The sequence below is a fragment of the Paenibacillus sp. RC334 genome, assembly GCF_030034735.1.
In the GTDB taxonomy this organism is placed as follows: Bacteria; Bacillota; Bacilli; order Paenibacillales; family Paenibacillaceae; genus Paenibacillus; species Paenibacillus terrae_A.
Map to the genome: position 1 here is coordinate 4,150,153 of NZ_CP125370.1, position 115,343 is coordinate 4,265,495.

Below are 115,343 nucleotides of genomic sequence, written 5' to 3' on the forward strand. Positions count from 1 at the left end.
CGCCGGTGCTTTCGTTGCTGTTGCAGTTGTAGCTGGCGTTGGTGTCGCTGTAGCGGCGAATGCACTGCTTGCTCCTCCCAGTACGCTTACTACGGTCAATACGGCTGCTGCATTTTTAGTCCATTTTTTCATGATTGTATCACCTCTCCTTTAAAGTATCTTTAGCTTATCAGGAGAATTCGGGATAATTGTGGAACAAATGTGTGAAAAGTATATGAAAAGGCGTGCAGCCCCGTATTCAGAAAATACGTGAGTCTGCACGCTATAAGTTTTACACAATTACATTCACTAACCGATGGCAATCCAGGAAACAATACCGTAGTTGTGCGCGGTTTCGTTCCATTTGGTTACTACGATCACCGCTCCATTCGGCGTCTGCGATTTCAGCGTCGCATGAAATAGAGGATGGTTCGTCATCGCTACCAGCGTATAGTCCGGGTTCATAAAAGGCTCTGCGAATACAATGGTCACTTCCGTCTCTCCTTCGCTGCCCTTCAAAAGAAACGGCGCTCTGCCAAACTGCTGCAATGCAGACTGATTGGCACAAGTACGAACCGGGGTGATGCTCAGATGCTCCGGCTTCACTGCGTTCAGCTCCAGCTCACGCGAGCCTACGGAGCCTTCCACCAGATGATGCCCTTCAATGCTTTGCTCTGCCAAGTGATGGCTTTGTACCGCAGCGGTCTGTAGATGCTCCGATCCTACAGCTTCCGGGCTCAGCACCTCGCTGTCGACGGCCTGAGCTTTCAGATGGCTTCGAGATACACTATCTACCTGGAGTCTGTCGCCACTGATACCTTCCTCCGGCAAAAGCCCCGCGAGGTGAATATCTGTGGATAGCTGAGCCAGCGTCACCGCCCCTGGCTTCAGGTGATACGTATCAATGACTTCCTCGCCAATATGTCGGCCTTCAATGGACTCCTCGGCCACATGCCAGGACTGTACCGCTCCATTCACGATCTTGCTGGACGTAACCGCTCCTTCCTGCATTGCGTCTTCCGACACCACCTGCCAGCCTATATGCTGCGGCTGGATGGCACCTGCTTGCAGATGCTCCGACTGGACGGAATCCAATGCGATATGCCTTGATTGCACCGCGCCTTCTGCCAGCGCTGATTCCTGTACCGACCCATCAGCCAGATGTTGGTGGTGTACTGCTTGCTCCATCAGATGTACGGAGCTTACGCTGGCTTCCGCCAGATTCGAAGCACGCACTGCCCGAAGCGCAAGCTTCTCAGCGTTCACGCTCCCTGCCTGGAGCGCGTGAACAGATACACTTCCCGGCGCAATATGCCGGGTCATCACCGCTGAAGCCTGCAAATGGTCAGAGGTGACGGCTTCCGGGGCCAAATGGCTCGATTGAATCGCTTCTTCTGCCAAATGGTTTCCTTGCACCGCTTCGTCCGTAATGTGCCACGGCTGTACCGAGTGGGCGGACAGCTTGGCGGCCGTCACACTTTCCTCCGCCAGTTTGTCGGACGTAACAGACTCACTTTGCAAAGCATCGGTTGATATCGCCTGTGATGCGATATGCTCGCCCTGAATGGTTCCGATGTGCAGATGATGCGGCTGGATGGACTCCGGTGCGATATGCACGGACTTCACTGCCCCCTCTGCCAGCGCTCTGTCCTGTACCGCTCCAGCTACCAGATGCTGGGGATGTACGGCCTGCGCAGCCAAATGTGCAGGACCGACGCTACCTTCCGCGAGATTCATTCCTTGTATCGAGCGCGCCGCCAGCTTTTCCGAGGTGACGCTTTCCGCTTGGAGCGCACGACCGGATACGCTATCCGGAGCCAGATGTCTCGTAAGCACCGCCGAAGCCTGCAAATGGTCAGAGGTGACGGCTTCCGGGGCCAAATGGCTCGATTGAATCGCTTCTTCTGCCAAATGGTTCCCTTGCACCGCTTCGTCCGTAATGTGCCACGGTTGTACCGAGTGGGCGGACAGCTTGGCGGCCGTCACGCTCTCATCCGCCAGTTTGTCGGACGTAACAGACTCACTTTGCAAGGCATCGGTTGATATCGCCTGTGATGCGATATGCTCGCCTTGAATGGTTCCGATGTGCAGATGATGTGGCTGGATGGACTCCGGTGCGATATGCCCGGACTTCACTGCCCCCTCTGCCAGCGCTCTGTCCTGTACCGCTCCAGCTGCCAGATGCTGGGGATGTACGGCCTGCGCAGACAAATGTGCAGGACCGACGCTGCCTTCCGCGAGGTTCATTCCTTGTACCGAGCGCGCCGCCAGCTTTTCCGAGGTGACGCTTTCCGCTTGAAGTGCACGACCGGATACGCTATCCGGAGCCAGATGTCTCGTAAGCACCGCCGAAGCCTGCAAATGGTCAGAGGTGACGGCTTCCGGGGCCAAATGGCTCGATTGAATCGCTTCTTCTGCCAAATGGTTCCCTTGCACCGCTTCGTCCGTAATGTGCCACGGCTGTACCGAGTGGGCGGACAGCTTGGCGGCCGTCACACTTTCCTCCGCCAGTTTGTCGGACGTAACAGACTCACTTTGCAAAGCATCGGTTGATATCGCCTGTGATGCGATATGCTCGCCTTGAATGGTTCCGATGTGCAGATGATGCGGCTGGATGGACTCCGGTGCGATATGCACGGACTTCACAGCCCCCTCTGCCAGCGCTCTGTCCTGTACCGCTCCGGCTGCCAGATGCTGGGGATGTACGGCCTGCGCAGACAAATGTGCAGGGCCAACGCTGCCTTCCGCGAGATTCGTCGCTTGCACCGAGTGTGCTGCCAGCTTTTCCGAGGTGATGCTTTCCGCTTGGAGCGCACGACCGGATACACTATCCTGGGCCAGATGTCGCGTAAGCACCGAGGAAGCCTGCAAATGAACCGAGGTGACCGCTCCGGCTGCCAGATGTGTCGAATCCACAGCCGCCACAGCCAGGTGGCTGCTTTGTACGGCTTCATCTGTAATGTGCCCAGACTGCACTGCATGGGCAGATAGCTTGGTGGAGGTTACACTTTCCTCCGCCAGTTTGTCGGACGTAACAGACTCACTTTGCAAAGCATCGGTCGATATCGCCTGTGATGCGATATGCTCGCCCTGAATGGTTCCGATGTGCAGATGATGCGGCTGGATGGACTCCGGTGCGATATGCACGGACTTCACAGCTCCCTCTGCCAGCGCTCTGTCCTGTACCGCTCCAACTGCCAGATGCCGGGGGTGTACGGCCTGCGCAGACAGATGCGGAGGACCGACGCTGCCTTCTGCGAGGTTCATTCCTTGTACCGAGCGCGCCGCCAGCTTTTCCGAGGTGACGCTTTCCGCTTGGAGCGCACGACCGGATACGCTATCCGGGGCCAGATGTCTCGTAAGCACCGTGGAAGCTTGTAGATGTACCGAGGTGACCGCTCCGGCTGCCAGATGCGCCGAATCGACAGCTGCCACAGCCAGATGGTTGCTTTGGACCGCCTCGTTTGAAATGTGCCCGGACTGCACTGCATGGGCAGACAGCTTGGTAGAAGTTACGCTTTCCTCCGCCAATTTGACAGAGGTGACCACTTCATCCTGTAAGGCCGAGGTCGCCACGGCCTGGAATGCGATATGCTCTCCCTGAATGACCCCGTTTTGCAAATGCTCCGATTGGATGGATTCCGGTGCAAGATGCTCGGACTTCACCGCGTTCTGAGCCAGTGCCGTTTCCTGTACCGCTCCGGCTGCCAAATGCTGGGTGTGTACCGCTTGCGCAGCCAAATGTGCAGGACCGACGCTGCTTTCCGCCAGGTTGGGCGCTTGCACGGCCCGAGCCGCCAGCTTCTCCGAGGTGACGCTTTCCGCCTGAAGTATATGACCAGATACGCTATCCGGGGCGAGATGCTTGGTCAGGACCGATGCAGATTGCAAATGGTTGGAGGTGACGGATTCAGGAGCGAGATGATTCGCTTCCACCGCTTCAACAGCCAGATGATTGCTCTGTACAGCTTTATCCGTGATATGCCACGGCTGCACGGAACGTGCGGACAGCTTGGAGGAAGTTACGCTGCCCTCTGCCAATTTAGGAGCTGTAATCGCCAGATCATTAATTTTATCCGTAGCTACGCTCTCTGGCGACAGTTTCAGCGAAGTTACCGCATGATCCTGCAAATGATGGGAGTACACCGCTCCACTCGCCAGATGCCCTGTTTGAACAGCGCCTTCACCCAATATGTCTGCGGTAACAGACTGCCCTTGCAAAGCCGAGGTTCCCACACTTCCGTTCCCGATATGTTCACTTAGCACAGAACCCACGGCCAAATGCGCCGAACGAACGGACTCAGCCTGTAATGCCTTACCACCCACACTTTTGTCCGCCAGATGGTTTTCACGAATAGCCCCGGATGCAATGTGTACATCTGCAATTTCTTGAGGCGCAATTTTATTTCTGGTTACCGCCCCTGCGGCAATTTTGCTTTCCGTAATCGCTTCGTCAGCAATTTTGTCAGGCTTAATAGCGTTCGAAGCAATGTGATTTTCCTTGACCGCCTGATTCGCCACATGGTGATCCAGAACTGCGCCCTTCCCTAATTTCTCGCTCGTGACAGCCCCGGACTGTAAATGATGCTCCGTAACTGCACCCGTTACAATATGATTTTCCCGAATAATTTCGGACTGAAGATGTAATGAAGAGACCGCCTCCGGAGCAAGCTGAGGGCCTTGTATAGCCGCTGTGGCAATATGTCTGGTAAGTACCGCCTCATCGGCGATTTTGTGCGGTAAAATGCTTTGATCCGATATTTTGGATGAAGTCACGGATTGATCGACAATTTGCAGCGAGCCTACAGATTGATCCGCCAACTTGTTGGACTGGATACTCCGGTCTGCCAAATGACGAGCTGTTACTTGGCCCGTTCCAAGCTGCTCTTCCCCAATGGAGCCGGGACTCAGATGCTTTCTTTCAATCGCTCCAGCCTGAATATGCGCACTGGTGACGGCCTCATACTCCAGATGACGCCCACTGACAACTCCTTCTTCCAGTTGTTCCTTGCCCACAATTCCGTCGGAAAGCTGCTTGCGGTTAATCGAACCGGGTGCCAGATGCCGGGCAGTGATGGCATGCTCCGTTAAATGTGCACTTTCAATGCTGCCAGCCTGAATTTTAGAGCCATCCACAGCCCCATCCCGCAGTTTGGACGTGGTCACAGACTGATCTCCAAGCTTGGAGCTGTCGACGGCCTCATTGGCCAAATTGTTAGATTGGATTGTGCCGCTGCGAATTTTATCAGAGGTGATCGCCTGATCCTGAAGCATTTCTGAAGACACAATCCATTGCTTAAAGTGTCGGCTTTCAATCGAGCCATTCGCGATATGATCGCTGCTGATAATCTTATCGGCCAGCTTTTCCGGGGTGATGCTGCCATCACGAAGCTTCTCACCGCCAATGGAACGATCCTGCAACTTGCTGCCTGCCACCGATGCGTCCGACAGATGCTCCACCGTAATGGAATCCGGGGCAATTTTCGAAGAAGTTACTGCACCGTCAGCTATTTTAATGGTATGAACAGCATAATCCGCCAGAGTTTCCGTTTGGACGCTCTCTTGCTTCAGCTTGCTGGAATCTATGGAGGCGGGAGCGATCTTCTCACCGGTTACAGCCAGATCACTTAAATCGTCTGTATAGATGAAAGCATTGTTTACATGTGGCGCCTTTTTATTGTTCAAAATTTCTTCGACGTCAATCGCTTCAGGCAATGGCTCAGACGGGGGCTCAGACAGAGGCTCAGATAGAGGCTCAGATAGAAGCTCAGGCTCTTCGGGCACATCCATCAATACTTGAGTTTCCTCTGCTGCACCTGCATCTTTATTCTCCGTCCCGTCCCCGATTGGGACTTCGGGCTCGGCAATGGTCTGTAGCTCCGCCTCCTCTACCATTGGGGGAGGCGGAGAAGCAACCTGATGAAGTCTTGCTTCTGTCTCCCTCTCCGCAGGCTGTGGCTTCAAGCGCTGTATCATACTTAATTCATTCATATCCGGGTCAATTACACGATAGAGCGGCTTTTTGCTTCTGGTGGTCTTTCGGCTCTTGTTCTTCAAGCAGCTCTCTCCCTTCTCATATTTATCGTTACGGCATCATATGCAGGCTCTTAGGCACTTGCCACCCTGCATACGGGATTCACTTTTGTCCAGGAAAGGCTCTATAAAATCCACGTTTGAAAAAAAATTGTTAAAAGTTAAAATAGTAAGGGTGAAGATTGCTACAAGAAGAGAGGAATTACAATAAAATGATTATCAAACCAAGAACACGCGGCTTTATCTGTACCACTGCTCATCCAGTGGGGTGTGCCCGACATGTTCAGGAACAAATTAACTATGTGCAAGCCCATCCTGCTATCGAGGGACCTCGCAATGTGCTTGTGATCGGGGCATCTGCCGGATATGGCCTGGCTTCCCGCATTACGGCTGCATTCGGAGCGCGGGCCAATACAATCGGCGTATATCGTCCTAGTAATGCTACAGCTACACGGACAGCATCGGCAGGCTGGTACAATTCCGCTGCATTCGAAAAGGCTGCTCAGGAAGCAGGGCTTAAATCCTTTAGCGTGACAGGGGATGCCTTCTCGGATGAAATCAAAGCCAAAACGGTGGACGTCATTCGCGAAGAGTTGGGGCAAGTCGATTTGGTGGTGTACAGTGTCGCTTCCGGTCGCCGCACCAATCCCCGTACAGGTGAAACGTTTAGTTCCGTGCTCAAACCCATTGACAAGCCGTACACAAATAAAACAGTCAACTTCCACACTGGCGAAGTGAGCAGCGTTACACTGGAACCAGCGACAAATGAAGAAGTGCAGGGGACTGTAGAGGTTATGGGCGGCGAAGACTGGCAGTTGTGGATCGACGCCTTGCGTGAGGGCGGTGTGCTGGCTGATTCCGCGACCACCTTCTCCTTTTCGTATATCGGTTCAGACATTACCCAAGCGGTATACAGAGAAGGTACGATCGGAAGTGCAAAGGATCATCTGGAAGCGACAGCACATCAGCTGAATGATCAACTGAGAGCCACAGGCGGACGCGCTTTCGTGGCAGTCACCAAAGGACTGGTCACTCAATCCAGCTCTGCTATACCAGTCGTACCTCTGTATATTTCCGCTTTGTACAAGGTAATGAAGGAAAAAGGATTACATGAAGGCTGCGTGGAGCAGAGCTACCGTCTGTTTTCCGAGCGTCTCTATGCTCCGGAAACTCCTGTGGATGAGGAAGGACGTATTCGCATTGATGATTGGGAGCTACGAGAAGATGTTCAGGCTGAGGTAGCGAAAATATGGGACGAGCTGACGACAGACAACATCTACGAGCTGTCTGATCTTGAAGGATATCGCCGCGAATTTTTTAAACTGTTTGGCTTTGAATTTGAGGGTGTGGATTACGAGGCTGACATTGACCCGATCGTGGATATCCCTGCCGTTCGCTAAGTCATTTTAGTACCGTTATTGTTATATGTTCAGACAGCAAAAAAGCTGCTCTCCGTCAGAGGGGTATTCCGCTCTGCATGGAGGACAGCTTTTGTTTGAAGCAAACATTGCAATTTTAAGATTCATTTGATATTGTACAAGTAGGCATAGCAAAATCCCTCTTTCCAATAAGAGGGTAATCACAGTTGGACAAGTCCTACCTTGCCTGACCGTATTTATTTGCTTAGCCTATTACATCCAACTCATAAGGAGATGAACAACATGGCAAAAGACGTTATGTGTGAAGTGAACTCATGTACACACTGGGCTCAAGAAAATAAATGTAGCGCAAGCTCCATTTATATCGTAAGCAACAGACCTACAGACACTCACAAGTCCGAAGAAACGGACTGCAAAACCTTTGAAGCAAAATAAGGTTGGTTATTTCTGTAAAGCATTGGTTTACCCTAAAGGAGCCCCTAGCCGGGTTCCTTTTTCTTTTTATATTTTAGCAAGAATGATAATTATTATCAAGTCCTTTTTTAACAACTTGGAATAAAATAATAACACGGAAGACAAAAAAAGAAGCGTCGCTCTGAACGATTCGCTTCTTGTGCTTGATTCTTTGTAATTGTTCCTGCTTGGTTGGCTTCATTCGCACATGCTGCGATATCTCGCCATAATGACCATTTGTTTTGCGGCTCTGTGCAGAGCAGTAGTTTCCGGCGTGCTTCGCCTTGCTTAGCGCTTTTTGTGTTTGAGTACGTGCCATATGACTTTCACTCTCCTTGATTGGACTCCATTCATCATAGCATCTGGAATCCCCATCGTGAAGAGTACAAGTGTATGAGCTCACTGATTTCATTAAATGTCGGAAAACGGATTGTCGCCACTTGAGGCTGCTAAAACAAAAACAACGACTATGAAAATGATGATCAATGCATAGATCAGTGTTCCGATAATGCTGCATACCAATCCGGCAATAGCCATACCCCTGCCTTGTTCGCCATGACGGTTAATTTCCTTCAGGGAAAGACTGGACAAAATGATACCGATGATGCCGATAATGAACCCCAGATAGGGAATGACGACAGCTAGAATACCGAGCACCATCGAAGCAACAGCTTTACTGTTTGTAGGCGGAAGCTGTGGGGGCGGATTAAATGGGGCGTTATAACCATTCGTCTCCTGAAAAGGATCGGACGATTGGGGGTCTTTGTATAAATTACTCATTTGTCTGATTCAGCTCCAATATGTAAAATAACAATATATACGTTCTAGGGTACCACAATCTTACAAATCAGGACAGTACTTATTTCAAAAAATGATGGTTATCTTTTAAAGCCATATGCAATTCTGATTAAAGTTCACAATACATTTTACCGCAATACGTCTGTACTTAATTGTCGAGATCATTGGCCTTTATATAAAATGTAGTCAAGAGCTAAAGAAGCTTAGATGCACTAATATCCTCACTCTTTGGCAACAGCCGCTTTGAAGAGTGGTCGCCAATAGGTTGTAGCATGAAATGGACTGTTACCTTACCAAAGTAGGGCAGCGGTCTATTTCTTTTTCTTTTGGTACAATTCAACAATAATGGTGACGATCGGCACCCAAACCTTCAGCAGTCTCACGTAGAGGACCCAAATTAGCACAATGATCTAGAAAATAGACAAGAGCCACTGTCCTTATAATTATAACATCAGGTCTATATGAGTATACGCAACGATAATAGTAATCTTCTTTTTCTATATCTGTCCATTCGCCAACTCGAATCCAGCAGCAAAAAAATCAAAACCTCTTATCCTTAAATTTGATTTTATCAAGGTACTAAGTAATATTCTCAGCTAAATCAATTTGATTTCGCAGGCTGTTCTTTTATTATTGGAAAATAATATAAAACATTAAAATATTTTCATTTCAGCATCGAGGAATTTGCGTTATTATATAAAAGAAATCAATATACTACATTAATGTAAAGGAGTGTTAATTATGAAAAAGCTAGTATGCTGCTTGTTAATGGTTTTATTATTATTGAATGTAACAAGCTATGGGGCAGTAGCTGATTTACTAGGCACTGCCAAAACGGCAAAAGCTGAAGGTTATGAAAGCGTTATCACTACAGAAAGTACGAAGAATACAAACGAATACAAGGCAAGAGATGCTTTTTATTCTTTATCTGATTCTTCTGTAAATCGTGCTACCTCCGAGCATTTTCAAATTATTTGGGGAAACAGAGATACAACTGGAACAGTAAATAGGGATTTTGTTCAAGGCAACTTGGCCAACCTCGAAAGTATCCGTTCATTTTACATGGATAAATTTGGATTGGGGGATATCGGAACTTCTCCAAATTTAACTGGAAAATATAAAACGAACATTTACATTGCGAGCACTGGACTGAAAAAGATTGACGAAGATTGGGCTTATATGTCAGTAGACAACGATGCATTTGCTTACATGGTCATGATGCCGGCTGCGATGCGTGTAGACCCACCAAGCTGGGTAGTTCCTCATGAATTAGGCCATGTATTTACCTATCATAATGGAGGAGAGGTCCCTTATGAGTGGTATGAAGCGGTAGCTAACTTCTTGCGTAATGAATATTTGGGTAGCGATTACTACAGTTATGGTGGAACGGTATATGGTCCAGACTCTGACTTTTTTGCCCCCTTTATACTGAATTCGGAATCACATTTTCCACATGTAAAGAATTGGTACGATGCATGGCCTATTCTCCTGTATATTAATGAAAATCCAGATCACATCAACGGACTTGGCCATCGAGCAATGTTGGATTTATTGTCTTACGGCGGAAAAGATACGACCTACTTTGAATCTATGGAAAAGGTAACTGGAGTTTCTACTAAAGAATTACTGGGTGGAATGGCAAGAAGATTGGTAACTATGGACTTCAAGAGCCAACAATATTATTTGAAACATTTAGATGAACTTTTGAGAACTAACGGCAATTATGAAAAGATATATACAACACTGAAAAGTGGTAAAGGCGGCTGGATGACCGTCCCTGAAAACAAGGCTCCACAACAGACAGGCTACAACATTGTTCCTTTAGATGTTGATTTGAGCAAAGCTTCCGTTACCATTGATTTCCAAGGAACAAGCACAGCAAAAGGCGCTGATTGGAGAGCAAGCATTGTTACCGTAACGCATTCGGGGGATACCCGATATTCTACAATGTGGAACAAAGGGAAAAATTCATTGAATTTGCAAGGAGATGAAAAATCTGTTTATTTGGTTGTATCCGCAACTCCAGATGAAATTAAACATTTTAATATTGAAGAGGATGGTGAAACTTATCCTTATAAAGTAAAAGTAACAACAAAGTGATTGTGGATAATAATCATATTGTGGTTGAATGAAAAGCTTATCTAGGGTAAATATCAGAGTTTACGAAAAAAAGTGAATAAATGCCTGAACAATGGCACTGGTATCAAAATACCAGTGCCATTGTTGTTAGTATGCTCTGAAAATAATCTTTGGGAATTGAATACACAGCAGCTTCACTAATGTTATCCATCGGGATACATCCAAAGGTAGTTTCTGAGATATGGGGTCATACAAGTGTAACTATAACATTAGATACTTATTCACATTTATTAAACAAGAAAGCGATAGAGACATCACTAGAAATTGAAGAAAAATTCTATGATCAGAAATTCGACCAATAAATTTTAAAAACAGTTAATTATTAGCAACAAAATATGGATACATAATCACTTTTCGTAGTGATCGGGCATACAGTATTTTACCTATTACTGATAAAATGCGCTCCCTGAGAGCATCCTGCCTAGGAGGTCGGAGCTATGGTATATCGTGCAACATCCCGCAGAAGGTGTTCGCCTCACAAACGCTTAAATGCTGACATGCTCAGGAAAATATCCGCCGCCATGCTGCCATTTTACAAAGCTATTGCCACCCGTCGTTCTTTCGCCGTTCAATGGTCACGTGCTGTAGTGCATGGCAATTTGGATCGGATGAAGGCCCTTCTCTGCTCGGTAGCGCCATTTGCTGCCAAGCAAGGACTGGGCACGAATGGCATCGGCTATTTTATCTCCTTCTTGGCCCAGCCACCAATGCTGTATTATACGAACGGAACGACGATTCCACCCGGTACAGTCCAGTTTACATTTGAGCCGAGGGTTCACCGCGCCATCGCCAGAGCCGTTTTTCCGCTGTATCTCGAATTGGCACGCAATCGATGCTTTGCTTCTGCTTTAGCCAAAGCCATCAACCAGAAAGACCAGCGTGCGGTTACTCTGATGATCCGCAGCTTGATTCCATCCACTGCACTGAAATCCGTACAAATCGAGGATCATGGCTTTGCTTTGCTTTTTAAGTATCCTTACAGTAAATATCCATACCGAAATCTGCTCATTCAGGAGTTTTCTTAAAAAGGTCGCTACAGTCGTTACAGACGTTTTTGCTTGAGTTGATCGATCAGCTCTTTACCCAATTGTATAGCCATTTCCGTCAACATTCGGATTTCGTCCTTCGTTACATGGTCCATATGCGCCCCGCAGCAAATTGCAAAGTTACCCGCAAACTCTTTTCGCAAACGAACGGCAATTTCTTCGGTAATATAAAATTCCTTGTGGGCTTGCAATTGAACGGTTTGGATCGGCTCCAGTCTGGCGCCTGCTGTAATCGTTCCCAGATGCGGCTGATCGCCGCCGGAAATAAGTACGACCATGTCCTCTCCCATAAAATAGGCATCCAGCACAAGGCGGATACGCCCGCTTTCTTTTTGCAAATGAATCATATGATTCTCTCCTGTCTAAAAAATAGTATTGTGAATAGATTCACTTTATATGTTTCTATTCATTCTATCGCTTCCAGACCTGTTCCACAATTCAAAAAGACCCACAGCAGACCTCCGAAAATGGTGGCTTGCTGTGGGTCTTCTGTTGTTATTTTAAAAGAAACATTCCGTGTACCTTATTAACGGATCGTGATGGTATGCGCAGCTTTTCCGCTTGCGCCATTATTATCTGTCACCGTCAGCTCCACGGTATACGTTCCGGCTGTGGTAAATTTATGCTTTACCTTGGAGCCGGACGCTGTATCGCCATCGCCGAAGTTCCAGCTATAGCTGACGATTTCACCGTCTACATCACGTGAGGCTTTTCCGTTAAACTGAACGTTCTTGTTCTTCTTGGCTGAATCATTCGCCTGAATGATTGCAACTGGTTTCTCGTTAGAGGTCGGTGGATTCGGATCAGGGTCCTGCCCTCCACCCTTCGTTACATACAATCTTCCGGGTGCTTCCGTCTCCACTTCATTTCCTGCTGCATCCCTTACCCGGATCACGATGACTCCGCCTTCCAGGCTCAGAGAAGAGGAAGTGAAGTAAGTTCCTTCATAATGACCTGACGAAGTTTCGTTTAATGGAATTTCGTTTCGGGCCAAGGTGGTCAGATTGAAAGGCAATTCCACACGGAAGGATGCCTCCAATCCGGACGCACTGTCGAAGGATACCTGCACCGGTTGCCCTGGAGTGATACGCACATCCTCAGCAGGACTGATATTTTCCAGCTTCGGCAAGGCTGTATCGACATACACCGAACGGGTAACCGTAGTTACGTTCTCGGCAAGATCCTTGGCCGTTACCGTAATTTGATTTTCCCCTTCATTGATGAGCAACCGCTTGTTAAAGCTGCCGTCGCTTCCAAATTCGGCTGGCTCCCCGTTAATCGTCAAGTTGGTGAGGAACTCATCATACACCGTACCTGTTACACTGACGACACCCGCATTTGTACGGGCTCCTTCATCTGGCGAAGTCAAGATCAGACCCGGTTTAGTCTGGTCAAGTATGACGACCACAGGCTCGGAACGATCTGTTGCTTTGCCGTATACCGCCGCCTGAACACTCAGTGGATTGGCACCCGGCTGAAGATCGACTGCCAGACTGAACTGGCGATCCTTCACCTTGGTTGTACCAGCCAGTTCATTACCGTTAAAAAGCTGGATATCCGCTCCGTCTGCCGGGGAAGTACCTGTAACGGTGATTGTCTCTTCCTTCGTATACGTTGCCTTGGTCGGTGTTGTAATCGTTGGCGCATTAACCGGATATCTGACGATCGCCCGGATCATGTAATTGCCCTCATCCTCCGGTGATTGGCTCCATGCGCCGCTTACACCTTGCCAGCTACGAAGCGCATTGGGTCCACTCTCGTCTGTAGCAAGACCCGGAGCTTGCGTGCCTGCGCTTGGCTGCGTATAGACGATATAGAAGTCGCCTTGAACCGTTACGGGTTCAGGGAATTGTACGGTCGTCCACTGTGTTTCATCCCGAACGGCTGTGCCATCAAATGGACCAGCCAGCAGACGTCCCGGTGCACCTGCCGCACCAGATGCATCATATACGGAGTATTTGAACGCCGTTCCTCCCGGATTCGGGAAGGTTGAATTCCAGAACAGAAGCGACGCTCCTGTCACTTGAGCCACCTCTGATTCAGGTGTCATTCTGACTGCCCAGGAGTTGCCTGCCGCGTTAAAGGCTCTGGCATTTTCTCCGGTACCGTCATCGTAAGCGATGCCCCCCTGGAAGCCGATAAATGGCTTCAATGCGACATTCGCTTCCACACTGCCGTTCGGAGGTGCTGTGATCGTGACACTGTCGCTGTAATAATTTTCTGCTGCAATGGATAATGTATATGTCCCTTCCAGCACATCCAGCGTAAATTCTCCAGCCTCATTGGTTTCTACCGGAGCAATGCGTGCATCCTCCAGCACAAGCACTTTCGCTTTTCGGATCGGTTCACCGGATTGCTTATCGGTAATGACTCCGTGAATCGTACCATGAGGTACCGCTTGGAGACTAAAGTTCGCTCTGATTACTTTATTATTCTCAATCGTGACCTGCTTCGTTTGAGGCTCATAGCCATAGGCTTCAGCCTTCAGCGTATAATCGCCTGCTACGTGAATGAAGCTGTATTTACCTGTGGTCGGATCGGTTTTCACCGAACGTCCGGTTTCCAGTACGGTAACTGTGGCGCTGGCAGGAAGACTTTCGAGACCGACACGTCCACTGTCCACCGTTGTTTCCGTCGGCTTCACTTTTTCCTGGAATTCACTCTTTTCGGTGCTTGTAATTTTGTACAGTGGGAATTGTTCTTCCGCTTTTTCCAGTTTGATATTCGACTCAGGTACTACATCCTTGGTCACTGTCGAAGCTGGAATGCCCAGTACACGGAAATCGTCAATGTACCAACCGTTTTTGTTCACACTGTTATCCGATTTCAAGCGGAAGCGAATTTGAATCTCATTGCCGGTATAGCTATCCAGATTGTAGTAAACTGGAGTCCATTTTTTCCCATTAGTGTTATGAGAGAATTTGCCCAGCTCGGTCCAGGTGTCGCCATTATTTTTGGACACTTCTACATAACCGAAGTCATAGCCGGACTCAATTTCAAACCAGTGGTTGAAGGTAAGTGTTGCGTTCCGCACACCATTCAAATTAATTTTTGGAGAAACCAGCGAAAAGTCAGCTCCGCTCTCATAGTTACTATCGAGATCGGTTGCCCATACGTTTGGTCTGGATACTGCACTCTCTGGTCCCACTTCTGTGGGGATGCCACGTTCCCATTCATCCTTGGTACCAGAATGAGTCCAGCCGTTATCCGAGTTGCCATCAAACGAATCGCTATACAGCGTATCCGGCACTTCTACTCTCAGTGAAGCCTCATTCGACTTGGCTCCCTCGTTACCACTGTAATCCTCGGCCGCCACTGCATAATGATAGGTCGAGCCGCTGACCGTGATTGTATCGGTGAAGGTCAGTCCAGAGGTTGTACCCAACGAAGTATAATTTTTGCCCGATTGGGTGGAGCGATACACCTTATACTGCTTCACGTCTTCATCGGATGAAGCATTCCAGGCCAGCGAGACGTTGCCGACTGTATCCGCTTCAGCAGTCAGATTACTTGGCGCGGCAGGTGCAACGGTATCCGGCTCCTGAATCGACAGATCGTCGATATACCAGCCATCTTTTACAACCGTATTATCACTTGTAAAGTTGAACAGAAGGTATACCTTCTGACCTGCAAATGCTCGCAGATCGAGATATTGTGTTTTCCAGCCGTTGCTGGTGCCTGTAAATGATAATACCTGCTCAAATGCATTCTGATTGTTGGCGGTGGCTACATACACCTTGCCCAAATCAGAATTGTTTTCAATATCGTACCAATGCTTGAAGCTGAGCAACGCCCCTTTGGGACTATTGGTCAGATCAATCGGAGGAGCGAGGAAATAGCTGTTAGAGTTGGACGCATATTTGCCTTCGAGATTGGTCGCAAGGACCTTCGTTCCCGAATGTGCGCTTCCGGGGCCACTTACCGGGGTTCCCCATTTCCAGACACTACCCTGTCCACCGACATTGATACCAGCAATATCCTTTTCAAAATCCTGTGTATAGCCAGGTTTGACGCCTTTGGAGACATTAACCTTGTACACTTCGGTTTCAAAACCGTTATTGCCGTAATCATTCACGCGAATATAGTATTCCAGACCGACGCTATCCACCAAGAAAGTCGGGATGGACGCTTGATATGTACCGTCTTTGCTGTCGCCGGAGGTCCGTTCCAACGGAATATATACATAGTTTGACGTACCCGCTGTTTTGGCAAAGGCCTCAACTGCTGTCACCCCGACATTATCCGTTACATGAGCAGTCAGAGGTATGTCAATGCCCTCGAATGCCGCAGCAGACGGTGTATGCTCCAGAACAGGCGCTTCCAGATCATCTCCACCTGTTACAACTTTACCGGATACGGAGCCCAAGCCCTGAACGACAGAGCCGACTGCATCCAATGCATTAATGACACCATGTCCGTAGCCATTGTTCGGAGAGGTCGGATATGTGCTATCCGTGCGTGGTGTAGCTGTATTTTCCAGAATTTCTTCCAGTTGATCCACGGTAAGCGAATGATTCGCTTGCAGCAACAGAGCCGCAAGTCCCGCTACATGAGGGCCCGCCATGGAAGTTCCGTTATATCCGCCTTTATAAGCACCGCCAGCAACGGATGATCGAATATTTACACCCGGTGCAGAAACTTCGGGCTTCACTTCGCCATATGGCGACGGTCCCAGCAGTGAGAAGCTAGCCAGCTTGTCATTAAGATCGGTTGCTCCAGTGGCAAAGGATTCCGGATAGTTAGCCGGATTCGCTACCGATCCAGGACCGCCCGGATTGGAAAGGGAAGTATTACCTGCGGAGAATTCAGGGAATATCTGTGCATCCCGCCATGCTTGAACCACAGGTCGGAACCATTCATCGAGGCCGGGTCCGCCGCCCCACGAATTGTTCACCACGTCCGGTGCAAGCTCGGGATGAAGATTGCCTTGGGCATCCCTTGGCGCAAGCAGCCATTGACCGCCGTCGAGTATAATTGCATCCGTCGTTTCCGGATTAAAAATCCGAACGGCAATCCACTTCGCGCCAGGCGCAACGCCGACCCGGTTCGTTCCATTTTCCTCGGAGCCGACCATCGTTCCCATCGTATGCGTACCGTGGGAATCCGCTTCCTGATCGACCGGCAACGTCGCATGACTATGCGGATCGTACCAGCTCAGCTCGGGATTCACGACATTGCCTGCCGCGTCCAGACCGCGCCATTTGCGATGCAGGGCCGGATGAGTATAGTCTACGCCTGTATCGAGATTGGCCACGACGATTCCGGTTCCGTCGATTCCTTGTTCCCATACTTGCGGTGCATTAATATGTGATATATTCCATTCCACGGTAGACGGGTCTACAGCGTTCTTACCTGCATTGTCTGGCTTCGCCGATGTTTTACTATCGTCCTTTTCCAGCTCTACTGCTTTCTCTGCGGTTGCAGATTTTGCCGTGTCCACTGTCGCTGTTTCAGCAGTTTTGGCTGCTGTTCCCTCTGCCTGCTTGTCAACTGTCGCCTTTTGCAGATAACGTGTTTCATTCGGCAAAATTTTGTCTACCTCAGGCAGCTGCGAAATATGGTCCAGCACCTCCTTGGTGCTTGTGACCGCCAGGGCATTGACAATAAAGTAGCTTTTATATTCCTTCACTCCGCCGCTCTCTGATTGTTTATCCAAATAATTTTCAAGCCCGTATTGGGTTCTTGAAGCGGTTTCACGCAGAGAGCTGATCACATTGCTGCGAACAGCCATTTTGGCGGCAGAGGGTGTTATTTTCTCAAGCGAGGCCTTTTGGAGAGCATTTTTGGAAACCTTGTTCGTGTCTACCTGTTCTTTTAATTTGACCAGATAGGTTACATAGTTGTTCTCCTCAAACTGTTTGGTCAGTTTAGGGGATACCTTCGCAGTCGTTACTTTGTGCGCAGCTGATTTCAACTCCAGCTTGGAGCCATCCGGTGTGTTATTCGCCAAAGCGGGTTGAACAAAAGAAAAGGCCATAAGCAAAGATAGTCCGATAGATAGTGGTTTCTTAAATCGTTTAGGTTTAATCAATTACTTCTCCACTCCTTTTACTAGGTTTAATATTTCTGGTATAACCTGTACGAGAGTAAGACCTCATGCCTTCTTGCCTTCACATCAAATCTACGGGCTGTACAACATGATATGGTTGGCAACCACCTCCTTCATAGAATATAGAGGTCAGCATTTTGCATCATTCGATCCCCAACGCTCGAAAGTACAATTTGAAATCGCTCTTGGGATTGTTGCAAAATGCTCAGGTATAAAACGATTTGGATTTTCTTAGGTGAGTTTATTTCATAGGTGAATGTATTTCATAGATGAGTTTGTGAATCAAAGATAACATGCGATGAAATTCAGCAGATACCAAGGAGAACAAGCAGGAGAATGTCGAAGAGAGAACATGCTATAACACGACATGTTATATCGTTACATTTTATATTAAAAATTGATATAAAAACATATATTATGGATAGTATATAGTTATCAAAACAGATATACAAGTGATTTTTTTGCAATTTCCTTGAAATTTATAATTTTTGTATTTTCTATGTACGAAAACCCCTTTGTAGCGGCTGCGTTAATGTTGCATTACACGGTTAGCAGGTGTATGCAATCTCTGGACGAGCCGCTCCAAGGGATTTCCGAAGTCTTTCTAAAGAACGATCAGATCATTCTAGTTAAGTACCGAATTGACCGCAGCCAACGCGTCGATCAGGCCATATCCATAGCCGTTATTCGGTGAAGTTTTATATTGGCTGTCTGTCAGCGGCGTCGCTGTTTTCGAAATAACATCCTCCAGTTGGTCCACTGTCAAGGATGGCTTGGCCTGAAGCAGCAATGCCGCTAATCCGGCCGTATGCGGGCCTGCCATGGAAGTACCGTTCCAGCCCCCCTCATATACTCCGCCAGGAACAGAGGAACGGATGTTTACCCCAGGAGCCGATATTTCAGGCTTCACTTCGCCATATGGAGAAGGACCGCGCAACGAGAAGCTGGCCAGCTTGTTGTTGACATCAGTCGCTCCAGTGGCATAAGCTTCCGGCAGATTCGCCGGATTGGCTACAGACCCAGGACCGCCCGGATTTGACAGAGTCGTGTTACCTGCAGAGAACTCAGGGAAAATCTGTGCCGCTCTCCACGCTTTGGTGACAGGACGATACCATTCATCCAGCCCAGGTCCGCCACCCCATGAGTTATTCACCACATCCGGTGCAAGCTCAGGATGCTTCTTGCCATTTTTGTCTACTGGAGCCAGCAACCATTGACCTCCGTCCAGCAGAATGGAATCTGTCGTGCTCGGGTTGAACACTCGAACAGCAATCCATTTGGCACCGGGAGCAACCCCGATTTCATTCGTACCGTTACTATCCGAGCCAACGCTCGTACCAATCGTATGTGTACCGTGTCCATTTGAATCTGTTGGCAGTGATGCTCCATTAACCGCATCATACCAGCTCAGCTCTGGATTCACGACTTGACCGGAAGCATTCAAGCCGCGCCATTTTCTTTTCAGCGCCGGGTGAGTGTACTCTACGCCTGTATCGAGATTGGCAACGACAACCCCTTTGCCGTCAATGCCTTTAGCCCAAACCTGTGGTGCTTTAATTTTGGAAATATTCCATTCGGCTCGGCTCGGCGTTACAGCATCCTTATATACGGATTCCTCCACGGATTTTTGTGCATTCTCTTCCGTTACAGCCGTGTCTACAGCAGCTTGTTCGGCTGTCGCTTCCTCGACTGCTGGCTGGGCATCCTTATCTATTTCAACCTTTTGCAGCTCCCGCGTTTCATCCGGTAAAATTTTGTCTACCTCAGGAAGTGTGGCGAGATTATCCAATACCTCCTTGGTACTCGTTACCGCAAGCGCGTTCACGATAAAGTAGCTCTTGTACTTTTTGACGCCTCCGTTATTGACTTCCTTCTTTAAGTATTCTTCCACAGGCTGTTGAGATTTTTCAGCAGTATCAATGAGAGAGTTCACAACCGTTGTACGTACAGAAAGCTTAGCGGCAGCCGGAGAAATCTGGTCTGCGGAAGCCTTTTGGAAAGCATGCTTGGCAACCGACTCTGTATCTACCTGATCTTTTAATTTGACCAGATAGGTGACGTACTCGCTGTCACTGAATTGCTGGTTCAGCTTGGCTGAAACCTTGGCGGAAATGGTCGAAGCTCCTGCCGCGGTGGTTGTGCTTGCATCTCCGTACACCGGAGAAATCAGAGAAAAAGCAAGAATAGCAGTAAAACTAGCCGATAACGTCTTTTTGATATTTTTCGACTTAATCAATACTTTCCATCTCCCTTTACTTGGTTTTATGGTTCTCAAGAATAACCTGCCGACAGCCACGTGAAAAGCTCACAAAATAGCCTTTGGCCCTCACCTCCTTCAAAAAATATAGATTCTAGCATGGAATCCATAGGTCATGATTCTGTGGTGAACAACCAAGAGGGCAGGACCGAAAGAAACAGTAATCCTTCGGGCAAAGGTGACCGCTGATGCTCGTACAGCACCATTCTGCCTACCTCGTTCCCATGTAAATTTTTAAAATTCAGCTTATATCGCTTTGGAAAAAGTAAGAGAAAAACGTGAAGAAAAAGTAGGGTAGGAAGCTAGAAGTTATCGAGGGGTTTAATATCTGTGCATTAAAAACCAAATTAAAACAAAAGAATGATACAATTGGTATCTTTTGAATCTAGTATAATGTCATAAAAACAGATATACAAGCATTTTTTTGAATTTTTTCCCTTTTTCTTCGAAAACAAAAAACCTCTTCCGTTTTTACGAGCAGGTGCTAATCTTGAGGGCGCACCGCTAATCGTAAAAATAAAAGAGATTTTTCAGCATTCGTTCTGCACTCCAATAGAAGAGTTCAGAGAGGGCTATCTGCCGCTGTTTACAGGTATGGGAACCGGAACAGCTCCATCCGAAATGGATGGTTTTGATAGTGCTTGCGATCTACCGCATAGAGCAGCACATTCCCGAAAAGCCATTTGGCTGCACCCGCGACATGCATCCCGATCCACCAGTGCTATGGCTGCCGTGAGGGCTTCTCCTGTATGCTCGAAAAAATGCTCATGTCCGATCATGTCGTAGCATCCGGTTTTGTGAAGTAATGCCAGAGGCTGCGGCTGAAGGCCGGAAACAAGCACCGTTCCACCGGATTTCCGATATTTCTGAATCAATGTGGTAAAGTTAGATTCTCCTGTCATATCCATAAAGGGAACCTTACCCATACGCAGCAGCAAAATCCCTTGCTGGCGGTTAGCCTGACCTCCCATCCCCGAATTTTCCAATGCCGAAGCGGCACCAAAAAATAGAGGGCCTTCCACACTATAAATCGCCACCTGTGGGCAATCATGCTGCTCTGTTACCATATGGGCACCGACTTTTTCATGCTTAACGGAAGGATCGGGTAGTACCTTATCCACTGAAAGTGCACTGCTCATACGCTTGACGAACAGCACAACGGCCAGAATCAGACCTACTTCAACAGCCGTGGTCAGCGTCGTAAATACTGTCAGTAAAAAGGTGACAACCAGTACGATAGAGTCCGCTGTCCGCGTCTTGAGGATGTGTGCAAAATGTTTGCGCTCGCTCATATTCCAGGCGACCACCATCAACACCGGAGCCATACTCGCCAGCGGAATATTGGATGCATACGGAGCAAAAACCACCAGAATGAGCAGTACAATTAAGCCGTGTACAATACCCGACATGGGAGACACGGCACCACTGCGGATATTTGTGGCTGTGCGTGCAATCGCCCCCGTCGCAGGAATGCCGCCAAATAGCGGTGTGAGCAAGTTGGCAACACCCTGTCCGACCAGCTCACGATTGCTGTTATGCCGGGCTCCTGTCATGCCGTCAGCAACCACTGCCGAAAGCAGGGATTCGATAGCTCCCAGCATTGCGATGACAAGTGCGGGCGGCAGCAGCTTCACAATCAGGTCCCAGGTCACGCTTGGAACATGCAGCTCAGGCAGAGATGCCGGAATTGCGCCGTATGCGGAGCCGATCGTTGCCACCTGACCCGGAAAAAGCCAGGTTGCCACCAACGTGGATAAGAGCAAGCCAACGAGTGAACCGGGTACCTTGGGCCATTTTTTAGGCACCAGAATGAGGGCGGCAAGACAGATACCCGCCGTCAGAATACTGTACACATTCAGTGAAGGCAGGCGATGGATCAGCTCTGCCATAGAAGGCAGAAACGTTTCATGCCGCTCTACTCCGCGCAAGCCGAGAAAGTTAGCAATCTGACCGCTGAAAATCGTCACGGCAATGCCCGCCGTAAAGCCAATCGTTACCGGCTTGGGGATGAACTTAATTAACGCGCCTAGCCTCAGCACGCCCATTAAGATGAGCATAATCCCCGCCATAAAACCGGCTATGAGTAAATTCTCATAACCGTACTGCATGACAATAGCCAGCAAAATCGGAATAAAAGCGCCCGTCGGTCCGCCAATCTGAAATTTGGACCCTCCCAACAGTGAAACCAAAACTCCTGCCACAATGGTCGTGTACAGCCCGTATTCCGGCTTTACTCCTGATGCAATGGCAAACGCCATACCGAGCGGAATTGCCACAATTGCCACGATACTTCCGGAAATCAGGTCCTTTCGCAAAGCTCCTGCGTTATATCCCTCGAACCTTCCCATCCACTTCATCCTCTGTAACCCTTCTTTTCTGTAGTAGCATTACTTCTCGTTCCGAATACCCTCCAGCAACGAGATCGCTTCGACCAGATGATTGTCAAAAATTTGCCGCGCCACCGCAAGCAGTTCCGTCAAGAGCGGGTCCCGCAACGAGTAAACGACCGTCGTGCCTTCCTTGATGCTGCTCACCAAATTTTTGGCTCGCAACACGGCCAACTGCTGCGATACGGCAGAGCCTTCGGAACCGAGCGCAGTCTGTAGCTCATTTACGTTCCGCTCCCCTTCACTTAACACCTCCAGAATGCGGATGCGCAGAGGGTGAGCCAATGCTTTGAAAAAGTCGGCCTTAAACTTCTGGAGATCCCCTTCCATGCTTGCTCCGTCCCCCTCACAAAAATTGTCCTGTAAACCATCAACAATCTCTGAATATTTGAATATTTAGACAATAACAGGTTTGGGTCATTTGAACTATGATCTAACTCACACTTCACTATGATTAAAGTCACATCTTTCCATTCTCCCTCTTTTCAGGGTTGACAGCTTCCACAGGTTTCCATTAACATAGCAATTAACTTTAGGAAAAGGGGGGCGACAGACATGACTGAGCTTTACATGATGGTGACAGACAGGCAGCATGACAAAACCATATATATGAATTTTCGTCTCATCGGCCCCGTTCGGGCGACATGATGGGTGACATCGCGCTGTCTGACGGCGTGATTAACCAGGCTTTTTTCTGTATTTAATGCTATTGGAAGAACAGGTTATTTTACGTATTAATGATGTATAGATCATGACGTGTAATGACACTTTCGGTGCAGGAAGCCGTAGACGACAAGTCTGCGGCTTTTTTTATTTTCTTTTTTAAAGCTTAATTTGTAAGTAATTTTAGATTTCAGGATTTTGCAAAATCCTGATTTACATGAAGAAGGGAACTATCCAACCATATGAATATACAGCACACAACAGACTCGTTCTTAGAAAAGGGACCATACAGCCATCTTATGAAGCTTCCGGCTGGCGATTTGACCGTATATGCTTCTCAGCAGCTTTTCTCCTCGCTGGATTACAAGGTGTTCGAGATGGCTAATAACAATTTACAAATTCCCGGTATCCGCTATATGGGCTATACTCCGGATGTGCATGTAGGCGTCGGAACCTGCATCGGCACGACAGCGGTATGGGGAATGGAGGACGGCTATGTATCTCCCTCCATCGTCGGCAGCGATATCGGCTGCGGCATGCGCGTACACCTGACAAATTTGCACAAGGATGCCTTGAAGGAAACCAAGCTGCGACGCAAGCTGGTCAAGACCATTGATAAATATTTGCCGATGGAAGCCCACCAGCGGGGACATTATTCAGATATCCGGCTGGAGCATATTGTACGCAAGGGCCTGCATGGGTTACCCAATAAATATATTCCAGACAGCTACACGCCTAAAAAATCAACCTCACTCACCCATGTAGAGCACAGTAAATTCTCATTTGATGAAGAGGTACTTAATCTCGTCGAAGATCGCACGTGGCACCGGGCTCACCGACAGCTTGGCACGCTGGGTGGAGGCAATCATTTCGTTGAAATTCAGGCGATTGAGATTGCCGAGCACAACCGTGAAATAGCCGAAGCCTGGGGAATGTTCGACGGTCAGGTTGCCGTCATGGTCCACTCCGGATCACGTGCCTGGGGTGGAGCGGTCAGCCAAACCAGCTCGTCTGCCATTGCCAAAGCAATGGGTCGCCTTGGGCTTGGTACCTCTGATCCAAGGTTGGTATTTGCCCCCTCTGGAGCATCCCGAAGCTGCGCAGTACATCAATATGATGTACTCGGCGCTGAACTATGCGGTGGTGAACCGACATTTGATCGCTTTTTCCGTGCGTGAAGCCTTCCGTGATGTCTTTGGTACAAAGTGCGAGTTGCGCACCTTGTACGATCTGATGCACAATTATGGTTGGGAGGAATCCCACCCGGATCACGGTAACGTGTTTGTGCATCGTAAAGGGGCTACCCGCGCCCTTCCAGCCGGACATCCCGACAATCCAAAACCTTACCGGGAAACAGGACATCCGGCCTTGATTCCCGGCTCTATGGGGACGTCCTCCTATATTATGGTCGGTCTGCCGGGCGGGCAGGATAACTTCCACTCCATTTGCCATGGAGCGGGCCGTATCCGTTCACGCTCTGCGACCAAACGGCTCGTAAGTGTGGACGATTTTGCCGGAGCACTTGGTGTAGGGACAGACGACGAGATTGTGGTCAATCAGTCATCGCTGGAAAGCATTCTCGACGAATCTCCCCAAGCCTACAAAAATGTAGATGATATTATTGAAAGTGTCACCGGGGCAGGACTCGCAGCCGTTGTAGCTAAATGCAAGCCGCTGGCCGCCCTGAAAGGAGCCAAATAATTGAGTATAGACATCCCAGCTATTTACGAATTTGATGAACGTACAGATGGGCGTATTACCGGCTATGCCGCTTATGCCCGTCTGATCGACGGCATCAGTGAGGCCCTATATAACCGCTATGGCGTAAAATATGAGCTGTATGCCAGCGACGATCCCAATATTGAGTATTGGGACTTGCTGGAGGAGGACATTCGTTCAGGCAGCCCGGATCTGGAGCATGTGGCACGGGTCTTTGATCGCCTGGAGGAACGTACCATCCAATATGACGATGACGGGCCCACTCCAGAATACGGCGTGCACCTGTCTATGCGTAATAATGTATTCGCCTATCCCAAGTGGGGCATCGCGCTGGCGCGGGTTCCCTTTTTCCGTGAAAATGGCGTATATAATGAAGATTACGTATTTGCGACAGGCGATCAGGAACTGCAAGGCTTCCTCGCGGGGGTACGCGGGCGTGAACGCAAGCAGAACATGAAGCGGGTCACCGTCTTTACGGACACAAGCCGCGGATTATCCCGGCAGGCGGAGCCGATTACCCGTGCCATTACGCGGGATGACGTTATTTTGAAAGCGGAAATCAAGCGCGATATTTTCCGTTCACTCGATCAGTTTTTTGAAGCAGATCGTACATTCTATCAGACTTATAATATTCCATACAAACGCGGTATTCTGCTGTATGGCCATCCGGGCAACGGGAAAACGACGCTTGTTAAATCTATTGCGAGCAGCGTACCAGGTCCGGCCGCCTACTGGCAAATTACGGAGTATACAACTAGTGAATCGGTCAAAGAGGTGTTCGAGGCGGCTACCCGTCTGGCTCCGATGGTGCTGGTCATTGAGGATATTGATTCCATGCCGCAGGAGGTTCGTTCCTTTTTCCTGAATACGCTTGATGGCGCTACTTCCAAGGAGGGCATCTTCCTGATCGGAACGACCAATTATCCCGAAAAAATTGATCCGGGTCTGATGAACCGGGCGGGTCGTTTCGATCGCGCCTATGAAATCAGTCTGCCGGACGAAGCGCTGCGACTGGCGTATCTCAAGCTGCGCAACTTCCTTATTTTTGCAGGAGAGACAGGTACACAGAAGGCAGCAGCGATGACTGACGGCTTCTCCCTGGCTCAGCTCGGCGAGCTGTATGTCAGCACTGCTCTGGAATGGCATGAGAGTGGAAAAACAGATATTGAGCTGATTATTAAAGGTATGAGAGGCGAGCTTGATAAGAGCCGTAAGCAGGACTGGTTAAAAAATGTGGCCGAAGGACGCGTTGGATTCTTCTAAATCATCATAAAAAGGAAGAACCTCTGATGCCCATAATGGCGCATTTAGAGGTTCTTCTTTTTTCCAGCTTCATTTTTATTCTGTTTCCCCGCTCAACCGATTTAAAAACTGAATAGCTCGTGAACTGGTGGGCTGCTCCAGAACCTCATGTGGCGTCCCCTGTTCAACGATCACACCCTGATCCATCAAAATCACATGGTCCGCGACCTCAGCGGCAAACTTCATTTCATGGGTGACAATGACCATGGTCATGCCTTCGGCAGCCAGTTGCTTCATAACTTTAAGCACCTCACCTACCAGCTCGGGGTCAAGCGCAGAGGTCGGCTCGTCGAACAATAGCACCTCAGGTTCGACCGCCATTGCCCGGGCAATACCGACGCGTTGCTGCTGTCCGCCCGACAACTGATGGGGATAGGATTCCGCTTTGTCAGCCAGTCCCACCTTTTTAAGCAGCTCCAATGCGCGTTTGCGTGCCTCGTCCTTGTTTTTCTTTTGAACGGTGACTTGTCCCTCCATTACGTTTTGAACTGCTGTCATATGCGGAAACAGGTTGTAGGATTGAAACACCATACCCGTTCGCTTGCGCAGCGCCAAGATGCTTTCCTGCCGCAGCTTCGTTCCTTTGGCAAAATTCAGTGCAATATCCCCCACCTGAATCTCACCCTGATCGGGAACCTCCAGCAAATTCAGACAGCGCAAAAGCGTTGTTTTTCCAGAGCCGGACGGGCCGATGATTACCAGCACCTTCCCTTTATCCAACGTCACATTAACACCCTTCAGCACTTCCAGCGAGCCGAACGATTTGTGTATATTCCGAATTTGGATCACCGTACAATCTCCTTTATCTGACGGAAAAACGGCTCAGCCGCTTCTCCAGGTAATTTTGCAGCACGGTCAATACGGTGCTAAACAGCAGATAAATAACCCCCGCCTCGGTATACACCAATAACGGCTCATACGTGGTGGCTACAATCTGGTTAGCTGTTCTGAACATTTCCACATAGGTGATCGTCGCAGCTAGCGAAGTATCCTTTACCAAACTGATGAAAGAATTCGCTAACGGCGGTACGGACACACGGGCTGCTTGCGGAAGCACGATACGTCGCAGCACTTGCCAGCGCGTCATCCCCAAGGAGTAGCCAGCCTCCCATTGACCTTCCTGAATGGATATGATAGCCGCACGCATAATTTCGGAGCCATAAGCCCCCACGCTGAGCGTAAAGCCGATCACTGAAGCAATGAAAGGGTCCAGCGTAATGCCAACTGAAGGCAAGCCGTAGAAAATAATATACAATTGCACCAGCAACGGTGTTCCCCGAATCACCCACACATAGAAGCCGGAAATCAGCTTAAGTACTTTCCATTTGGACAGTCGAGCCAACGCCGTAACCAGCGCCAGTATCAAGCCCAGAGCAAAAGAGATAAGTGTGAGCGGAATCGTGAAAGAAACCCCTGCTTTCAGCAGAGGCAGTAATGAATCGATAATAATTTGTATCTGGCGATCATCCATTGTGCAGACATCCTTTAAAAAGATAAGTTTGCGAAAGTCCGGTTCGACATGGCGAGACTCCGGTTATTCGTGTGTTATTTGGATACGTCGGCTCCAAAATATTTCTCGGAAATTTTCAGATACGTACCGTCAGCCTTCATGTCAGCCAGCGCTTTGTTGACTTCCTTGATCAAGTCTTCACTGCCTTTATTAAAAACAGCCGCGCTGTGTGAAGCATCTGGAGATTCATCTACCTTTTTGATGGGAGCGTCAGGCTTTTGCTTCTTCAAATCAAGATAGGACAAACCATCATTGACGGTCGCATCCACTCGTTTGGATGTCAGGAGATCAATCGCCTGATTGAATCCATCCGTTGCCACAATTTCCGCGCCATTGCTCTTCGCGATTTGAGTCAGGTTACTGGTCAGGGATTGCCCGGCCTTTTTACCTTTCAGATCAGCAAACTTTTTGATGTCATTATTATCCTCGCTCACGATCAGCACTGCCTTGGAGACAATGTACGGATCGGAGAAATCGTATTTTTGCTTGCGCTCATCGGTAATGGACACTTCATTGAACACCGTGTCAAACCGTTTGGAGTTCAATCCCGCGAATATACCATCCCATTGCGTCTCGATAAACTCCGGCTGTACGCCCAGACGCTTACTTACTTCAGTTGCAATATCGACGTCGAAGCCTGTCAGCTTACCAGCAGCATCATGGTAGGTAAATGGAGCATAGGTACCTTCCGTACCGATTCGCAGCTTGCCGCTCGCTTTTACAGATTCCAAAGTAGCTGTGGCGGTTATATCTGCTTTTCCATTAGTAGACCCGGCATCCCCGGTAGAAGCATTATTTGAATTAGCACCTTTGTCGTTGTTGCCGCAGGCCGAAACCAGCAAAGCCATTACGATCAGTACGACTGGTAAAAATCTAAATTTTTTCATGTTAACCACACTCTTTTCCTTTTTCTTGATAACCTAGCACTTAGCTGGCTCATTGAATAGTACATCATTCATTTTTACACGTCAATGCTTTTATCCAATAATCCCTATGCAAAAGGTGAGCTATAGCATTTCTGGGCCCAAAGTTATCCTAGGTTGACTCATTCATAGACAGACTATTCATTTTATCTATCCTCACAGTAACTTTTTTCTGTACCTTTACGTCCAAGGTTTCGTATAATTGATTTCAATATGAAGATTAGTAATATTTACCTCGTTTTCGATTGAAAGGAAGGCATTATGGAAACCCAAAATTCAACCCTATCCTCTGCTTCACCCGAAGGAAGACGTTCAGCTTGGGCCACCTTCACTTCGCCTTTAAGGCAATCCAAAGCGTTCACTCTTCTGTGGCTTGGACATTGGATCGCTATGCTGGGAACCTCAGTCACCACCGTCATTTTGCCACTGGTTATCTATTCCCTGACGGGCTCGACTACAATCATGGGCCTGGCGATGACTGTCTATATGCTGCCTAACGTGCTTATTCTGCCCTTTGCAGGGATGATTGTAGATCGGATCGACCGAATCCGTCTGCTTCTGTTCACCAACATTGCCCGCTTTGGGCTGATGTTCGCTGCGGCGGTGCTGATGTTTACCGACGGGATGAAACTGCCGTATCTGTTCGTTGGCCTTGCCTTATACGGATTGATGGACGGTATCTTTAATCCGGCTTATTCTGCCCTGCGCGCACAGGTGTTTACGCCGGACATTCGCAATGCGGCTAACGCGCTCAGTCAGATTAGTATTCAAGCCGTCCGCCTTCTCGGCCCTCCACTGGGCGGCTTCATTGTATCCTTCACCTCACCAGGGATCGGCTTTGGTCTGGATTCTGTCGCCTATCTGATATCTTTTGCCTGCTTCTGGATGCTGAGCAGTCATTTGGCCTCGCTCATCGGTGAGCGCCAGGCAAATGCAGAACAACAGGATCAGGAAGGTCAGCATTTTCTCAAAGATTTTATTGCGGGCTTTACGATTCTTAAAAGTCATCCGTGGCTGTGGATTACGATTCTGGCTTTTTCCTTCATTAATATTTGTTACTCAGGCATTATTGCAGTACTCATTCCGTGGCTGTTCAAGGTTCATCATAGCTACAGTCCAGTCGTGTATGGCGTTGCGATGGCAAGTAGCGGCGTCGGCGCTATGCTGGGTGCCTTTGTATACGGGTCGCGCAAGCACTGGAAGCATCGCGGCCTGCTCGCTTACCTCGGGGCTTTTGTCAGCGGGCTTGCTTTATTATTGTTGTCTGTAGTCACCTGGATGCCGGGACTGATTATGAGCATGATGCTTGAAGGGTTCGGCATTATGATATTTGCGATCATTTGGGAAACAAGCCTTCAGGAAATGGTTCCCGCCGAATCCTTTGGCCGTGTAGCCAGTCTGGATCTGATGTTTTCCTTTGCCTTACTGCCCTTAGGCTATCTGGCTGTGGGTTCGATGGCGGACAAGCTTGGCGGCATTTTCACTATCAGTCTGTTTTCAACCGTTGGCATGTGCATCGTGTTGGGCGTTTTATGTGTGCCTCATATCAGGCGGTTTCAATAAAAAAAGCTGCTCCTGCAGGTTCATTTGCGAACCTTGCGGGAAGCAGCTTCTTTTCATTTTGTAGCCTTATGCCCTATAAGGGCTAGTGGAATCGATTCATTATGTGTTAGCCTCTGTTCCGTCCAACGGAACGGAAGATCAAACTTACGATAACAACCAGCACAATCGCACCAATTAATGCAGGGACAATGTAGAACGATCCGATTTCAGGACCCCAGTCGCCCAGAATCAAGCCACCCAACCATCCACCGATAAAACCAGCGATAATGTTACCAATCACGCCACCCGGAACATCACGACCTGCGATAATTCCTGCCAACCAACCAATAATACCTCCAACAATCAATGCCCATAACCAACTCATTTTACTTCACCTCATTTAAGTTTTTATCGTTGTGTTCTATTATTAACCACTCGAACTCCTTTTGAACACGTTGAGCACAAATGGTTAATATTACCTAATGAACAGAACAATGACTTAGGAGCTTGATACCATCCTACGTGCCTAACTGCTTATTTATAACCCTTGTGTGAAAAGTGTGTATAAAATACAGTCATCCTTGTATTCCTGCTTTTTTTGTGCCATCCTCACATTATGGCTTCATTGAAGTCGCTTCATGCATACGTTGCAAAAATAACAGATGATAAGGAGTGACCCCAACTGGAGTGTCGTGTCGGATGCGCCGCGTGCTGTATTGCTATTACGATTTCATCTCCTATTCCCGGCATGCCTGATGGAAAACCGGCTGGTGTCCCTTGCCCACAGCTCACTTCGGATAACCGTTGCCGATTGTTTGGCAAGCCTGAGCGGCCAGCCGTATGCAGTGGATTTCATGCTGATGAGGATACGTGCGGAAGCACAAACGAAGAAGCATTTGAGCTGCTGAGAGAGCTGGAAGAGTCTACTCTACCGGGTAAAGCTTGAGTAGATACTCGTTCTATATATGAAGGAGGATTTTTTCACTATGAATTTCATTGAAAAAAGAATTGCCGAATTGAAGCAGTATCAACCGGATCTGACCGCCCCGAAGGACATCGAGCAGTTCTGGGACAAAACACTGGAAGATGTACAGGCTAAACCCGTGTGTGCGTTCAAAACACCAGTGGAAACGCCGTATCCTCATATTCATGCCTCACGGGTTACCTTTGAAGGTGTAGATGATACGCCGCTGCATGCATGTATATACGCCCCCAATTTGCCGGAAATCAAAAGCTGCCGTGTATTGTCCTTTTCCATGGCTACACAGGTGGCAAGGGCTATCCTGAGGATTACTCGTCCTGGCTGATGCTTGGCTTTGCTGTATTTGCCGTAGATGTACGCGGTCAGGGTGGTGAAACAGGAGATCGTTTGGATGATCCTCATGGTACGGTTAAAGGCTGGGTAACGAAAGGAATCCTGGATAAGGATACCTGCTACTACAAAACGATAACGACAGATGCCCTCAGAGCCGTAGATTGGGTGGCAGAGCAGCCGGATGTGGATGCGAGCAAAATTGTAATCTCTGGGGCTAGCCAGGGCGGCGGACTTGCATTAATGGTAGCTGCACTCAGTGATAAAGCTGCTGTTACGGTGGCTGACATTCCTAATATGTGCCATATGGATTTTGGTATGATGAATTCTACCAGCTCGCTGACGGAAGCTGCCGAATTCGCAAACCGATTTCCAGAGCATTTGGAGCAGGTGCTACATACATTAAGTTATTTTGACGTGATGAATCTTGCTCATCGCATTCATATTCCTGTCATGGTATCAGTGGGACTCAAGGATACCGTATGTATGCCGGAAACGATTTTTGCCGCATATAATCGCATTGAATCGCCCAAAACGATTGAAATTTATCCATTTACCGGTCATTGGGTGGACGGCTTTCAAAGACGTAAAACTGCTGAGTTTTTAGTGAAGGCATTCAATTAAATTAGTTTCCGGTGCACAAAAAAAGAACACCACGCGTCAATCTGCGCAATGCTCTCTTCTCTGCTGCACCGGGGCTAGTCCCGCTTGAGGGGCTTAAGGAGCAGATCCTCGAATCTCACTCGACCTTTACTAAAATATTACGATGCGGCTCGCTGTTCTGCTGCCGAATCCCCTGTCCATTTTTTCACCCAAATCCAATCCATAATGATCAGACCAAAAGGAATGAAGGACGCAAACATAATGAATAGAGGCCGCCGTAGGGACCAATTCAGTGCTGTTTTGCCATAGATCAAAGCGACGAGGAGCAGCAAAAAGCTGATCCGGTATATGTTACCGATCACCATGACTGTCTGGGTCATGCCCGCAGCTTGCAGCGGCTGATGGGTGAATAGTATTGCCAAATACGCTATACCTTGAATCCAGAGCATGAGTCGGACACGCCCCAAAGGTGTTCTTAACACAAATTCGTTCCCCTTTCCAAAAGCAAGGATGTTCTCTCATCCTGCACTTCTTTCATTATAACGAAAAGATTCCTAAACTCCAACCGATTCAGCTTCAACTCCAAATAATCCAACTTCAAGTTTTGACCAAATGAGTTGTGTCTGATACAGTTGTGTAAGAGGTGATTGCAAAATGCTTAAACTGGGTATACTGGACCAGTCTCATATTCCTGAAGGTGGTACTGCTCAGGATGCCTTATCCCATACAACTGCGTTAGCGCGTGAAGCCGACAAGCTGGGATATAGCCGTTATTGGGTGTCTGAGCATCATGCGTCCAAAATGCTTGCACACTCCAGTCCTGAGGTGCTGATCGCACATTTGGCTGCGAATACGTCACGTATTCGTGTCGGCTCAGGCGGTATTATGCTGCCACACTACAGCGCATATAAAGTCGCTGAGAATTTCCGGCTGCTGGAGGCGCTTCATCCGGGTCGAATTGACCTGGGTCTGGGACGTGCTCCGGGCGGTTTGCCGCTGGCAACACGTGCCTTGCAGGAAGGTAAGTACCAATCCGTCGAGCAATATCCACAACAGATTCTCGATTTAATTGATTATTTCCATGATTCTGTGCCTGCCAACCATCGGTTTGCCGGACTTCATGCGGCACCGACGATTTCGACCATTCCTGAGCTGTGGCTGCTCGGTTCCAGTGGAGAAAGCGCAAGATTAGCCGCGATGATGGGCGCATCCTATGCCTTTGCCCAATTTTTCGGCACACCAGGTGGGGTAGAAGCTACCGCACGTTACCACGATCAGTATCAGCCTTCCATCCTGGGCGATAAGCCCCGCTCCATGGCGGCAGTTACTGTGTCATGCGCCGAAACTACAGAAGAGGCCGAGCAGTTGGCTTCCAGCGCCAGCCTGTTTTTCCTGTTGCTTATGCAAGGCAAAGAAATGACTTCACTGCCATCAGTGAAAACAGCGCTGTCCTATCCGTACACGGAGTTTGATCGCGAGCGACTGCGTCAGTCAGCATCATGGCGCGTTGTCGGTACACCCGATCAGTGTAAGGAGCAATTACTGCGCTTGGCTGAGCAGTATCGTACCGATGAGGTGCTAGTTGTCTCATCCATTCATGACTTTGATAAGCGCGTTCAGTCCTATCGTCTGCTGGCCAAAGCTTTTAATTTAGCTTAAACACGATTGAACCTAGAAATACCTATATTTGGAAACGCAAAGAACCCCCGCCTGCCTGTAATGGCAAACACGGGGGTTCTTTGTTAAGGGACGGTCCATTAGGACCAAGCCCTCTGTGCTATGGAAGTAGTTCAAGCACCACTAAAGTCGAATATCACATGGTACTTTAGTAGTACGAACACCGGAACCAAAGTTCTTAAATCGCCCTCCTAAAGTTCCGGTACACATATACCAAAGGCGCATACTATATAATCCAATATTGAAAAGTATGGACCCAAAAGTCCCATGTTCTTTACTCATTCCGGGCATGATCCCTGTTGTGCCTTAAGGCTCTATACCCCATACCAGCTTGCCCTGTTGATAAACGGTTGCACGGTCCCAGTTTGCGAAGGCAGTTTGGCTGGAACCATACGAATAATCATTGGTTTCATCAAAATTGCTCCAGTTCGCAGCATGGATACGGGGTTGAATTTCTCCGCTTTCCCCGCCGGGCTGAATAGTACCCGCTCCATCAGTAAATGAAATTTCCACATATTTATCAGCCTTGGCCTTCGGCTCTGGCAATGTTACAAAAGTCGATTTTACCTTTTCATTTCCAACCTTGGCCCAGTCTACAAATAATTGCTGACCTTGTTTGCTTTCATCTGTGTAATAGTAGCGAATTTTCAAATCACTCAGCTTGACAGCCGTTTTTCCTGTGTTTTTGATATTAAATTCAGGGCGGATTGCGTTATCCTTGGTATTCGTGTCTCCGGTGCGATACTGAAGCACAATCCCTTGATCGTCCCCGCCTGGTGTGCTTCCTCCGTTGCCGTTATCGCCGCCGTTGTTTCCACCACCGTTATCGCCACCATTGTTTCCGCCTCCATTATTGTTGTTGGAGCCTTCCAGAATGGCTTGTTTTACGAATTTACCGGAAGCTGACAATTGTGAATCAGGCCATCCCCCTTTACGGTTAGCGCCAGGTAAAAGCGCAGCAGAGGTTTCATTTTTATCGGCCAACGACCAGTTTGCCCAACTGATTCCACGACTAGCCAGGAAATCTGTCCATACCTTAGACTCATTCAGGAACGGCCCCCCGTTACCCGAAGCATCACTGGTTCCCCATTCCGTAGCAAATATGCCCACGCCCTTGTTCAGCGCGTAATCGACGCGATCCCGCAGGTATTGTCCGTGCGTACCCGCATAGAAATGCACGGTGTACAGCGTATTTTTGTCTGGAAGTGGGTTATCTGCTGCATCGTGTACATCCTGACTCCACATGCCTGTACCTGCAATAATAATATTGTCCGGGTCCTTGGCTCGAATAACCTGGGATACCTCCAACGCATAAGGACGAATTTGGTTGTTCCAGTTCACGTTCCCGTTCGGTTCGTTGGCAAGCTCGTAGATCACGTTTGGCAAATTCCCGTACTGAGTTGCAAATTCATTAAAGAAAGCCTTGGCTTCATTTTTATGAATGTTCGGATCACCATCCGAGAGAATGTGCCAGTCAATAATAACGTATAATCCCAGCTTCTGTGCTGCTTCAATGGCTTCCTTCACTTTATTTTTTAATGAAGGATTGGCAATATAACCATCTTCCTCGGTGTATAGCGCAACCCGGAACACGGAAATGCCCCAGTCGTCCCGCAGCCATTTCATCGAGTCCTCATTCACCAGATCCCCAAACCATTGGACACCATGAGAGCTGATCCCTTTGAGCTGCACAGGCTTCCCGGTTTTATCCACCAGCTTACCATTCTTCACTGAAAGTTGTCCGTAACGCTCCACGGGAGTTGTCCCGGCAGCCTCTGCGGTCTGCGCATTCCAGTTAAATCCGTTCGTTAACGTCAACAGTAACACCGCAGTTAACATCACCGCTACTCTTTTTGCGATCCTTGGCAGGACCCATTGCCCATTCATCATTTACACATTCCTTCCTTTTAATAAAGTGGATAAGCTTATCAGTACGTTGTTCTCCGCCTTTTCGCTCCCCTCCTTTATACAGCAAGAGGATCAGGTCCAACATTAGGTGTCACTTACCTGTATATGGATGTTACTACTATTATAGTTAGTTCCATGTTATATTTCGACTTTATGGTGGAAAATGAACAGGAAGTCACGGTTTCGGGACAAAAGACCCACCTGAAAATTGCGAAATTTGACGAATTTTGCCACTACGAAAAAGGATCCTAAAACTTCTAAAAAGCCTAAAAAAAAGACTGCTCCCCCATGCCCTTCGGCCCGGTATAGCAGTCTTATACATGATCATGTATGTGAATCGGATCGTGTTAAAAATATCGTATTAACGTATGATCTGCCTATTACCCCTGAGCGGCTGCCTGAGGTTTTTTGATCGTCTGATCTTCCTTCGTATCGCCGCCATCCGTCACTTGACCTGTCAGTATAGTCTCAGATGAGTTGCCCATTACCTTGTCGATCAGTTGCAGCCAAGGCTCTTCACTTCCACCACAGCTCTCAATATCACCGAGCAGGGAGTCCAGCGTGGTTCCTTCTTCCGGCAAATCAATAACTAAACTGTCTTCGTCTACCTGGATGGTGCAGCAGGTTTTCATTGTAAATCCCTCGCTTAATTCTTATTTGAGCATGCACACGCAAGCTCAGATAGGATGAATTCCCATGGATTCCGGGATAAGCCCCTTTGAATCCGTTTGAAATTATAAACCTATTGTTTTGAAATTGCAATGAACAAACCTTGAATTTTTTCAGAATTAGCGAGGGACTACATGAAATTTTTCAATAAAGGCTAGATCCGAGTAACAATTTGATCCACCAAGCCATATGCTACCGCTTCCTCAGCCGTAAGGAAGTGATCTCTATCGGTATCTTTTTCCACACACTCCAGCGGTTGCCCGGTATGATCTGCCAAAATACGGTTCAACTGTTTCCGGCTCTTGATCAGACGCTCGGCGTAAATCAGCACATCCGAAGCTTGTCCCTTGGCTCCGCCCAACGGCTGGTGAATCATAATCTCACTGTTGGGCAGCGCCATCCGCTTGCCCTTCGTGCCTCCGGTCAGCAAAATCGTACCAAAGCTCGCTGCCATGCCTGTGCATATGGTAGATATATCATTTTTCACAAATTGCATCGTATCATAAATGGCAAACCCCGCTGAAATGGACCCGCCCGGACTGTTAATATACATCTGTATGTCCTTCTCGGAATCCTCGGCGGTAAGATGCAACAGTTGCGCTACAATGACATTTGCCATTTGATCCTCAATCTCACCCGACACCATAATGATACGATCCTTTAATAGCCGGGAATAAATATCATAGCTTCGCTCTCCGCGACTCGTTTGCTCAATTACATAAGGAATGGTGCTCATTTGCCAAAACCCCCCTCTTGTTAAGCGGCCATCCTAGCCTGCATGCCATGGGAAGGATTAGAGTTCATTTGAGCGCCAGAAGAATAAAAGCTCTGATACAGCACAGATCCGGCAATCGCTATTGGCTCAGCCATATCGTTCAAGCCAAGCGCAATCCAGCGTTGTGCGTCTCCTGCACAAAAGGCCGCCAAATAAGCCTTAAGCCATTCCCGCTCCTCTTCATGCTCAGGTAGGGTTACAGACTCCAGCCCATTTCCCTCTTTGTGCTTCTGGGCAAGCAAAGCGCGGGCCCGGCTTAAGGCCGCTTTTACCGCACCTTCCGTCGTATTCAGCATCTTTGCCGTTTCCGACGCCGTATAGCCCCATACATCCCGCAGCACCAAGATGGTCCGCTGCCATGTTGATACATGTGTCATTAAATATTGAAGCGCCAGTTCCAGATCTGGTGTGTAATTTTCTTCATAACTCGGTGAAGGCTCATCATACTTTCGAGTATAATCTCCTTCGCCAGGCGCAGACAGGCGCTTTTGAGCATTTTGCCTGCGAATATCATCAATCCATCGATTCCGCGCGGAACGTATTAAATAAGCCTCGCCATTTTCCAGCTCATGCAGTTTTTTCTCAGATTGCAGCATATGCAGAAAAGTCGCCTGCGCCAAATCCTCCGCATCCCATGTGGAGCCTGTCAACGAAAGACAGTAGCGATACAACGCAGGAAGTACTTTTTGGAATGGTTCATTTCCCTTAGAGTGGGAAGATTCATTTTTCATCCGTTCGGATATCACAAAGGCCATATTTGGGGCCCCCCTTTGTTCAGTCCATTTGAGTTTGAGTGTTTCATTGAGGTAGACGGAATTACATATCAAAAGGATACGGTCGTTTAATGGTTTTATTGTAACAAGTAAAATAAACAAAAAACAGCTGATTCACGAGGCCTAGTTCGTTGCTACGGCAACTCCATTTACTTATAACTCCCTTCAACACATCTACCTCTGTCAAAATGAATGTCGATTTTTCGCAAATAAAGGAAGTTTCAATTCATCAAACGAGTGTCTAATAGCCCCAGCGACTTTATTCCTACTTTTGGACATATGTAAATTTTTATTTAAAAGAATACGTTAAAGCATCCTACTTCCATATTGAGGGCTTTGTCAAATTTTGAGACTAATCCACAATCATCCGTCCGGCTCCGCCGCCTTGCCAACGCCCTGCTGTACGTTTCCCCCGTCCAGCGCCTTCCAGAATAAGAACCAACTGTCTGTGTAGCTGTACCTGGGAATAGTCTCTGTATTCCGCACCGCTTCGGTTTGCAATGTAATGCTGGATTGATTCTCTGTCCACGGCTTCCAGGTTCAGGCACATGAGCGCAAACATACAATCCATCGGATCGGTTGCGCCACTTTTAAGCAGCTCGGATGCAAAATACCGCATCGTTTCCGGGCGCAATGTACTTTGATGCAAGCCTGCAAAGGGAGCATGGATATCGCTCCATGTATTGAATTCGGTAGCCATATCAGCAAAATCCTGATAATCCGAGCGAAGCACGGCTCCATCTTTGAGCTTAAACCTGCCCAGCTCCAGTTCATCCAGACCCAGCTCTGGCTCATCCTCCAGCACAATATCCGCATGATGAACAGTGAAATCCGGTCGATCCGTTTGTTCCATAAATAGCAGCTTCAACACCGACAGCCGCCCCATAGCCTTATATGGTACTTCCTGCTCTTGCTCCAGCAGGTACAGCCTGCCCTTGTGCTTTACAATGCCTCTGCCAATGGTCAGCGTGTGCTCCCCGACAGTGACGTTCATCCCGGTAATAATGCCATCCGAATAATCCTGATACCGGATATCCAGAAAACTGCGAGGATAATCTCGCAGATTTTCCAGCATCTCGGTTTTAAGAATACGGCCTTTCTCAAACTTCGGAACGATATGGGTTAACATGGTTTCCCTCCTTTCACAATTCTTCTTTATTCAGGGGAACAGACAGCCGATTCACACCGGGCGCAGGAGGTGGAACAGTAACTCCATCATCGGTGGGCTGAGCTTTACTTCCTCCGAGTAATCCAGTAAACAGGCGAAAATTCTTTTCTAAAAATCTGCGTATATCCATCGTGCTCCCCCTGATTGAAAACTGCGATTCATTAGGATTTTAAGATCTATTTATCTACCTTTACAGCCCGGCTCCCCGCTCGGCCTGCTCACGCAGGATATGATTCAGCTCGCGTTTATCCACGACGTAGGTACGAGCGATCAGATCGTGAAGGGCTTGTTTTCTAGCTGTAAAGGCTGTCATGATAAAGCCGATGCACAGAATGATAGCGGATATAAACTTACTCCAATGGCGGGCACTGGCACGTCCAAAGCTGAGCCTCTGGTTAAACTCATCTACCACGACGATCCCGAGAGCCAGCTTGCCCACCGAGGCTTTGCATTTGGAAGATTCCATAATCGCGTGATACAGCCACAGCGCACCCCAATTAAGCAAAGTCTGTCCAACCATCTTTATGGTAAAAATAGGGGGCGATCCGTCTGTGAGTAAAGAGGTTTCCACCGAAGAAGACCCCCCAGTCCCCAATGGCTTGAATCACAAACCAGATCAGACCCAGAATCATAAACACGAACCACATCAACAGATTGTCAATAATACTCGCCAAAACCCGTTTCCAAAAACCTGCGTATAACATACTATATCCTCCATATATTGTATTTTTATTCCACGGTGTCTCCTGGTATTTCGCACTTCATAGTGTCTTCGTATCGCGCTGTATGCTGCCTCTGTTGGCCTGTCCTACTTCGTACCGTCAAAGAAATCCAGCTCGGAGAGATCGTTTTCGAAGGCAAAAAAGCGTTTGGGTCCCAGATGCAGCAATTCATCCCGGCGGGTAACCGGCACCACATAAAAGCCCCAACGGCTGTCGCCTGCAAAAACAAAATATTTCGTCTCACCGTTGCGAATAGAGTCGGTATCATCCTGCGGAATATCCCGCCCGTACAGCACGGCGATTTCCTCATATGGCATCGGCTCAAAGGCTTCTGGCCGACTGCGGTACACATGGCGCTGACGCAGCTTGCCACCGTTCGCCGTCAGGAAAAATTCCACCTCGGCCGCATGGGACGGCCTGGAAATAGAGCCGCGCACGCGGTTGCTTTCCAAGCTCGCAATCAGCTCCTTCTCGCGCCCCGTATGCGTCCATGCGCTGACGGTGTACGGAATAGCTGGAATATGATTGGTAATGACAGGCTCAATCGTGCCCATTTTTTTGGCGTTCAAGTAACGGATAGCGCCGCGCAGACAGGCCATTTTCAGCTCGGGCACCCGACTCAGGTCCTCCGCCTTCTGACGGAACTCAATACTGCGCCCCGGCACAAATTCCTTGAGTGCCTCACGGAACACATCAATTCGGCAGGACTGCCCGGTCAGCTTGATAATCGAGTAATCCTGCAAGCGCCCCTCCTGATAAAAATCATCCAGAAACTTACGCACAATATTATAGATATCCGCCTTGAGAAGCTGCTGTATTTCACGGATATTGAACACTACATCAGGCAATCCATATTCATCACGAAAACGTCCATTTTCGATGACTGAAACCAGCCAACGATCCATCACGGCAATGTTCAGATCGCTTTCAGATGAAAATACCTGCTCTGATTCGAAGCGGCTGCGCAGGATGCCTGTGCGTAAGAAAAATTCCTTTTTCATATTTTCCGCCGCGCTCCACAGCAGATGAAAATTGCTTAGCACCCGCTGATATTCATCCCGTGTGGCATGCTCGTACTGCTTGAATGCCGTAGGCAAGATGGCCTCTGCCTCTCGATAACGTTCCTCCAGTCCGGCATACACAGCATCTACGCCAAACTCATCCACATGGCGGTACAAATCCCCTGAAGGAATGCCGATCAAGGCATCAATATCAGTGTCAGGCAATCGCGTTTCCGCAGCATAATAGCCTGCAAACACAATTTTCATGAACTGCATAATCCGATACGTCAGATTGTTTCCGCCAAAATTGGTATCCCCATTTTCATACGTGGTGTGGATATCCAGCTTATAGGCAATACGTCCATCCTCAATGCGAAATCGGCAGGATGATAAATCCGTTGTACCTCCACCACAATCGATCACAAGAGCCTGATATTCCTCACCATCCGCAAACGTCCCTCGTTCCATCTGGTCTGCCAGTGTATTGTACAGCACAGCCAGCCCTTCATCCAGTGCATCCTCTGCTTCAATCCGATAATCCGGTAAAATATCGCTAAACATCTCGATAAACTGAGGCTGCAGCTTGACGGGTGCTGAAAAATGAAGGTTACGAAACCGGCACTTGAATTGCTGCTCGGCTGTGGCAATCACATAGCGTATAAAAGCCGCCAGAATTTCGCTGCGGAAAGCAGTCGCCGTATTCCCCTCGGAATCCATTAATTCCTCGGTTCGCTTATAGTCGTTGACCCAGCGCTTGATACCCCGTAGTACTGTCGCCCGGCTGCCCGCTACATCCGTTCCACGCAGTGCTTCCTCTCCGAATACATATACGATATGCTCCGGGTTAGAGCAGTCCGCGACACGAATGGCGGTCGGCAACACTTCGATCCAATCCCCCTCCGCTCCCTCCGGGCCGGGGAAGGACACATAGTTGATCGCGTTTAGCCGTACCGTGCTGCTCATGCCCGCATCCGGGGCAGTAACATAGGAACTATCCAGATATGCGCCTGCCGTGGTGTTCGAGGTGCCAAAATCAACCGCCAATACTGCATCTGTCGTTTCAGTACCGCGAATGATCAGCTCTGCCACCGGAATACGTTGGCCTTGAAGCTTCAATGGCAGCATCGGCTTATCTCCATAGTAGAGGTTATAAAAATATTCCGATTCCTGTCTTCGCAAAAACAGCAGACTGTAATTATGGTTGGTCGTCTCCCGCAGTTCAGCGTCGAGATGGCGGGAAAGGTAATATACGCCTGTCCGCCCCTCGTCCTTCACCAAATTCAAAATACCGCACAGGTCGCCTACCGCATTCACCAGCAGCACATTAGACGCATTCAGCCAGGGCAAGTCGGATTCAATCCGGTAATTGTCCATTCGACCTGTACGCACACCCTGATACAGCGTGATTTTGGCGGGAACCCGGATACCGCCGCTCTCCTGCCGTCGATCATTCCAATTTTGCCGCAGTGCCGATTCGATGCGCTCGAAGCCGCCGGGGTTGGGCCGTGTGATGAGCAGGTGCTCCTCTGCACTCCGAAACCGCAGAATCACACGGATCAGTTCCTCACGTGCCAGACGATTAGCAAAGCCCTCGACCAGCCGCTCCTTATCGCATATTCCGCGCAACTGAAAGGTTGTCATTTGCTCTAGCTCCGCCCGCGTGTATTTCGCCGTGAAGCGAATACCTTTTCGATCGGTGAGCGGGTCAAGCAGTCTGTATGTATAGGGTCCGTTCATCGTTCACATGTCCTTTCTCTGCCATTTGGCCTTAATAGAGGGCAATAGCGTCTATTTTCATCGTCGGGTCTGCCTCCAAAATACCGAAATGACGTGTCCAATACAGCTCAATCGTAAAACGCGCCGGAAGAAACAGATCCAGAATTAAATCTGCTTTGGTCCGTGATAACTGCGTTTCCTCCTGACCGATATAGATGAGCAATTCGTCCTTTTCCTCACAATTGGTATAAATGATCGAGCGGTGAAAAACACGGCGCATCGTTTCTTTTAGCAGATGTACAGCTTCCCCCGTCTCATACAGCCGCAGCAATCCTTCGGCAATCGCATCCTGCTCATCACGGTTTAACTGTACAAAGCTTTCGCTCACCTTCGGGCCAAAAATGCCGTTCCCGATGTCACGCTGAACAAACCGGATATGGTACTCCCGCCGATTCATGCCCTGATACAAATCCGTTTCGGCCAGAAAATGTATCATAATATCGAACAGCGATTCTCTCAGCTCCAGGTACTCCTCAGCATCCGGCGGAAACAGGTCCCGAAAAATAGAATAAAAGCGGTAGTATGGATTGATTTCCACCACCTGCTCCAGCTCGGATGTATTCAGCTCGGTCAGACTCAGCTCCATATACGGGGAGTAGCTAACAGCGGGTACAAACCGGAAGCTGTTAACATCTAACTCCTGTTCCTTTGCGCGCATAAGCAAATCCCAGACGTAATTCACAGCCATTCTCCTTCACACTTGTACTCCGGGAAATACATTTGCACTTCCGACACCAGAAAGCTCATCAAGTCGGATAAAATGTATGCAGGAAATGTTGACGAAGCTTCCGCAGAACCGTGTCTGAACCCCAATCGCATGATCTGCTTGCCTTCCTCCGTCCGCACGTTGTCACTGACAAACGGATTTAACGGATACGTCTGGGATTTGGATAAAAGCTTGCTCACATCATTTCTGCCTGTGCCTCCCCAAATGTCCACACGCTCCAATTCCAATCCCTGTGCAGCTTCAAAAGAATGTACAATGCGCGTAATCTCCGCTTTGGCTCGAACGATCACAGCCTGTTTGCCTGCATAGCGGCCCAAAAAGCTGTCCTGCCGCCGATTGGACAACACCGGATAGGTCTGACGACTAAGCCGCGTTGGGACGGGCTTCGTAACCTTCAACACATTCCATTCGCCGGACTTATCACGTGGCGTGACAATCGTCAGTTCCTCTTCCGTGCGTTTGATATACCGGATATCGCCTTCCACTCCGTCAATCAGGTAGCCGTGCTCAGGTCCTGTTTTACTTAAAGGAAGCACATGCTCATAGTTCACATGATCTATAGCTGGTATTGGGAAACCACTGTTTTTCAGAGACAGTCGTTCAATGTTCCAAAGTGGAAAAACATCCACCTTCTTAAAAACGTCGAATTCCTCCAATGAGATCGTAATTTCGTGGATTTCCTCATCAGCGTCAGGCTCGCCTTCTCCTCCAACCAGTACACAATCGACAAATTTATAAGCGTACGGGTGATTAATCGTTTTCCACGGCATGCCATTTTGCATGAACATCAGATACAGCTTCTCAATCTCTAAAATATAAGAACGGTTGTGTTCCAGACGAAAACGAATCGGATAGCTTCCGGTTTCCGTTACCAATGTTCCCCCGAAAACCCGTTTGCTGCGTACAAGCGCGGTGATCTGCTCGGTCTCCATCTCCAGAAAAAGAGTAAACAACGGCAACGCTCCGCCTTCCCGAACGACCTCTGCCACACGGCTGATATCCATCACCTTGTCCTTGGTATCTGTCGGCAACACCGGAAATAAAAATTCATGAATCGGATCATAGTCCTCACGTGATGTCAATGACACGTACACGTCAAACTTCTCTTCCGTATTCTCAATTTCCTCAAATACCCGCCGTTCCAGCTGGCGGGTCATTTCTTCCTGATATTCGACGAGGTTCATAAACACCCCCGCCATCATATTTTTAAGCAAACGTCTCTGCTCCAAATCGTCCATCTTGCTCAAACGGTCCTGCACCAGCTCTTTCACGACGCCTCACTCCTTTCCGGCTCCAGCATTCATTGAACATGAAAACCTCAATTCCCGTTCGCAGCCGCCTGATCCTTGCTGCCTGAATCAGACGTACCTGCTTCTTTGGAAGTGGAATCAGCAGTTCCTTTCTCCTTGTTGACAACTGCCTTCGTCGAAGAAGCATTTCCATCACTCGTACTGCCGTTCTTTGTAGCTGATGAAGCTTCCTTCTTCGCGTCCGCTGTACCCCCTGAACTCGTTGTCGCAGCATTACCCGTAGCTGTCGCAGCCTTGGTTTGCGATGTTGTAGCAGCTGGCGCAGCAGCCGAAGCCGCAGCTTCGTCCGCTACGTCCCCGGTGCCTGTATCGTTCAGCGCTCCGTCAGATAGTGACGCTCCATCAGCAAGCTGACCATTTTTCTGCTGGTCCGCGCTCTGTTTCTCCTCTGCCTTCGCAATACTTCGCTCCAATGCCAGCACACTTTCTAGCTTGCCGATTTCCTGATAAATCTCCTGTGCCCCGCTATAAGCGTCAATGGCTCCTTCATAATCGAGGTCCTTCATCAGCCGATCCCCTCTGGCCTGAAGCTTGCCAGCCTGAATTTCCTTGAGCTGCTGCTGGATGGCCGTCATTTTATCATTAGTCTCGGTAATCTTTTTCTCCAACTCTTTTTGCGCAGATGTATAACCGGATTCCATCGCAGCTTTATTCGCCTTCGTATACAGCTTGAGCGCACTCGCGTAATCTCCGCCCTGAAATTTCAAATCTCCGTCCTTCATCCAGCTCGCCGTCTCGGCATAGCTGTCCAGCTGGTCGATTTTTTTCTCAATATCCTTCACATTGAAAGGCGGGTACAGACCGGCACTTTTCCTCGCTTTATCGTAGCTCGCTTCGGCTTTGGCAAAGTCTGCTTTTTCCACATATCCGTCTCCGTCAACCATGAGTTGAGATACTTTCTGCTCTGCCGTATACAGTCGCTTGTGAATCTTATCGTTAATTTTAACTGCCGCGTTTTTCGCTTCACTGTAGGACTTGAGCGCCTTCGCATAATCTCCTGCCCTGGCGTAATCATCCGCGGCCTGAGCCGATTCGACCATCGTTTCCAACGCAGCCGCCTTGTTCGCAGCCATACGGGCCAGGGTAATCCATGCTCCTCCGCCTACAATCACAAAAGCGAGCAACGCAATCAAAATCCGTTTGATCAGCTTGCGGCGGTTCTTAGGCTTTTCCTGAAAAATTTTGTTCACATAGATGGCGGCAGCCGTATAATTGTTCACCGCCCGACGCTGCTTGCTCAGCAGAACCTCTTCCAGCGTATCCGTCAGCACGACCGGGTCCTTTGCTTCCTCCAGCGCACCCAGCATTTCCGCCAGTTCAACATCTTCCCACATCCCGGATGTGGCAAGCAGCATTACATCTCCATCTGCAAGCTGCGTCTTTTTGGCATAATGGGCATGAACTCCATTCGGATTTCCCAGGTATTCCAGCAGATTGCCCCGTTCCTCATGCGTGCTGGTCGCTTCGTCGGGAATACGTCCGTCATCCGCCAATGACTGAGCCAAGCTATGATCCTTACTGCGAAAATTAAGCCGTCCATTGCGAAAATGATACAGCCTCACATTACCGCACGAAACATATACCATTTTGTTGTAGTTGGTCACCACTATGAGCAGACTGGCCTTGAGCCGCACACGGCGGCTTTCGAATTGCAGCCAATCCTGCGCTTCACGCAGGTCTCTCATCAGGCGCCGCTTGGACATGGAAGGCTTCTCCATGAAGTTTTCCAGTACCGTTTTGACAACCATTTCCGCGCTGCGCAGCTCCTGATCCGAATCCAGACCGTCTGCGAGGACATAACAGGCCATGTCGTCCGTCTCCATGAATGCAAAATAGTCCCGGTTGTCTATGTAAGAGCCCGCTTCCGACACAAAGGCGGTACTAAAATCGCTGTTGTCCTTGCGCATCGCTACCCCCGTCTTTCTGGTTTCATCCTATCGCCAACATAACCACTGTCGCGTTATCCTGACTTTTAAAGCCTTTATCATTAATCGTATCGATCATCGCTTCCGCCATTTCCTGCGGTGCTCCACCCTTGCGCATGATCTCTTCCAGCTCAATCTCAGTCAGTGCCTCCTGAATGCCATCGCTGCACAACAGCACATGATCGCCTGCGTACAGGCGAATCGGTGCCGCACCAAGCTCCATGCTCTCAAAGCCCTCATAGCCCAAATAATTGACCAATTGATTGCGAACCGGACTCGTTTTGGCCTCTTCCGAGGTCATTTGCCCAGCCAGCACGCGTTCCTCCAGCAAGGTTTCCGCCGTATGCTTGGAATTAACATTCTGAAAATGACCATTGCGGTAAATCGTAATCAGGCTATCGCCCACCGCTCCGTAATACAACTGATAGCCACAAATAATGACCGCCGCCAGCGTCGTTCCTCCACCCTGCCCATTCAAATTTTGCAAAATACCGCGATTGCTCTGAGTTGCCGCTTCTGCAAAATAACCGTTCAGGTTCGACGCATCCTCCAGTTTGACGAACGCCTTCGTAAAGGTTGTCACCGCTAACGTACTGGACATGCGCCCATTAGCCAGTCCGCTGATGCCGTCTGCGACAACCGCCAGCGTACCGACAGTTGTCGTCATACTTGCAAAATAATCATCCTGCTCGCTTCGGCTCCCGATCGTTTGACCATTTCCGATCTCAATTCCACTCACGGTACGGCTGCCGGGACTTCGCGTCAGCCGCATGCGGATCATGAGAAGAACAGCGAATAGCACCGCAGCTCCGCATACAACAAAATAAGGCTGCATTTCGTTACCTCCCTGCACCATGCCCACTTCCGTCCTAGTTTTCGTTGTCCCACTCAAAATGGGCACCGCACAGCGGGATAAAGATAAATTTGCTATGTCCCAGCTGAATCACGTCATAAGCAGCCAGCTCTGCTGGTGAATATACTGCCTCGTTATTGTGATACGCCAAGCCTGACGAATCCCCCGGCAGCAAGTAGAAATTACGCTTCTTCGGATCATACACAATGACCGCATGATTTCTGCGGGAAATCGTGTTGTCCCCAATAATACGGACATGCATTTCCTCGGCGCGTCCAATAAAGTTTTTCTCGGCCATAATGCGGTAGTCCTGACCCACCTGCGCTCCTTCGATGCATACCAGCCACCCGGTTACCGGGTGAATCCCCACAGTCTCGCCCAAATACGGCATCGTTCTGTCATCGTCTCCCGCACCGTTGGTTTTTGCCGTTGGTTCAACACTTTTGGGTGCGGCTACATTTACCACCGTATTACAATAAGGACACGTATTTCCATGCTTTCGTGTACTGAACATGTGTCCGTTCGGGCATCTTGTCAAACTCATAATCGGTTCCTTCCCCCATTGTCATGATTGTCTTTTCAGCTATTTAACGAGCAGCCTCGTATTGGCAATATATAATAAATCACCTGAGTAAATCCGGTACGGCTCACCGCTTTCCAGCTTCTTGGTTACACTTTCGTTCGCAGGTCGCAACCCCGTACCATTGCCAGAATCCACATCCTCCACAAACCAGTCACTGTTCACCCGATTGAGGACTGCATGTTCCACGCTTACAAGAGATGCATAATCTGTGCCTGCCAAATCAATATCCGCCTCGGAGCGACCCGTTGTTTTGCCGATCAGGAGCGAAGTTTCGCCTTCGATATACCATTCTTTAATGGACTCACCCTCTTCATCCATCAGTATCAGCTTGGCAATCCGATTGCGCTGTGTCTTTGGCTTCGCTACACGTTCAACTGACACCAGATTACGCAATATGTATACAAGCACGCCGATTCCGATACCTATCACGACCACGGTTTTCAAACCGCTATAGCCTGTACGACTAAACATATAATAGGCGATCGCCAGCATCAGCCCGAACATGGCAACATCTATGATGAAAACCCATCTGTTCTGCGCCGTTTTCACTGCTTGCTTCCCCCGTTTCTATCCTGAAATCATCACTTTTTACGAATACCGAAAAACTGATTAAACATCGCCGAGGTATCCGTCGGATCACCGGATTTTTTCGTTTTTTTCCCCGGTGAGCCTTCCTTCGTTTTCGGATGAAAACCGAAAAATTGCTCAAAATCAGTTCCTATATCAGCCGGATTAAACCCTTTGGCTGCGGTGCGAGCACCGCTGGAAGATGCTGACCCTCTTCCTCTATCTTGTTGCGGTCCGCCAGCTCCCTCTGTTTTTCGGATGAGCTCGGCATCGTATGCCTGCCGCAATGCTTCGTCACGCAAGGTATTGTAAGCCTCGTGAATCAGCTTGAACTTGCGCGTTGCTTCCTCGCTTCCCTGGTTGGTATCAGGATGATACTTTTTGGCCAGTTTGCGGTAAGCCTGCTTAATCTCTGTCTCCGAAGCATCCCGGCTGACACCGAGCAGCTCATAATAATTGGTCATGTGTGATGTTCCCCTCTCCGAAAAAAACAAATATTAAGAGACCCGGGGGCCTCTTAATATTGATCCACCCTACGCTTGCACGTGGAGTGAGTGTGTGTTCAAGCTGCGCTTAACGTCAGGACGTCAAGCTTAAACCGGATATCCGCCGTCGATGGTAGCCAGCTCGGTTTTGTCTTTCTTTTGTTTGATGAAGAGTGTAAACGCACCTACACCTTCTGTGTCGCCAAAGTGCTCGTTGTAGTCTACAACGAATGCATTCGGGAAGTGGATTTTACGCACAACTTGGTCAGCTGCGATAACTTCCAGTGTTACTTTACGGTAGCTGTCTGCTTTTTCAGCAGGAACCAGGGACCACAAAGCCAGTTTCAGCGTGTCATCCGCGCTGTCGCCGTCTACGGCTGTGATAATTTTACCGCTGATGCGCAGCGTGGAGCCTACGTCAGTGGAACGTGCATTGGAGTCGTCCGGTGTATCGGTGTCATAAATAACCGTTTGGATGTTATCCAAGCCCAGCTCGATTGTTTCTTGTCCTTCAACTTTCAGTCTGAATCCCATGTGTGTTGCCTCCTTGAAATTAGGTAATATGATGGCGGGAGAAGCAGGGCTTCTCCGCAATTTATGTATAAAGGCAGTTCTGGATAGAATCGCCTCTAACATCTTTCGTAGCGCTCGGATCATGATTTGACCGAGCTGGTTCCTTTAGTAATCATGACTTCCAGGTTCTTCACATTGCCGTTGAAGACCAGATCGATATGGCACATATTGCTTTTCTCATCAATAATGAAGCTCATATCGTCTCCGTCCTGAATGATCGAGTTAACAGATCCTCTGCTGCCCAACCACTTGCTCTTTTGGCTGCTCGGATTGTTACTGAAGAAGCGGACGATATTTTCGTGCTTGAAGTCTCCTGTCTGGTAGCGCAAAATACGTTCAATGTACGTGCTGACCAGCGTCTTGTAGATGGAGTCAAAGCCGTCCTCAGACATCGCCATGCTTCTCGCCTTGTAGACGGTAATCCGGCGGATATCCTTATCCTGAATCTGAGCATTCTCGGACGAGAACACAAAACCGAAGTTTTTACGGTTGATGGCATCCTTGATCGTGTTGGTGAACCCGGTGATTTCCTTGGCCATCGTCGTCACCGTGCGCAGACTGTTGTCTCCCGCTTCAATGTCAAAGCGTACGCCAGGGAAGTTTTTGTTGACCGTTTTGAATGTCTCACGCAGGTACTCAGGACACTGATAAGAAGCGACCAAACCAGCGGCAACATAGGCTGCACCCACATAAACGCCTTCGATCCACAGCTTGAGAATATCCTCTTTCTCCTTGGAGAGCTCCACACCGCTTTCGGTCTGTAGCATTTTGCTGTCGATAATGACACCCGATTTGTCCTTCGGAATAATCGTGAAGTTCGGTACGCAAGGAATTGCAAATTCGCTGTATTCTCTGCGAACGAGACTGGCGCATTTATCGACATATTTATCGATGCCTGCTGTCGCCATACTGTTGAAAGTCGTTTCTTCACCGGATTCAAAATTAAAGAACATTTGAATTTTGTAATCCTTCACGACTTGCAGCAGCATCGAGAGCGATTCCATAGAATTTCCGCCCTGCTTAACGACCTTCTCGTTGCCTTTGAAGCGTTCACGTGAAACCTTCACCTTACCAGCTGCTTCCAGCTCGACGGATGGGACGATACCGAACCAGATCGTGTCGCTGAATTCATTTTTGGCATTCACGGTATTCAGGTATGTTTCCAGACGCGGGATATTGCTGCTTTTCACCAGCATGTCCAGCTTGTTATTTGCCACCAGCATGGTTGGTAACATACCTTTACTCTTCGTTGCATATTGATCGAAGAACATTTTGACACCGAGGATTTTTTCCACAAGCGGCTTAACCGCCTTTACGAAATCATCCTTGGCATTTTTATAGAACTCCAGATACGTGTTGTAGTTCTGAACTTCAACTGCTGTATCGACCTTGGTCTGAACAGCTGGCAGCGGCACAAACGTGCGCACCACCAAATCCTTCACATAGTCGGAAGGCGTATCCGTAATAGAGTTGTAATCTTCCTCGAACACCTGTGACAGATCGCCCGTGCTGTTCTCATCCAGCAGCATCAGCTCGGTGCTGTCACTCTTCGGTGCTTCAATGATTTTCAGCTCGCCGCTTTCCCCAATGGAGAGCATACCCACCTGGATCAGCTCACCGGAGTTTTCCTCCTGGGCACCACCGAGCAAAAGGCGGGTTTTGATATCCTCAATCGCCAATGGCAGCATCGCCATAACGTTGTTATAGTTCTGGCTTGCTTCCTCGAACATGCCATTCAGCTTGTCGCCCATGTCGAGTTTCTTCGGATCGCCATCATCCAGCTTGTCATATTCACCATACATATAGTGAATTTCTTTGCGGACTTGGCGAATATCGTCCATAACCTTTTTCGGAGAAATCATGTCCAGCAGATTTTCAAACTTGAAATCTACGTTTGTGATTCCTTGACTACGCTTGGTGTCAATGAGCGTAAACAACATTTTCAGAAAATCATTACTTTGGTTCACACGAATTTCAGAAATGCTGTCCTCATCAATCCCTTCCGGCTTTTTGAGGGTATAGACCACTTTTTGATTAGCCGCGTTAAAAAACGAATACACAGTCGGCGAAAATTTATCCAAAAATTCGTCGAAGCTGCGCACCAGAAGGTGCTGGTTAATTTCCTTGATTTTCTCATCACTCAAGCTGTCAATGCCCTTCACATCACCTACAATTGTGATCAGGTCCAGCTTTTCCGGGTTGATTTCTTCAAAAAGCATTGTCCGGTTTGTTTGATAAATGATTTCCATCGCTGTCGGCAAACGAATAAAGTATGGATATACGCCGAAAGCCCCATACACGGACACGGGATGTCCAATTTAGAGCAGCCGGGTTTCCACGCTTAGTTCTTTTGCCTCCTCCCCCCCCTACATAACATTCAAATTGGCCAAAGGATTCGGCTCATACTGCATATGCAGTACAGGCATGTAACCTCGAAAATTAGTCCGAAGCGTTCATTTAACTTTTAATTACAAAATTAACAAACGGAGATATGTTGTTCAGATAACAAGGAATATTGCGTTTCTGCTATTCCGTGATCCTACTGCTATCCCATTTTTTGCCGTTGATACGAGAGCTATCATACAAAGTACCCGTTAGTTTTGTCAATTTCTGTAGCCCCAGATTGAAACAGGGCAATTCGACTCATTTTATGCGTAAATACGTAATTTTCATGATATGTTAGACCTGTTTATTCAGGGAATTATTCACAAATGGAACTCAATTGCCGATAGAAATCCATTGGATATATCTGTTAAGCGTAAAAGTATCAAATTCATGGCTAATGTGAGGGTTAACAGTCTGTTTTTATCCTTTATCCCTTATATCCCAAGGATTAGGAGAGTGGGCGCGCCCGCATTGGCCTCGTCGATGGAGGGGCTTATGTTCAGAATGAGGAAATTGGGAATCATTTCTTTTATGACTTTTGTACTATTTTTTCAAATTGGCTCAAACGGGGTCATTGGGACTGTAAATCAGGCCAATGCCGTATCTTTGGGAACTGTTCCGGTCGAGGGTTATGATGCCGTTTTTGTATTGGATACCAGCTATTCCATGAGGGATACCGATCCCGAGGGCATTGCGGCCGAAGTTATCAATATGTTTATGGATTTGAGTGATGCAGACCGTACACGCGTCGGATTCGTCGCTTACAACCATCATGTAGTCGCCTCGAAGTCGCTGACTTCTATTGCGGTAGCAGCGCAAAAATCACAAATTCAGCAGGAAATCAGAACGCTAAACCGTTCCGGTTATACAGATTTGGGACTTGGATTGCGTAAAGGCTCGGAACTGCTTTCCGCAGGGGCTTCTAAAGGACGTCAGCCTTTTATGATCCTGTTATCAGATGGAGAGACTGATTTTGGAGCCTCTTCCGGTTCCCGATCCAAAGGAGACTCAAGTAATGACGTGTCCTCCGTTATTAAATCTGCACAGACTAAAGGATACCCGGTGTATACGATTGGTCTGAATCATGACGGGACGGTGAACCGTCAGGAACTGGAGCGAATCGCTTCGCAAACGGGGGGAGCTTCTTTTATAACGAGCAGCGCCGAGGATCTGCCAGAAATATTAAACCGTATTTTCGCCAGCCAAATTCGTTCCAAGCTCGTTCCAGTCGCGGCGATTACAACCACTGGCGAAATGCAGGAATTAACCGTGGATATACCGGACTCTAGTATGGAAGAAGCCAATCTGGTACTTTTGTCGGAGCATCCTCTTCAGGAAACACAGCTCTATTCCAATTCAGAAAATGTCCGCAGGTACAAATCGAGCCGATATGCAATTTTAAAAATTGAGCATCCACAGGCAGGCAAAGTAAAGCTGAAACTGAGGGGCATTCGCGGAGATTTGGTCAAAATCAATTTGCTTGGCAGCTATCGACTGGAAGCCGAGGCCACCATGACAGGAATTAAGGAAACACAAGCCACTGGAAACAAACCCGTGCAGCTACTTAAAGGACAAGCCATACCGTTCAAAGCTCAGTTGTTGCTGCCGGATGGTCAAAGGCTTACAGACGAAGCCATATATAAATCACTTCAAGCCCATATCATGGTTACACCCGTAAAGGGTGGTACAAGCAAAAAGGTACCTATGACCTACAAGTTGGGATTCTTTCAGGCCGAATACGCGTTCCCTCTAACGGGAGATTATACGTGGCAGCTGTCTTTGGACAGTCCGCAATGGTATCGCAAGGGAGCAGTCCATACCGTCCATGCAGCGAATGCTGCACCGCAGGCTTTAAAGGACCTGACGATTCGTCTGGTGAAGGAAGACGGGGATGCCCGCCGGAGTTTAAGCGAATTTTTTGCTGATCCTAATCATGACAAGCTCACCTATAAGCTGGATTCAGGAGCCTCCGGGGATGCGGCGAATGCTGAGATTAACGACACAGATCTGCTGTTATCCGGGCTTCACACGGGCGACTCCGAGCTGAAAATTACCGCTACCGATTCGGAAGGAGCATCCAGTAGCGCTACGCTGACCGTTTCCGTACAGTCCCGGTATACAGCCATCAAATGGACGGTAGCTGTCAGTATCGTAGTGGCGGCACTTCTGTACTGGTTCTTGCGGCCAAAACCGCAGTTTGCAGGAAGAATCGAAGGATATTTCCTCGCGACGGCAAGTGGACAGGAAATTCCGGTAAAATCCTGGCCGCTCACCTCCTTTCCGGGCCGGAGGGTTAGCTTACAGGAGTTGTTCCGTACGCTTGACGTTCACGAACCTCTGCCAGAAGCGGAGCGGATCATCTTTTCCGCGGGTAAAAAAGGGACTCTTGTAGCCAAACATGATACACGCTGCGCCTTGCAGCACGGGAAAGTCAGAATTACCCGCAATAAAAAGGCCGTGCTGGAGTACAGCGACAAGCTGTACATTACGTTCGAGGACGGTGTTACTGAAATCGAGCTGCGGTACAAGGCGATCAAGCCCAATACCTCCGTGTACACCGATCATATTCAAGCCCCAACAGGATAACGTACTTCGGAAACAAAAAAGGGAAGCGCCGTCTCTTACGATTAACGAACCGTAAGAGTTGGGCGCTTCCCTTTTTTATCCAATATTCCGCACGCAGTGCGGCTTTAAACCATCTGAGCGAGCGGCAACGCTTGTTAGCCTGTACCTCCAGACCACGCCGAATCACATACGGCAGCAGGGAAAGACCTGCATTTTCGATCTGAATCCGGTCAGCCTGATCTGCAAACAATCTGCCCGGCACATCCGGTGGAGGTGATCCTTTTCGGCAATAATACAGCGTGGCCGCCAGGCTGTAGATATCTGACACGGGTCCTTGCTGCGAGCGGTTAGAGTAGAACTCCAGCGGAGAGTAGCCCGCCGTGGTGAAAATCGGATGCTCTTTGCCTTCAAAATGCACAGCCGATCCGAAATCAAGCAGCTTGATGTTGCCATTCCCCCCGATCATAATGTTGCCCGGCTTAATATCCCGATGAATAATGCCTTTATCATGAATGTATTCCATGGCATCAATTAAAGGCAGCAGCGCATGGTACAAAAAAGCAGGATCGGATGTTGGAGCATCCTCTTCCTTCATCACCCTGTCCAGCGTCTTGCCGGCACAGTATTCCATGACCAGATAAGCGGTTCCATTTTCTTCGAAGTGATCTATATAACCGACAATACCCGGATGGCTTAATTCCTTGAGCATTTGCCCTTCACGCAAAAAATAATGCATAAACTCCACGTATTTGAATTGCATAGATGCACTGCAGGTCACCATTTTTCGATCCGATCCCCGCAAAGCGAGCGCATTCGGAAAAAACTCCTTAACAATGACCTTTTCACGATTATCCAACAGCCTTGCCGTATACACGATGGCCAGCTCACTGCGGGACAAGGCGCTTCGAATTTGGTATGTATTTCGCAGCTTCGTATTGCGGGCAAGCAGATTCCCGCTTGTATCCACGATCATGACTCGTCCTCCTGTCAGGTTCTTAGCTTATGTCTTTTGTATATATCGGCTTATCACATATCTTTTTATTATACCGTATAATCGAATAATGGAAAAACAAATAACCTGCCATAATCTCCCTCAGAGAAATGATGACAGGTCTTTTGGCATTCATCTGGTACTTTGTTCTCAATCCCTTTTAACCCAGCTTCGTTTCAGGCTTCATGCTGCGCATGCTGTTGGTATCTTTCTTTCGTTGGCTGCGCAGATTGCCTTGATCCGGGGTCCGGATGGTAAGCGCAATCAGGAACGATACGACACACAGCACAGCAATCGTGGTAAAGGTCGGGATGAATCCGCCGAGTAAGGCTGCGATAAAGGATCCCGCCAGCGCACCAAGGCCAAAGCCCTGATACACGATACCGTAGTTTTTGCTTTGGTTCTTCAGACCGAAGAAGTCAGCTACGATGGCAGGAAAGACTGTAATGTTACCACCGAAGCAGAAGGCAATCCCTGCTACACAGGCAAAGAACAAACCGTAATTCAGCGGCACCAGACTCAGCACTGCAACTGCGACCGCTGTTGTTAGCAGCGCACCCGCTACTACTTTCAGACGACCAACTTTATCCGACAGCGCACCTAATATGATCCGACCCGCCGTGTTGAAAATAGCGACCATAGCAACCGCATTAGCGGCTGTAGCTACATCCAGCCCCGCCATCCGTACGCCGATATCCTTTACAACTCCAATCAGATACAAGCCACTCATACAAGCTGTGAAGAACATGACGAATAGCAGATACGCCTGCTTGGTGCGCAGCATTTCTTTAACAGTGTAGTCACGCTGCACAACTCCATTTTGTACCGAAGGCTTGTTCACGACTGCAGCTTCTCTCACCAGGAAAGAACCACCCACAATCATGATTAGCACGATCATTCCCCAATACAGAAACGCCTGCGATACGCCAACGGACTGAATCAGCGAACCGTTAATATACTTGAATATAAGACTGCCTGTTCCGTATGCCCCAACCGAGATACCGGAAATGAGTCCTTTTTTCTCAGGAAACCATTTAATCAGATTCGACAGTGATGTAATATAAGCCGTACCATCCGCAAATCCTACAACAATACCCGCCAAAATGTACAACAGGGACAGGGAAGTTACCTGTGAGCTGAGCATGAGTCCAGCGCCCAACACGACGCCCGCACACAAAATCAGACGACGTAGTCCCCATTTATCCTGTAGCTTGCCTGCGAATAACGTAGCAAATGCCAGCGCAAAGCTGGTAATCGAAAATGTAATGGCGACCGAGCTGAGATTCCAGCCAAAGCGGTCCACCAGCGGTTGATTAAATAAACTCCATGTGTAAATCGTTCCTAATCCCATTTGGACGATGATCGTTCCAAGCACGACCAGCCAACGGTTTCCGCTGTTTGTTTTCATATGAATCTCCTCTTTTCATTCCGGCTCTATAGCTTCAATTCGTTATCATGATGACCGGGAATCCAGTACGCTTTGCGCCTTGGGAGAAGCAAGTCTGTAAGGATTCTCTCTACATGGATCATTATAACGTTGCATGTTAGCCAGAAATCGTTTGAGGAATGAAATGCACCTATAGCGGAATGAAATGCCTTTATAGCCGCATAATTTGCCGAAATTCCTTGGCCTTGCTGCGGCTTACCGGAATCTCCGCGTCCAGACCCCGCAAGCGCAGGAGATACGTATGATTGAACCAAGGTACAATTTCACGGATCTGCGACAGATTAACCGTGTAGGATCGGTGACAGCGGAAAAAGTCCTGCTGCGGCAGTCGGGCATGAAATTCCGAGATGCTCATCGGCATCGTATATTCCTCATGTCTAGTAAAGACAAGGGTGACCTTTTCCTGTGCGCACGCATAATAAATATCGTTGGCATCCGTTACGATGATTTTGTCGTTTTTCAGCAGATTGATACGGCCCGGGGCGCTAACGATGCTGGTTTCAGCAGGTCGGGGCTGCGCAGGCTGGGCATTCTCCTGTACCTGAACGTTTCGCTGCTCATAAGCATTTTCCAGCTTGCGCAGCATGGCGGCGATCCGCTTTTCATCATACGGCTTGAGGATGTAATCAAATGCCTCCAGTTCGAAAGCCTGCGCGGCATGCTCTTTGTAGGCGGTCGTAAAAATAATATAAGGCTTTTTGGCAAATTTGCTAATGTTCTGCGCCAGCAGCATCCCGTCCACCGAAGGAATGTTAATATCGAGAAAAATAGCATCCGTCTCATGGTCCTGCAAAAAACGGAACACGTCCAGCCCGTCCTCAAAGCTGTCCGTCACTTCAATATGGCTGTGGGTCTGAATAAGATACTCCAGCTCTTCACGCGCCGGAATTTCATCTTCTACAATGATGGCCTTCATGACTGCTCCTTTGGTATGTCAAAATAAACTTCGGTGCCTTGCTCATGCTTGAGAATAATGACCCCTTCTCCATACATGAGCTTGAGTCGTCTATGCACATTATACAAGCCAATTTGTTTGGCTGGAACCCGATCATGATACAGGTTATCCACGACATCATCCCGTATGCCTACTCCTGTATCTGCCACAGAAATCCGCACCTTTTCTCCCCGATCCTTTACGGAAATGGTCACTGTACCCGGTCCCTTTTTCTTGAGAATTCCATGATTAATCGCATTCTCAACCAGCGGCTGAATAATAAGGCTTGGAATGCGCACGGACACCTCGTCCATCACATACTCCACCTGAAGCCGGTTCCCGAAGCGGGCTTTTTCAATTTCCACGTAATCAGACACCTGCTGAAGCTCCTTATGAATTTCGATCAAATCATCATTCAGCTCCAAATTATAACGCAGATATCCCGACAAATTAATGATCAGCTCTCGTGCCTTATCCGGCTTGGTGCGCGTCGTAGAGGCAATGGCGTTCAGTGCGTTGAACAGAAAATGCGGATTAATTTTAGTCTGGAGCGCCTTCAACTCGGCTTTATTCGCCGCTTCCTTAATTTGCTCCACCCGCGATACTTCCATTAATGTGGAAATAATTTGGGACAAGCCAATCGCCATCGTTTGCAACGGATACGTGATTTTATAAGCTTTGCGGTAGTAAATTTTCAGGGTTCCGGTCACCTCTCCCCGTTCCTCCAGCGGGATAATGAGCAGAGACTGGATTTGGGGTGTTTTATCGTCGGCAATATGGTTGCGAATCGTGATTTTACCGCTGCGGATCGTCGATTTGGTCACATCGCTAATGATCTCGTCGCCGATATGATAACGTTCCTCGCCAAAACCAACGTAGGCCAATACATCTCTCGTATCCGTAATCGCCACCGCGTCCGCCTTGATATCCTCCTTAATGATCGAACAAATGGTATGCAACGATTCCGCATTAATGGAGCGAAAATAAGGCAACGTCTTGTTGGCAATATCTAGTGCCAGCTTGGCCTGTCTGGCCGCGATATTTTCCTTTTCCCCCTCGACACTCTGAATCAGCAGAACGATCAGACCGACGCTGACTTGCCCGATAATCATGGGCAAACCTATTTTAGAGACGATGTCCAAACCAAGCTCGTACGGCTGTGCCATCACCAGAATAAGGAGCATCGTTAATGTTTCGCAGATCATCCCGGCGGCAATACCGACCAGCCACCTCTTGGAGCGGTCGACCCGGCGCCCAATATATCCCGATACCACACCTGCCAGAATACTCGTAATCAGACACGGAATTGAGGTCACTCCCCCGATATCAATCAGATAACGGTGAATACCCGATACAATACCCGTAATAATCCCGACCCACGGTCCAAATAAGATGCCACCCGCCATAATCGCAATAATCCGGACATTGACAAGCGAGCCTTCGACTTCAATCCCGGTGTACGTGCCAAACAGTGCAAACATGCAAAAAATCATCGTTAATAGCGTCAGCTCTGCCGGGGAATGACTGTTCTTCTGCAAGGTCTCCTTAAACCGGGGAATACGGGTAATAAAAAATAGACAAATCAGCAACAACGCTGCGCGTTCAAATAGCTGCATCAGCGTTTCCAAAAAGCCGTTCACATGCGTTCCTCCTAAATATAAACCCATCATTAAGCCTTCTCTATCCCACTCACTATTCACATATTTCAAGATCAATCATGTCATTCCGGGCACGGATACTCGCCTTCCCGCCAATCGGATATGTAAATTGCGGTGTGGTATGTCCGAAATCGGCATCTGCAATCACCGGAATAGAGGCCAGTTCCTTTTTCGAGCTAATGATTTGCCGCAGCAACTTTTCCGTCATATGAGATGCCTGCTGAAAACGTCCGATGATGATTCCTCTCACCTGATCGAATCCCGGCTGGTGCAGCAATGATTGCAAATCTCGATCAAACGTAGCAGGAGAGCTTTCATAATCATCCTCAACCAATAGAATCGTTCCTTCCAGACTCGGCATATACGGGGTTCCCTGCAACAAATTCAGGGTACACAGGTTTCCACCCACAATCGTACCGTATGCTTCTCCTTCGTGAATCGCATAAGGCCCGACATTGCGGTGAAAGATTCGTTGATCCTGATCCAAATACCATGTATCGTCACTCCACTCTGGCGAAGACTGGATTTGAATACTACCCTCTTCCAACATCATCCTTTGAAAATATGCTGTCGTGTATTCATTTCCTTGCTGCATGCCAAATGTCAAAAAATGAGGACCTGCATACGTGATAAGTCCTGTTTTCGCATATATGGCATGACTTAAAGCAGTAATATCCGAATAACCACATAACCGTTTAGGATGAGCGCCAATCAGTTCATAGTCAAGGTGGGCAAGGAGCTGATTAGCATTATACCCTCCAATGGCAGTCAAAATGCCCTTCACCTTCGGATCGGCAAAAGCTTCGTGCAAATCTGCTACTCTGGATTCTATTGAGGAAGATGTAAAATCGTCGCTTTCCAGCACATGTTGCGAAAAGCTCACCGTAAATCCGAGTTGCTCCAGCTTTTGCTGGGCAATTAGACGATTTTTCTCAGAAACGATAGACAAACTTCTGGACGGCGAAAGAATGCGTATCTCGTCTCCAGCCTTTAGTTTGGGCGCTTGCTTTCCCATGATCATGGTCATTCCCCCTATATACGAAGCATTTAAACTGCCACAAATTATACCATCAACTTCCATCTATATAAACTGAACTTAAAAGTTACCTATTGCGCCACTGCGCAGTCGGATAGTGCTTCCCATCGCCACTGCCCCCCGGATTTCTCGAATAAAGCCTCTGATCAGGGAAGAAATCCGGGGACAAAAGCGACCGCTTCGCTTGTACAGCACCATTCCGCCTACTCCGTTTTCCATGTACCTTTTTTAGTTCAGCCTATGTAATTATAGCTTTTAGAAATATACTCTCAACTCTACATCAGCAAAAAACCGGGGATTACCGTCTGATAGCGATATTCCTCGGCTCATTAGCCCGATGATGAAGCTATCTGATTACTTGCTTTTGCTGGTTTCGATATGGTTACTGTCCTCATTCTTTTCTTGTACCAGCTCTTTCAATTGGATAATCAGCGTCTCCAGCTCACCGAAGCCAGCCACCATGTTGGAGGTTATATTTTGTTGCTCCTCCACACCAGCAAAAATCTGTTCCGACGCCGCACTAACTGTTCGGTTACACTTTAAAACGCTCGGTAAAGCTATACAATCCAGCCACAGCTTGTCTAACCTGTTCAAAAAGAAAATCAATACGTTGCCTTGTCGCATTAATATCTTTATTTTGCTCTTCACTTTTTTGATACTGCATTTGATTCAATACCGACACCACTAACAGCAAAAGCCCAATTAATAAAACAATCACAAACTCGTGAACATAGCGCAAAGAACTGGTAACAGGTGGAACTGCAGACGTACCGATCGAAATTTGCACAAAAATATTACACAGATTTAAGATCATAGCCACCAGAAAGTATCGGTAAGACGGATACAGCAAAAATAAAGAGCAAATCAATATGGTGGTTTCCAATCACCTTTAATTACCAAGTCACAAAATGACATCATCACTAGATGGATGTAATCGCATATTATTTAAACGCAAAAAATCGCCCCCTGATCAGGGAGCGATTTTACATTTATCTTTGAATAGCCGTCTTCGGCAGGAAGACACTCATCTATCCGATGACCTACAGCATCAGGCCTCCTTGTTTTCGGAAGCCTTTTCTGTACCTTCTGTTGCAGCTGCATCGCCTGCCACAGCAGCATTTTCCACCTCAACCGCACGCGGAACGATAATGGAAGCAAGCAACTCTTCCTCAGGAACGTGCAACGTTACTCCTTTAGGAAGTTTCAGGTCGCTCGCGCTCAGCTTGTCACCGACATCCAGTGCGGATACATCCACCTCAATGGTAGATGGCAGGTCAGCAGGAAGACCCTCGACTTCGACTTCGTTTTCCTGAATTTGCAGAATACCGCCCGTTTTTGTACCTACAGGTGTACCCTGATAATCAATAGAAACACGCACGCGAAGCGGCTTGTTTTTGGAAATTTTCAAAAAATCGGCATGCAACCACTGGTTGTCACGCTGCTGATAATCCTTAATGATGACCGGAATGGTTTCTCCACCCTCTACGGTGAGGTTGAACACCTCCGAACGTCCGGTTCTGACTACTTTATTAAATTCTTTGGCATCGACATGTACAGGGGTTCCTTCAAGCTCAGAGCCGTAAACCACAGCTGGAATCCGTCCTTTTAACCTCAATCCACGAAGTGCCGAACCCTTCTTCTCTGTTCTCGGCTGGGCGGTCAGTTGAATACTTCCTCCATTAGAACTCATGATATACAACCTCCTTCAGGTTACCTTACAAATGATTATTCCTCAAGAATCTTGCCTGTTCACCAGTCGCACTAAAAGGTATAAGCCAGCAAGCTGGCAAAATCAAACAAGTCCATAATTCTATATTACCCCTTTTTTCTGAAAATGACACACGTTTGCATAAAAAAATAGCATCTCTCGAAATAATCGAAAAATGCTATTCAATGTACGAAAGACAACCACTCCTATAAAGCTATCCTGCCCGGTTGTCGTTGACCAGCAGCAAATATTCTTCTCTGCCACTGTGAATCAATACCTGCATCACAGATCGGTTCAGGTCTACATCAATATACCGATCGGCCTCAATATCCTTGGCATCCCACTGATTGAGGCGGACGATATAGCCGATACGCCGCACATGAGGAGCCACTTGAATACGCGCTACTGCGCGACCGTCATCCAATTCACTCAATTCTACATGTCCGTCCCGGCATCCGGTGCCCCATACCCACACATTCCAGCCAGAATATTGTCGATCCGCACGCTCGTAAATCAACTCAATGGTGCGATACAACGCCACTTCTTCGTAGTAACCTGCGATTTCTTGGTCTGTTCCCTCATCCGAACCTTCCAATCCGTTCTCCGCCAGCTCGGTCGTCTGATCCTGTCCGGTCAAAAAGGATGGCTGAGCGGGTTCCTCCTGATCATACAGTACCATCATCGACCAGCGCAAAACGGTCACACGATGGCCTGCTACTTCATACCGTATCTCATTTCCAGCCCCGTGAGCATCCACAACGACATGCCAGCGATCCGATTCCACAGGCAGCAGTATCGTCTGCTCCGTATCCGAGCCGTTATAAATCACCACAATCTGATTCCAGGCATCGCCGTTAGCATGGTGCCTTAATGCAAAAGCTACCACATGCCCGCTGCTGTGCAGCACTTCCATATGCTGCTTCACCAGCTCCCGATGATCCATCCGGAATGCCGGATGACTGCGCCGTAAAGCGATTAGTCCCTGATAGTAATCAAATACGGGACGAAATCTCGCTTTGTTCTCCCAGCGAATAGCATTCACCACATCCACACTACGGTAGCTATTATGGTCTCCATATTTGGAGCGCAACAGTTCATCACCTGCATGGATAAAGGGAATGCCCTGGGAGGTCAGCACCATGCCGTTTGCCAGCAAGGATTTGCGTACGGTTTCATTCTCCAGCAAGTCATGCTCATTCACTTCCCGGTACGGGTCTGCATCCGCCACGGCTTGTTCGGCGGCTCTCCCATCCTGCGGCTGACCCTGCTCCCATTGAGGAAAACCGCAGCGTTCCCGCAAATGCCGCACCGTCAAAATTTTATCCCACAGATTGAGATTATCGTGAGCCGTGACATAATTGACCGTTTCCGAAGGTTGGGCTGTAAAATCATGAATAGCTCCAAAAACACCTTTAAGCACCAGTTCCTCCTGATCCCATGCCCCCGTGGCAAAGCCACTTGCGGTACCATCACTGTCACCCTTAATAGCAGAACGATAGTTGTCATTGAAGACGGCAAAGCCTTTGTCCCGTTGTGTTCCTTTTAACGTCAGCAGAGGCTGCGGGGATTCTCCCCCCGTCCAAGGCTCTCCATAGATAAGCAGATCGGTACGAACCTCAGAGCGAAGCTCCTGTGTAAGCTGCTCCACAGTCGGCGTATCTATCAGTCCCATCAGATCAAAACGGAAGCCGTCTATATGATATTCCTCTGCCCAATAGCGCAGCGAATCCTTGATATACTTGCGAACCATCGGGCGTTCGCTTGCCACCTCATTACCCACACCCGAGCCGTTGGAAAGCTGCCCATGCTCATCCGTACGGTAATAGTAACCCGGTACAACAGGGTCGAACGGCCCTTTTTCCACCGAGAAAGTATGGTTGTACACGACGTCCATAATGACACCGATGCCAGCATTATGCAGGGATTGCACTAGCAGCTTCAACTCCCGTATACGTGCCTCCGGGTCAGCCGGATTGGAAGAATAAGATCCCTCCGGCACATTATAGTGCTGGGGATCATAACCCCAGTTATATTCCGTGCCCTGTTCCGCAAAATCATTTACCGTATGGAAATCAGCTACTGGAAGCAGATGGACATGTGTAATGCCCAGCTCCAGCAAATGATCCAGTCCGATGCTGTTGCCCACCGAATCTTTTAGTCCCGTATACGTAAAGGCTGCAAACCGTCCTTGTGCGGCAGATAAGCCTTTTTCTCCAGTATTAAAATGTGTATCCATTGAAAAATCACGCACATGAAGCTCATATATAATGGCATCCGTAGCCCGGGCAAGTGTGGGTCCAGCATCCTCTTTCCATCCGTCCGGATGGGTTTGAGCCAAATCAACGATTGCCGTGCGCTGTCCATTGGCTGATACCGCTGTCGCATAAGGATCGGCGGCATAATGAAGGGTACTGTCTGCCCCTTCCAGCCTGTACATGTAATAACACTTGTTCCAGTCGCCTTCCAGCTCTACGGACCATACACCATGCTCATCACGGCTCATCGGAAATTCCCGGCCACCGCTATGGTCCTGAACGTTACCTTCCTGGTCATACAATCCAGCGTTGTCATACAGCGCTACATGGACCTGCTTCGCAGTCGGTGCCCATACTTTAAACATGCTGCCCGCAGGCGTATAAGTAAGACCCAAATCATGGCCTTCATATGTGGGATATGTTGTGTGCTCAAGCTCCTTGAGTTGATTGAAATCAGACATTCCTGTTCACCACCCATTTCTGTACATCGGCTTTCAGCCTCTGTTCATCCATCATTTATGATGTATACGACTTGTCAGTATACCTCAGGATTTTGCAAAATTCGATTCCAGTCGCTCCAAGGTACAATACATAGACGGAAAAAATCATTTCGATCTATATATTGCTGATTACACGTCGCTTTGTGGATTCTTGCAAAATCCTCACCTACTAGGCTATCAAAATAAGACAAGCTTGAAAAGTTGGATGATTTCAAATACGGATGCTGCTTTCATTTCACACGCACACTCCATTTTATGACAAAACCATGAACAGGCTACAGCAGCAGCCCTTCAAGCACCATAAATAATTCCCTTTATCCCTTCACACACGTCAGGACAGCCTACGGTTATCCATCTGAAACATATCGTCCGCAATCCGCATGGTAGAGCCTCGGTGGGAAACAAGGACAATCGTTTTATCCTGCTGCTGTTCCTTTAATGATTTTAAGATAATCGCTTCGTTCAGGCTGTCCAAATTGCTGGTAGGCTCATCGAGCAGCAGGAGCGGAGCATCATGAACAAAGGCTCTGGCCAGCCCCAGCCGCTGACGTTCACCACCGGACAGCCTGTCCCCCAATTCTCCAACACGGCTGTCATATCCTTGAGGCAAGGTCATAATAAAATCATGCACCGACGCCCTGCGGGCTGCTTCCACAACCTGCTCATGCGTAGCATCAGGTTTTCCAATTTTAATATTGGCCGCAATCGTGTCATCAAACAGGAACGTATCCTGATCCACATAGCTTTGCAGACCTCTCAAATGCTTCGTTCCGATTTCTTTCAAATCATGTCCAGATAGCAATATCCCGCCCTGCTGTGGGTCCCTGAACCGCATCAACAGCTTGAGCAAAGTGGACTTGCCAGAGCCGCTTTTACCCTGAATACCTGTAATCCGCTTGTGCGGTATCGTGAGACTTACATCATCCAGCACCGTCTGACCATCATATGCAAAAGTAACCCTGTCCACCTTCGCCCCGGAAAAAGCAACGCTCATTCCCCCGATATTTTCCTCGACCTCCGGGGTTTCCTCCAGCAGACTCAGCACGCGTTCCCCGCTCGCCAGCGTTTGCAGCAGATTGTTGGACAAATTGCTAAGCGCAACTACCGGGCCAAACGAGCTAAACAGGGCAATGACGGAAACAAGCATCCCTGTAAAGCTGACCTGCCCCTTGGACATGCCATACAATCCAGCCAGCAGCATCAGAAATGAAAAACCCACGACCGCTGCATCCGTTATCGCTCTTGTGATGCCTTCATGATGCTTCAAGCTCTTCTGCTTGGCATCCAATTGATCCGTGCGACGGTTAATCTCCGCCAGTCGTTGTTCCCCGCGCCCGTATTGCACAATTTCCTTCATACCACGTAGACTATCCAGGAAATAACTGCTCAGCTTGCCGAAGCTGCTCCGGTATTCCATCCCCTGACGTCTGCCCATACGCGACGTTAACAGGGGAATGAACAGACCGACCGTTATGTAAGCAAGCGCAGCGAGCCAACCTAACACAGGTTCATAGGAACCGATAAAGAATACCATCAACAGGGAAGTAATGATTCCGATCATAACAGGCGCTATCGTATGTGCATAAAACACTTCCAGCAGCTCAATATCACTTGTAATCAGCGAGATCAGATTCCCTTTGTCCTTGCCTTCGAGCTTGGCTGGCGCCAGTCTGCGCAGGGCTTGAAGCACCTTGTCACGCAGCACAGCCAGCAGCTTGAATGCGAGATAATGACCACTCATTTGCTCGCCATAACGGAACACGCCGCGCAGTACAGCACAAACCACGATGAGCGTGAGCAGGAACGTCATGCTGTAGCCCGTCGTGATGCCCGTTGCTGTAAGCAGGGCAAGGGCTCCATAGACAATAATGCCAATAGCACAAGCAAATCCAAGCACTCCAGTAACGATCGTTATGAGCAGAACGGGTAAAAGAGGCCCGGCCAGTACCAGTAATTGGGCCATAATCCGCATTCCGTGTCTACGCATATACAGCACCTCCTTTTACAAACTGCTCTACCTGGTGTTGGCTGAGATACATCTCGGCATAATGCCCTTGCTGGCTCATTAGTTCAGCATGTGTGCCGGACTCTGCCACTTGGCCGTTCCGCAGCACATAAATGCGGTCGGATTGGACAACATTTTCCAGTCTATGCGCGATGAGAATAACGGTTTTGCTGCCTGCCAGCGCATGTATAACCTCCATAATGCCTGCCTCGCTCTCACTGTCTATGTTAGAGGTAGCCTCGTCAAAAATGTACACGCTACTATCATGCAGCAGCGCTCTTGCCAGCGCTAGCCGTTGGCGTTGTCCCCCTGACAGGTTCGCTCCCTGCTCCTCCAGCTCTACTTCCAGCCCTCCCTGTGAGAGAACAAAGTCATACAGCTTCACCTGCCGCAACGCTTCCAGCATCTGTTCCTCATTCGCGTGCTCATTGCCCATTTTCAAATTAGCTTCGACCGTGCCCTTGAAAATATAGCTGTTGAAACCGATCCAGGTCATATGCCGCATACGGCTTTCTTCTGAAATGGCGGCAAGCTCGGTTCCTCCAACGGTCAGACTTCCTTGATAACCCTCATGATGACCAACGATTAATCCGGCTACTGTACTTTTACCAGAGCCAGATTCCCCGACAATGGAAACAAAACTGCCCTGAGGAATTTCCATAGATATATTTCGCAGGGTGTCCCTTTCGTCGTAGGCAAAATTCACCTGATCCAGTCGAATATCGGTAGTCTTGATGCTTTTTTTTCCTTGTACTAGCTCCTCTGTACTCAGAATTTGAAATATTTTGTCACTCGCTGCCATGCCGTTCATGGCGATATGAAAGTAGGAGCCCAGCAGCCGCAGCGGAATGAAGAACTCCGCCGACAGCAGCACAATGATCAACGCTCCCGCCAAGCCGATATGACCAGCAGAATATTCGCTCACTGCGACCAGAACGCCCGCAGCGGCACCGCCAAATGCAATAAGGTCCATGACTGCCACCGAGTTTAGCTGCATGGTCAGTACTTTCATTGTCATTTTGCGAAAATCCTCGGCCGCCGTGTTCATTTCCTGATGTTTCTCCTGGTCTGTCCCGTATATTTTAAGCGTGGTCAGGCCCTGTACATTTTCCAAAAAGCTGTGACCCAGATTGACATAGCTGCCCCAATATTTTCGAAACAGCTTTTTAGCCATCCTCATAATGACTATAATCGACACCGGAATCAGCGGAACGCAGATCAACAAGATAATGGCAGCCTTGAAGCTGACAAAGGATAAGGTGATGAACAACGTTACGGGTGCAAGCAGACTGTAAAATAACTGGGGCATGTATCTGCCAAAATAGGTTTCAAGCTGCTCCACTCCTTCTACAGCAACCTGAATAACCCCCGATGTGGAGGTATGATCCGTATACGCTGGCCCCAGCTTCAGCAGCTTGCCGTAAATTTGCGAGCGCAGCGTTTTTTTGGCATTCACTGAGGCCCGATAGGACAGCATACTGGCTGCATAATTGCACAAGCATCGGACTGCAATCGCAGCAATGACAATGGCCGTCACAGATAGAATCAGCTTACGGGTAACTTGTCCCGTCCATGCCTGTTGCAAAACAAAGGACATGGACAAAACAGCGGCTATACTGCCCAAAAGACCGATCCACTGGACAAGCACACCCAGAACGATATATTTTCGGGAATGCTCCACCAGACCAAGCAGACGGCTGTCGACCATTTTAGACCTTTTCTTCGTGGTATCAGCAGACGGAGTTGGGGATGGAGTTTCCGCTGTAGTGCCTCTCACCGTCCCGATCCTGAATATAAAGTAATAATATTTGAAGAGGATGACTAACCCGATAATCACCTTGGCCCACACTGGTGGGGTTAAAATAAAGCCGGTAATGAGCATGGCTGACGCCAATCCCAGAGTCGTGATTTTAGTGGACAGCTTCAACGATCTCGTTTGGACGAAGCTTTCCAGATGCTTATGGTACAAAGAGGTATTCGAAAACCATTGGTGAATCCGTTTAGACCCCCGCATAAAGAAAAAGGCTGCCAGCAGCAAAAACGGCGTAGTCGGCAGCAACGGTACCACCACGCCAATCACTCCAAGCGCCAAAAATAGAAACCCTAAGGTAACATAGATCGGTTTCACTGTAATCCTCCCTAAAAAGATATGATGATGACCCATTTGATGGATAATGATAATCATTATCAATATAAACAATTTAGACAGGTTGTTATGTGATGTAAATCACGCATAAAAAAATCCTCTTGAAGCATATCTCTACAGAACACGCTTTTGTGGGTGTTGATGTAGATGTATTGGCTTCAAGAGGATTATCGAAAATAACGCGCGATATTAGGTTGTTTTATGAATTTATAATATCATATTGCTCCAATACCTGCCGATGTAGCGGGTGGTCTGCGGGTATGGATGTATAGCGTGTCAGCGCCACACCCAGTCCTTCGCTGCGGATCACCTGCTGAAGCTCGACTGCCTCAGGGTCCTCCGCAATATCAAATTTACAGGCAGCAGCCATTCCTAGCGCCAGATGATCCGTTAAGATGCCATACTCCTCCGCTTGCAGTGCCGGACGTACAAGACGGTCATTGGGAGACAGCTTCCGCAACGGTGAACGTCCGACCCGAGTAACCTCGTCTATCAGATTAGGGTTGCGGAAGCGACCCAAAATTTTGGAAATGTACTTCTGATGCTCCGCCTGATCCAAACCGAAGCGCTTCACAAGCACCGCCCCTGTTTCCTCCAGTGCACCTTGTATCGAATCCACCACCTTGTCATCCTTCATCGCTTCCTGAATGGTAGCATAACCCGCGGCATAACCAAGGTAGGCCGCCACGCAATGCCCCGTATTCACCGTGAACAGCTTGCGTTCAATGTAAGGCTCCAAATCCTGCACGTAAAGGATGCCTTCGATCTCTTTATGGTCAGAAGCCATTTGCGATCGATCCACCACCCACTCGTAAAAAGGCTCTACCTGCACGTGCAACGGGTCCTCATGATGCTGGATCGGCACAATCCGGTCTACAGCAGCATTGGGAAAATAAACCGAAGCCTCCGCCTTGGCACGAGTCGCCTCATCCAGTAGCGCAAAAACATGCTCTTTCAGTTGGGCGCTGCCTCCGATTGCATTTTCGCAGGCGATCACATGTAGCGGCGCTGCCCCGCGTTTTACCCGCCGCTTAATTCCCTCGGCAATGCCTGCTGCAATATGCTTGAGGATGCTGACACCCACTGCGGTCGTTACCAGATCAGCTTGGTCTACCGCATCCGCTACAGCCGCTGCATCTTTGCCATCAATCGCGGTTACATTCGTGACCATCTCCGCATCCTTGGTATCATTCGCCAACTCTACAGTGTATTGCTTGCGCCGGCGTAACTCGGATACAAGAGTGTCGTTAACATCCGAAAAGACAACCTCATAACCTGCCCGCGATAGAATCAATCCGATAAATCCGCGACCGATATTTCCTGCTCCAAAGTGGACGGCTCTCATAGCTCCATCTCACTTTCGAACAGATCGATAATTTCCTGAGGGGTCACCGCGTTGCGGAGTTTATCCATGTTTTCTTCCTCCGCGCATACCACAGCGATACTCGTCAAAATCTCCATATGATCGCCGCCTTGTGCTGCGATGCCGATCACCATATATGCTTTTTCTTCCCCAAAATCTACACCTTGCGGGAACTGAATGATCGAGATGCCTGTCGACTGAATAAACGTCTTGGATTCCTTCGTGCCGTGTGGAATAGCCAACCCGTTCCCGATATAGGTAGACACGATCTCCTCGCGTTCCAGCATCTTGTCAATGTACTCACCTGTAATATGTCCGGCATCCAGCAGGATTTGTCCGGCCATGCGAATCGCCTCATATTTGTCTTTGGCGGTTGCGTTCATTTTTACTTTGTCTATCGTCATAATGCTCACGGTAGGTTCCTCCCTGTCCCTAATTTACTGTGAAAAAATTCAGCCAGTTCACTCGATATATAATTGGCGATATGCTCACGGCTACCGTGTTTCAGTAGCGTAACCATGTCTTCCCGAAGTAGTAATGCACTAATCTCGCTCAATACCTCCAGGCTTTCTCTCGGCAGCTCGCGAGGTCCCAACATAAGCAGCACGCAATCTACCTGTTCGCCTGCATCCGCCAGCAGCGGCTCTGCCAGCTTATACAGCGTAAGCGAAGGCTCGCGAATATAGTGGCTGCGCGTATGAAACAAAGCTATGGAGGTATCAGGGATCACCTGACTACCCTGGCGCTCTCTTTCCATGAGCTGTGCAGCAATGCCAGAAGGCTCTGTGACGTTCCCCCCGCCCCGCCTCCAGCATGCAGATAGCCTGTACGGTAGCGCGCATATCCATCCCCTGATTTTCCAGCGTATACACTTGAAATTGCTGTACAATGTGTACAATTTCCTCGAGACTTTTTCGCAGCCCCGTGAGCCACTCCATGCCCTGACCGGGCTGGACGGCCTGCTCCTGCTGCTGATCATTGGGATGCTTGAGTGTAATATGCTGGATAAAATGTCGCAGACGGTCACTCTCCTCCTGCGTCAGCAGCGGGCTGATCTTGAGATAGCGATCCGGTTCCAGCGGTAGCTCCACCGTCGAAATGATCAGATCATAATCCTCTTTCGGAATCCGCGCCGCCTCGTACCATGAGGCCCTATCCACGATTTTGATCTGTGGCAGCTCCTTGGCGAGCCTTGTTGCCAGCAGCCTGGATGATCCAATGCCGCTCGTGCAGACGACGATGGCCCGCACCTCCCGCCGCAATTGTCGCAGCCGCTCCAGCGAAGCGCCGAAATGCATGACGAGAAATCCGATCTCTTCATCCGGCACTTCCATTTCTGTCATGCCCGCCGCAGCCTTCTTCACCGAGTCGAACAAGCTGCCGTAATCCTTGCGGATTTGCTGGAGCAGGGGATTACGGATGGATCTGCCTTCCTTCAAACGTTTGAGTACCGGAGCCATATGGGCAATCAGTCCTTCACGCAGAACACGATCCTCTGCCAATGGCGTGTCTGTCTCTTCCTCTACACGACGAATCAACTCATGAACCGACTCCAGCAGTACGAGATCATCCAGCGGCAGCAGCCGGGTTGAATGATCCTCGGCATCACGGAATAGCAGTCTGAAATAAGATCGTTCCGGCTCTGGAAAATCAATATCCAGCGCCTCTGACAATTCCGTGCATATGCGTTCCACCATAGCTGTGCGCAGCATGATATTCTCATCCGAATCTGTTTTGGAATACGAGAGACGATGATCCACAACGTATCCGAGCCGCAGACGTGCCAGCGAAACGCAAATTTGAATCAACAGCTCCATATATTTGCTTTCCACCATGTTTTTCAGCCATTTCTCATGGGGCTGCCAGAGGGCATTTTCCACGGTCAGCAGGTTCTCTCTGCCAATCATCTCCAGCAACTTGTCAGCGACACGTGTCACAGGACGAAGCTCCTCCCGGCTGGAAAACAGATCCGATTCATCCAAATACTCTAGAGCCAGCTCGGAAATCGCCCGTCTTTTGTCCGTCTCCCGGCCTGTAATCTCGACGCCGTACCCGCGTCTGCGCACAAGCACGAGTCCCCGTTCCACGATCCAGCCTTGCAATTCGTCCAGATCATGACTGACAGTAGTTACTGCGACCTTCAAATCAGCAGCCAGCGCCAGCAGCTTGATCGGCTCCTGTGTATCCAGCAGCATACAGAGAACCACGATCTTTCTTTCCTCAGCCGAATATTCGTCCGACTTCGTATGCATCAATTGCTCCCGCAGACATACAAGCTGAGCCGGGTCGGCATCCACATAGATACCAATCCCTGATTTTTTCTCCAGCTTTACCTCATGAGCCGCTAACCAATGCTCGACTGCACTGAGTTCCCGGTGAACCGTCCTTGTGCTGACATTAATCTTCGTGGCAATTTCCCCGGCCGTTACCTCTTGGGACTGCTCCAGAAGATATTCCACGATGTCACGTTGTCGTTTCGTAATATTCATAAGCGCATACCGTTCCTTCCCAAGCTCATCCCTTCCGCAGAACACACGAACTGCATACAAGGCGGCCTGACTACTACAGGGGATTAAGAATCGGATTTCAGACGTTCCACCAGCGCTTCGTATTCAGGACTCTTCAGGAAATTATCAATAGAAATATGCTCGGCATTTGGAGCCACCGTTTTAGCCCGGTCCGTCAACGTTTTTTGCGTAATAACAATATCCGCATCCTGCGGAATCTCACTGATTGCCGTGTTCGTTACCGTGACATCCACATCCGCCTGCTTCATTTTTTTGCGTAAAATCGAGGCGCCCATAGCGCTTGAGCCCATACCTGCATCACAGGAAAAGACGATCTTGTTCACATCTGATTTATCCTTGACCGTTTGAACTTCACCAATCTCCGCAGCCCGATCAGCTTCGCGGTTATCTTCCGTTACAGTGGTATTTTCGCCTGCAGCCTTGCTTTGAGTTTTCATATCCTTCATGCGGGATGCCGCTTCCTCAAGCCCCTCTTCTTTTTGCTTACCTGTCTTGAGTAACACAGCAGCAACAGCAAACGATACGACCGCAGCAGCAATCACACCGCTCAGCATTGGCAAATATCCGCCTTTTGGCGTCATCAGGAAATAAGCGATGATACTACCCGGTGAAGGAGCTGCTACCAGTCCGGCACCTGTCAGCATGAAACAGAACGTTCCCACCACACCCCCTGCTATAGCAGCAAGAATCAGAATCGGCTTCATCAAAATATAAGGGAAATAAATTTCATGAATCCCGCCGAAAAAGTGAATGATAACCGCGCCAGGAGCCGACGACTTCGCAGGGCCTTTACCAAACAGGCAGTAGGCCAGCAAAATACCGAGCCCTGGTCCAGGGTTCGATTCAAGCATGAACAAAACGGATTTGCCTGTTCTTGAAGCCTCCTCCAGCGCAATCGGACTCAATACTCCGTGGTTCAGTGCGTTGTTTAGAAATAATACTTTTCCGGGCTCAATAATGAGGTTGACGAGCGGCAAAAGCCCTGCGTTCACGAGGAACTGTACCCCTGCTGACAACACTTGACTGATAATTTGTACAAACGGTCCGATTGCCACATGAGCAAGCAGCGCTAAAATCGCCCCGATAATCCCTGCCGAGAAGTTATTGACCAGCATTTCAAAGCCTGATTTAACTTTGCCGTCAATCGCTTTGTCGAATTTCTTCAATATCCATGCAGCCAGCGGACCCGCTACCATCGCGCCGAGGAACATCGGAATGTCCGCCCCGACAATGACACCCATCGTCATAATGGCCCCGATCACACCTCCGCGCTGTCCGTGAATCATTGTGCCACCCGTATAACCGATCAGCAGCGGCAGCAAATAATTTTTCATCGGATCAACCAGTTGTGCAAAACCCTCATTCGGGAACCATCCGGTCGGAATAAAAAGTGCCGTGATCAATCCCCACGCGATAAAGGCCCCCATATTGGGCATAACCATACCGCTGAGAAAACGACCGAAACGCTGTACGGCAACGCGAGCGCCTCCGTTTGAATTGGACTTTGCGTCCACTGTGCTCATATTCATATCCTCCTTATAGGTCAGTATTTTGCATCATTCGATTCCCAACGCTCGAAAGTACAATAGATAAACGAACTAAACCGTTTCGATCTATCTATTGCTGATTTGAAATCGCTCTTGGGATTGTTGCAAAATACCCAGGTAATAAGCATCACTACCTTTTCTTAAAATTCATACTAAATGACAACGCTATCTTCATCAACGAAATGAAAACGTACTTTCGTCATGAACGTTGATGACAACATTTAAATTTAAGATAAACAGGCGCGAAATCATTAGGCATAATTCCTCTTAATGTGGCCTGAAACGTTAGAATTTAGTCGAGAAACCATGCGTCATCTATACCATTTCTATACAAGGAATATCCTCCAAACAAGGGAAAAAGAACGTAATTACGCTTGCCAAAAAAGACAGCAAAAAATAGCCGCTATGCCCAATCATCGCGACTATTTTTATACAAAACCGAGTGGACAAACGCCACTCTTATTCAGTTATCCAACCTAATTTGCCCCATTATTACTCATTGGCAGTCAACTGCTCGTACTGATCCGCAGACAGCAGCTTGCTTAATGATTCCTCTACATCTCCTCCAATCTCCACTTCGATCATCCAGCCTTTTTCATAGGGAGACTCGTTCACCAGCTCAGGCGTACTTTCCAGCGCTTCATTCACCTTCAACACCGTTCCCGTCACCGGAGCGAACAGGTCGGATACTGTCTTTACCGATTCAATAGTACCGATCTCTGCCCCCTGCTCAATCGTTGCTCCCTCCCCAGGCAGCTCCACAAAAACGATATCCCCCAGCTGATGCTGTGCAAAGTCCGTAATACCGATTCGTACCGTTCCATCCTCTGTGCGCTGAACCCACTCATGTTCCTCTGTGTACCAAAATTGCTGCTTCACTTCACTCATCCTGCTCGCCTCGCTTCCATATGGATTACATCGTTTCGCCTACCCGTCTGTGACAGGTTAAGATTATGACAACAAGAACTCTCATGTCAATAATACTAACAAAAATATTTCACATTTCTCCATATATCGTTCTAACTAAAAATACGGCAGGATATAACAAACGCTTACATATCCTTATTTATGAATAAAATGTTTTATAAAATGATGTTGATGACATTTTTGTTGACATTTCAAATAAATTTGCGTATTAATGGGTTATAACAAGTGCTTTTAGAAATACCCGATAACTGTAAACGCGGATGAACGTGGAGGGAGAGACTGCCAAAACTCGCATAGCTGTTGCCGCCTGTGAAAACAAGGTAGCAAGCGAGTCGGATCAAGCTGTTACCGGCAGGGCCGGATGACGTATAGCTGATCCAAGGGCAGCGCCGAAGGAGTAAACCTGCACCGCAGGTGAATCTCTCAGGCAAAAGGACCTCTGCCGGACGCATCTCTGGAGAGCATTCGCCATACAGGCGGATCACCCAAGGGGAAACCTGGTACACACCGGGGTAACTCTCAGGTATCAAGGACAGAGCTGAAGAAAAGTGTGTGGACTGCCGTCCATACGTTTTTTTCAGCCTGTCTTTTTTGTTTAGCTGATCACACTGGATAGGAGTGAAAAAATGACTAACTTGCGAAAAACGTCGCTGTATTCCTCCTACGGCACGCTGCCGGGGGTTCGTTGCATTGATTTTGGCGGCTGGGAGCTGCCTGTACAGTTCAGCGGCATTCAAAAGGAGCATGAGGCTGTCCGACAACGTGCGGGATTGTTCGATGTATCGCATATGGGTGAATTCCTGGTCGAGGGCCAGGAAGCCGAAGCATTTCTGCAACAGGTGACGACGAACGATGTCAGCCAATTGGAGCCGGGCCAGGCCCAATATTCGCTGCTGTGTTACCCGGATGGAGGTGTAGTAGACGACCTGCTTGTTTACCGCAAAGGGCCGGAGCGTTACATGCTCGTTGTGAACGCCTCGAATATCGACAAAGATTGGGATTGGTTGCTTCGCCATGCTCCTGCATCCGTTCATCTGGAAAACGTATCAGATGCGGTAGCACTGCTGGCATTGCAAGGACCTGAAGCTGCGCGTATTGCCGCAGCCGTGACAGACACGGACATTACGAAGCTGGCATCCTTCCGATTCAATGAGGATGTGCAATTGTTCGGGGCAAAAGCGCTCGTCTCCCGCACCGGATACACGGGGGAAGACGGCTTTGAATTTTATGTGCCCACGGCGGATGCACCGGCAGTGTGGGACGGATTGCTTCGCATCGGTGAGCCGTATGGTCTGGTTCCCGCCGGACTTGGAGCCAGGGATACGCTGCGCTTCGAGGCACGGCTACCGCTGTACGGACAGGAGTTGTCCGCTACCATTTCGCCACTGGAAGCTGGTTTAGGCTTCTTCGTCAAGCTGAATAAGGGAGATTTTATCGGGAGAGAGGCCCTGCAACGTCAGAAAGAACAAGGTATTCCCCGCAAGCTGATCGGACTGGAAATGCTCGACCGCGGCATCCCGCGTGCCCATTATCCCGTTTTTGCGGAAGGACAGCACATTGGCGAGGTCACAACGGGAACCCAGTCGCCCACCTTAAAGCGTAATCTGGGTTTGGCTCTGGTGGACAGTCATTTCAGTTCCCTATCCACACCGCTGGAGGTCGAGATTCGTGGCAAGCGCCTGCGCGCCGAGGTGGTAGCAGCGCCCTTTTATAAACGTCCACGCTGATTTAAACGCTCGTCTTACTATAACTATCGTGATCCGTTACTAACCGCTGCCCAGTGGGCAATCGTTTATTAATCATTTGTTAATCGTTTTACGTTTTTACGATCTTGTTGGTTGAAAGGAGCCAGACCCAATGAAACAACACCGCTATCTTCCCATGACCGAGCAGGATCAAGCTGAAATGCTGCGCGTGGTCGGCGCATCGTCCATCGACGATTTATTCAGCGATATTCCCGAGGCGATCCGGTATAAGGGGGAGCTGCTCCTGTCTTCTCGGTTAGACGAAAGAGCCTTAACCCGCCACTTATCAGGACTGGCCGGGCAAAATGCCAATACTGACACGCACGCCAGCTTTCTCGGCGCAGGGATTTACGATCATCATATTCCATCCGTCATCCAGCATATCACTTCACGCTCGGAATTTTATACGGCCTACACTCCTTATCAACCGGAGGTAAGCCAGGGCGAGCTGCAAGCCATCTTCGAATTTCAATCGTATATATGCGAATTAACAGGCATGGCTGTAGCCAATGCCAGTATGTATGATGGAGCGACTGCGCTGGCAGAAGCGGGCTCATTGGCCGCCGCTGCCACCCGCCGCAAGCAGCTTATCGTATCGCGGACCGTCCATCCGGAGGCACGTCAGGTGTTGGCTGCCTATGCACGCGGGCTGGATTTGGATGTCGTGGAGATCGACTGTGCAGATGGTGTAACTGACGTGAAGGCATTAACGGCGGCCATATCGGAGCAGACGGCGGCAGTTTTGGTCCAAAGCCCTAATTTTTTCGGGGCCGTGGAAAATCTGAAGCCGATGGCTGACCTGATCCATGCGCACAAGGGTCTTATGGTCGTCAGTGCCAATCCACTGGCATTGGGCTTGCTGGAAGCGCCCGGCAAGCAGGACGCGGATATTGTCGTAGGAGACGCGCAGCCGCTTGGCATCTCCTCCTCCCTCGGTGGCCCAACCTGTGGTTACTTTGCCGTTTCTCAGGCGCATATGCGCCGTATCCCCGGCCGTATTGTGGGCCAGACCACAGATCGCAACGGTAAACGCGGCTTCGTGCTGACCTTGCAGGCACGGGAGCAGCATATCCGTCGGGAAAAGGCCACCTCTAACATATGCTCCAATCAGGCACTGCTCGCTTTATCTGCCTCTGTGTATTTGTCCGTCATGGGTAGACAGGGCATCGCGGAAGTAGCCGAGCTAAACCTGCACAAAAGCCGCTACGCATTGGAGCAACTACTCGGCTTGAAGGGCGTGACTGCCTCCTTTACTGCACCCACCTTTAACGAGTTTGCCCTGCGGTTACCTGAGGGTACCGATATGAATAAACTGCAAGCCGGATTGCTTGCTGCCGGATTTATCGGCGGCTACGATTTAGGGCGAGATTATGAGGAATATGCAGGTCACTTGCTGATTGCCGTGACAGAGCAACGAACAAAGGAAGAGATCGATCAATTCGTGCATACCTTGGGGGGATTGCTATGACGCATACTACAGGACAAGATCAGGGTACACCGAATCCAGAAGTCGAATCCAGTCGGAATCAGATGAAAAAGCATGAGCAGGCGCTCATTTTTGAATTGAGCAGACCGGGCCGTATCGCCTATTCCCTGCCTGAATGCGATGTTCCCCGGCGTCCGGTGGCAGAGCTTTTGCCGGATTATGCGCAGCGCAGCGAGCTTGCGGCATTGCCCGAGGTATACGAAGTAGACGTTATTCGACATTATACTGCACTGTCACGGCGTAATTTTGGCGTGGACAACGGATTTTATCCGCTCGGCTCCTGTACGATGAAATACAACCCCAAGGTGAATGAGGATGTCGCCCGTTATGCAGGCTTCGCCAAAATCCATCCGTACCAGCCGGAGGACAGCATCCAGGGGGCCATGGCGCTGCTCCATACGCTTCAAAACGATCTGGCCGCGTTAACCGGCATGGATGCCGTCACCCTTCAGCCCGCCGCGGGCGCCCATGGCGAATGGACCGGGCTGATGATGATCCGCTCCTACCACGAAGCGCGTGGTGAGCGGCGTACCAAGGTGCTCGTGCCGGATTCCTCGCACGGAACGAACCCCGCCAGCGCCACTGTGGCAGGCTTCGAAACGGTCACCCTCCCCTCCACACCGCAGGGGCTGGTGGATCTGGACGCGCTGCGTCAAGCCGTGGGCAACGACACCGCTGCGCTTATGCTGACCAACCCGAACACGCTCGGGCTGTTCGAGAAGCAAATCGCTGACATTGCCGCGATTGTGCATGAAGCGGGTGGCCTGCTCTACTATGATGGCGCGAACTCCAACGCCATTATGGGGATCACCCGCCCCGGGGATATGGGCTTTGACGTGGTGCATCTCAATTTGCACAAAACGATGAGTACCCCACATGGCGGAGGCGGACCCGGCGCGGGACCTGTGGGGGTAAAGCAGCGGCTCATTCCGTATTTGCCCAAGCCGCTTGTCGTGCGTGATCCACAGGGCACGTACCACTGGGACCGAGAACAGGGCGATTCCATCGGACGGGTCAAAGCCTTTTACGGAAACTTCGGTATTCTCGTCCGTGCCTATGCCTATATCCGCAGCTATGGCCCTGACGGCTTGAAGCGGGTATCCGAATGTGCCGTACTTAATGCCAATTATATGATGCATCGGCTGGCTCCGCATTTTGACATCCCTTATCCAGGCTATTGCAAACACGAATTTGTGATGTCCGGACGGGGCTTAAAGAAATTCGGAGTGCGTACACTTGATGTTGCCAAGCGATTGCTCGATTTCGGCTACCATCCGCCTACGATTTATTTCCCGCTGAATGTAGAGGAATGTATCATGATCGAGCCGACAGAAACGGAAAGCAAAGAGACGCTTGATGCCTTCATTGACACCATGATCCAAATTGCGCGGGAAGCGGAGGAAACGCCTGAATTGGTGCTGAATGCTCCATATACCACTCCAGTCACGCGACTGGACGAAGCAACTGCAGCTCGCAAGCCTATATTGAATTGCTCATGCAGCTAAAAGCAAACTCCAATTTGGGGCATACAAAAAGGCCGGTATCTGTTAGATACCGGCCGCTGTATGTAAACAGCAATTTTTGTTGGAAAAAGATATACCTTGAAAATGTGATACCCTTCCTTAGCCTTCAATGCTTTGAACCAATTCAACAACCTGCTCGGCTGTTTGCATGTCCAAAGCTTTTGCAGCCAGTTTCTCCATGTCCGCGCGGGACAATTTCGAAATTTGACTGCGTGCTGGCAGAATGGAAGTAGCACTCATGCTGAACTCATCGAGTCCCAGACCCAGCAGCAATGGAATTGCTGTTGTATCCCCTGCCATTTCACCGCACATACCAACCCAACGTCCTTCACGGTGAGCGGCATCAATAACCATTTTCACCAGACGCAGAATGGATGGGTTATATGGTTGGTACAAATAAGATACCCGTTCGTTCATGCGATCCGCTGCCATCGTGTACTGAATCAGATCGTTCGTACCGATACTGAAGAAATCAACTTCTTTTGCGAATTGGTCAGCCAATACCGCTGTAGAAGGAATTTCTACCATGATGCCCAACTGAATTTCTTCAGATACGGCTACACCCTCGGCTACCAGCTTTTCTTTTTCCTCCAGCAACACAGCTTTGGATTCACGGAATTCGTTCAGCGTAGCAATCATCGGGAACATGACCCGCAGGTTACCATGTACACTTGCCCGCAGCAAAGCACGCAATTGAGTACGGAAAATGTCCTGACGGTCCAGACACAGACGAATAGCACGGAATCCGAGGAACGGATTCATTTCCTTCGGCAGATCCAGATAAGGAAGCTCTTTGTCGCCACCGATGTCCAACGTGCGAACTACAACCGGTTTGCCTTCCATTCTTTCCAGAACGGTTTTGTATGCTGTGTACTGTACTTCTTCGGATGGAAGCTTATCGCGTCCCATGTACAAGAATTCAGTACGATACAGGCCGACGCCTTCGCCACCGTTATCCAGTACACCAGCTACATCATTAGGCGTACCGATATTGGCTGCCAGTTCGACATGCACACCATCGACGGAAACCGTAGCTTCGCCGCGCAGCTTCCGCCACTCTTCGCGTTGCTTGTCGTATGCCACCTGTTTAGCCTGGTATTCAGCAACGATCTCTTCGGAAGGGTTCACGAATACGTGACCATCCAGACCGTCGACGATAATCAAATCGCCGCTTTTAGCTTGGGACAGTATATTTTTAGTTCCTACAACCGCAGGAATTTCAAGTGAACGAGCCATAATAGCCGAGTGTGAAGTACGTCCGCCAATGTTGGTTGCAAAGCCTTTAACAAATTCGCGATTCAGCTGAGCTGTGTCGGAAGGTGTCAAATCTTCTGCAAGTACAATCGTTTCTTCGGCAATTTCTGCAGGACTGACAAAATGAACACCAAGCAGGTGATTCAGGATCCGCTTGGTTACATCACGCATGTCCGATGCGCGTTCTTGCAAATAAGCACTTTTCATGTTTTCGAACATGGAAATAAACTGTGTAGCTACTTCGTTCAGAGCATAGTCAGCATTAAGCTGCTCGTCTCTGATCTTAGCTTTAACTGGATCGATCAGTTCAGGATCATTCAGGATCAACAGGTGAGAAGCAAAAATTTCTGCTTTTTTCTCGCCCAGCTCCTGTAAAGTTTTCTCCTTAATCGCTTCCAATTCGGTTTGAGATTCTACTAAAGCCGCATCCAATCTTGCAATTTCAGCTTCAGCATCACCAACCGCGCGTCTCTCTACAGCGTAATTCGGATGCTCCAAGATAAACGCCCGGGCAATGGCGATGCCTGCCGAAGCGGCAATCCCGGAAATTTTAAGCATGAATTTCGCCCAGCCCTTCGTTAACGATTACATTTTCAAGAGCTTTCAGAGCGTCAGCAGCTTCAGCGCCTTCACAGATGATGTTGATGGTATCGCCTTGTTCCAGACCAAGAGACAATACACCCAGAATGGATTTCAAAGTTACTTTTTTACCGTTAGCTTCGGCAAAAGATTCAGCACCGCTGAATTTGTTAGCTGTATTTACCAGCGCTGTTGCAGGACGTGCATGGATACCGTCTTCATCTGTAATTCTAAAAGTTGTTTGCATAATTGTTCCTCCCACTTTCCTAATGGATAATATTTGTTTACACGCAGTATACGTGTAGTGAAACCGGGTCGATGTGAGGCGACCTAAGCCGCCTCATCACGAATCCGAAACACATAGAGTTTATTTTATCGTAATTATACCATCTTCGCCAGCCTTCAATACTCCAGTTTTGTTTAAAGTTACCGAAGAGCCTTCTGGAAGGTTGGTAAAAATGACTGGTGAGATGATGGATTTTGCGTTTGCCTTCACGTATTCCAGGTCTACTTTCATAATAGGCTGACCGGCTGACACAAGATCGCCTTCGTTCACCAAAACGTCAAATCCTTGGCCTTTAAGCTTTACTGTGTTCACCCCGATATGAACAAGTACTTCCTTACCGCCGTCAGATTGGATACCAATGGCATGCTTGCTTGGGAATACATTGAATACTTTACCATATACAGGCGACACAATCGTTCCATCATTTGGCACGACAGCAAAGCCGTCTCCTGTCATACGTTCTGCAAATACCGGATCAGGAACAGTCGAAATATCAACCAATTCTCCGTTAACAGGCATCACGATATCTTCAACAATGATGGTCTGTTTTTGTTCGCCAGCTTCCTTCTCTTCTTGCGGAGCAGGTTGAGCCGAGGCCGGAGCCGGAGCAGGTGTGCGTCCCGCCATAATATCAGCCATTTGCGTTTTAATCGTATCGGAGCGTGTACCGAAAATGGCTTGTACGTTGTTGCCGACTTCGAGTACACCCGCTGCGCCAAGCTGTTTCAGACGAGCCTTGTCAACGTTGGACTTCTCGTTAACTTCAATACGAAGACGTGTGATACAAGCATCCAAATGCTTGATATTGGACGCCCCGCCGAAAGCTGCCAAAATATTGCCCGGAAGCTCGTCTGTGGTACCGACTGCGGCTCCTTCAACATTTTCTGTAGCTTCTTCACGCCCTGGTGTTTTCAGGTTAAACTTCCGTATGATGAATCGGAATCCGAAGTAATAAATAACCGCCAAAATCAGACCGACGATGATGACGTACCACCAAGACGTACGATTCGGAATAATCCCGAAGATCAGGAAGTCGATAAATCCACCGGAGAAGGTCATACCGATTTTAACATTCAAAATTTGCATCGTCATGAACGACAGACCTGCAAACACAGCGTGCACTGCGAACAGCAATGGAGCTACGAACAGGAAGGAAAATTCCAGTGGCTCCGTAATCCCTGTCAGGAAAGAAGTCAAAGCTGCTGAACCCATAATACCTGCTACATATTTTTTGTGTTCTGGTCTTGCTTCATGATACATCGCTAGCGCTGCGGCTGGCAAACCGAACATCATGAATGGGAACTTACCAACCTGGAACGTACTTGCTGTCAAAGCAACTCCATCGCGAAGCTGGTTAAAGAAGATTTGCTGGTCACCATGAATCGTTTGACCGGCTTTGTTCACGTATTCGCCGAACTCAAACCAGAACGGTGAATACCAGATGTGATGCAATCCGAAAGGAATGAGCGAGCGTTCAATCACCCCAAATATGAAAGCTGCCAGCGTCGGATTGGAGTCAACCATAAAGTGTGATACAACGTTCAGTCCTTGCTGTACGGGAGGCCACACAATGACCAGCAATAGTCCGATTAGCAATGAAGATACTGCCGTTACAATCGGAACGAAGCGCTTACCCGCGAAAAAGCCCAGATACGAAGGAAGCTCGATTTTGAAAAAGCGATTGTACATGGCCGCGGCCAGTATACCGATGATAATCCCGCCGAACACCCCGGTTTGCAGCGTTGGAATCCCCAACACGTTCGCATAGCCCGGTATTTTTTGAGCAATCAGACCCGGTGTAACACCTACAGCTGTACCCAATGTAATATTCATAACGAGATAACCGATGATCGCAGCCAATCCTGCTACGCCTTCACCGCCTGCCAGACCGACGGCTACGCCGACTGCAAACAACAGTGCCAGATTATCAAAAACAATTTGTCCGGCATTCATCATGATCGTCGCTACCGATTGAACCCAGCCCGCATTTAATGCCGGAATGTACTGGAGAAAATCGGGATTGACCAACATGTTGCCGATTCCTAATAAAAGTCCCGCTGCCGGCAAAATGGCTACAGGAAGCATTAAAGCTTTGCCGACACGCTGTAAAACACCGAAAAGCTTTTTAAACATACGTTCCACTTCCTTCTCTGAAAATTAGAATACAGAGGCAAAACAACAAAAAAGGCATGAGCCGAATTAAGTATGTTTGAACACAACCTTGGGATATAGCTTACCCCGGTAGGCTGTAAACAATCATAACTTAAAACAACTCATGCCTGATCGAATCAGTAACACGTTAGATATTCATTTGTTGTCTTGCTCATTACAAAATTTATTATAGCATTCTGCCAAAAGTGAGGCAATACTTTTTTCGATTCTAGCTGTTCTAACGTTGCTCTCCCTGCTCTTTACGTTGGGACAACCGCTGTAAATGCATCGTCAAATAGCTAACCTCAGCCGGATATACGGATTTGCGAAGCCTTTTCTCCATAATCTTCGTAAGCTTCCAGGCTAACATATACATTTCCGGATACTCTTCATTCAACAGCTTGTCCAATCGGTAAATCTCCTGCACAATCTCTCCCCGACGTACACGTTCAATCGCAAACCTCAGATGAGTCAGCAAACGTGAGTAATCCAGGGATTGGAGAGGAATGCGATATTCCAGCGTAGTCTCTACTACCTGTACCATATCAGCAATCAATCGGGAATCCTTCCTGACCTCGGAAATATGCTGATTCGTCATGGCACTGTAAATATGCAAGGCTACGAATCCGATTTCATCTTCTCCCAGATCCACACCCATCTTGTCCTTGATCAAAGAGACTGCCTGTTCAGCCATCTTGTATTCCTGAGGGTATATTTCTCTCGTTTCATACAAAAACGGATTATGGATCGTAATGCCCTGTTTCTGACGATTAATGGAAAAGGCGATGTGATCGGTTAAAGCAATCAATATGTGCTCATTCAGAGGCTTCTTCGCTTGAAGCTGAACATGGTGAAGCACCTCACCAATGACCTCAATGAGCTTTTCATCCAGCTCGGGAAGCAATCGCTTGTATTGCTCCTGCTCCTCATGGCTTTTTAATATAAATAATTTTTCAACTGAATCCAACGGTATAAGATCGCCGTTTTTGCGATTGAAACCGATTCCTTTTCCAATCACAACAACCTCATCATGCTCGGGATGCATCCCGATAATCACATTGTTATTCAGCGCTTTCGCCACTTGTAGGCTGCTCACATCCGCACCTCTTTTTATCTGAACCTTGATCCTAAGAATTAGAGCATGAAGCTCAGAGGAATCCACGTTAAAGTACCAAATATTTCGCTAAAGGTCAATAAAAAGAAAACGCTTTTCATCACAATAACCGGGAAAACCTGTGATGAAAAGCGTTCTTTCTGTTAAGGGGTATCCGCTCCTGAAAGCCCTGCGGCTATTCTTTATCCCGCGGCGCAACCTCAACCGGGGCATGAATGTGCAGCTTATCCGTTTCACCGGAGGACGGTGCGGAATGAAGGCCCTTTTTCCCCGTGGTCAGCCCCTTAATTAACTGCTCCACATCAATACCGGACACACTCTTGAGCATCTCTGGAGCCGTAGCCATTAGCTCTGTGACATAATTGCTGACACGCGCTGCTCCTTCTCCCTTGCCTGTATCCACAACCGTTAATTTATCAATGGACGCAATCGGCTCGGCAATCCGTCCGGCCAGCTCAGGCAGCATTTTCACGATAATATCGAGTACGGCTGCCTCGCCAAATTTCTGGAACGCCTCCGCCAGCTTTTCCTTGGCCTCGGCCTCCGCCAGACCACGTAAACGGATGACATCAGCATCCGCCGTACCTTTGGCGCGTTCCGCATCCGCTTCTGCTTGCCCATTCAGCCGTTTTTGTTCAGCTGACGCTTTAGCCTGTGTCTCAATCGAGTATTGCAACGATTCCGCCTCACGCATCTTACGCGATTTATCCGCCTCCGCGGCTTGCTCTACCGCATACCGATCGGCTTCCGCCTTCTTCTTCACTTCCGCATCATATTGCTTTTCACGTACCTGAATTTCCTTGGTTTGAAGATCAATTTCTCGCTCCTTGCGCACCAGCTCGACCTTCATCTGCTCTTCGACAGCAGTCTGCTTGGCACGAGCCTCCTGAATGTGATAAGCCTGATCGGCTTCCGCCTTGGCTGTATCCTGCTCCTTTTTAAACGAAGCCACTTTCAGTTCCTTCTCCTTGGCTGCCTCGGCAATGTTTGTATCACGCAAAAGTTCAGCCTTCTGGCCCTCCTGTTCCGCACGCGCCTTTTGAATCCGGGCATCCCTTACCGCCTCAGCTTCGGCAATTTCTGCATCCCGTTTCACAGCGGCAATTCTCGGCTTACCTAGCGCATCCAGATATCCGTGCTTATCACGCACATCTTTAATCGTGAACGAGACAATTTGCAGCCCCATCTTTTTCAGATCGCGAGCCGCCACGCCCTGTACTTCCTGTGCAAAGCGATCCCGATTACGATATACTTCCTCCACCGTCATCGAGCCGAGGATCGCACGTAAATGGCCCTCCAGCACTTCCTGAGCCTCTCCCCTGAGGGCCTCCAGCGGCTTCCCGATGAACTGCTCCGCTGCTGTTGCTACATCTTCAATGGAACTGCCTACCTTGATGATTGCCACACCGTCCGCAATCACGGGAACTCCTTGCTCCGTATACACTTCCGGTGTTGTTACATCCAGCTTGTGGGACAATAAAGAAATAAATTCGGACTGCTGAAAAATAGGCCATATAAAGGCGCCACCGCCGCGCACAATTTTGATTTTGCGACCGGAATCATCCTCGGAAATATTTTTATTTCCCAAAAATGAACCCGTCACGATCATCCCTTCATCCGGTCCTACCGTTTTGTAACGGGCCCAAAAGGCGATCCCTAATATGACGATAACGATAACGACAATCCCCGGGACCAACACAATATCCTGCAAGCTTGACACTCCCGTTCACGCTCCCTTCAAGTTAAGCGAATGCGTCGTCTATGTGTCCAGATACGCTACGCGGACGACACCCTCTGCGACCTCAACCACGACGATACGGGTTCCCGCAGCCAGCGGTTTGTGATCAAAGCTCGATGCTGTATGTATGGTGTTGCCTGCACCCAAGCGGATCATAACCTCCCCGTAACCAACCTCAGGTACCGGGACGGTGACCTCACCGATTCTGCCAGTCAGCTCACGCATCGAGAAGCCGCTGGATACCTCCGAGTTCGCCATTGGCTTGATAAACGCAAAAAATACGAGCACTCCGATCACAAACGCAATCGCAAGGGCAAGCAGAACAACCCGGCTCATGCTCAACCCGGTATATTTCGTCAGCAACACACCCGCCCCGCCAAAAGCGGTCATCGCTCCAAGTAAAACGACGGGTCTGAACCAATCGAGGCCGGGAAGCTCCAATCCATCCAGCCAACCACCGAGTACATCCCCGATCAACACACTGACCACGGTAAAGATGGCGCCCCCTGCCAATAACCACCAAAATATAGTTTCCATGCGGCTCCTCCTTCCATGTCCCTTTTCAGTCTGGTTTCCAGCCTATAACTATGTTTACGTATTCAACCTTAAAAAGTTTCAAAATTTTCCTCTAAAATTCCAAATCAAACCCAAAAAAGCACGTCCATACGTCTAATGACGTACAAACGTGCTTACAATTATCCAATGACTGAATGACTGGATTACAGAGATGCTTTGTAAATTTCCACTACATCTTCGCGATTCAGCTTGTTAAATCCGCCAAAGGATCCGAATTTCACAGCTTTATCAGCCATAACGTCGATTTTGGAACCGTCAATGTCGTAATCAGCCAGACGGCTTGGCGCACCAATCGAGTTCCAGAAATCACGCAACGCCTGAATACCTTCGAGCGCTACTTCTTCATCACTCTTGCCTTCCGGGTTTACATGGAACACATTCACAGCCAGTTGCTTGAAGCGTTCAGGCTTCACATGCAGATTGTGCTTCATCCAGTTCGGGAACAAAATCGCCAGTCCTCCGCCATGTGGAATATCATAAACAGCAGACACCGCATGCTCGATATTATGAGTCGCCCAGTCACCTGTCAGCCCCATATTCAGGAAGCCGTTCAGCGCCATCGTACCACAGTACATCATCGTTTCACGCAGCTCGTAGTTCTCCAGATCGTTGACCAGGCCCGGAGCCGCATCCATAACTGTACGCAAAATCGTTTCACACCAGCCAAGCTGAACCGGAGTGTTAGATTCCAGATGGAAGTAATGCTCCAGCGTATGTGACATCATATCCACGATTCCGTACACCGTTTGATTTTGTGGCAGAGAATACGTGTTCACCGGATCAAGAATGGAAAACGCAGGGAACGCAAATACGCTGCCCCAGCCCAGTTTTTCCTGTGTTTCTTCGTTCGTAATGACAGAACCTGCGTTCATTTCGGAACCGGTAGCTGCCATCGTCAGAACTGTACCTAAAGGCAATGCTGCCTGTGGAGCCGCTTTACGCTCTGCAAAATCCCACATATCGCCATCATATTTCGCCCCGACAGCAATCGCTTTGGAGCAATCCAGCACACTACCGCCGCCAACAGCCAGTACGAGGTCGATTTGATGTGTTTTACACAATTCCACGCCTTTATGTACTGTGGACAAGCGAGGATTTGGTTCTACACCTGCCAGTTCCGTTACCTCTGCTCCAATCTCTTTAAGCAGACTTATTACATTATCATACAAGCCGCTGCGCTTAATACTGCCGCCGCCATATACAAGCAGTACACGTTTACCGTATTTAGGAACTTCACGCTTGAGAGCCTCTAATTGCCCTTTACCGAAGATCAATTGAGTAGGATTATAAAATTCGAATGCTTTCATCGCAAACGTTCGCCTCCAATATTTTTCAAAGTTTAATGTTAAGAAACTACTCTATTATAACCTTCTCAGTTACAGGAAACAAATTTGCTTCTTTTTCAGAAAAAAAACCATGTTCCTTAAGGAGCATGATTCCATGTCATATCTTGGGAGGGTTCTCGCACTGTATTATGCGCTGCCTGCAATTATTCTATTCCCCTGTTGTATAACCCAGTTGCTTTATAAAACGTCCAAACGCTTGCTGACCTTCCGAATCACGCTTGTACACTCCTGCATGCTCCAAAATTTCACTGAACTTCAGTCCAACTTCATTTTGTACAGTGCGAACAGCCGTCTCCTTGTCAGGCAGACGACCAAATCGGGTGTTCAACTGGTAAATCCAGTCCGCATGCTTGAATAGCGGATGCCCTTCCTGCTGCATAGCTATAGCCAGCTCGTCGTTACCGCATAAAATATCTGCAATACCATCCAGTTCATCCTTAAGCCGCCCCGGCAAAATCGCAAGTCCCATAACCTCGATCAGACCGATATTTTCCTTCTTGATATGATGCATCTCGCGATGAGGATGAAAAATACCTTCCGGGTACTCATCACTCGTCCGGTTGTTGCGCAGCACCAGATCCATCTGGTACCTTCCTTCCGTATCCCGGCGTACAATCGGTGTCACCGTATTATGCGGCACCGCTTCTCCGTCCTGCTCCGTATGAGAGAGGACATCGGCTGCGGGATCGCTGTAAGTCTTCCAGGCTTCAAATGCAGCATTCCCCGCCTCCAGCAACGCTTCGCCATCCGTTGAAGTAAAGCGGATCACTGACATCGGCCAGTTCACAATCCCTGCTGTGACTTGCGGGAAGGCTTCATTGCGATATACAACGTCCACGCCTGCTTTTTCAATCGGGAACGTATGACGTCCACCTTGAAAGTGATCGTGAGTCAGAATAGATCCTCCGACAATCGGCAGATCGGCATTGGAACCGATAAAATAGTGCGGGAACGCTTTCGTAAATGCCAGCAACCGCCGCAGCGTATCCTTCGTAAGCTTCATCGGCACATGATCGTGATGGAACACAATACAATGCTCGTTGTAGTACACATAGGGCGAATATTGAAAAAACCACGGTTCCCCGTTCAATTCCAACGGAATGATGCGCAGGTTTTGGCGGGACGGATGATTCACCCTTCCGGCATACCCAACGTTTTCACGGCATAATTGACATTTTGGATAAACTGGCGGCGGAAGAAGCTTCGCCATTGCGATTTCCTTTGGACTTTTCTCCGGCTTGGACAGATTAATCGTGATTTCCATATCTCCGTAAGGTGTCGGCTGATTCCAGTACACATTGCTGGCAACGCGGTCCATTCGGATGTAATTCGAGTCGATGGACAGTTGATAAAATGCATCTGTCGCTGCCTCTATGCCACGTTCAGCCTCCGTTTGATGAAAGTCACGGATGACTTCAGACGGTCTTGCCATCAGCAGGCCCATGATTTTGGAATCCAGCAAATCACGGTACGTATCTGTGTTTTCCGATATAAGTCCAATCGCATATCCATAATCAATCAATACATTAAGCACAGGCTGGAGAACCTCGGGGGCTGTGATGCCCCCTGCCTCCTCGCCGGAATAAGGCTCCGAAAACCCGAACTGCTCCAGCAGCAGATTACGGCTGTAATCTGTATCTTGCAGACCGATCAATCCCCGGTTTTGTGCGAATGCAGCCAGTTGCTCAATCGCATACAGAGCGGCTTGCTGTACAGTTTCATCGATGTCATGGGCCGCATGCCGGGAATGTTCCCGGCCTTGACCTCTATCTGCGGATTGACTCTTGCTCATCATGTCATCGTCTCCCGTCTATTCGTCGCCGTAGCCCTGAGGGTGCGACTGATGCCAGCCCCAAGCTCCGCTAATAATGTCCTCCAGTTGGGTACGCGCCGGACTCCAGCCCAGCACCGAACGTGCCTTTTCAGAAGAGGCAACCAATACTGCCGGATCACCCGAGCGCCGTGGCTCTGTAACCACCGGAATGTCGAGTCCAGTGACCTTGCGCGCCGTCTCGATAACTTCCTTCACCGAGAAGCCCTGTCCGTTGCCCAGATTAAACACGTTGCTGTCATGACCTTCACGCAAATAATTTACTGCACGCACATGGGCATCCGCCAGATCGCTCACGTGAATATAATCCCGGATGCACGTTCCATCTGGCGTGGCATAATCCTCACCAAACACCGCGATGTGTGGGCGCTGTTTCAGTGCTGTCTGGAGTACCAGCGGAATCAGATGACTTTCCGGACGATGATCCTCACCGATTTTGCCGCTCTCATGCGCACCGGCCGCATTAAAGTACCGCAAGGACACATATTTGATGCCCAATACTTTATCAAACCACGACATCATACGCTCCATCATCAGCTTTGTTTCACCATATACATTCGTTGGCTCCGTACGGTCGCCCTCTTCAATCGGCACCTTTTCCGGTTCGCCATAGGTAGCCGCAGTGGAGGAAAATACGATCCTGCTCACACCGGCATCCTTCATGGCCTCCAGCAAGCTCAACGCGCCGAATACGTTGTTGTCATAATATTTACCCGGATTTTGCATACTTTCCCCGACCAGCGAGTTGGCTGCAAAATGGATAACTGCGTCGATACTGTTTTCGGAAAACAGTCTGGACAGCAGTTCTTTATCTCTCAGATCACCTTCATACAGCTTGCCTCCGAGCAGTGCTGCCTTGTGCCCGGTCTGCAAATTGTCCAGCACCACAACTTCTTCTCCCCGATCCAACAGCTCTGCTACCGTATGTGAACCGATATATCCAGCTCCGCCTGTTACTAAAATGGCCATGTTATTCGTCCTCCTTCTGTTCTTTAACTCCGTCTCCCGCCTTACATACATAAAAGCTGGCTTCCAGCCCTGTCCGGGTCTGATAAGCTTCGCCGACTTCCTTCACAAACCGTTCCACATCGTCCTCATGGACAAGTGAAACCGTACAGCCCCCAAATCCGGCTCCCGTCATACGCGCACCCAGCGTGCCAGGAATGCGCCGTGCTTCCTCGACCATCACATCCAGCTCCGTGCAGCTAACCTCATACAAATCGCGCAATGAATCATGCGAAGCGTTCATCAATTGCCCAAAAGCTTCGAGATCATTCGCCGCAAGAGCATCGACAGAGGCCAGCACGCGAGCGTTTTCCTCTACCACATGCTGTGCCCGGCGTCGTACCGTTTCATCCGCAATATAATGCTGGAGCTCACCTAAACGGGCCTCATCCAGCTGAGCGAGGTATTCCAGCGTCGGCTCCTGCTGCTGCAAAATGGACAGTGCTTCGGCACATTGGCTACGGCGCTCGTTATAGGCTGAATCCACCAGCCCGCGGCGCTTATTCGTGTTGCCGATCACCAGCTTATAGGCATCGGTACGGAATGGCACCTTACGATATTCCAGCGTATCGCACATCAGCAGAATGGCATGATCAGCCGCACCGTTCGCTACAGCGAACTGATCCATAATACCGCAATTGACACCAACGTAATTGTTTTCTGCCCGCTGGGACAATAAAGCAATTTCGACTGTGTTCGTTTCCTGTTTTTCGGTAGTGAGGAACGCGTATCCCGTTACAACCTCAATAGAGGCAGAGGAGGATAATCCGGCACCATTCGGTATTTCTCCATGATAGAGCAGGTCGTATCCGCTAGACGGATACACTCCCTTTTCAGCCAGCTCCACCAGCACACCGACCGGATAGTCCACCCACTCATCAGTTTTACTTTTACCTATTTTTCCACGTGGGATAGATGCTTCATAGGAAAGGTTCGTCGAAGCAAAATGAATTTCATCATCATTACGCACACGAAGAATCAGCGTCGTACCGAATTCCAGTGCAGCCGGGAGTACATAACCACCGTTGTAGTCGATATGCTCCCCAATCAGATTAACACGCCCGGGAGCATGAAATATCCGCAGCTCATGGCTGCTTTCACCATATTTGTCGATAAAACGTTTCTTTATTTCAGTAGTGTTCATATCCACATCCACCTCATCACCGTTAGTAAAGGCCCCCTGACTTCCCTGTAACAAACTTAATCAGGTTGACACTTCTTATGATTTCAGTATAAATGAAAGCGTTAAATAATGTAATGCATCCATGTGTTAAAGCTATGGATAAATGTGACTTGGATATGTACAATGTAAGTATACCGTATCTAATAAACCATTCACAAATCCAGGAAGGATGACCCTATTTGCAAACGCATTCATATAGCTATGCTGTGGCCTCCAATCCGGTGTTTTATGAAAATAGCCCGTTGCACGTGCTTTTTGCCGGCGAGAGCCAAACCAAATCCGGTCATGCCGTCGGGCCGAAGCTCTATGATTACTATCTGCTTCATTTTGTAGAATCTGGAAAAGGCATCTTCCGAACAGAGCAGCACTCATATCAGCTTGAAAAAAACGATTTTTTCCTGATCCATCCCGGTCAGCTCGTAAGCTACACCTCCGATGAAGAGGAGCCATGGCGGTATCGCTGGTCTGCGTTTACAGGACAGCATACCGAAACCATGGTGCAGGAAGCAGGACTGCGCGTGCACCAGCCTGTCTTCCACGCTTCCAGTGAAAGCCTGATCCCCAGCTATCTGGAGCAGATGCAGTTAGCCTTTTACAGCCGAAAATCCAGCTCGCATCTTGCAGCCCTCGGCTACCTGTATCTGATCATGGGGGAAGCGGGTAATCATTTAAGCGACTGGTCTGACCCAACCGGGGCGGATTCGCAAATTCGGCGGACGGTCAAGCAGATGGTCCAATATATGTCCACTCAATATGCGCATCCCGTTTCTATTGAACAAATGTCCGAAGGACTTGGTTATAACCGTGCGTATTTGTCACGTATATTCAAGAAGGAAACGGGCGTCTCTCCTGTTACCTATCTGCTCAAGCTGCGAATTGACAAGTCTCGTCAACTGCTACGCGAGCGTCCCGAGCTTTCGGTGGAGCAGGTGGCCGCTTCGGTGGGATTGACAGACGCTTTGTATTTCTCGCGTCAATTCAAGCGCTTCTGCGGTCAGTCGCCAACCCAGTATCGAAGCAAGGTTCAGCAATATCCGCATCCTTAACAGACTTTAACCGATCACATATCCTGCCCTGCTCCGTCTGATGATTGATCCTCAGTTCCAGCATGAATGAGCAACGACCAAGCTGGTATGGTTTGGAAAATGGCAAACAGCCCGCATCCTTCAACGATGCGGGCTGTCGCGTGTATATTGGGTATGAAAAATTGCACGTTATACCGATGATGATGGAATAGCTTTTGAGCATTAGGCTGTGCCGCCGTCCTGTAAGTTCCCGGCATTCAGAATCGAATCAATCCGATCCAGCTCTTCCTGTGAAAAGTCCAGATTGGACAAGGCAGCAACGTTTTCTTCAATTTGGCTCACACGGCTGGCCCCAATCAGGACGGAGGTCAGACGCTCACCACGCAGAGCCCAGGCCAACGAGAATTGAGCCAAGCTTTGTCCGCGCGCAGCTGCCATTTGATTGAGCGCCCGCACCTTACGAAGTGTTTCGGGTGTCACATTGTTTTCATTCAAGAAGACAGATGCACTCGCTGCACGCGAATCCTCGGGAATTCCGTTCAAATATTTATTGGTTAGCAATCCCTGAGCCAAGGGGCAAAAGGCAATGCTGCCGATCTCGTTTTCGTCCAGTACATCCTGCAACCCGTTTTCAATCCAGCGGTCGAGCAGAGAATATTTTGGCTGATGAATCAGCAGCGGTGTTCCCAGCTCCTTCAAAATACGAGCGGCTTCTGCCGTTTGCTCCGCGCTATAATTAGACACGCCCACATACAGCGCTTTGCCGGAACGTACGATATGATCCAGAGCCTGCATTGTTTCTTCCAGCGGCGTATCAGGATCAAAACGGTGGGAGTAAAATATGTCGACGTAATCCATACCCAATCTCTTCAAGCTCTGATCCAGACTGGATATCAGATACTTGCGTGAGCCCCAATCACCATAAGGTCCTGGCCACATATAATAGCCCGCCTTGGTCGAAATGACCATCTCATCCCGGTACGGCTTCAAATCACTAGCCAACACTTGTCCGAAAAATTCCTCTGCCGAACCCGCCGGAGGACCATAGTTATTAGCCAAATCAAAATGCGTAATCCCCAGATCAAAGGAACGGGTAACCATGTTACGGCCGTTCTCTGCATTGTTGATCCCGCCAAAATTGTGCCACAAGCCCAGTGAAATGGCAGGCAGCTTAAGGCCAGATCTCCCTGTGCGGTTATATTTCATATTTTCATAACGATCATCGCCAGCCAAATAAACCATGCTATCCCAGCCTCTCTCGAAACATTGTTATGTCCATTACAACAACATCATAGCGCTTTTATCCGGCCGTTGACAAGAAAACGATTACAAACTCAATTGACTGCCGAGTTCTCCCATAACCCTGCCGATGGGATCGGTAATCAGGAGATCCGCCTTGTGATCATATGAAGTGGGGTCTGTATTAAGCAATACCGTATGTTTACCGTGAAAATAAGTAATCAGTCCCGCCGCAGGATGTACCGTCAGCGAGGTTCCTCCAATTAATAGCAGATCGGCCTGCGAGATAGCCTGAATGGACCGGACAAGCGTATCCTGATCCAGCTCTTCCTCGTATAAAACGACATCCGGTTTGATAATTCCCCCGTCTACTGGACATTTGGGCACCACCTCAGAGCTGTCCATCACTTCGTTCAGACTGTAAAAGCGCCCGCATTCCATACAATGGTTGCGATGCACCGAGCCGTGAAGCTCAAGCACATCCACACTGCCTGCGGCCTGATGCAATCCGTCAATGTTTTGCGTCACGACCGCTTTGAGTCGCCCTTGCTGTTCCAGTGATGCAAGGAAACGATGGCAGCCGTTCGGCTCCGCATCCGGATGCAGCATTTTGCTGCGATAGAAGCCAAAGAACACTTCAGGATGCTTTACAAAAAAAGAACGGCTAAGCATAACCTCGGGGGGATAAGGCAATTTTTCCTCACTCTGATACAGACCAGCCGCCGAACGAAAATCCGGGATACCGCTCTCCGTCGACGTACCCGCCCCGCCGAAAAAAACAATATTTTGTGATTGCTGTATCCATTCAGCCAACGTTTTTACTTTGTCCATGTTTCACGCACCTCCAGCTCTTCATATCCGCGGACGATGATGTCCGCATCCAGCAAATGACCGGAACGTTCCGGCTCTGACGCAAATCCGATGGCCAGCCGCACCCCGGCACGCTTGCCCATCTGCATATCCCCGTTGCTGTCTCCGATGACAGCTACATCCGCTGGCGACAGTCCTAGCAAAGCACAGGCTTTTTCAGCCATTTCCGGGTCCGGTTTGCCGTATGTAACTCTGTCGTGTCCGATGACCTCGTCAAAATATGACGTCAGCCCCATCCACTCCAGGTGCTCCTGCGCAGCCTCTGTACTGTCAGAGGTCACGACCGCCAGCTTCAATCCGGCACGACGGCTTTGCTCCAGTAACGTGCGTAAACCCGGAAACACCTTCGCGGCCCGATGTCGCCGCACATCAGCCATCGCCATTTTGTTAAAATCCCGAACAACCCTCACTGCTTCATTCCACGGTACACCGGCAGTATAAAGCTGCCAAGCCAGCACGCCCGTACTTTCATCCACTGTCCCCATCGCCAGCGGGCCGGAAGGATCATAGCCAATCACGCGCCCCTCAGGGTCGTGGATCGTACCCAGAATGCTGCCTTTTTCCACCGTAAAGTCAGTACCTGCCACGGCAAGATGCTGTTCCAACATATCCAGTATAGAACGGGCCCAGGGACCCCACAACTGAATAAAATCCAGCAGCGTGCCATCCTTGTCCAATAAAATGCCACGGCATGGAAACCGCTGTCCCTGCACGACTAACTCAGACATGCAGCCCACCTCCTTTTACTGGTTTTTTTTAGCTGAATCTACACTCTCTTTCATCCAGTCCTGCAAAGCTGAAACCGTTTGATTCCATTGCTCGGCCGGGCTAATTTTCGCAGGGTTATCTCCTTTTTGGGCTCCGTAGCTGCCAAATTGGGCATGATTGCCGCCCTCAACTGTAAAATACAGCGTATTGGCTGGTAGATAAGCCCTTCCACTTTGAACACTATCCATTTTAATAACTCCATCATCACTTCCAAGCAGGGAAATGACCGGCAGATTTTTATCCTTCAAATTCCCCTTACTGTCCGGGTAGGAAGCAAGGAAAAATACGCCCTTGACCTGATCGGGATGTGTAGCGGCATAACGGGCAGCCATAACACCGCCTAACGAATGGCCTCCGATCACAAAGGTTTCTTTCGGATATGCCTTCAACACCTCACCCGCCAAATCCGGGGAAGTCAGTGCAAGGTTCAGCGGCATTTTTGCAATGATCACATGATGACCCTTTTCCGCCAGACGGCGGGCCAAAGGAGCGTAGCTTTCGGGCTTCACCAACGCACCCGGGTACAAAATAACTCCGGCACCGATTCTTTTTACAGGCTCAAAACCAACCCAATACTCTTGTTCGTTCACCTTCACAGCATCGGCTGATTCTGCTAATGCAGCAGTAGCTGTGCTGTCAGGCTGATAGGGCGTGAATACCTTCCATGCTCCCCAGCCTGCGATAAGCACAATGACAATCAGGATACCCAATAGAATTTTCCATATTTTCCGGGGAGTGCGTGTCCCATATGAGCTGTATGATCTTCTCGTCCTTCTTCTCATTTTAAAGGTTCCTTTCGTATTTCGTACCTCATGATTCATGATTGGTGTATGAAATTTTTTGCTGCGTAAATCAGCTTATCTATAACCTTGTTAGGGTACCATCGTTGCGCACACAGGGTCAAATAAGAAGACATTTCCAGACATTTGCCTGGTCTTTGTCCCCTGTTCAAGCTTCTGCCACATAATAAGGATATGACAGCGCTTACCATTGTGAATAAAATCACAATTGTAAGACTCAGAGTATCGTACCTTGTTCCTTGTAAGGATTATTTTGCACAGAGTTTACTCGGCTGAGTGCCGTTCGGAGGGAATTACATGACGACAAGCCATGACATACAAGGAGAAAGCTTCTTTCTCAATTTGCGCTTTATGCTGATCATATGCGTATTTGCAGGCAATGCTCTGGAGCCCTTGGTTGGCTCGCTTCACATCGCCCAGCAATGGTTTAGCTGGATATTCATGTTTCATATGCCGTTGTTCGTGCTCGTTACAGGGTACTTTGCCAAAACATCGTTAGCTGGGTACGCAGGCCGGAAAGTCTTGCTTCAGATCGGTATGCAATATCTTATTTTTCAAACCCTCTATTCGATATTGGATGCTGCACTCTTCCATGTTCCCCATATTCATCATTCTTTTTTTGCACCTTATCTGCTGCTATGGTTCCTCGCCAGCCATATCTGCTGGAGACTGCTGATGCTTGCTTTCCAGGGAATGTCACCTGTTGTCCAAATAGGTATCTCCGTGCTGCTGGGTATCCTTGTCGGGTATCTACCAGTGGATGGCATCTGGCTCAGCATAAGCAGAACCTTTGTTTATTTGCCCTTTTTCGTAGCAGGGTATCATCTGCATTATGCCGATGTTCGTCGCTTCTTCACGACTCCAGTCCGTGTGATCGCAGGCGTAGTGTCCCTTCTGCTTATGGTACTGGCGGGAACGTCGTACTACGGCATTCCGGCAGGCTGGCTGTATGGCAGCATGACTTATGGTGAGCTGGGCCATGCCGAATGGTATGCGGGGATTTACCGCATTGGCATTTATGGAGTGCAATTCATAGCGGCTATCGCGTTTTTGAGCTTTGTTCCAGCCGTCACTGGACGTATGACTGACATGGGGCGGCGGACATTATACGTCTTTTTGCTCCATGGTCTGATTGTCCGTACCGCTGCTGCCAAGGGAATTTACGACTATATAGACACTCCGGTGGAAGTGATTCTGATCGTAGCGTGTGCTGCGGGTCTGTGCTGTCTACTGACTCTGCCTTGGGTGCGAAATGCAACACATCCTTTAATCGAGCCACGGGTCGACTGGATGCTTAAGCCGTCTCCTTATCTTTTTAAACGATCCGCATAACTTTTTATGTCCATCCTATAACAAGCGTCAGTACGCGACAAACGGCGATCAGACGAAGAACTAGGCGGACCCTGATCCTCTTTACTTAGCAAGGGGCCTGTTTCATCAAGGCATGATGTGGTAAGTAAAGGATGCGCGCAACAAAAAACAACTTTTCATAAAGGAGTGATTTGTAATGGCACGTAATCAGGATCAAGGTAAAATGAGTCGCGAAGAGGCAGGTCGTATGGGTGGGGAAGCAACATCCAAGAAGCACAACAAGGAATTTTATCAGGAGATTGGTAAAAAAGGCGGGCAAGCTACCGCTAACTCCCACGATAAAGAATTTTATCAGGAAATTGGTAAACGTGGCGGCGATGCTACGGCTGAGTCCCATGACAAAGATTTCTACAGGGACATTGGACGCAAAGGCGGCAGAAATTAATGTGCAGTACCACATAAAACACCCTTCGTAACTATAAAAGCAAGCTCAAGCCCATCCCGCTTTATTGCGGAGTGGGCTTTTTCATATTTTGCCGACATCACAAAAATCCAATCGATTACTTTCTATATATGTAGAAATATGCGCACATGTATGATAGACTCTTTAGAAAACATCTGCGCTAATTCGGCGTCATTCGAACGCCATACCATTTTTTAACTTTGGGGGGAAACCAGCATCATGACAGCTAAGACGAAAATGCGTTCCGATATGATTAAAAAAGGCTTTGACCGCGCTCCTCACCGCAGCTTGCTGCGCGCAGCGGGCGTTAAAGAAGAAGATTTTGACAAACCATTTATCGCGGTGTGTAACTCGTATATCGACATCGTACCGGGCCACGTCCATTTGCAGGAATTCGGCAAAATTGTCAAGCAAGCCATTCGTGAGGCAGGCGGCGTACCTTTTGAGTTTAACACCATTGGTGTAGATGACGGCATTGCCATGGGACACATTGGTATGCGTTATTCTCTGCCAAGCCGTGAAATTATTGCCGACTCCCTGGAAACTGTCGTTTCCGCTCACTGGTTTGACGGCATGGTCTGCATTCCAAACTGTGATAAAATCACACCCGGCATGATGATGGGCGCATTGCGCGTGAACATCCCGACTATTTTCGTCAGCGGCGGCCCCATGAAAGCTGGTAAAGACAAGAACGGGCGCTCTATCTCCCTGACCTCCGTCTTCGAAGGCGTAGGTGCCTATCAGGCTGGTAAAATCGATGATCAAAGCCTGCTGGAATTAGAACAATACGGCTGTCCAACTTGTGGCTCTTGCTCAGGTATGTTCACAGCGAACTCCATGAACTGTCTCGCTGAAGCAATGGGTCTGGCTATGCCTGGTAACGGCACCATTCTCGCAGTAGCGGAAGAACGTAAAGAATTCGTTAAACAATCTGCACGTCAATTGATGGAATTGATCAAGCTGGACCTGAAACCACGTGATATCGTGACTAAAGAAGCTATTGATAACGCATTTGCGCTGGATATGGCAATGGGTGGTTCCACCAATACGGTATTGCACACATTGGCACTGGCTCATGAAGCTGAAGTAGACTACCCTATCGAACGGATCAATGAAGTGGCGAACCGCGTACCTCATTTGTCCAAATTGGCACCTGCTTCCGACTATCATATCGAGGATGTTCATAATGCAGGCGGTGTCAGCGCAGTGCTGAATGAATTGTTGAAGAAGCCAGGCGCACTGCATGGTGACTGTATTACCGTAACCGGAAAAACGATCCGTGAAAACGTAGAGGGGCAGGAAATTCTGGATACCAATGTTATCCACAAGCTGGACAACCCTTATTCCGAACGCGGCGGTTTGGCTGTATTATTCGGTAATCTGGCACCGCAAGGCTCCATCATTAAAGTCGGTGCAGTTGATCCGTCTGTTGGTGGTTATCACAAAGGCCCTGCCATCTGCTTTGATTCACAGGAAGATGCGCTGGCTGGTATTGCCAATAGTAAAATCGCAGAAGGCCACGTTGTTGTTATCCGTTATGAAGGTCCTAAGGGTGGACCGGGTATGCCTGAAATGCTCGCTCCAACTTCGCAAATCGTCGGTATGGGACTTGGTGCCAAGGTCGGCCTGATTACAGACGGACGCTTCTCAGGCGCATCCCGTGGTATCTCCATCGGTCACATTTCCCCCGAAGCAGCAGAAGGCGGCCCTATCGCTTTTGTTGAGGACGGTGATATTATCGAGCTGGATCTGAACAATCGTACGATTGAGCTGCAAATTAGTGACGAAGAATTTGAACGTCGTCGCGCAAACTGGAAAGGCTTCGAGCCGAAGGTTAAAACAGGTTATCTGGCACGTTACTCCAAGCTGGTGACCAATGCAAGCAACGGCGGTATTATGAAAATCTAATCCTTATCATGATATGTTTTAAAAACGAATAAACAAAAGCCTCCCGAACACCCTGATCACAGGGGTTGGGAGGCTTTTTTAGCGTTAATTCAACTACTTGATCTCGTATCTGCTGCTTGCGAGGCTCTAACTGCTTCCTGAATAGGATCGGTTTTGCCTTGGCCTTGATCCGTAGGGTATGAATCCCCCAGCCAGAAACGGTCAAACAGAGTATCAATCGGCATCACAATCATCTTCGGCACCATCTCGTCCCTTTTTTCATTCAACCGCTCTGGGCCGGAAGGGTGGATAACACTAAATAACAGCTTTAAATATAAGGTTGACGCTATCCTGAACAGTCCCTTGGGAAGCTCTCGTATCTGAAAACCCAGCTTCTCCGGTCCCCGATTAATCATACTCACTGCATAGATGGCCTTAATACCGTTCATTTTGGGGTCATCCGCAATTCGATAGGCGAGATCAGGAAGTTGTCGTTTTACAATCCGAATCAGTTGAATGGCCAAATGCACCATAGACTTGGCGGTTGTGCCTAACTGAAACAGCATTTTATTATCAAAATGCAGCTCAACCACGGCGTCCCCTTTTTCCAGCCACCTGCCGTTCTCCATGTTCACATTTGGCCCGTGATAGATACTACGCTTGTAATAAAAGATCGTGTCCTCCTTACGCACCGGACGTAGACGGAACAGAACGTGAAATAGCCGCTCATACAGCAACCATCCGAATACTAACGTTCTTTTAAACCAACTCGTATTGGATGTTTCGGTAGTAGCAGGTCTGCTGGCAGACTCACGACAAAATAAGGTATCGACACGTACGCTGCGCAGCTTCCGTTCTTGGGCAACCACCAACAGCTTCTCCAGCGCAATCAGCATGTTTTGCGGAGCGCCTGCGTCTGCCCCCAGTGTTGTACCGCAGTCATGGAGCAGCATCACCTCGCCACCCCTCAGCTTTTTGAGCATCCGCTCAGCCAACTGTTTTGCTCCGATGCTTGCCTTCCAATCCCCAAACATGGAGGACCATAATACGATTCGGCGACCATTCGAGTTGGAAATATCAAAGAAATTCACAATTCCCCATGGTGGGCGGTAAAAGGTCGTTCCTTCCCCGGTTACCCGGCGAATAACAGCCTCTGTCCGGGCAATTTGTCTTCTGACCGTGACGGGCCGCATAAGCCAATTCGATTTGTGCACATAATTATGAATACCGATCAAGTGACCTTCGTCATGCATGCGTTTCAAAAGCTCCGGGTGTTTTTCCGCATGTACGCCTACGACAAAAAAAGTAGCCTTGGCATCAAAACGCTTCAGCAAATCAAGCAACTGCGGCGTATACACTGGATCAGGACCATCATCGAAGGTGAGCGCATACTCTTGCTCGCTTTTGCCCCGCCGAAACACCCGAAATCCAAACATTCGACTGACCAGCGCCGGAATAAAAGCATAAAAAGTTGAAATGTAAAACATCCATAACAGTAAAGTCTGCACGTTTTATCCCCACTTTTCTATTTCTGGACTACCAAGCAGGCTTCCTGAGGAAAACTCACTTACTTTTATGTTATCACAAAGACGTAAGCGTGCCGAGATTTTGCTGCATTCTTTCTTGAGCATAACGATCAGCTACTGGGCTAACCCGTTGCTGCTTTAGGCGGTTATACTGTCGGTTTTGATTCTGTATTTTAGCACTGTGTAAGCAGCATAGAGATCCAATTTAGTGTACAATAGGTGAAAATCTTAAAGGAGTCGTTGTATACATATGCTTCCATTGTACAAAAAATATTGGCGGACCGTTTTTGATATCGGCCTGATTGTATTAACTGTGTATTTAATTATGTTCGTATCCAGTAAGCTGTATCAGCTCGCGGCCCCTGTATTCCTGTCGTTCGTTGTGTTTTGGTGCATTGAACCTGTGGCCCGTTATTTCCACCGTAAAGGTATGAAGAAGCCCTTCGCTTCCGCACTCTCTGTTTTGCTGTTTATCATCCTTTTACTCGCTATTTTTTTTGGATTAGGTCTGATTCTGGTTACGCAATTTACGAAAGTGGCGCAAAATCTCCCACAGTATACCCAGATTATCCAAACGGAATTCACACGGTATCTTCATCTTTCCCAAGATAAAATTGCCGCTTTGCCGCCGGGGATTACCGAACGTGTTAACGATTATTTTGAAACTGCGACCGCCATTGCCACCAAATGGGCACAGCTGGGGCTCTCCTTTTTCATACAGTTTCTCAGCTCCTTCACTGTCTTTATGGGCAACTTTGCAGTTGCCATTATTTTAGCTTTCTTTTTAAGTATGGAGATCAATCTCTGGAAGGGCATTGCTCGCAGTAAAACACCCAAGACGCTTAAAACCGCTTATCTTTTTCTGAAAAATCATGTACTCAAAGCGATTTCAGCCTTTCTGAAGGCACAAGCCATGCTGGTGGGAATTACCTTTGTTCTCGTATTTATAGGTTTACTCATTTTGCAGGTGGATAATGCCCTGTCGTTGGCTCTTGTGGCGGCTTTGTTCGATATTTTGCCACTGCTGGGTGTACCTGTTATTTTTATTCCGTGGGCAGTCTATTTGTTCATCACGGGCAACACCGGCCTGGCTGTAGGGCTGCTCATTGTCATGGCTGTAACGGTAATCGTCCGCCAGCTGGCAGAGCCTAAAATCACTGGTAATTCCATCGGTGTTTCATCTGCTTATCTGATGCTTTCCTTTGCCATCATCTCACTGTCGATCTTCGGATTGGCCGGGTTGATCCTGTCTCCAATCCTGATCATTTTACTGAAGGAATTATGGCAGCAAGGCTATTTGCAGCAATGGATTCGATTTCCGACAGAAGAATTCGAGGAGCCTCCCTTTATCGTCAAAATTCAGGAGGAAGAGCGTGTAGCTTCTCGTGGGACCGAGGAAAATTGAGCTAACAGGTCCATCACTTGACCAAACAGTGCTGTTGCCTGATTTGCAGAATGCTGTGGCGCATTTTGTACCAAGACGGCAACGGCATAACGAGGGTGCTTCACCGGGCCATACCCGATAAACCATTGGTGATTCACGGGTTGACCATCCTTTAGAGCCTGGGCTGTGCCCGATTTTCCAGCCAGATGCCACGACTTGCCACGCAAGGATGCACCTGTGCCGTGGGCTACGACCTTCTCCATCGCTTCGCGAAGCGTACGAGCTGTGGAAGCGTGAATCGGATGGCTTCCTTCGGGTGATAGAGAAGCGTGAGCTGGCAGATCCAGCAACGTACCTCCGTCTGCGTAGCCGACGTGCTTCACCAGCCGTGGAGCATGCACCTGACCATCATGCAGCAATGTCACGACGAGATTGGCGACTTGGAGGGGCGTGACCAGCACGTCTCGCTGGCCTATAGCTGTCTGGACACGTACACCCGGATCAGTCGCATTTGTAAGGGAGCCGAATACGGCTCCCTTTTCTTCGTGATCCAATGGACTGAACTGCGACATGCCTGCAAGATTCCGCTCCTGCCAGCCGACGGTCCGGCTCAATCCGAGCGCAGAGGCTGTGGCCTGAATTTGGGCAGGGCTAAGCCGTTCACCCAGATGAGCGAACACGATATTACAGGATACGGCGAGCCCTTCCTCCAGGTTCAGAGCGCCGTGTCCTTCTTTTTTCCAGCATGCCAAACCATACTTCCCATAGGTCCCGTGACAATGGAATTGCTCCTTCGGTTGGACTACCCCCGATTCAAGCGCAGCAGCAGCCGTAACAAGCTTAAAAATAGAGCCGGGTGTCACTGCCTTGAGCGCACGGTTAGCCCAACCTGTGGTCTGGTGTGGATCGACGCGACCAGGGTTATAAAAAGGACGAGACACCATCGCCAGCACATCGGCGTTCCCCGCATCCAGCACAACCACCGCCCCTTCTGCCAGCTGATTGGTTTCCGTCAGCTTTTCAAGCTGCTGCTGTAATGGGAGATCAATGGTCGTCTGGACCTGTAGAGGATAGTGGCCATTGGACGGGGCACTGACACGTAACGGCAAATGAGCCAGCGGACGGCGCTGTGCATCCACAAATCGAGAAACGAAGGTTTCACCCACACCACTCAGGAGTGGCTCCAGCGTTCTTTCCAGCCCGGCTGCCCCGATTGGCAATTGCCCCGGTCGATCTGGTCGTTCGTACAGAAATCCAAGCCACTGCTTGCCATTGGGTACATTGTTGTAGCGTGTCGAATACGGTACAAGCTCTACCAGAGAAGGTGTGAGGCTAAGCAGTTGGTCTGCTTCATCCGGCTTGATATGCAGGGGTTGTCCATGCCCGTCTCGCCATAACAGCGGGGATTGCAGCCCCTTCCATTGAGCCAGCAGCTCCTTCTTATTTGTCCGCAGCAGCTTGGCAAGCTGTTCTCCATGCCCGGCTGTTTTACCGTCTACATCAGGAAAAAGCACTGGCGTCCATACCACGCCTCCAGTTAACGGTCGTCCGTACCGATCCGTAAATTGTCCCCGCCCCGAGTCTATTGCAATGCCCTCCTGCCGCTGGCGTACAGACATTTCCTTGAGCGAATGCCCCCCGTAAGCAGACATTTGGATACCCGCCGTCCCCTGTATCCAGGCCAGCCGCAACAGCAAAATGAGTAGCAATGTCGTAATGCCCACAGCCATATATGCAATGCGACGTTTTCGAATAAAACTGCTGCCACGCCTCGGCACATGCATCCTTCTTTCATCTTTTTTCCAGTAGTATGTCCTGTAAATGTTTTTTCCAATCTGTATGTTATATGGCATGTCGTTTTATTGAAAAGCAAAACCACCCAGCTTGAGAAGCCGAGTGGTTAGTTATTGAACATTGCCTTCACGATTATTTATGAACTAAATCCAAATTGCTTTAGTGATGATAACCAACAGAATAAAGAGTACCAAAATTGCACCAGTAGAAGTCCAACCGCCGTAACCACCTTCAAATCCACCCATGGCTCGATCCCTCCTTTGATGTGTAGTACACTTCAGCATATGTAGAAGATTACTCAACGGCAGGGCATTCAGGCAAACAAATAAGGCTCTACCAGTACGATGCAGTAGAGCCCACAATGTTATAAGAGAAATGTTTTCAAGATGATCACTAGCAAAATAAACAGTGTCAGGATAGCGGCTATTGATGTCCACACTCCTCCGAAGCCTCTTTCCATTTCCCCCACAAGAACGCCTCCTTTGTTTTAGCGTACTGTATAGGCTATGCAAAGTATTGGCTAAGGAAAGGGCTTCTGGGTAAACAATAAATTCATATAGCACAATAATCCTCAAACGTCAGCAAGCTCTACAATTTATGGATACGTATACCCTTACACTGTAAACCGTGAAAGCTGCTCCTTCAAATTGACCGATACCCCTTCCAGCTTATCAGACAATCCTACCAGCTGATTCCCGATATTCGCCTGCTCGGTGCTGAGAGAAGCGACTTCCTGCGAAGTGGCGGAGGACTGCTCGGCTACCGCACTCACATTGGTCATCGCCTCCGACAAGATCGCCTGCGATTCACTCAGCTCCTGAATGGATGAGGTAACCGTACCCAATCGAAGCGCAAATTCTCCCATTTGCTGCTGTACCGATTGGAAAATGTCCGTCGTCTCCTGTACCGCTCCCATCTGCTGTCGGAACAGTGGGTAAACCTCCGATAACGCCTGAACCGTCTCATTCATCTCGCCGACGATGTTATTAATAATTCCCGTCGCCGTGCGAATGGCTTGACGTGATTGTTCAGCCAGCTGCCGAACCTCATTGGCCACCACCATAAATCCGCGACCTGCTGTTCCGGCCCTTGCCGCTTCAATCGTTGCATTTAACGATAAAATATTCGTTTGCTTCGCAATATCTTGTAGCACGTCCAGCACCTTGAAGACATCGGAAGTCGTCTCCTTCAACTTGTCTACTTTGCTCACAAGCGCATGCGTCGTTTCTTCAGTGACCTGGGTCTTACTCAGGAGGTTTTTCAGCTGAACCGTTCCTTGTTCACTGGATTGCTCGACCTCGTGTGCAACCTTGCTCATTTCATGGTTGGAAGCTATAACCGTATCCATTTGCTGTGATATGTTTCCGGTCAGTCCGCTGCCACGTTCAGCCTCTGTCGCCAAGCTGGCGGAGCCGTGAGCAATCTCCTCCGTTGCTGCTGCAATTTCCTTGGCTGAGATGGCCGTTTTCTTTGAGGCATCACTCAGTTCCGTCGCTGTATCCAGCACCTCTTGGGCTGAAACGTTCGTCTGTTCTACCAGCAAAGTAATCTGCTCCATCATCGTATCAAAGCTTTCAGACAATTGCCCGATTTCATCCTTAGCGTTGTAGTTAGTACGAACCTGCAGATTGCCCTTGGCTCCTTCCAGCATCAGATCTTTTAAATGCGTTAAAGGGAGCGCCACAAGTCGCACCATCCACAAACCGATGAACAACGCAATCAGTGCCGCCACCGCAGCAAAAATCCAGGTCGCCGTTAAAATCCCTTCGGCATCTTTAACCAGCACAAATACAGGTACGACACCCAGAAGAATCCACTTGGAGGTGCCCAGTGTATTATGCACCGCCAGCACATTTTGCACTTTCCCATCTGCGGACTGCTCCAAAATTTGATTTCCTTCAACACCCTGGAGCTGTGAAACGTAATCCAACTTTTGTTTCCCTCCTGCCAGAGCATCAATGTTGGAGCCTATAAAAACGCCATCCTGTGTAATAAGGCTAATCATACTGCCCGCACCCAAATCAATACTCTTCAACTGATCATCCACGGCACTGGACTTCAAATCCATGACCAAGACGTAAGTCCCGCCCAAGCCCGACATGCTGTTCATGGAACGAGCCAGACGAAACGTCTTACTGCCGTTTTCATTTACCTGTGTAGGCAACCAGACAATCCCTTTATTTTTTAAAATATCCTTGAACCATGCTTCCTGTCGTACGTCCTTTTGTGTTCCTGTGCCCATAGCAGCCAGATCCGTCTGTTCAGGATACAGATAAAGCGAATCAATTTCCTTGTTTGTAAATGCAATATTCGTTAACTTCTTGTTTACTTCACCCATAGCGACAAATGAATCAAACGAATTTTTCTCCTGCTTTGCCGCCTTTTGTAGCTGATCACTTAATTCAGTATCGAAGAACACCTGTGTCGAGGTATCCTGAAAGCGTTCCAAAATGATATCCAGCTTCTCTGCGGTTTGTTGAACCGTTTGCTGGTAAGCCGTAGCCGCATTTTGCTCAATTGTATTTTTGGCTTTAAAGTATGAAATCATTCCCAGACTGATCACAAACAACATAATCGCTGTAAAAAAGATCAAAAACAGCTTCATGCCAACTGAACGGACCGGATTATAATTTTTAACCAAATGCATAAAATCCTTACTGTATTTTTCCGGCTTGAGTAAGCGCTTTAAATTGTATGCGCCTACACGAGTAGCCTTAGACAACCAGGGAGCGACCTTCGAATACCCCCCAACTGTTTTGTCTCCTTTAGCCGTTGTCGCCTTGCTGCCCTTCAACCCTTTAATTAGAGCCGTTTTCTTTGGCTGCTTCTTCGTTGTATTCCCCTCTTTTTTCCAAAAAGCCATTTCTCTCACCTACCACCCTATAATTAGTTTCCTGATCCACGTATCCGTTATGTATCTATTATCTATATCATATCTATCAGAACTATTCGACAAGGAATGTAGCTTTCCTTTCAACAACCACTAAATTTTGTGAAACTTTTTTCCTAGAAAAGTATTCAAAAAAAAGCCCCTCCAACCGATAGGAGAGGCTTTTGAATCTTTTTATCCGAGACTTAAGACTTAATTACTTCTTTTTACGCATCATGTCAAAATAAGATACAGGCTGATCTACCTTCATTTTGATCCGTTGAAGCGGGTGACGGGCAGCATCCAATTCGTTGCCTTCTTCATCCCAGATTGTTCCAACCGTTTGTTTAAAGAACGTTCCGTTCGGACCAAAAAATTCAATTTCATGTCCCGGTTTAAAATGGTTACGCTGTTGAATGGTAGCTATACCACTCGCCGCATCGTAGTCCATAACCAGTCCGGCAAAATCATAAGGCGCAGCCTTTTCTTCCGGCTCATAAATATGATCTTCGTGATCCGGTGTATCGTAGAAAAAGCCAGTGTTCAGCGGACGATTAGCCGCCTTGTTTATTTCATCAATCCATTCCGGCTTGAGCACATAATTTTCAGGATCAGCCATATAGGAGTCAATCGCTTGACGATAGACATTTACAACCGTAGCCACATAGTGAATGGACTTCATACGTCCCTCTACTTTGAAGCTGTCCACACCGACATCAATCAGATCAGGGACATTATCAATCATGCACAGATCCTTAGAGCCCATAGAAAAGGCATTATCACTTTCCTCAAACAATGGAATCTGATTAACGCCAAGCTGGAACTGCTTCAGAACGTTGCTATCCTGCGCCTCTTCCTCTGATATCCACACCTCGTCTTGACGGGCATCCTCAAACAAATCGTATTTCCAGCGGCAGGACTGACAGCAGCCCCCACGATTGGAATCCCGGTCCGTAAAGTGATTAGACAGCACGCAGCGACCGGAAAATGAAGAGCACATCGCACCATGGACAAAGGCTTCGATTTCGATGTCTACATGCTTTTTAATTTCTTCAATTTCCTCCAAGCTGGTCTCACGGCCCAGTACCACACGCGGTAATCCTTCATTCTTCCAGAACTTTACCGCCTGCCAGTTCAGCGTCGATTGCTGGGTGCTCAAATGCACTTCCAGCTCCGGCACCGTACGCAATGCCACAGATACAATCGCTGGATCAGCGACAATTACAGCATGAATACCCGCCTTGTACAAATTACACAGGTATTCTTCAATTCCCGCAATATCCTCATTGTGCGCATAAATATTGGTAGCAACAATAACTTTGGCGCCATATTTTTTCGCAAACTCTACGCCTTCCCGCATTTCCTCAAAGCTGAAATTATCGGCATTGGAGCGCAGACCGTATTTTTGTCCACCAATGTACACGGCATCCGCGCCATAGTGAATAGCGAACTTCAGCTTTTCCAGATTTCCGGCAGGAGCCAGCAGCTCCGGCTTATCCAGACGATTCCGCTTGCCCGTATACTTTCTCGTTTTGGTCATCGTTCCCATGACGTTCCCCCCTCTGTGTACTCTTTTTCAAATTAATAAACCTGTTCTTTATAGAAAAATCCGAAGGACAGTTCCCGTTCAGGATCTTGAAGACGGCGAACCTCATCCAGCCAGCTTTCATCATAAGCATAAGCGTCCGGATCAGCTGTAAAAGTATCCATCGCTTTGCGATAAGCACGAACGACCGCCGCGTTATAAGCCGCAGGCTTCAACAAGCCCTCAATCTTAAAGCTATGCACGCCTGCTTCCATCAGAATATGCAGGTCCTCCATAATGCAAAAATCATCCGAACTCATAATATGCGTTCCGTTGATATCCTCATAAATCGGAAACTTCTCTTCCTGCCGCTCTGCTTCGATCAAAAACAAGCCGCGCTCTCTGCCCAGATCACCTTCCACCGTGCGTCCCTGATGCAGCATATAGCTTTGTACAAGCTTGCGCTTGGAATGATAAATATTAGTCATGCCATGCACCTGAACCTGCGCCTCCATGTTCAACTTTGGCACCATTTCCGTAATTTCGTCCATACTCAGCTCACGGGCCAAAATGACGCGCGAAGCCCCCTTCTCTCCCCAATAGTTGGCGGTTGCGAAGTTGGTGGAAATCATTTCACCGTTCCAGAACAACTTCAAATGAGGGGCATATTCCTTTACCGCCATTAATACGGCCGGATCATTAAACTCAATGGCATCTACACCGCATCCGGCAAGTGTCTGTACGTATTCGGAAAGGAACGGCAATAGCTCGTTCGTCATCAAGTTGGTCATGGATACATATACCTGGGCCGTATGCTTTCGAGCTTCTTCCACAACCTCACGGATTTGGTCCGGTGTAAAATGTCCCGGTAATCGCATCCCAAAGCGGTCATCTCCAATAAGCAATGCGCTCGCTCCAGCCTCCAGCATTTGACGGGCATCCTCCGGAGAACTGGCAGTTACCAATAGTTCGGGTTTGTAAGCCATAGGCTCACCTCCTAATTTGTCTTACGGTTGCTTACCTGAATATTATGCAAATGTTCTTTATATGTCTTGGCAAACAAATGTCTGTGCGTTCCGTCTTTTTTGGTCACATAAAATAAATAATCCGTAGCATCCGGCTGCAAAGCTGCCACCACTGATTTCAGGCTGGGGCTTGCAATCGGCCCCGGTGGAAGTCCCTGATGCAAATACGTATTATATGGGCTTTCTACAGCCAAATCCTTGTAGTACAGCCGTTCCTTTTGCTTGTCCAGCATATATTGAACGGTAGCGTCAATTTCCAGCTTCTTATCCTGCTTGAGCCGGTTATAAATAACGCCAGCAACGACAGGCCGTTCATTATCTACAACGACCTCGCGCTCCACCAGAGAAGCAACGGTCAGCAGTTGATGCCGCGTTTCCCCCCGCTGTTTCAGCTTGGCGTCCACATCAGGAACGGTCTCCAGACGTTTTTGCGTCTGTTCCAGCATCGCCTGTATAATATCTTTGGTCGTACTGCCCTTTTTCAGCTCATAGGTTTCCGGGAAAAGATAGCCTTCCAGCGCATAGCGAAGCCCCGCCTGCTTTGGAATGTCACGCACCAGTGCGACGTCAAAAGCGGACGGATCGTTGGCCAGCTGCAAAAATTGCTTCTGGTCCGCCAGTCCTTCCTTTTGCAGCTTATCAGCCATCTGTCTGATCGTAAATCCTTCCGGTATCGTAAAACGGATCATTTCCTCTTTCACAACGTCCCCTGCCGAGAGCTTGGCAATCAGCTGATCGAAGGTAGCACCGGGCTGAACCTCATATTTTCCGGCCTGAAATGCGCTTCCTTGCTGTTTGAATTTAAGGTAAGCCTTAAACACGAGCGCATTACGTATGAGTCCCTTTTGCTCCAGTGTATCAGCTATAGCGGACGTGCCCGTTCCCTTCACTATTGTAAATACAACCGGCTGCGTTTTCGCCTGAACAGGCTGCATGGCATTCCAAATATAGAGAGTTGCTCCGCCTGCTATGATCACAATCAATAGAAGCAACGTAACCAACGTCATCCTTCGCTTCACTTCCACCCAACTCCTTCACAGCCAAAAAGGGCGGACTGGTCCGCCCTTTCAGGTTTGATCTCCTCGTTATCCAGACCTTACAGCTCTTCCGGCAGTGTGCATTCATCATACAGCTCGGAAATATCTTCCCACTCATCGTCATCCTCAATCGTGGTGATGGAAATATCGCCTTCCGGGGATGGGCTCACATGATACAGCTCATGCTCGCCTTCAGCAGTTCCGGGCTTGCGCAATACGGCGTACCGTTGCTCTCCTACCTTGAACTCTGCTTCCAGTTCCATGCGTATTGCACGGCCCTGTTCATCCTGTAGCTCTACATCGCCGCCGAACGCTTCCTTCAAATCAGAGGTCCAGCTCAGGTCTTCACGTGAATAGTTCGTCATTTCCCGTCTTCCTCGTCCTCTTCTTCCACAAATGTATTAAAGGTCTCTTCAACGATTTCCCATTCGGCATCGTCTTGGATCACAAACAATTTAATATCATCGCCTTCTTCCTCGTAACGGAAGGCGTACACATCGGACTCGTCGGCTTCAGGGTCCACTGGCGCAACCATCATGTACTTCGCTTCGGAACCGTCTACCTCAAACTTCATAATGACCTCGAACTCTTCCTCGTTGCCCTCGTCATCGGCAATGTAAATAATTTCCGGCTCTTCTTCCATACCCACTTGATTTTCAGCCATTACGAAATCCCCCTCACCTTGTACTGTGTGCGTCCAAATAGTTTTGCAAGATCAGGCTTGCGGCCAGTTTGTCTACCACCTGCTTGCGTTTTTTTCGGCTGACGTCGGCCTCCAGGAGCGTGCGCTCTGCCGAACGCGTCGTCAGCCGTTCATCCCAAAGGTGAACGGGTAAACCCAGTAACTCCTTGAGTCGGTTTGCAAACTCAATGCAAATCTCACCGCGTGGACCCACGGTACCGTTCATGTTTTTCGGCAAGCCTACTACAACCTCGCCGACCTCATTGTCACGTACCAGATTTGCAATTTTACCGAACTCGCTGTCGTCACCGCGTCGTTCTATGACTTCCAATCCTTGGGCGGTCCAGCCGAAGGCATCACTTACGGCGACCCCGATTCGGCGGTCCCCGTAATCCAATCCCATTACTTTCATGCCTGTCTCCTAACGGTGCTTGGCCAGATAGAAACGAACCAGCTCTTCAATCAGTTCATCGCGTTCTTTTTTGCGTACCAGGCTTCTGGCATTATTATGCCGTGGCACATAAGCCGGATCACCTGACAACAAATACCCGACAATTTGATTGATCGGATTGTATTCTTTTTCCACCAAAGCATCATATACGGTCAACAAAATCTCCTGAGCAGAAGCTTCCTTCTCATCCGCCTTGACATTAAATTTGACCGTTTTGTCCATGGAATCCACTGTTGACACCTCGCTTCCACAAAACATGTGTACATGTTTATGCCAGCTTATTCTTATACATCATACCATAAGCAGAGCCCTTCAAGGAAATGTCTAAGTCCGGTTTTTTCCAAAATTCCGCAAAAATTATCGAACTTTATCCTTGAGTAGCCGCCACTACCAATTCACGGGCACGCACGAGCGCTTCGTCCAGCTTGCTGGCATCCTTGCCTCCGGCTTGCGCCATATCCGGACGTCCGCCGCCTCCGCCGCCGCATACTGCAGCAATTTCCTTCACAAGCTTGCCTGCATGAAGCCCAGCCTTGGTATGCTCTGCCGGTACAGCTACGACAAAATTGACTTTGTCATCCATTGCAGCCCCAAGTACCAGCACAGCAGCTGGAAGCTTGCCTTTCAGCTCATCAGCAATCGCACGCAGCGCATCCATACTGGAAGCCTGTACACGTGCAGCCAACAGCTGTACTCCGCCAGCTTGCACGACCTGATCGGTCAATTGGCCCGCTTCAATAACACTCAGCTTGCTTTGCAGCGATTCATTTTCACGACTGAGGTCCTTAATTTGCTGTTGCAAGGATTCGATGCGTTTTGGCACCTCGGACAGCTTGGATTTCACCAGACCTGCCGATACTTTTAGCAGTTCCAACTGGCCTTCCATATATTCAAAGCCAAAGCGTCCAGTCACCGCTTCAATCCGGCGAACACCCGATCCGATGCCGCTCTCGCTGACAAGCTTGAACAGTCCGATTTGTGAGGTGTTGCTCACATGACAGCCGCCGCACAGCTCAATGCTGTAATCGCCTACCTTGACGACACGTACGATATCTCCATATTTTTCACCGAACAGCGCCATCGCTCCGAGAGCCTTGGCTTCATCAATCGGTTTCAGTTCAATATTTACATCCAGCTGGCTCCAAATAGCGCGATTTACACGCAACTCAATATCCGCCAGTTCTTCCGGCGTTATGCTTCCAAAATGGGAGAAGTCAAAACGCAGACGCCCAGGCTCCACCAGTGAACCTGCCTGATTGACATGGTCGCCCAGCACTTCCTTAAGCGCT

At 48.8% G+C, this 115,343-nt stretch carries 90 protein-coding genes, 3 pseudogenes and 2 riboswitches (2 of these 95 only partly in view); of the genes and pseudogenes, 19 read left to right on the forward strand and 74 right to left on the reverse strand.

The features are described from left to right. Together QMK20_RS19070 and QMK20_RS19075 are read right to left on the reverse strand one after the other, a co-directional pair. On the reverse strand, window positions 1-132 hold the 5' end (the start) of the coding sequence (locus QMK20_RS19070; protein WP_283652881.1) for a hypothetical protein. The gene continues 399 nt to the left of window position 1, outside the view; only the first 132 of its 531 coding nucleotides appear in the window; the start codon lies at window positions 130-132; the stop codon falls past the left edge of the window. Between the two features lie 156 nt (window positions 133-288). Next, window positions 289-6,036, reverse strand: a complete 5,748-nt coding sequence (locus tag QMK20_RS19075; protein WP_283652882.1) for a WIAG-tail domain — start codon at window positions 6,034-6,036, stop codon at window positions 289-291. A gap of 188 nt (window positions 6,037-6,224) precedes the next feature. On the opposite strand from QMK20_RS19075, the gene fabV reads away from it, so the two are divergent. Then, window positions 6,225-7,412: an enoyl-ACP reductase FabV gene (gene fabV, locus QMK20_RS19080; RefSeq protein ID WP_283652883.1), complete on the forward strand. Its 1,188-nt coding sequence runs from the start codon at window positions 6,225-6,227 to the stop codon at window positions 7,410-7,412. A gap of 261 nt (window positions 7,413-7,673) precedes the next feature. After that, on the forward strand, window positions 7,674-7,826 hold the full coding sequence (locus QMK20_RS19085) for a DUF1540 domain-containing protein (protein ID WP_081473770.1): 153 nt from the start codon (window positions 7,674-7,676) through the stop codon (window positions 7,824-7,826). Window positions 7,827-7,899: 73 nt separating this feature from the next. Here QMK20_RS19085 and QMK20_RS19090 read toward each other — a convergent pair whose 3' ends face one another. After that, window positions 7,900-8,163, reverse strand: coding sequence for a hypothetical protein (locus tag QMK20_RS19090; protein ID WP_283652884.1), 264 nt, complete (start codon window positions 8,161-8,163; stop codon window positions 7,900-7,902). Between the two features lie 92 nt (window positions 8,164-8,255). Continuing rightward, window positions 8,256-8,624, reverse strand: a complete 369-nt coding sequence (locus QMK20_RS19095) for a DUF4190 domain-containing protein (RefSeq protein WP_283652885.1) — start codon at window positions 8,622-8,624, stop codon at window positions 8,256-8,258. Window positions 8,625-9,383: 759 nt separating this feature from the next. Here QMK20_RS19095 and QMK20_RS19100 point away from each other — a divergent pair. Beyond that, window positions 9,384-10,742, forward strand: coding sequence for a DUF6055 domain-containing protein (locus QMK20_RS19100; protein WP_283652886.1), 1,359 nt, complete (start codon window positions 9,384-9,386; stop codon window positions 10,740-10,742). 476 nt (window positions 10,743-11,218) lie between these two features. Further along, window positions 11,219-11,806 carry a hypothetical protein gene (locus QMK20_RS19105; protein WP_283652887.1) on the forward strand — a complete coding sequence of 196 codons (588 nt, stop codon included), beginning with the start codon at window positions 11,219-11,221 and terminating at the stop codon, window positions 11,804-11,806. Window positions 11,807-11,823: 17 nt separating this feature from the next. Here the strand turns inward: QMK20_RS19105 and lpdD are convergent, their stop codons facing one another. The 5 genes from lpdD to QMK20_RS19130 all read right to left on the reverse strand — a co-directional run bounded on the left by lpdD (window position 11,824) and on the right by QMK20_RS19130 (window position 22,850). Beyond that, window positions 11,824-12,174 (reverse strand): prenylated flavin chaperone LpdD, encoded by a 351-nt coding sequence (lpdD, locus tag QMK20_RS19110; protein ID WP_283652888.1) that lies wholly within the window; start codon window positions 12,172-12,174, stop codon window positions 11,824-11,826. A 179-nt stretch (window positions 12,175-12,353) separates the two neighbouring features. Then, window positions 12,354-17,858: a S8 family serine peptidase gene (locus QMK20_RS19115; RefSeq protein WP_283652889.1), complete on the reverse strand. Its 5,505-nt coding sequence runs from the start codon at window positions 17,856-17,858 to the stop codon at window positions 12,354-12,356. A gap of 643 nt (window positions 17,859-18,501) precedes the next feature. After that, entirely contained in the window at window positions 18,502-20,112 is a 1,611-nt protein-coding gene (locus QMK20_RS19120) for a S8 family serine peptidase (RefSeq protein WP_283652890.1), read from the reverse strand. A gap of 593 nt (window positions 20,113-20,705) precedes the next feature. Beyond that, the gene (locus QMK20_RS19125; protein ID WP_283652891.1) at window positions 20,706-22,490 is read right to left on the reverse strand and encodes a SulP family inorganic anion transporter; all 1,785 of its coding nucleotides are present in this window, start codon (window positions 22,488-22,490) and stop codon (window positions 20,706-20,708) included. Between the two features lie 30 nt (window positions 22,491-22,520). Next, window positions 22,521-22,850 (reverse strand): ArsR/SmtB family transcription factor, encoded by a 330-nt coding sequence (locus tag QMK20_RS19130; protein ID WP_014282840.1) that lies wholly within the window; start codon window positions 22,848-22,850, stop codon window positions 22,521-22,523. A 575-nt stretch (window positions 22,851-23,425) separates the two neighbouring features. On the opposite strand from QMK20_RS19130, the pseudogene QMK20_RS19135 reads away from it, so the two are divergent. Together QMK20_RS19135 and QMK20_RS19140 are read left to right on the forward strand one after the other, a co-directional pair. Then, window positions 23,426-24,884, forward strand: a pseudogene (locus QMK20_RS19135) (RtcB family protein). Then, window positions 24,885-26,165 carry an AAA family ATPase gene (locus QMK20_RS19140; protein ID WP_283652892.1) on the forward strand — a complete coding sequence of 427 codons (1,281 nt, stop codon included), beginning with the start codon at window positions 24,885-24,887 and terminating at the stop codon, window positions 26,163-26,165. Between the two features lie 75 nt (window positions 26,166-26,240). On the opposite strand, the gene QMK20_RS19145 is transcribed toward QMK20_RS19140, so the two are convergent. From QMK20_RS19145 to QMK20_RS19155, 3 genes are all read right to left on the reverse strand, one after another. After that, window positions 26,241-26,993: an amino acid ABC transporter ATP-binding protein gene (locus QMK20_RS19145; RefSeq protein ID WP_283652893.1), complete on the reverse strand. Its 753-nt coding sequence runs from the start codon at window positions 26,991-26,993 to the stop codon at window positions 26,241-26,243. A gap of 13 nt (window positions 26,994-27,006) precedes the next feature. Then, window positions 27,007-27,675: an amino acid ABC transporter permease gene (locus QMK20_RS19150; RefSeq protein ID WP_283652894.1), complete on the reverse strand. Its 669-nt coding sequence runs from the start codon at window positions 27,673-27,675 to the stop codon at window positions 27,007-27,009. Between the two features lie 74 nt (window positions 27,676-27,749). Continuing rightward, window positions 27,750-28,601: an amino acid ABC transporter substrate-binding protein gene (locus tag QMK20_RS19155; protein WP_283652895.1), complete on the reverse strand. Its 852-nt coding sequence runs from the start codon at window positions 28,599-28,601 to the stop codon at window positions 27,750-27,752. A gap of 297 nt (window positions 28,602-28,898) precedes the next feature. Here QMK20_RS19155 and QMK20_RS19160 point away from each other — a divergent pair, with 297 nt between their 5' ends. After that, window positions 28,899-30,200: an MFS transporter gene (locus tag QMK20_RS19160; protein ID WP_283652896.1), complete on the forward strand. Its 1,302-nt coding sequence runs from the start codon at window positions 28,899-28,901 to the stop codon at window positions 30,198-30,200. Window positions 30,201-30,306: 106 nt separating this feature from the next. Here QMK20_RS19160 and QMK20_RS19165 read toward each other — a convergent pair whose 3' ends face one another. Further along, the gene (locus QMK20_RS19165) at window positions 30,307-30,564 is read right to left on the reverse strand and encodes a GlsB/YeaQ/YmgE family stress response membrane protein (protein WP_137063951.1); all 258 of its coding nucleotides are present in this window, start codon (window positions 30,562-30,564) and stop codon (window positions 30,307-30,309) included. Between the two features lie 297 nt (window positions 30,565-30,861). On the opposite strand from QMK20_RS19165, the gene QMK20_RS19170 reads away from it, so the two are divergent. Beyond that, the gene (locus QMK20_RS19170) at window positions 30,862-31,125 is read left to right on the forward strand and encodes a YkgJ family cysteine cluster protein (RefSeq protein ID WP_082067208.1); all 264 of its coding nucleotides are present in this window, start codon (window positions 30,862-30,864) and stop codon (window positions 31,123-31,125) included. A gap of 40 nt (window positions 31,126-31,165) precedes the next feature. Beyond that, window positions 31,166-32,115, forward strand: a pseudogene (locus tag QMK20_RS19175) (acetylxylan esterase). Window positions 32,116-32,252: 137 nt separating this feature from the next. On the opposite strand, the gene QMK20_RS19180 reads toward QMK20_RS19175, so the two are convergent. Continuing rightward, window positions 32,253-32,576 (reverse strand): DUF3817 domain-containing protein, encoded by a 324-nt coding sequence (locus QMK20_RS19180; protein WP_283652897.1) that lies wholly within the window; start codon window positions 32,574-32,576, stop codon window positions 32,253-32,255. A gap of 172 nt (window positions 32,577-32,748) precedes the next feature. Between QMK20_RS19180 and QMK20_RS19185 the strand changes: the two genes are divergently transcribed. Further along, window positions 32,749-33,753, forward strand: a complete 1,005-nt coding sequence (locus QMK20_RS19185) for an LLM class flavin-dependent oxidoreductase (protein WP_283652898.1) — start codon at window positions 32,749-32,751, stop codon at window positions 33,751-33,753. 324 nt (window positions 33,754-34,077) lie between these two features. Here QMK20_RS19185 and QMK20_RS19190 read toward each other — a convergent pair whose 3' ends face one another. The 18 genes from QMK20_RS19190 to QMK20_RS19275 all read right to left on the reverse strand — a co-directional run bounded on the left by QMK20_RS19190 (window position 34,078) and on the right by QMK20_RS19275 (window position 51,835). Continuing rightward, entirely contained in the window at window positions 34,078-35,661 is a 1,584-nt protein-coding gene (locus QMK20_RS19190; RefSeq protein WP_283652899.1) for a cellulase family glycosylhydrolase, read from the reverse strand. A 398-nt stretch (window positions 35,662-36,059) separates the two neighbouring features. After that, window positions 36,060-36,311: a hypothetical protein gene (locus QMK20_RS19195; RefSeq protein WP_283652900.1), complete on the reverse strand. Its 252-nt coding sequence runs from the start codon at window positions 36,309-36,311 to the stop codon at window positions 36,060-36,062. A 191-nt stretch (window positions 36,312-36,502) separates the two neighbouring features. Further along, window positions 36,503-37,084, reverse strand: coding sequence for an ATP-dependent Clp endopeptidase proteolytic subunit ClpP (gene clpP / locus QMK20_RS19200; RefSeq protein ID WP_283652901.1), 582 nt, complete (start codon window positions 37,082-37,084; stop codon window positions 36,503-36,505). 20 nt (window positions 37,085-37,104) lie between these two features. Then, entirely contained in the window at window positions 37,105-37,878 is a 774-nt protein-coding gene (locus QMK20_RS19205) for an RNA polymerase sigma factor (RefSeq protein ID WP_283652902.1), read from the reverse strand. 370 nt (window positions 37,879-38,248) lie between these two features. Beyond that, a complete protein-coding gene (locus tag QMK20_RS19210; RefSeq protein ID WP_283652903.1) occupies window positions 38,249-39,025 on the reverse strand; it encodes a DNA and RNA helicase in 777 nt (258 codons plus the stop codon). Window positions 39,026-39,038: 13 nt separating this feature from the next. Further along, entirely contained in the window at window positions 39,039-39,194 is a 156-nt protein-coding gene (locus tag QMK20_RS19215; protein WP_170970890.1) for a hypothetical protein, read from the reverse strand. 60 nt (window positions 39,195-39,254) lie between these two features. Beyond that, window positions 39,255-39,569, reverse strand: a complete 315-nt coding sequence (locus QMK20_RS27730) for an RDD family protein (protein WP_283652904.1) — start codon at window positions 39,567-39,569, stop codon at window positions 39,255-39,257. Further along, window positions 39,562-39,768, reverse strand: coding sequence for an RDD family protein (locus QMK20_RS27735; protein ID WP_283652905.1), 207 nt, complete (start codon window positions 39,766-39,768; stop codon window positions 39,562-39,564). Before QMK20_RS27735 ends, QMK20_RS27730 begins: the two co-directional genes overlap by 8 nt. Before the next feature lie 104 nt (window positions 39,769-39,872). Beyond that, window positions 39,873-42,524: an Hsp70 family protein gene (locus QMK20_RS19230; RefSeq protein ID WP_283652906.1), complete on the reverse strand. Its 2,652-nt coding sequence runs from the start codon at window positions 42,522-42,524 to the stop codon at window positions 39,873-39,875. Window positions 42,525-42,555: 31 nt separating this feature from the next. After that, the gene (locus QMK20_RS19235; RefSeq protein ID WP_283652907.1) at window positions 42,556-43,245 is read right to left on the reverse strand and encodes an iron-dependent peroxidase; all 690 of its coding nucleotides are present in this window, start codon (window positions 43,243-43,245) and stop codon (window positions 42,556-42,558) included. Next, window positions 43,242-44,561, reverse strand: a complete 1,320-nt coding sequence (locus QMK20_RS19240) for a normocyte-binding protein (protein ID WP_283652908.1) — start codon at window positions 44,559-44,561, stop codon at window positions 43,242-43,244. Before QMK20_RS19240 ends, QMK20_RS19235 begins: the two co-directional genes overlap by 4 nt. Window positions 44,562-44,608: 47 nt before the next feature. Beyond that, a complete protein-coding gene (locus QMK20_RS19245; protein ID WP_283652909.1) occupies window positions 44,609-46,507 on the reverse strand; it encodes a serine/threonine protein phosphatase in 1,899 nt (632 codons plus the stop codon). A 22-nt stretch (window positions 46,508-46,529) separates the two neighbouring features. After that, window positions 46,530-47,360 carry a PP2C family protein-serine/threonine phosphatase gene (locus tag QMK20_RS19250; RefSeq protein ID WP_283652910.1) on the reverse strand — a complete coding sequence of 277 codons (831 nt, stop codon included), beginning with the start codon at window positions 47,358-47,360 and terminating at the stop codon, window positions 46,530-46,532. 34 nt (window positions 47,361-47,394) lie between these two features. Then, a complete protein-coding gene (locus tag QMK20_RS19255) occupies window positions 47,395-47,922 on the reverse strand; it encodes an FHA domain-containing protein (protein WP_014282882.1) in 528 nt (175 codons plus the stop codon). A gap of 39 nt (window positions 47,923-47,961) precedes the next feature. Beyond that, window positions 47,962-48,510 (reverse strand): FHA domain-containing protein, encoded by a 549-nt coding sequence (locus QMK20_RS19260; RefSeq protein ID WP_283652911.1) that lies wholly within the window; start codon window positions 48,508-48,510, stop codon window positions 47,962-47,964. 32 nt (window positions 48,511-48,542) lie between these two features. Next, window positions 48,543-48,992: a J domain-containing protein gene (locus tag QMK20_RS19265; protein ID WP_283652912.1), complete on the reverse strand. Its 450-nt coding sequence runs from the start codon at window positions 48,990-48,992 to the stop codon at window positions 48,543-48,545. A gap of 129 nt (window positions 48,993-49,121) precedes the next feature. Continuing rightward, the gene (locus QMK20_RS19270; protein ID WP_283652913.1) at window positions 49,122-49,547 is read right to left on the reverse strand and encodes a membrane-associated protease 1; all 426 of its coding nucleotides are present in this window, start codon (window positions 49,545-49,547) and stop codon (window positions 49,122-49,124) included. A gap of 119 nt (window positions 49,548-49,666) precedes the next feature. Next, window positions 49,667-51,835: a transcriptional regulator gene (locus tag QMK20_RS19275; RefSeq protein ID WP_283656309.1), complete on the reverse strand. Its 2,169-nt coding sequence runs from the start codon at window positions 51,833-51,835 to the stop codon at window positions 49,667-49,669. Between the two features lie 631 nt (window positions 51,836-52,466). On the opposite strand from QMK20_RS19275, the gene QMK20_RS19280 reads away from it, so the two are divergent. After that, window positions 52,467-54,557: a VWA domain-containing protein gene (locus QMK20_RS19280; RefSeq protein ID WP_283652914.1), complete on the forward strand. Its 2,091-nt coding sequence runs from the start codon at window positions 52,467-52,469 to the stop codon at window positions 54,555-54,557. Here QMK20_RS19280 and QMK20_RS19285 read toward each other — a convergent pair. The 16 genes and pseudogenes from QMK20_RS19285 to gcvH form a co-directional block, all read right to left on the reverse strand. Beyond that, the gene (locus QMK20_RS19285) at window positions 54,505-55,509 is read right to left on the reverse strand and encodes a serine/threonine protein kinase (protein ID WP_283652915.1); all 1,005 of its coding nucleotides are present in this window, start codon (window positions 55,507-55,509) and stop codon (window positions 54,505-54,507) included. The two genes, QMK20_RS19280 and QMK20_RS19285, sit on opposite strands and share 53 nt — an antisense overlap. A gap of 178 nt (window positions 55,510-55,687) precedes the next feature. Further along, window positions 55,688-56,935 carry an L-lactate MFS transporter gene (locus QMK20_RS19290; protein ID WP_283652916.1) on the reverse strand — a complete coding sequence of 416 codons (1,248 nt, stop codon included), beginning with the start codon at window positions 56,933-56,935 and terminating at the stop codon, window positions 55,688-55,690. A gap of 190 nt (window positions 56,936-57,125) precedes the next feature. Beyond that, window positions 57,126-57,890 (reverse strand): LytR/AlgR family response regulator transcription factor, encoded by a 765-nt coding sequence (locus QMK20_RS19295; protein WP_283652917.1) that lies wholly within the window; start codon window positions 57,888-57,890, stop codon window positions 57,126-57,128. Further along, complete coding sequence (locus tag QMK20_RS19300) at window positions 57,887-59,548, reverse strand: sensor histidine kinase (protein ID WP_283652918.1); 1,662 nt, start codon at window positions 59,546-59,548, stop codon at window positions 57,887-57,889. The genes QMK20_RS19295 and QMK20_RS19300 overlap by 4 nt, the downstream gene beginning before the upstream one ends. A gap of 52 nt (window positions 59,549-59,600) precedes the next feature. Then, complete coding sequence (locus QMK20_RS19305; RefSeq protein WP_283652919.1) at window positions 59,601-60,587, reverse strand: S66 family peptidase; 987 nt, start codon at window positions 60,585-60,587, stop codon at window positions 59,601-59,603. A 369-nt stretch (window positions 60,588-60,956) separates the two neighbouring features. Beyond that, window positions 60,957-61,094: a hypothetical protein gene (locus QMK20_RS19310; protein WP_283652920.1), complete on the reverse strand. Its 138-nt coding sequence runs from the start codon at window positions 61,092-61,094 to the stop codon at window positions 60,957-60,959. Window positions 61,095-61,134: 40 nt separating this feature from the next. After that, on the reverse strand, window positions 61,135-61,485 hold the full coding sequence (locus QMK20_RS19315) for a hypothetical protein (RefSeq protein ID WP_283652921.1): 351 nt from the start codon (window positions 61,483-61,485) through the stop codon (window positions 61,135-61,137). 165 nt (window positions 61,486-61,650) lie between these two features. Then, complete coding sequence (locus QMK20_RS19320) at window positions 61,651-62,292, reverse strand: 50S ribosomal protein L25 (protein ID WP_283652922.1); 642 nt, start codon at window positions 62,290-62,292, stop codon at window positions 61,651-61,653. A gap of 232 nt (window positions 62,293-62,524) precedes the next feature. Next, complete coding sequence (gene pulA, locus QMK20_RS19325; RefSeq protein WP_283652923.1) at window positions 62,525-65,026, reverse strand: type I pullulanase; 2,502 nt, start codon at window positions 65,024-65,026, stop codon at window positions 62,525-62,527. Window positions 65,027-65,396: 370 nt separating this feature from the next. Next, the gene (locus tag QMK20_RS19330) at window positions 65,397-67,052 is read right to left on the reverse strand and encodes an amino acid ABC transporter ATP-binding/permease protein (RefSeq protein ID WP_283652924.1); all 1,656 of its coding nucleotides are present in this window, start codon (window positions 67,050-67,052) and stop codon (window positions 65,397-65,399) included. Next, a complete protein-coding gene (locus tag QMK20_RS19335) occupies window positions 67,045-69,198 on the reverse strand; it encodes a DUF454 family protein (RefSeq protein ID WP_283652925.1) in 2,154 nt (717 codons plus the stop codon). Before QMK20_RS19335 ends, QMK20_RS19330 begins: the two co-directional genes overlap by 8 nt. 217 nt (window positions 69,199-69,415) lie before the next feature. After that, window positions 69,416-70,561: a mannitol-1-phosphate 5-dehydrogenase gene (locus QMK20_RS19340; RefSeq protein ID WP_283652926.1), complete on the reverse strand. Its 1,146-nt coding sequence runs from the start codon at window positions 70,559-70,561 to the stop codon at window positions 69,416-69,418. Then, the gene (locus tag QMK20_RS19345; RefSeq protein WP_014282897.1) at window positions 70,558-70,992 is read right to left on the reverse strand and encodes a PTS mannitol transporter subunit IIA; all 435 of its coding nucleotides are present in this window, start codon (window positions 70,990-70,992) and stop codon (window positions 70,558-70,560) included. The genes QMK20_RS19340 and QMK20_RS19345 overlap by 4 nt, the downstream gene beginning before the upstream one ends. Further along, window positions 70,989-73,068: pseudogene (locus QMK20_RS19355) on the reverse strand (BglG family transcription antiterminator). The gene QMK20_RS19345 and the pseudogene QMK20_RS19355 overlap by 4 nt, the downstream one beginning before the upstream one ends. Window positions 73,069-73,151: 83 nt before the next feature. Further along, complete coding sequence (locus tag QMK20_RS19360; protein WP_283652929.1) at window positions 73,152-74,630, reverse strand: PTS mannitol transporter subunit IIBC; 1,479 nt, start codon at window positions 74,628-74,630, stop codon at window positions 73,152-73,154. 516 nt (window positions 74,631-75,146) lie between these two features. After that, window positions 75,147-75,542, reverse strand: coding sequence for a glycine cleavage system protein GcvH (gene gcvH, locus QMK20_RS19365; RefSeq protein ID WP_283652930.1), 396 nt, complete (start codon window positions 75,540-75,542; stop codon window positions 75,147-75,149). A 299-nt stretch (window positions 75,543-75,841) separates the two neighbouring features. Then, window positions 75,842-76,030: riboswitch (glycine riboswitch) on the forward strand. Then, window positions 76,031-76,127, forward strand: a riboswitch (glycine riboswitch). 80 nt (window positions 76,128-76,207) lie between these two features. Here gcvH and gcvT point away from each other — a divergent pair. From gcvT to gcvPB, 3 genes are all read left to right on the forward strand, one after another. Further along, window positions 76,208-77,308 (forward strand): glycine cleavage system aminomethyltransferase GcvT, encoded by a 1,101-nt coding sequence (gcvT, locus tag QMK20_RS19370; RefSeq protein ID WP_283652931.1) that lies wholly within the window; start codon window positions 76,208-76,210, stop codon window positions 77,306-77,308. 130 nt (window positions 77,309-77,438) lie between these two features. After that, complete coding sequence (gcvPA, locus tag QMK20_RS19375) at window positions 77,439-78,794, forward strand: aminomethyl-transferring glycine dehydrogenase subunit GcvPA (RefSeq protein ID WP_283652932.1); 1,356 nt, start codon at window positions 77,439-77,441, stop codon at window positions 78,792-78,794. Next, window positions 78,791-80,317 carry an aminomethyl-transferring glycine dehydrogenase subunit GcvPB gene (gene gcvPB / locus QMK20_RS19380; protein WP_404580098.1) on the forward strand — a complete coding sequence of 509 codons (1,527 nt, stop codon included), beginning with the start codon at window positions 78,791-78,793 and terminating at the stop codon, window positions 80,315-80,317. The genes gcvPA and gcvPB overlap by 4 nt, the downstream gene beginning before the upstream one ends. A 117-nt stretch (window positions 80,318-80,434) precedes the next feature. Here the strand turns inward: gcvPB and ptsP are convergent, their stop codons facing one another. The 10 genes from ptsP to QMK20_RS19430 form a co-directional block, all read right to left on the reverse strand. Beyond that, window positions 80,435-82,147 (reverse strand): phosphoenolpyruvate--protein phosphotransferase, encoded by a 1,713-nt coding sequence (gene ptsP, locus QMK20_RS19385; RefSeq protein ID WP_283652933.1) that lies wholly within the window; start codon window positions 82,145-82,147, stop codon window positions 80,435-80,437. Beyond that, window positions 82,140-82,415, reverse strand: coding sequence for an HPr family phosphocarrier protein (locus QMK20_RS19390; protein WP_014282905.1), 276 nt, complete (start codon window positions 82,413-82,415; stop codon window positions 82,140-82,142). Before QMK20_RS19390 ends, ptsP begins: the two co-directional genes overlap by 8 nt. Before the next feature lie 120 nt (window positions 82,416-82,535). Continuing rightward, window positions 82,536-84,587 carry a glucose-specific PTS transporter subunit IIBC gene (gene ptsG / locus QMK20_RS19395; protein WP_283652934.1) on the reverse strand — a complete coding sequence of 684 codons (2,052 nt, stop codon included), beginning with the start codon at window positions 84,585-84,587 and terminating at the stop codon, window positions 82,536-82,538. A 256-nt stretch (window positions 84,588-84,843) separates the two neighbouring features. Beyond that, window positions 84,844-85,701 carry a glucose PTS transporter transcription antiterminator GlcT gene (glcT, locus tag QMK20_RS19400; protein ID WP_283652935.1) on the reverse strand — a complete coding sequence of 286 codons (858 nt, stop codon included), beginning with the start codon at window positions 85,699-85,701 and terminating at the stop codon, window positions 84,844-84,846. Between the two features lie 193 nt (window positions 85,702-85,894). Beyond that, window positions 85,895-87,430 (reverse strand): flotillin lipid rafts scaffold protein FloT, encoded by a 1,536-nt coding sequence (locus tag QMK20_RS19405; RefSeq protein WP_283656311.1) that lies wholly within the window; start codon window positions 87,428-87,430, stop codon window positions 85,895-85,897. Between the two features lie 48 nt (window positions 87,431-87,478). Continuing rightward, entirely contained in the window at window positions 87,479-87,994 is a 516-nt protein-coding gene (locus tag QMK20_RS19410; RefSeq protein WP_044648157.1) for an NfeD family membrane protein, read from the reverse strand. A 182-nt stretch (window positions 87,995-88,176) separates the two neighbouring features. After that, window positions 88,177-89,340, reverse strand: coding sequence for an iron-containing alcohol dehydrogenase (locus QMK20_RS19415; protein ID WP_283652936.1), 1,164 nt, complete (start codon window positions 89,338-89,340; stop codon window positions 88,177-88,179). 187 nt (window positions 89,341-89,527) lie between these two features. Next, the gene (locus QMK20_RS19420; RefSeq protein ID WP_283656312.1) at window positions 89,528-91,171 is read right to left on the reverse strand and encodes a UDP-glucose--hexose-1-phosphate uridylyltransferase; all 1,644 of its coding nucleotides are present in this window, start codon (window positions 91,169-91,171) and stop codon (window positions 89,528-89,530) included. A gap of 18 nt (window positions 91,172-91,189) precedes the next feature. Further along, complete coding sequence (gene galE, locus QMK20_RS19425; protein ID WP_283652937.1) at window positions 91,190-92,179, reverse strand: UDP-glucose 4-epimerase GalE; 990 nt, start codon at window positions 92,177-92,179, stop codon at window positions 91,190-91,192. A 1-nt stretch (window position 92,180) separates the two neighbouring features. Continuing rightward, window positions 92,181-93,359, reverse strand: a complete 1,179-nt coding sequence (locus QMK20_RS19430) for a galactokinase (RefSeq protein ID WP_283652938.1) — start codon at window positions 93,357-93,359, stop codon at window positions 92,181-92,183. A gap of 218 nt (window positions 93,360-93,577) precedes the next feature. On the opposite strand from QMK20_RS19430, the gene QMK20_RS19435 reads away from it, so the two are divergent. Further along, window positions 93,578-94,444 carry an AraC family transcriptional regulator gene (locus QMK20_RS19435; protein ID WP_283652939.1) on the forward strand — a complete coding sequence of 289 codons (867 nt, stop codon included), beginning with the start codon at window positions 93,578-93,580 and terminating at the stop codon, window positions 94,442-94,444. A gap of 201 nt (window positions 94,445-94,645) precedes the next feature. Here the strand turns inward: QMK20_RS19435 and mgrA are convergent, their stop codons facing one another. From mgrA to QMK20_RS19455, 4 genes are all read right to left on the reverse strand, one after another. Next, entirely contained in the window at window positions 94,646-95,665 is a 1,020-nt protein-coding gene (gene mgrA / locus QMK20_RS19440; RefSeq protein ID WP_283652940.1) for an L-glyceraldehyde 3-phosphate reductase, read from the reverse strand. 84 nt (window positions 95,666-95,749) lie between these two features. Then, window positions 95,750-96,493, reverse strand: a complete 744-nt coding sequence (locus QMK20_RS19445; RefSeq protein ID WP_283652941.1) for an NAD-dependent protein deacylase — start codon at window positions 96,491-96,493, stop codon at window positions 95,750-95,752. Further along, a complete protein-coding gene (locus QMK20_RS19450; protein WP_283652942.1) occupies window positions 96,481-97,260 on the reverse strand; it encodes an HAD family hydrolase in 780 nt (259 codons plus the stop codon). The genes QMK20_RS19445 and QMK20_RS19450 overlap by 13 nt, the downstream gene beginning before the upstream one ends. A 15-nt stretch (window positions 97,261-97,275) precedes the next feature. Beyond that, a complete protein-coding gene (locus QMK20_RS19455) occupies window positions 97,276-98,082 on the reverse strand; it encodes an alpha/beta fold hydrolase (RefSeq protein ID WP_283652943.1) in 807 nt (268 codons plus the stop codon). Between the two features lie 315 nt (window positions 98,083-98,397). Between QMK20_RS19455 and QMK20_RS19460 the strand changes: the two genes are divergently transcribed. The 3 genes from QMK20_RS19460 (at window position 98,398) to ilvD (ending at window position 101,782) form a co-directional block, all read left to right on the forward strand. Then, complete coding sequence (locus QMK20_RS19460; protein ID WP_283652944.1) at window positions 98,398-99,432, forward strand: acyltransferase family protein; 1,035 nt, start codon at window positions 98,398-98,400, stop codon at window positions 99,430-99,432. Window positions 99,433-99,607: 175 nt separating this feature from the next. Further along, the gene (locus tag QMK20_RS19465) at window positions 99,608-99,856 is read left to right on the forward strand and encodes a KGG domain-containing protein (RefSeq protein WP_014282920.1); all 249 of its coding nucleotides are present in this window, start codon (window positions 99,608-99,610) and stop codon (window positions 99,854-99,856) included. A gap of 237 nt (window positions 99,857-100,093) precedes the next feature. Next, window positions 100,094-101,782 (forward strand): dihydroxy-acid dehydratase, encoded by a 1,689-nt coding sequence (gene ilvD, locus QMK20_RS19470; protein ID WP_283652945.1) that lies wholly within the window; start codon window positions 100,094-100,096, stop codon window positions 101,780-101,782. 89 nt (window positions 101,783-101,871) lie between these two features. Here the strand turns inward: ilvD and QMK20_RS19475 are convergent, their stop codons facing one another. Then, window positions 101,872-103,269 carry a polysaccharide deacetylase family protein gene (locus tag QMK20_RS19475; RefSeq protein ID WP_283652946.1) on the reverse strand — a complete coding sequence of 466 codons (1,398 nt, stop codon included), beginning with the start codon at window positions 103,267-103,269 and terminating at the stop codon, window positions 101,872-101,874. 268 nt (window positions 103,270-103,537) lie between these two features. Here QMK20_RS19475 and QMK20_RS19480 point away from each other — a divergent pair, with 268 nt between their 5' ends. Next, window positions 103,538-104,692 carry an AI-2E family transporter gene (locus QMK20_RS19480; protein ID WP_283652947.1) on the forward strand — a complete coding sequence of 385 codons (1,155 nt, stop codon included), beginning with the start codon at window positions 103,538-103,540 and terminating at the stop codon, window positions 104,690-104,692. Here QMK20_RS19480 and QMK20_RS19485 read toward each other — a convergent pair. The 11 genes from QMK20_RS19485 to alaS all read right to left on the reverse strand — a co-directional run. Next, window positions 104,647-106,455: a peptidoglycan D,D-transpeptidase FtsI family protein gene (locus QMK20_RS19485; protein WP_283652948.1), complete on the reverse strand. Its 1,809-nt coding sequence runs from the start codon at window positions 106,453-106,455 to the stop codon at window positions 104,647-104,649. The genes QMK20_RS19480 and QMK20_RS19485 overlap by 46 nt on opposite strands. A 153-nt stretch (window positions 106,456-106,608) precedes the next feature. Then, window positions 106,609-106,710 carry a sporulation protein YjcZ gene (locus QMK20_RS19490; protein ID WP_082067271.1) on the reverse strand — a complete coding sequence of 34 codons (102 nt, stop codon included), beginning with the start codon at window positions 106,708-106,710 and terminating at the stop codon, window positions 106,609-106,611. A gap of 368 nt (window positions 106,711-107,078) precedes the next feature. Then, on the reverse strand, window positions 107,079-109,328 hold the full coding sequence (locus QMK20_RS19500; protein ID WP_283652949.1) for a methyl-accepting chemotaxis protein: 2,250 nt from the start codon (window positions 109,326-109,328) through the stop codon (window positions 107,079-107,081). A 223-nt stretch (window positions 109,329-109,551) separates the two neighbouring features. After that, window positions 109,552-110,883, reverse strand: coding sequence for a peptidase U32 family protein (locus QMK20_RS19505; RefSeq protein ID WP_283652950.1), 1,332 nt, complete (start codon window positions 110,881-110,883; stop codon window positions 109,552-109,554). Window positions 110,884-110,915: 32 nt separating this feature from the next. Next, window positions 110,916-111,845 carry a peptidase U32 family protein gene (locus QMK20_RS19510; protein WP_283652951.1) on the reverse strand — a complete coding sequence of 310 codons (930 nt, stop codon included), beginning with the start codon at window positions 111,843-111,845 and terminating at the stop codon, window positions 110,916-110,918. Between the two features lie 11 nt (window positions 111,846-111,856). Continuing rightward, the gene (mltG, locus tag QMK20_RS19515) at window positions 111,857-112,885 is read right to left on the reverse strand and encodes an endolytic transglycosylase MltG (RefSeq protein ID WP_283656313.1); all 1,029 of its coding nucleotides are present in this window, start codon (window positions 112,883-112,885) and stop codon (window positions 111,857-111,859) included. Window positions 112,886-112,980: 95 nt separating this feature from the next. After that, a complete protein-coding gene (locus QMK20_RS19520) occupies window positions 112,981-113,286 on the reverse strand; it encodes a DUF1292 domain-containing protein (RefSeq protein ID WP_283652952.1) in 306 nt (101 codons plus the stop codon). Beyond that, a complete protein-coding gene (locus tag QMK20_RS19525) occupies window positions 113,283-113,585 on the reverse strand; it encodes a DUF1292 domain-containing protein (protein ID WP_025682191.1) in 303 nt (100 codons plus the stop codon). Before QMK20_RS19525 ends, QMK20_RS19520 begins: the two co-directional genes overlap by 4 nt. A 13-nt stretch (window positions 113,586-113,598) precedes the next feature. Further along, a complete protein-coding gene (gene ruvX / locus QMK20_RS19530) occupies window positions 113,599-114,015 on the reverse strand; it encodes a Holliday junction resolvase RuvX (protein ID WP_014282932.1) in 417 nt (138 codons plus the stop codon). Between the two features lie 9 nt (window positions 114,016-114,024). Further along, window positions 114,025-114,285 (reverse strand): IreB family regulatory phosphoprotein, encoded by a 261-nt coding sequence (locus QMK20_RS19535; protein ID WP_007431624.1) that lies wholly within the window; start codon window positions 114,283-114,285, stop codon window positions 114,025-114,027. A gap of 136 nt (window positions 114,286-114,421) precedes the next feature. Continuing rightward, a protein-coding gene (alaS, locus tag QMK20_RS19540; protein WP_283652953.1) for an alanine--tRNA ligase crosses the window boundary here: on the reverse strand, window positions 114,422-115,343 show its 3' portion. It continues 1,712 nt past the right edge of the window; the window shows 922 of its 2,634 coding nt (coding positions 1,713-2,634); its start codon lies off the right edge, out of view — the gene reads right to left on this strand; it ends in the stop codon at window positions 114,422-114,424.

Coding starts and splice junctions, on each gene's coding strand:
- galE (WP_283652937.1), bottom strand. CDS start 92,179: ATGGCCATTTTAGTAACAGGCGGAGCTGGATATATCGGTTCACATACG.
- QMK20_RS19130 (WP_014282840.1), bottom strand. CDS start 22,850: ATGGAAGGGGATCTCCAGAAGTTTAAGGCCGACTTTTTCAAAGCATTG.
- QMK20_RS19360 (WP_283652929.1), bottom strand. CDS start 74,630: ATGAGCACAGTGGACGCAAAGTCCAATTCAAACGGAGGCGCTCGCGTT.
- ptsG (WP_283652934.1), bottom strand. CDS start 84,587: ATGTTTAAAAAGCTTTTCGGTGTTTTACAGCGTGTCGGCAAAGCTTTA.
- QMK20_RS19450 (WP_283652942.1), bottom strand. CDS start 97,260: ATGTCTGAGTTAGTCGTGCAGGGACAGCGGTTTCCATGCCGTGGCATT.
- QMK20_RS19230 (WP_283652906.1), bottom strand. CDS start 42,524: ATGAACGGACCCTATACATACAGACTGCTTGACCCGCTCACCGATCGA.
- QMK20_RS19155 (WP_283652895.1), bottom strand. CDS start 28,601: ATGAAAAAATTTAGATTTTTACCAGTCGTACTGATCGTAATGGCTTTG.
- QMK20_RS19160 (WP_283652896.1), top strand. CDS start 28,899: ATGGAAACCCAAAATTCAACCCTATCCTCTGCTTCACCCGAAGGAAGA.
- QMK20_RS19340 (WP_283652926.1), bottom strand. CDS start 70,561: ATGAGAGCCGTCCACTTTGGAGCAGGAAATATCGGTCGCGGATTTATC.
- QMK20_RS19445 (WP_283652941.1), bottom strand. CDS start 96,493: ATGGACAAAGTAAAAACGTTGGCTGAATGGATACAGCAATCACAAAAT.
- QMK20_RS19280 (WP_283652914.1), top strand. CDS start 52,467: ATGTTCAGAATGAGGAAATTGGGAATCATTTCTTTTATGACTTTTGTA.
- clpP (WP_283652901.1), bottom strand. CDS start 37,084: ATGAGCACCATTCCTTATGTAATTGAGCAAACGAGTCGCGGAGAGCGA.
- QMK20_RS19500 (WP_283652949.1), bottom strand. CDS start 109,328: ATGGCTTTTTGGAAAAAAGAGGGGAATACAACGAAGAAGCAGCCAAAG.
- QMK20_RS19415 (WP_283652936.1), bottom strand. CDS start 89,340: ATGAAAGCATTCGAATTTTATAATCCTACTCAATTGATCTTCGGTAAA.
- gcvPA (WP_283652932.1), top strand. CDS start 77,439: ATGAAACAACACCGCTATCTTCCCATGACCGAGCAGGATCAAGCTGAA.
- gcvH (WP_283652930.1), bottom strand. CDS start 75,542: ATGAGTGAAGTGAAGCAGCAATTTTGGTACACAGAGGAACATGAGTGG.
- mgrA (WP_283652940.1), bottom strand. CDS start 95,665: ATGGTTTATTTGGCTGGCGATGATCGTTATGAAAATATGAAATATAAC.
- QMK20_RS19285 (WP_283652915.1), bottom strand. CDS start 55,509: ATGATCGTGGATACAAGCGGGAATCTGCTTGCCCGCAATACGAAGCTG.
- QMK20_RS19510 (WP_283652951.1), bottom strand. CDS start 111,845: ATGGCTTACAAACCCGAACTATTGGTAACTGCCAGTTCTCCGGAGGAT.
- QMK20_RS19190 (WP_283652899.1), bottom strand. CDS start 35,661: ATGATGAATGGGCAATGGGTCCTGCCAAGGATCGCAAAAAGAGTAGCG.
- QMK20_RS19460 (WP_283652944.1), top strand. CDS start 98,398: ATGACGACAAGCCATGACATACAAGGAGAAAGCTTCTTTCTCAATTTG.
- gcvT (WP_283652931.1), top strand. CDS start 76,208: ATGACTAACTTGCGAAAAACGTCGCTGTATTCCTCCTACGGCACGCTG.
- QMK20_RS19195 (WP_283652900.1), bottom strand. CDS start 36,311: ATGAAAACCTGCTGCACCATCCAGGTAGACGAAGACAGTTTAGTTATT.
- QMK20_RS19215 (WP_170970890.1), bottom strand. CDS start 39,194: ATGGATATACGCAGATTTTTAGAAAAGAATTTTCGCCTGTTTACTGGA.
- QMK20_RS19410 (WP_044648157.1), bottom strand. CDS start 87,994: ATGGAAACTATATTTTGGTGGTTATTGGCAGGGGGCGCCATCTTTACC.
- lpdD (WP_283652888.1), bottom strand. CDS start 12,174: ATGATTCATTTGCAAAAAGAAAGCGGGCGTATCCGCCTTGTGCTGGAT.
- QMK20_RS19150 (WP_283652894.1), bottom strand. CDS start 27,675: ATGGATGATCGCCAGATACAAATTATTATCGATTCATTACTGCCTCTG.
- QMK20_RS19125 (WP_283652891.1), bottom strand. CDS start 22,490: ATGAAGTGGATGGGAAGGTTCGAGGGATATAACGCAGGAGCTTTGCGA.
- ilvD (WP_283652945.1), top strand. CDS start 100,094: ATGACAGCTAAGACGAAAATGCGTTCCGATATGATTAAAAAAGGCTTT.
- QMK20_RS19085 (WP_081473770.1), top strand. CDS start 7,674: ATGGCAAAAGACGTTATGTGTGAAGTGAACTCATGTACACACTGGGCT.
- QMK20_RS19430 (WP_283652938.1), bottom strand. CDS start 93,359: ATGAACACTACTGAAATAAAGAAACGTTTTATCGACAAATATGGTGAA.
- QMK20_RS19095 (WP_283652885.1), bottom strand. CDS start 8,624: ATGAGTAATTTATACAAAGACCCCCAATCGTCCGATCCTTTTCAGGAG.
- pulA (WP_283652923.1), bottom strand. CDS start 65,026: ATGTCTGATTTCAATCAACTCAAGGAGCTTGAGCACACAACATATCCC.
- QMK20_RS19255 (WP_014282882.1), bottom strand. CDS start 47,922: ATGAGTTTGACAAGATGCCCGAACGGACACATGTTCAGTACACGAAAG.
- QMK20_RS19295 (WP_283652917.1), bottom strand. CDS start 57,890: ATGAAGGCCATCATTGTAGAAGATGAAATTCCGGCGCGTGAAGAGCTG.
- QMK20_RS19485 (WP_283652948.1), bottom strand. CDS start 106,455: ATGCATGTGCCGAGGCGTGGCAGCAGTTTTATTCGAAAACGTCGCATT.
- QMK20_RS19090 (WP_283652884.1), bottom strand. CDS start 8,163: ATGGCACGTACTCAAACACAAAAAGCGCTAAGCAAGGCGAAGCACGCC.
- QMK20_RS19245 (WP_283652909.1), bottom strand. CDS start 46,507: ATGCGCAAGGACAACAGCGATTTTAGTACCGCCTTTGTGTCGGAAGCG.
- ruvX (WP_014282932.1), bottom strand. CDS start 114,015: ATGAAAGTAATGGGATTGGATTACGGGGACCGCCGAATCGGGGTCGCC.
- QMK20_RS19290 (WP_283652916.1), bottom strand. CDS start 56,935: ATGAAAACAAACAGCGGAAACCGTTGGCTGGTCGTGCTTGGAACGATC.
- QMK20_RS19250 (WP_283652910.1), bottom strand. CDS start 47,360: ATGCAGCCTTATTTTGTTGTATGCGGAGCTGCGGTGCTATTCGCTGTT.
- QMK20_RS19210 (WP_283652903.1), bottom strand. CDS start 39,025: ATGTTAACCCATATCGTTCCGAAGTTTGAGAAAGGCCGTATTCTTAAA.
- QMK20_RS19105 (WP_283652887.1), top strand. CDS start 11,219: ATGGTATATCGTGCAACATCCCGCAGAAGGTGTTCGCCTCACAAACGC.
- QMK20_RS19320 (WP_283652922.1), bottom strand. CDS start 62,292: ATGAGTTCTAATGGAGGAAGTATTCAACTGACCGCCCAGCCGAGAACA.
- QMK20_RS27735 (WP_283652905.1), bottom strand. CDS start 39,768: ATGTTATACGCAGGTTTTTGGAAACGGGTTTTGGCGAGTATTATTGAC.
- QMK20_RS19480 (WP_283652947.1), top strand. CDS start 103,538: ATGCTTCCATTGTACAAAAAATATTGGCGGACCGTTTTTGATATCGGC.
- QMK20_RS19275 (WP_283656309.1), bottom strand. CDS start 51,835: ATGGAAATCATTTATCAAACAAACCGGACAATGCTTTTTGAAGAAATC.
- QMK20_RS19330 (WP_283652924.1), bottom strand. CDS start 67,052: ATGCGTAGACACGGAATGCGGATTATGGCCCAATTACTGGTACTGGCC.
- QMK20_RS19465 (WP_014282920.1), top strand. CDS start 99,608: ATGGCACGTAATCAGGATCAAGGTAAAATGAGTCGCGAAGAGGCAGGT.
- fabV (WP_283652883.1), top strand. CDS start 6,225: ATGATTATCAAACCAAGAACACGCGGCTTTATCTGTACCACTGCTCAT.
- QMK20_RS19100 (WP_283652886.1), top strand. CDS start 9,384: ATGAAAAAGCTAGTATGCTGCTTGTTAATGGTTTTATTATTATTGAAT.
- QMK20_RS19265 (WP_283652912.1), bottom strand. CDS start 48,992: ATGACCAATTATTATGAGCTGCTCGGTGTCAGCCGGGATGCTTCGGAG.
- gcvPB (WP_404580098.1), top strand. CDS start 78,791: ATGACGCATACTACAGGACAAGATCAGGGTACACCGAATCCAGAAGTC.
- QMK20_RS19490 (WP_082067271.1), bottom strand. CDS start 106,710: ATGGGTGGATTTGAAGGTGGTTACGGCGGTTGGACTTCTACTGGTGCA.
- QMK20_RS19185 (WP_283652898.1), top strand. CDS start 32,749: ATGCTTAAACTGGGTATACTGGACCAGTCTCATATTCCTGAAGGTGGT.
- QMK20_RS19205 (WP_283652902.1), bottom strand. CDS start 37,878: ATGGCCTTTGTGATATCCGAACGGATGAAAAATGAATCTTCCCACTCT.
- QMK20_RS19390 (WP_014282905.1), bottom strand. CDS start 82,415: ATGCAAACAACTTTTAGAATTACAGATGAAGACGGTATCCATGCACGT.
- QMK20_RS19420 (WP_283656312.1), bottom strand. CDS start 91,171: ATGAGCAAGAGTCAATCCGCAGATAGAGGTCAAGGCCGGGAACATTCC.
- QMK20_RS19165 (WP_137063951.1), bottom strand. CDS start 30,564: ATGAGTTGGTTATGGGCATTGATTGTTGGAGGTATTATTGGTTGGTTG.
- ptsP (WP_283652933.1), bottom strand. CDS start 82,147: ATGCTTAAAATTTCCGGGATTGCCGCTTCGGCAGGCATCGCCATTGCC.
- QMK20_RS19455 (WP_283652943.1), bottom strand. CDS start 98,082: ATGAGAAGAAGGACGAGAAGATCATACAGCTCATATGGGACACGCACT.
- QMK20_RS19305 (WP_283652919.1), bottom strand. CDS start 60,587: ATGATCATGGGAAAGCAAGCGCCCAAACTAAAGGCTGGAGACGAGATA.
- QMK20_RS19505 (WP_283652950.1), bottom strand. CDS start 110,883: ATGGGAACGATGACCAAAACGAGAAAGTATACGGGCAAGCGGAATCGT.
- QMK20_RS19525 (WP_025682191.1), bottom strand. CDS start 113,585: ATGGCTGAAAATCAAGTGGGTATGGAAGAAGAGCCGGAAATTATTTAC.
- QMK20_RS19520 (WP_283652952.1), bottom strand. CDS start 113,286: ATGACGAACTATTCACGTGAAGACCTGAGCTGGACCTCTGATTTGAAG.
- QMK20_RS19270 (WP_283652913.1), bottom strand. CDS start 49,547: ATGGGATTCAGACTGAAAGTTGAAGGACAAGAAACAATCGAGCTGGGC.